We start from the raw sequence: 83,504 nt of genomic DNA, 5'->3' as shown, positions 1-83,504 counted from the left end.
GTCTAGAACATTACAAACAAGTACATGTTTAGCATAAAATTGAACCGCCGTATACGGATCCGTACGTACGGTGGTGTGAGGGGACGGATAATCAAATAATGATTATCCTCCTACTCGATATCCTAGGGGCTAGGGACAGGCAGACTAAATCCATCCTGTCCCGTGGGAAGCTAGGTCCAACTCCTACTGAATGAAGTTTCACTTTATTACAAAAGATGAAATGATCCATTAGGCTTCACTTATTATATCTTTTACTGTGTCGCGCTCGATCAATTTAGTACTTAAAGTAATCCGCTTTGCGATCGGATTCCCCTCTGACTCCATTCGCTCCTTTAAAGTATTAATTCCTAATTCACCCATTTCCTCTGTATAGACTTTTACGGTTGTTAATGCAGGTGTCAGAAACTGTGAAATCGATAGATCATTAATACTTATGATACTCACGTCGTCTGGAACGCGTAATTTATGTTCCCGTAGTGCATTAAGGCATCCTAATGCGATTTCATCATTTACAGCAAAAAAAGCAGTAGGAAGATTGTCACTTAATGTTGTTAAAGCCTCGTTCATTAATCGGTAGCCGACTTGAGTATTGGGTTCCGATGTGTTTGTAAAAAAGAATAGAGATTCATCAAACAGGTTCTTTGACTTTAAATAGTCAATAAAAGTGTAAATAGCTGGTGATTTGTATTTACGATACCCGTGTAAGTGTTTCTTATCTTCTGCGCCAATAAAGCCAATTCTTTTATGCCCTTTTTCAATTAAATGCGTTAAAGCAATTTCTGTAGCCTGTGAGAAATCACCGTTTATTGTATCAAAACCATTCAAGGGATGATTGTTGCCAATAAAAACAACATTCTTATTTAATTTAGTCAATTCATCTACTGATTGTTGATCAAATTTACCAATTGCAAGAATCCCTTCTATATTATTCGGTAATCCATTTTTTATCGTTGTCATTTTTAATAAATTCAGGCCTAATTCTGCGGCTCTTTTTTCTACTCCGATTCGAATTGACATATAGTAAATATCGTCAATCTCCTCTTTAGCATCTAACCATTGAATAATTGCGATATTTGTAATGGCTTCATCACGTCGCTGTTTCTTACGTATATGTTTTGTGTAATTTAACTTCTCCGCTGTTTCAAATACCTTCTGTTTTGTTTCATGAGTAACCGATAAACTCGGATCATAACTTAAGACACGAGAAACGGTTGTAATTGATAGATTTGTTTTCTTTGCAATATCTTTAATTGTAGCCATTCTAGCACCCCCTTTTTTAAAACTAAAGCTAATTTTATCGCAGCGCAACTGTCAGCCCGATTGGTTTAAGGGCCTTTGGTGATACCCCTATGGTAGTAACAAATGCTTTTGCTGGAACGAGTAACCCTAGTCCCAGTCCCATTCAGGGGGAAGACAGACCATATCTACCAGGTCCTGTAGGTCCAGCCCCCATCGATTGAAGTTTTGCTTTATCATTGCCTATAAAAGATGGAATTATATATAAATTGTGATCCCACTTTTAGATTTATTTTTTAGCCTTTTTTATGCTGATGTTTGAATTAGAGATCGGTATGACAAGAGGCTATATGAAGGGATGATTTGTATCAAAACTTCAATATTTGTCAAAGATACAGATTTGTTAGTGATCTTATTCTAATATATCACAAACTTAACTTTGAGATATACTTGATGTGTTAACAGCAAAGGAAATAGACGTGGTTGGCTGGTTTAGTTCTTGACATTAAATGCTTTTATCCTAGTAATTGAAGAATGAAATTAATAAAATTTAGTGAAAAATAGTGAAACAATAAAAATATTTCACTAAAATAGTTGCCAAGTGCATATAATCATAATATAATAACAGTGTTGAAAGCGCAATCATTTTATTTATCTCAAATAGAGTAAGTGAAAATAATAATAATTTTACTAAACATTGGGTGAAATTATCATTTATCACAGTAAAAATATCAGGAAGACTTCCACTTCAAGCATTCGAAGGAAACTAAGCATTGTAAGCGGGAGATTAACTGACGGCCCGATTGGTTCAAGAGTCTTTAGGCCATACCCTTGTGGTAGGAGCAAATGTTTTAGCTGGGATGAGTAATGGCAAATCACTTCGCTGAGGTGAATAATCGCGGTCCCAATCCAATCAGTGGGGTTAGGGGAAGGCAGATTAAACCCATCAGGTCCTGTGGTAAGTTCTGCATGACAAGGTCCTGTAGACCCCCTCCACTTATTGAAGTTTCACTTTATCTAGGGGAAAATCATGGCAAGTTCATTTAAAAGGTAAATTAATTTTTGCAATGAAAGGAGAGGATGTTGTCAAAGGCTATATTACTATTAATGAGTTAAAAAAATCGGAAATGTTGTATTTGAAAAGGAAAAGGTGATTTGAGCAAGGATAGAACTATTATGGTCAAATATAATACAATTATCCTATACAACAAAATGTTTGCGATTTCATGCTTAAAGTAAAAGATTTATAAAAGGTGGCTGACAAGATGGTTAAAGAGATGACTAAATTAATGGGAGAAGAATATGCTCTAGAACAGGAAATTGATTTTGTATTATCGAAAATAAGGGAAAACATCCCTAATTTCTATAATAAAGTTCCGTGGGCAGCTTCGAAGAATTTAGTCTATGAAGCAACTCCTAATAATTATTGGACATCTGGATTTTGGGTAGGGATGTTGCTGTTAGCAAAGGAAATAACTAATAGTTCAGAATTTGATGATGTAATTTGCGCTCAAATCAATAGTTTTCAAGAACGTTTAGCTAATAAAGTAGAATTAGAGACACATGACATTGGTTTCCTTTATACGCTTTCAGCGATAGCAGATTATCGAGTAAATGGAAACGAATCGTCAAGGCAAATGGCTATCGATGCTGCGGAAGTCTTAATGGTTCGCTACAATGAGAAAGCAGGCATAATTCAAGCATGGGGTAATTTGGATGACGTTCAAGAGAGCGGACGAATGATTATTGATTGTTTAATGAATTTATCTTTACTTTATTTTGCTTCAGAACAGACTGGAGACGATAAATACAGGCTTGCGGCTAATCGGCATGCAAAGCAAACGCAAAAGTATATTGTGCGTGAAAATGCAACAACTTATCATACTTACTTTTTTGATCGCCAAACAGGTGAAGCGATTCGAGGCGAGACTGCTCAAGGATATGCCCATGATTCTTGTTGGGCAAGGGGTCAAGCATGGGGAATTTACGGTTTTACCTTGAGTTACTTGCATACTGGCGATGATTCGTTCCTAGAAACTGCCGAGCAATTAGCGGATTATTATCTCTCTCGCTTGCCTGAAGACCATATTGCATACTGGGATTTAGTATTTAGCGATGGAAGCGATCAAGAACGCGATAGTTCAGCGTCTGCAATTGCTGTAAGTGGTTTATTAGAACTTGCAAAACAGCTCCCCCTTTCTCATCCAAAGAGAAGTTATTATGAAAAAAGGGCAATCCAAATCATTCAATCACTCAGTCAATCGTACACGACAAAGGAGAAACCACATTCAAATGGTATCTTAACACAAGGTGTTTATGACAAAAATAGTAATAAGGGTGTAGATGAATGTGTGATTTGGGGAGATTATTTCTATTTTGAAAGTTTAATAAAACTGGCTAAAAGCTGGAATAGTTATTGGTAAATAATATGATTATCTGGAGGTAAACAAAATGAGTAAATCAATCGCTCGTTTAACAAAGTTAATATCTGTTCTATTTTTTGCTGTTATTGTCTTGGGAGCATGTTCGGGAACTGGTGATGACGATAATGTAAGCGGTTCAAATTCGGATGATACAGGAGAAACTACTGAAGACACAAATAGTGATGATGGCGGGGAAACAACATTAACTTGGGCACTTTGGGATAAGGATGCAACCGTTTATTACGAACCGTTAGTAGAAGCGTTTGAGGCGGACCATCCAAATATTAAAATTGAGCTCCTAGACCTCGGTTCAACAGATTATCAGACTGTCTTGGGAACGCAATTATCGGGTGGTGACAGTTCGATTGATATTGTTACTGTGAAAGATATCCCTGGTTATGCCTCTTTGATTAATAGAAATCAATTAGAGCCTTTAAGTGAGTTAGCAAGTGATATTGATTTGGATCAATATAGTGGAACAGTTGAACAGATTACTGTAGATGGTGAATATTATGCATTACCATTTAGAAGTGATTTCTATGTAATGTACTATAACAAAGATTTATTTGATGCGGCAGGAGTTGACTATCCAACTAATAATCTTACTTTTGATGAATATGATCAAATTATACGTGAGGTGTCTGAAAAGGGAACAGAGGCCACAGGATCACCCGTATATGGCGGACATTATCATGTCTGGAGAAGTCAAGTTCAAATGTATGGTTTATTAGACGGACAGAATACATTGGTAACGGATGATTATTCTTTCTTAGAACCTATTTATGAAACAGTACTAGCGCAACAAAATGATGGAGTTGTTCAAGACTTTGCTACATTGAACATATCTAGTTTACACTATTCGGCAGCCTTTTACCAAAATGATGTAGCTAGTTTATTAATGGGAACTTGGTTTATTCCGACTCTTGCTACTGCAATTGAAGAGGGAGAAAGCGAAGATTTTAATTGGGGTATGGTTACAATGCCTCTAACTGAAGGCGCGGAAGAAGGAACATCAACAGGGACGATTACAACACTTGGTATTAGTTCTAATTCAGAAAATAAAGATGAGGCTTGGAAATTCATTGAGTTTGTTACAAGTGAAGAAGGTTCTCAAATTATTGCTGATACAGGTACAATGCCAGCTATTCAATCAGATGAAATAATTGATATCATCGCTACATCTCCAGGTTTCCCTGATGATGAGCAAAGCAAGGAAGCCTTGTCTGTAACAACAACTTATTTGGAATTACCTTTGGATGAAAATGCAGCTCAAGTAGAAACCATCTTAAATGCTACGCATGATAGTATTATGACTGAAAGTATGCCAGTTTCCGATGCATTAGAGGATGCATCGAACCAAGTAGGGGCACTATTGGAATAGCATTTATGCTTAATAGGCAGGCTACTGCCTGCCTTTTCTTTTTTAAGCTGGGAGGAGGGAAATGACTTGAAGAATAAAGAAGAGCTAGGCAATCGAATGGATAAAGAGAATCCTAATAAAAAACCGAAGATTAAAAGGAATTCTAAAAAGGTTCGAAAGATTAAGGAAAACCTCACTGCCTATTCATTCATTGCACCAAATTTTATTGGGTTTGCTATTTTTACACTTGGCCCCATTCTATTTGCTGTTGTTTTATCTTTATATCAATGGGATGGAAGCAATCCAATGAAATTTGTTGGATTTGATAATTATTTAAAAATGTGGAATGATGTTCGGGTCCATGCTGCCTTTTGGAATACCATTATATATGCAGTGGGGACGGTACCCTTAACATTAGTCACTTCGATTGGCATAGCGATATTATTGAATCAAAAAATTAAAGGAAGGAATATTTTTAGGACAGTCAGTTTCTTCCCTTACGTTGCCTCATTAGTTGCTGTTGCTGCTGTATGGAATATGATTTTTAGTCCAGTGAATGGTCCAGTTAACGAAGTTTTGAGATTAATAGGAGTTACAAACCCACCAAAGTGGGCAGCTGATAGTGATTGGGCTATGTTTACCGTTATCCTATTTAGCGTGTGGAAACAAATGGGCTATTACATGGTTATTTTCCTGGCGGGATTACAAGGGATTTCAGCAGAATTGTATGAAGCAGCAGAATTAGATGGAGCGAATAAGTGGAAACAATTCATTAATGTTACCTTGCCTCAATTGAAGCCAGTTACCTTTTTTGTCTTAATGATATTAACAATTAATAGTTTTAAAGTTTATGACATTATTTATATGATTACCCAAGGTGGACCAGGGACATCAACGTTAGTATTGGTATATGAAATATATAATACAGGTTTTATGAATTGGGATCTTGGTTATTCAAGTGCGATTTCAATGCTTCTATTCGCGGTGGTACTTATTGTTACACTTATCCAATTTAAGGGTGAAAAGAACTTTGCTAACGAGTAAGGGAATGGAGGATGAGAAATGAAAAAGAGAGAAAGGCTGACAAGAACACTTATTTATCTCATGTTAATTGTTGTCACGGTAACCATGTTGTTTCCATTCCTTTGGATGTTATCATCATCTATTAAATTGGATAAAGATATTTTTGTCTTTCCAATGCAATGGATTCCTGATAATCCACAATGGAGTAATTATCGAGATATATGGACTAGAATACCGTTGATGACTTTTATTAAAAATACAGCTAAGATTACTTTAACTGTAACTGCATTACAACTTCTAACAAGTAGTTTCGCTGCTTATGCTTTTTCAAAGCTACATTTTAAAGGAAGAGATATTCTATTCATGGCTTACATCGCAACGATTGCGATCCCTTGGCAAGCTTATATGGTTCCGCAATTTATCATGATGAGAAGTTTGGGATTAAATAACACTCACTTGGCTATTATTCTATTACAAGCTTTCTCAGCATTTGGTGTGTTTATGATGAGACAATTTTACCAAGGGATACCGGACTCGTTGATAGAGGCGGCTCGAATTGATGGGATGAATGATTATCAAATATATGCTCGAATAATGTTACCATTATCTAAACCAGCAATTTCAACACTTACTATTTTTACATTTGTTACGACATGGAATGACTTTTTAGGTCCACTATTGTATTTGACAAGAGATGAATTAAAGACAATTCAAATCGGTTTACGAATGTTTATTACTCAATATTCAGCAGAATATGGATTAATCATGGCAGCATCGGTGGTTGTGTTAATTCCTGTTCTAATTGTATTTCTATCCTTACAAAAATACTTTGTTCAAGGGGTTGCAGCAACAGGGGTTAAAGGATAAATTTGAGAAGAAGGGTGGTATTTTGATCAATGCTTGCTCTTCTTACTCAAATTTATAAAATAGATAATATTTCAAAGTGAGAGATTGCAGTGAAAAAATTTTACAGTAAAGATGTTGAGCATATTTGGGAATATTACAAGCTACATATTTTGGCAGTGATTGGTGGTATTATTCTGACTGTAATGGTGATTCATTCAGTAGTGGAAAAACCTGATGTAATTTGGAATGCCTTTTATATTAATAACTTGATGACTGATGCTGAGTCACAAATGTTGATGAAAGATTTCCAAAAGAATTTCCTGGGCGATGAGAACCATTATTATAGTTTTGATACCAATTTAACTTTTTCAATAAATCAACCTGCTTATGGTGATCATGAGCAAATGGCAAAATTCACTATGCTTATTGCTGCTAAAGAAATTGACTTCCTAGTTGCTGATGATATAACTATAGAACATTATGTTTCATTGGGAGGGTTTCATGATTTAAATGTTTTCTTATCGAATGAGGAGAAGCAAAAATGGGATGAAAATTTGGTTTACTTAGAAGGAGCAGATGGGATTGAAAGAATTTACGGTTTAAATATAACTGATATAATCACTTCTTTTCAAAGTGAATTCACTGAAAATGAATTCATTGCTTCGATTCCAATTAATTCAGAAAATGAGGAAATCACACGTCAGTTTATTGACTACCTCTATCTGAATAAATAACTAAACTAAAAAAAAGGGTTGTTAATAATGAAAGAGTTATTTAATCTAGAACATCCTCTATGGAAAATGATGAGTTTGTTATCTGACTTCATGTTATTGACAATAATTTGGATTCTATTTTCTTTACCATTGATAACGATTGGTCCTTCATTGATAGCCTTTTTCCATGTAGGTGTGATATTGAATCAGAAAGCTGGAAGAGGTGTGATACGTGAGTTTATAACAACGTTTAAGAATAATTTCAAGTCTAGTTTTTGGATAGGGATGTTAGTTCTTTTTTTAGGTGTTGTTATGAGTGTTAACTTATGGTATTTCCACGTGACGGATGGATCTCTAACGACTTTTTTCTTCTTTGTTTTTCTATTCTTAAGTATTTGCTTAATTAGTTTTTTCTTGTATCTGTTTCCATACTTAGCTATTTTCAAAGGGTCCATAAAAGAGATTATGATGCTCGCTTTTTATTCAGCTATCAGGCATTTTAAATGGACCTTGTTTATGTTTGTCATTAATGGAACGATTTTGTTTATTACTTTTTACCCCGCCCCCTACCTTGTCTTTTTTACAATTGGCGGAATTGCTTATTTAGATGCTAAAGTTATTTTAATGCTTGTTGAGGATTATAACTACACTTCTATTCGCCCCCTTCAATTTAAGGTGTGAGCAGCTATAGTCATAAGGTGATAGGCTAAGGAATAGTTTTTATGAATATCGGCTTTCATATTTGCTTTGATATTAAATCTAATGGACTTTATCAGGGGAGGTCTGAATCATCAACATGTCCAATCATTTTAAATTCATCAGAGATACCGAATATGTTAATTTAATTAGCGAATTAAGAGAAGACTTTAATCGTATGAATTCACAAGATTTGAACGATCCAGACTTTTCAACCTACCAGTTGTATTTTCAAACGGGTGATCGGCAAACATATGAGCAAATCTATTTTAATAAGCGGAAATATTTAACCTTGTTAGCCTTATTAACATTGGATTCACCTAACAATCAAACCTATATAAGGCAATTAGAAAATATCATCTTTTCAATTTGCCAAGAATTCACCTGGTGTCTACCCGCCCATATTAATCAAGAATATGAGGAAAATGCAGAAGTTAGAAGTTACACAGTTGATTTATTTGCCTGTGAAACGGCTGCTTCACTTGCTGAAATCATTAGCTTATTAACAGACCATTTATCTGATTCGCTAGTCAAAATTGTTAAGGCAACCATTAACGAACGAGTCATCGTGCCATTCGAGGAGCAAGATCGATATGAATGGGAGACATCAAAGACAAATTGGGCATCCGTATGTGCGGGTTCAATAGGGATGGTTGCTCTTTATTTAATCGATGATCAAGCTAAACGGGAACGAATAATAACTAGAGTAAAAGTAATTTTGGAAGACTTTTTAGCTGGTTTTAGCGATGATGGTGCTTGTCTAGAGGGAATTCATTATTGGCAATATGGTTTTCGATATTTTACTTATTTTGCAGATTTATTATATGAAAAAACAGAAGGTAGGGATCATTTATTTGCTAATAAAAAAATCGCTAAGATTGCTGCCTTTCAACAAAAAATTTACTTAGGTAAAGATAAAGTGGCAAATTTCTCCGATTCGCCAGCCCAAGTGGAGCCGGCTTATGAACTTTCATATTATTACAAAGGAATATTCCCTGACCAGATTGAAATACCACCAGGACAACTTAAAGCAGATTATATCCTAGATCATTGTGGAAGGTGGGCTCCAGCCTTACGGAAACTAATTTGGCGTGGGACTGAACAATCAAAGGAGAATTGGAACGATGGTACTTATTGGCTTAAGCATGCTCAAATTTATCTACAACGCGATCGATTGTTTCAATTTGCAACAAAGGGTGGTCACAATAATGAGCCACATAATCACAATGATCTGGGCCATTTTATACTCTACTATAGAGACCATCCCTTACTCATTGATTTAGGAGCTGGAGAGTATAATAGAGAATACTTTTCTGATCAAAGATATCAATTTATTCAGACGTCTTCGCTTGGTCATTCGGTACCGGTTATTTGTGGACAGCAACAGTTAACAGGAGAAAAGGCAGTTGCTGAACCACTAGAACAGATCAATGAGAGTGCCCCAGTGATTGGATTTGATTTAACACGGGCTTACTCTGTACCCACACTTAAGAGTTATCGACGCGTTTTTAAAGTCAATGTACCAGAGTCAGAGCTTACGGTTATCGATCAATTTGATTTTTCGAGCTGTGATCAAGAGATTGATGAAACGTTTATTTTAGCTGATCTATCATTTGATGAGAAGGAGAATGAATTGCTCCTTTTTAATGAAGATATCAAAATGGTTGTTCAATTTTCAAATGAAATAAATGATTATCAGATTAGAAGATTTGCTTATATTGATCATTTTGGTCAAAAGCAAACGGCTTTAAAGTTGCTAGTAAAATGTCATGTGAAAACAAAACACTTCAAATTTAGAATAAGATTTATCTGTGATGATAGAGGAGGTAAACCGAATGATACCTATTCAAAAGAACCCATTAATAACAAGACAGGACCTAATTGATGCAACAAATCAATTGATCGAACCATTAAAAAACCATTATTCAAAGTCGAATACACAAATTCAACTGCTAGCGACAGGTGCAGCGTATTCGAGGAAAACAATCGGAATAGAAGGATTTTCTCGTGTCTTGTGGGGATTAGCGCCATTGTTTGCAGGTGGTGGATCGAGTCAACTATTAGAAAAGCATCGCGAAGGATTGATAAATGGAACAAATCCGAAGCATCCAGATTATTGGGGTGATGTAGGTGATTTTGATCAAATCATTGTTGAGATGGCTGCGATCGGTTATAGTTTAGCGCTCGCTCCAGAGTACTTTTGGGATCCATTAAATGCTGATCAGAAACATCAATTGGCTACCTGGCTTAAACAAATTAATCATGTCAAAGCGCATGATTGTAATTGGTTGTTTTTCGCTGTTATTGTGAATCTTGGGTTGAAGCAGGTTGGTGAAGCATTTGACCAACAATTGGTTGAACGTCATTTAAATCGGATTGAAGATTTTTATCTAGGAGAAGGCTGGTATAAAGATGGTGAAGTAGCACATGTTGATTATTACGGGCCGTTTGCAATACATTTCTATAGTTTAATTTATGCGAAATTTATGGAAACAGAGGATCCTAAACGAGCAAAGGTTTATAAAGAGCGAGCCAAATTGTTTGCTAAAGACTTTGTTTATTGGTTTTCTGAAAATGGTCAAGCCTTACCGTATGGACGAAGTTTAACCTATCGCTTTAGTCAAGTCGCATTCTTTGCCGCTTATGTGTTTGCGGAAGTTGAACCAGAAGCGAATGGTTGGATAAAAGGAATCATATTAAGATACTTTAGATATTGGTTCAAACAACCTATTTTTAATGGCGACCAAACGCTTACTGTTGGTTATCTCTATCCAAATCTATTTATGAGTGAAAATTATAATTCACCTTGTTCACCTTATTGGGCATTAAAAAGCATGCTCATTTTAGCTTTACCTGATCAGCATTCTTTTTGGCAAGTTGAAGAACAAATGTTACCTACTCTTGAATTAAGTCATGTTAATCAAACGATTGAAAAAACAATCATCCGTGATTCTGAAAGCCAGCATGTTGTATTATTTCCATCAGGATATAAACACACAAACGCACATACACATACAGCCGCAAAATATGAGAAATTTGCTTATTCTAGTCATTTTGGTTTTAGTGTACCTCGTTCAGAATGGTCACTGGAACAAGGAGCCTATGATTCAATGCTGGCGGTAAGTGAAAAAGATGATTATTATCGAGTAAAGAGAACAGTGATTGAAAAGAGTTACCAAGCGGATTATCTTTATATGAAATGGAGTCCTTGGAATGATGTCGAAATTGAAAGTTGGGTTATCCCAGGATTGCCATGGCATGTTCGGGTTCATCGGATTCGGACGGCAAGAGGATTAAACTTTGCGGATGGTGGCTATGCCTTATCCACCACCCATAGTCAAGTAGATAGAAAGATTATTCTAGAAGACGATAATATCTGTGCCTATTTTAATTCTGGGGTGGTTGGGGCCCTTCGACTATTAGGAGATGCTAAACCGATAGAGCTATATCCAAATAGTAATACAAATATGATGGCGACAAATACAATCATTCCAACTTTAAAGGGAGAGCTTGAACCTGGTATACATTTAGTAGGTCATGCTTTTTATGGTCAACCTAATCAGACATTAGATGTTGAACAGTATCGAGCAACACTTCCCAAATTAAATAGTTTTAAAGAAAATCAATTGGCAGTCCAATTAAATGGCCAAGTCACTTATCTCACCTTAACTTCAAATATTTGAGGGAGACTAAAAAAACGGAAAGCTATGAGTGTTGACTAGAAAAATAAACGCGATCTAAAGTAGCTTAAAAAGCTACTTTAGATCGTGATCAACAATCTTTCTTGATAGAGTGGAATTTCAATCAACGGGGTTGGGCTTATATGATCTAGGTTTAGCTTGTGAAGCCCCTACCGCTTCTTGAAGTAGGAGTCCTATTGATAGTTGCACTGCGGTAACATAAGTTGCAAGGCACTTAAGGATAAGTTTAAAGTGTCTAATCTTTAAGATTCTGGGTGATCATTGACTCTAGAAAACTTTGTATATAGATGGAGGAACCTAATCATAGCTAAATCCAATCGCCCAACATAAAATTCTTGATATCAAAGGATAGGAGTGTTATAAAAATGAAGGTAAAAATTGAAGTGATCAATCAGGCTGGAGAGGTAATGAGGTCAAAAGCATTTGAGCAAAGAGGCTATTTAGATTATATAGCTACTTATCGCCAAGGTGATAGTATTCGAGTATCTGTTGATCAGCCGGAGCAGTATCTTGTTGTTCAGATGGACGAGTCATTGAATCCTTCCCTTATTTATTTGAAGGAAAAGACTTGGGAATACAAAATTCCAATCGATGAAAAGGCAAGAGAGGCCTATCCGATAAAAGCATTTTTAGGGGATAAACATTATATAAGTGCTCGTTTAGCAGAGGATAATGAAATATCACAATATCAGAATCTAGCACTTAACCCTCACGACCAAAAACAAGATTCAGGTGCCTACCCACATGCAAGTGCGAATGTAGAAACCCGAAATGATTCGACTTTCTTTGCTCGAAATGCGATTGATGGTGTGATCGCAAATGAAGATCATGGTCCTTACCCCTATCAATCTTGGGGGATTAATCAACAAGCTGATGCCTGTTTAAGGGTTGACTTTGGTAGGTTAGTTGAAATAGACAAAATTGCGCTAGTGCTCAGGGGAGATTATCCTCACGATAGTTACTGGACTCAAGTGACCTTAGTATTTTCCGATGGCTCAACAGAAGTTGTCCCACTAAAAAAACTATTGGAGCCACAGATTATAAAAATAGAACAAAAAAGAATTGCCTGGTTGGAAATCAAGGAACTGATCAAGGCAGAAGATGATTCACCATTCCCGGCTTTAACACAAATTGAAGTGTATGGAAAGAATATAAGATCGTAAGGGAAAACCCCTTATGTGGTTAGTAGAAAAGAAACCCTTGAGTTTAGATGTGCCGACTTATCGAAGAGTAACTGATGCTAAGGTCTCTATTGAATGGGGTTTACTTTATAAAAAACTCGTTTTTTAAAAAGACGAGTTTTTTTGTTTGTCCAGCAAGTGAATGTCCACCTATTTACCGCAAGTCTTATAGAGGAAAGTAGACTAAACAAATCGATTGATTCTTGAACAATCGCTAGTAGCTTATTTAAATTTTAAAAGTCTGGTGAGAGCAATTGAATGATGCATGATCTTATTTCTATTATGATTTAAAAGGGATGCATTCTGTTAGAAATCAACTAAAAAAGTGAGTAGTGATAAACAAACATGAGGAAATACCTTAGGAAGTATTGGTATTTCTCCATAGTCTAAAAATAAAACGAGATACCATTGTTTGAAACGAAAAATGTAAAGCTAAAGTTACTATAATGGTAGATAGGGACCATATTTCATATTCATTGGAGGGAAATAGATGAAACGTTTTTTAAATGTTGTATTATCCTTTTTACTTGTCTTCACAGCCACGCCAATAAATATGATGGTAGAGGCTGTTGGTGGAAAGAAACTGTATAATCAACCGGCCATTTATACTGAGGCTGGGGATCAAGAAGTAACCTTAAATTGGATCAAACCTATAGCTAAGGGCAAGAAAATGTTATTTGTTGGTGCCGGGCTACCAGCGGATGATAAGACAATTCAGTACCTAGAAACACTAGGATTTTCTACAATTGATTTCGCAGATGCTAATGAGGTAAAAACAGAAGATGCGGAAGGTTATGATCTTGTTTTTGTCGGTGAATCTTCTAGTTCTTCATATATCAATCAGAAGTTTCTAGATTTGCCTATCCCGGTTATCTATTCAAAAGGTTGGGTGCTAGATAAGGTTTACTTAAGTAGTGGAGAGCTTGGTAAATATGGCGATTTAGATAATCAAACAGCTCTTGAAATTAAAGATCCACAACATCCACTTTCTGCAGGATTAGACGGTAGGGTTGAAGTATATTCAGAATCAGGGAAAATGAACTTTGGTACGCCAAGTGAAGAGGCTACTGTTATCGCGACAATAGAAGGAAAAGATGAACATGCCTCTATTTTTGCATATGATAAAGGGGCAAAAGATGTCAGAGGTAATCCAGTACCAGCTCGAAGAGTGTCAACATTTTTATTTGCAGGGCAGGAAGATGAGGTCACTCAGGAAGGTTGGGAACTGATAAAGGCAGCAGTGATCTGGGCGCTTGGTCTAGAGGATGAGATGAATACTTCCAATGAGACCTACCGGATCCAACGAGCTACTACTTCAGGAGGCCCATATGAAGAAATTGCTACTGTCAATGATACAACCTATCATGATACAGATTTAGAAAACAATATCACTTATTATTATCTAGTGACCTTAGTGACTGAACAGGTAGAGTATGAAGTTTTTCCGGAAATTAGTGCTACACCAGTAGTCCCATTAAATGCTCCGAATGAATTGAAAGCGGTTGCTGGGAACGGTGAGGTTGAAATAAGTTGGGATCCTGTAGATGGCGCTACATCATATCTTGTAAAACGTAGTATTGATGGTGACATTTATGAAACTGTTGGTGATGTTACAGATACAAAGTATATAGATTATGAAGTAGAAAATGAGACAACCTATCATTATATTATTCTCGCAAAGAATGATGTCACATCGAGTGAAGCATCGGACCCAGTTTCTGTCACACCAGTAGATACAAGTCCGATCATCACATTAGATCAAGAAGCGACATCCTATGTAAATAAAGATACATTTACAATATCGGGTTCACTTGATCGGGAAGCGACTATTTTTATAAATAATCAGGAAATTGAATTACAACCTGATTTAAGTTTTTCTTCAAAAGTGACTTTGGATATTGGCGAAAATCTGGTATCTATTACAGCGGTAGATGGAAATGGCGAACAAAGGGATTTAGATATTACCGTCATTTATGATAATCAGCCACCGCTTGTAAATTTAGATGAAATAGACGGTGAACTAAATGATGGTATTTATAAAACAAAATATAATCCATTACCAATTTCCGGCTCAATTAGTGAAAAGGGTTATCTCGTAATTAATGGAGAAGAGGTTGATTTAACAGATGATTTAAATTTTGATACAAGTATTGACCTTGATCCTGAAGAGGTAAACCATATATCGATAAAAGGGGTGGATTTAGCAGGTAATGAATCTGAAACGATTAACATAAAGGTGTTGCCTGATAAGAATGCTGTTCCAAAAGGCCCGATTAAAATAGTCAAATCAATTGTTAAAGAGCCAAATATGATTGAGCTTACCTTTAATGGGAAAATAGAACACCTTGATCCAAATGATTTAGAGCTATTGTCAGCTATGGGGGATTGGGAGAAGCAAAATCCTAATCTGACTGCTAACTTTAACATCCTAAATACAGAGGTTGGGACCAATGCACAAAGTCAAACAACACTAACAATAGAAGTCGAGGAAACCTTTAATATGGATGGAACAGTCCAACATGAAATTGAAGAAGATCCACACAAGGTTCCTTACCTAAGGGCGTCCTATTACTCAGATGACTTGGAAAAGTCGATTGAACAAGCGGATAATTTATTAACTTGGCAAATGGATCACGGAGGATGGGCAAAAAACAAATCAGATAATGATTACACAAGACCTTGGGATGGAAAGGAAAGAAAATCTGAATCCTATTCCTTTATACACGACACAGAGGCAGGAACAATTGACAATGATGCAACAGTTGATGAAATTCTTTTTCTAGCTTTAATGTATAAGGAAACAGGAAAGGAAGAATATAAAGAAGCTTCATTGCGTGGGATTCATTACATTCTAGAATCACAATATGATACGGGCGGCTTTCCACAAGTCTATCCCTTAGTTGGTGGTTATCCAGATGCGGTTACATTTAACGACAATGCCATGGTTCGTGTTTTGAATGCACTTACCTTAATTTCAGAGAAAAAGTATCCATTTAATTCGGACCTTGTCAGTGATGATTTGATTGATCAGGTCAACCAATCATTAGATGCTGCATTGGAATATATTTTAAACGCTCAAATTGAGGTTGACGGTAGATTGACTGCATGGGGACAACAACATGATCCAGTTACTTATGAGCCTGTACTAGGACGCGCTTATGAATTGCCTTCTATTACAGCTAATGAATCAATTGGAATAGTTAAATATTTGATGTCTTTACCAGACCAATCACCAGAAGTAAAAACAGCGATTAAAAGTGCTTTGGATTGGTATGAAGAGGTTAAGGTAGAAGGTGTTAAATATATATCTGGTGATCCGGAGAATCAATATTTTTATGATGATCCTGATAGTACAATGTGGTATCGTTATTATGAAATTGGAACCAATAAGCCGATCTTTTCAGGAAGAGATGGGGTTAAGAAATATGATCTTATGGAAGTTGAAGAAGAGAGAAGAAATGGCTATCAATGGGCAGGAGATTATGGCAGTAAGACGATAGAAATAGCAAATACTACTGCTTATTATCAAGATCGTGCATATGTTAAAGTAGTCAATAACAACTCATATAATGCAGCGGGGGAAACCTTAGAAATCGGTGAGCTATCGCGCATAGAGGCCTATGACGACTCGGAGAATCCTGATATTGATGATCCAGAAATAGAAGATCCTAATATTGAGGATCCAAAAGACCCAGCAGATTCCGAGGGCACTGATGATCAAGAAGACCAAGAGGATCCAGGGAAGAAGGAAGATCCTCAAGAGTCTGATGGCGAACCACAGCAAAATAAAAAAGAAGATCCTCGTGAAACAGAAAAGGAAAATATAAAAGATGAAGCAAGTAAACTTCCTAAAACAGCAACATCAACTTTTAACTTTATTATTGGCGGGATTTTAATTCTATTATTAGGTGGTGCCATTGCTCTTTTAGTGAATAAAAAGAATAGTAAACAAATGAATGATTAAGGTAACTTCTGATGGACTCTAGGTATTAATTTTATATTGATAACTATTCTATCAGATGGAGGGATTGGCTGTATTCCTAATCGGGATAGAGACCTTATCCATGGGAAACATTCTTTTTAACCAAAAAGCTAACCTGTAATCATAAAATAAGAGCCCTATAAATTCACATTTGAAACATGAATTTATAGGGCCTTTTTTAGTAAACCACAGATTTGATCTGTGGTTTTATTTTGTCCGTTTGGCATGGAAACAACTTTTAGAAAGGGTATCGCAAGCTCCGAGAATAGGGCTAGATCGTTTCACATGGTGATGTGAATCTTGAAGATCGCAAGTAGCAAAACCTGAGAATTCCATCTAATCATTCACGACATAGGTTGGTATGAATAGATGGATAAGCACTCACTATGAAACTGTTTATAGACTGTTTTATCTCAACGACTTGGGTAAAGTAATGTTGCCTTCAACAAACAATATTTACTTAAGGTAAAAGTGATTGACAAAGGCAATGAAATGTTCTATATTGTATAGCATAAACAATGTTTACCTAAGGCAACTTTACTGAAAGGTGAGGATAGAAAATGAAGGATGCCATTAAGAAAATCCAGATGATTATGTTACTCGGTTTTGCATTTGCTCTTGTCGCCTGTGACCCAAGTGAAGAAACAGCTAATGAAACGGGAACTGATCCCTTAAATGTAGTAACGACGATTGCACAAATTGGTGAACCGCTGTCTGTTATTGGTGGTGACTATATTCATGTAGAGAGTTTAATGGGCCCATCGGTAGATCCACATTTATATAGTCCAACGCAAAGTGATATGTCAAAAATCGGTGATGCTGATCTTATTATTTATAATGGATTAAATTTAGAGGCAAACATGGTTGAGGTTTTTGATGCGATTTCAGAAACAAAACCTGTTCTTGCGGTAGGGGATGCCATTAATGAAAAGGATTTATTGACCGATGAGGAAGGGTCAATTGATCCACATATATGGTTTGATCTTGATCTCTGGCAAGAAGCTCTCGATAGCGCTGTTGAAGCATTAAAAATTTATCAACCTGAATATGCTGATTATTTTGAAGCGAATAAACAAGAATATTTTGCTGAATTAGCTGAAGTTAAACAGGAAGCGGAGAAGTTAGCGGATATTCCAACATCGCAACGTATTTTGGTTACAGCTCATGATGCATTTGGCTATTTTGGCAGAATGCACGATATGGAAGTGATTGGACTTCAAGGGTTAAGTACAAATTCTGAAATTGGTATTTCCGATATTAATCAGACGATAGCAATTATTAAAGAACATCAGGTTCCAGCAATATTTGTTGAAAGTAGTATTAACCCAAATGCAATTGAAGCCGTGATTGCGGGGGCTGAAAATGAAGGAATTTCATTAAAACTAGGTGGACAATTATATTCCGATGCAATGGGGGAAGCTGGAACTGAAGAGGGTAGCTATTTAGGGATGTACCGTCATAATATTGAGACAATTTATCATGCATTAAGTGAAGGGATGGAGTAAAATGACAAATTCAATTATAAAAGTAGAGGGGTTAGCCGTAGCCTATCAAAAAAATACCGTCCTATCTGATGTTAATTTTGAAGTAAAACCGGGCTCTTTAACGGGGATTGTGGGTCCAAATGGAGCTGGTAAGTCAACATTAATAAAAACAATGTTGGGTCTACATCCTGCATTGTCTGGCTCTGTTTACTTTTTTGGTTCACCACTTTCAAAAGTGAAAAGTAGAATTGGTTATGTTCCACAACGGGGCTCCGTTGATTGGGATTTTCCAACTGATGCTCTGGATATCGTAACGATGGGGCTATATGGTCAGATTGGTTGGCTGAAGCGCCCGACTCGCTTGCATAAAGAGCAGGCCTTCAATGCTTTGAAGAAGATGGGTATGGAAGATTACGCCCATAAACAAATTAGTCAACTTTCTGGCGGACAACAGCAACGTGTATTTTTAGCTAGAGCACTTGTTCAAGATGCTGATTTATATTTTATGGATGAACCTTTGGCAGGTGTAGATGCCGCAACAGAGCGTGCAATCATGGCGATTTTAAAAGAATTAATTGCCGATGGAAAAACCGTAATGGTTGTTCATCATGATTTACAGACGGTAGCAAATTACTTTGACCATGTACTTTTATTAAATCATACAGTTATTAAACACGGAGAAACATCAAAAGTATTTACGAAAGAGAATATCGTCCAAACATATGGTGGTAACATGCGTTGGATGGGGGATGAATAATCATGTGGTTGAATTTATTAAGTAGTAATACCCAATGGGTTTTACTAAGTACAATGGTCCTCGGCATTGCGGCTGGGACAATGGGCTGCTTAGTTTATTGGAAACGACAAAATCTAATGAGTGATGCTCTTTCCCATGCCTCATTACCTGGTGTTGTCATTGCCTTCTTGTTAATTGGTGAAAAGAATTTATTTTATCTTATCATAGGTGCTGCAATAAGTGCTTTAATCGGTGCCTATCTAATTCAATGGATCACAACATCGAGCCGAATATCTGAAGATACGGCGATGGGCATAGTTTTAGCTGTCTTCTACGGGTTTGGAATCATGTTATTAACGGTTGCCAACCGATCAGTAGGGGGGAACCAAAGTGGTTTAGATAGCTTTATTTATGGTCAGGCAGCTGCAATGGTGAAATCAGACGTGATTACGATGGTTGTTTTAGCCATATTAGTGATCTTAGTTGTTGTGGTCGGCTTTAAAGAATGGAAAGTTTATTTGTTTGATCAAGCATTTGCTAGTGGTTTAGGACTTTCCCTCAAAACAATGAATATTTTATATACTGCAATTTTTGTGATGACAATCGTGATCGGTATTCAAGCAGTTGGGGTGATCTTAATGTCTGCTATGTTGATTATTCCCGCTGTTAGTGCCCGATATTGGACAAAAAGTTTTAAACAGATGATTTTCTTATCTGCCATATTTGGTGGAATGGCTGGCATGGTTGGGACCTTGATTAGCACAATCGGAAATGGATTACCTACCGGCTCATTTATTGTTATTGTTGCGGCTAGTTTCTTTATAATTTCCTTGGTTATGGGGAAAGAAAAAGGTTTACTTATTCAATATATACAATTTAAATCACAGCAGAAAGCATATTTAGCCTCTTCAATAAGTTCGGAAAAGGAGGTTCAAAGTAAATGACATACTCAGCTTGGATTATTCTAACAGCCTCTTTAGTAGGCCTATCTTGCGGAATCATGGGGGTATTTCTAATTTTAAGAAAACAGGCCATGATGGCAGATGCTATTAGTCATACAGTCTTATTAGGGATCGTCATCGCTTTCTTAGTCACAAATCAGGTCAGTGGAGTGGCTATGTTAATCGGTGGGATTTTAGCCGGATTATTAACCGCATTTTTAGTTCAATCGCTTCAATCATTAAATATCCAGCATGATGCTGGTATTGGTATTGTCTTTACAACTTTATTCGCGATTGGTGTTATTCTAATAGCGACATCAGTGGGAAATGCCCATCTAGATGTTCAACACGCATTAATGGGGGAAATAACCTTTATCCCATTCCATGTCATAACATTACCGATCCTTGGTGAAATCCCTCAAGCAACAGCATTTTTATTTGTTGTTCTGTTAATTATTGTCTTATTTATCACAGCCTTTTATAAAGAGTGGAAGATTACGACCTTTGACCCTGCGCTTGCTGCTAGTTTAGGCATGCCCGTTTTATTCTTGCATTATCTATTTATGAGTCTTGTCTCTGTTACAACCGTTGCTTCTTTTGATGCTGTAGGGGCAATTATGGTTGTTGCTATGCTTATTACACCAGCAGCTTCAGCTTATCTTTGGACAGATCGACTCGCTAAGATGTTTATTCTAAGTGGTTCTTTTGGTGTCCTATCTGCGGTACTTGGCTATTACTTAGCATTTTGGATTGATACATCAATTTCAGGAAGTATGGCATTTATGACAGGTTTAATTTTTCTGATCAGCTTTATTTTCTCACCGACACATGGCCTAATGGCAAAATATATTCGACCAAAACAAGCGATGTAAATGTTAAACAAGGTGGAAAAGCCCAAGGCCTCTGAAAATCCTCGGATATTTCGGTAGATCATAATGGCTATACAAAAATAAGAGGCTGAGACAAAACTAACCAAAAAAATGGTTTCAAGCATTAAAATTTGCTTGAAACCATTTTTTGTTGGATTTTTTCTTTCTTCTATTATTGGATTGTTGCTTCTGGCGATAAACTTCCTCAGATTCACCGCCATCAACGCAAATCCCAATTTATTTTTCATTTTTTCTTTGCCTCGCACGGAAAAATGCGAGAAGCACAAATTGGCCTTCGAGAATCCGAACACTGCTTCTACATCTATTTTACGTTTCCCGTAGATTTTATCAGTTTTTCCTCCTAAAGCTTGTTTCGTACATATTCTTTTTTCATTTTAGCTGAGTTATGTCCCAGACTCTTATTTTTTATAAACAGGAGGGTATTCTCCCTTGTTTTAACTCATCAACTTCAGTATTCTTTTTATATTCACCAATAAATCTTATTGAATAAGCTTACAATTCAACCTGATATTCAGTATAATGATGATAATTATTTGCAACTTTTTTAAGCTTCCATCTGTCTATTATAATGAAATGGAGGTTGAAATGAAGACGAAAACAGTTTACTTACTCTTTTTAAGTACTGGGACTCTACTTGCTAAAACAATCGACTATTACACAAACACATCTTTAAATCATGTGTCGATTTCGCTTGATCGATCATTACGACTTGTTTATAGCTTTGGTCGAAAACGGCCAAACAACCCATTTATCGGGGGGTTTATTAGAGAAAACCTAAATCTATCTTTCTTTAATCGATCAACCTGTGCGATTTATCAATTAAAAGTTACAGAACAAGAGTATCAGCAATTATGCGAAAAAATATTAGTTATGGAAGGCCAAAAGCACTTATATCGTTATAATTTTTTAGGATTATTTGGTGTCATGATGAATAAAGAGTTTCGACGCCATAATGCATACTTTTGTTCACAGTTTGTCGCCACTATACTTCAAGAATGTGGAGTCTATCAAGGTTCTAAACCGGCTGGATTGATTCGGCCTCAAGATTTACGAGCTTGGCGTGAATTAAAGTTAATCTATCAAGGAGAATTAAAATCATACCCATATTTTAATCATCAACCAATCGGGGATGAAATAAGTTATTGGAAAAAATCGTTGTTTCATTATAGCTTTTTTATTGATAAGCGCATTAAGGAAACCAAACATCTCGCCCGGCAAACTTTACGACAAATTAAATTCTTTTAGTATGAAGGCTGGGACATAACTAACCAAAAAATAGTTTCAAGCATTAAAATTTGCATGAAACTATTTTTTATTGGAATTTTTCTTTCTTCTATTATTGGATTGTTGCTTCTGGCAATAAACTTCCTCAGGTTCACCGCCATCAACGCAAATCCCAATTTATTTTTCACTTTCTCTTTGCCTCATACGGAAAAACGCGAGAAGCACAAATTGGCCTTCAAGAAGCTGAACGTTGGTTCTGCATCTATTTTACGTTTCCCGTAGATTTCACCAGTTTTTTCTTCTGAAAGCTTGTTTCGTACATATTCTTTTTGAAATTCCCACTTTTCATCAATGAAGACTTTTCGGTTGTTTCCTTCTTTTGCTTTCGTACATAGATCGCGGAGTGGACAATCTGAACAGTCCTCACATTCGTAGACTTTAAATTCACGGAAAATCCGTATCTGTCCTTCCGTTTCGAGTGGTAGCTAAACCGTACGTTTCCTCCGTTCGGGCACACATACGCATCTTCTTCTTGAAAACTAAAGTAAGCCTCAAGTCTTAGTCAAAGATATAGCTAGAGCCAGTTACCCTTTAGTAAATAAATAGATAAACTTAATTTATCGAAAGGAGGCTGAACACTATGCGATTATTCATTTTGTTCATCGTTACAATAGTTGCCGGTATGATTATCCTAGTGAGTGTTGCCCCACTAATTGGCTTATTCTTAACACTTGCAATTGTTTACTATAGTGCACGGCGGTTTCTATTAACCGAATCACTTGTGTCAAAAGTAGGCTGGGGAATACTTGGCTTAATTGGATTATCAATGTCGCTATCAAATACACCTGCAATCGTTGGTGTCGCAGCAGTTATTCTTTTGTACTATGCCTATTCACAGTATAAAAGAGAAAATGATCAAAAAGAAGATCCGGATTGGATGATTGATTAAAAAAGGAGCGAAAAGACAATGACAAATTTATTTACCCGAATGAAAGATGCGGTTGTTGCAGATTTCCATGAACTGTTAGACCAGAAAGAGGAGAAACATCCGATGGCCCATTTAAATCAACATATTCGTAATTGTGAGAATGAGGTGAAAAAGCTAGAAATTTTGATTGAGAAGCAGTACAAGATTAAGCAATCTTATCAAAGAGAACTAAAACAAGCTGAATTTATGCTTGATAAACGAAGACGTCAAATGGCCTTAGCCGAGAAAATGTCAGAAACTGAATTATATGAAGAAGCAAAGGTAGAGGCTGATCAATATCAAGTTCGTGTTGACCAATTATCAAAATTAAATGATTCAACAACGACACAAATTGAAGAAATTGAATTGAAATATAGTGATATGCAGCATCAATTGAAAAATCTCTATGTGAAACGCTTGGAACTTAGAGGACGAGAAAATATCGCTCGAGTCCATAAAGGAATCAACAAGGTGCTCCAAACTGACTCTTTTGATCATAGTCACTCTAAATTTGCTGAGGCTGAAGATTATATTGAACGGTTGGAACGGCAAGTTAAAACAGATGAACGGCGCTATACTTTAGATGCACGGTTTTCAGAATTAGAAAAAAGAGATTTAATTTCAAAGTAGGTTAGTGTACGCTATAGGTAGTCGAGTGCAACTTGACTACCTATTTAAACCTTAAAGGGGAACGAATATGTTTAACCTATTTAATAAAAAACCTATTCCGTATATTATTTTGCTGATTTTAGTTATTTTTCTAATTGAATTTATTTTCTTGGATTCTAAACACATTGTTTGGACACTTATTTGTGGGGGAGTTAGTTTAATCGCTTGGAATTATTACTATCGACAAGAATATCGGATTCTCTTTTGGCTTGGGATTTTAGGAGTTGGGATTAATTTATTAGAAACGATATTCTTTAGAGTTTTACTTGCCATCCCTGTTATTTGGTTTGTGATTTATTATTTTCAGAAGATAAGGGAGGATAAATCAGAGCCTACACTTTTGCAATTTAGTGAGGAAGTGTTAGAGGAAAGTGAAGTCCTCTTTTCTAATCAATGGTTTGGTAAGCAGGAAATCGGTAATCAGCCCTATCGCTGGCAGGATATCAACATCCAAAAGCTTTTTGGCGAAACAGTGATTGACTTAAGACAAACCGTATTGCCAAAAGGGGAACCCGTTATTTTACTTCGAAATCTTGCTGGTAAGATTAAGATTATCGTGCCTTATGATGTTGAACTAAGCATTCATCATTCAGTGCTTATCGGATCGGTAGATATTTTTGGTTATGGAGATGATCAAGTCGTTAATCGTGTGATTCATTATCAAACAGAGAATTACCAAAAGGCGCCACAAAGGGTGAAGGTTTATACAACGATACTTGCCGGTAAGATTGAGGTGAGTCGGGGATGAGAAAAGCAATCATTAGAGGAATCGTCTTAACCAGCTTACTTTCTTTATTCCTCGTTCTTCTTATCTTTAATCAATTTGATTTTCTTGATTGGCGGTTGCTTTGGTTAGAGACCTTTGGTGGTTTTCCATTAATTGTTAGTATTGTGATGGCTACCTTAATGGTCGGTGTTTTAATCGGCTTGCTCTCTTATCAGCTACAAAGAAAAGAACTACAATTTATTAAAACTGCTCTTGAACAAGTTGGATCTGGTCGATCAGAAGAGAAAGTTCTCTATTATGGACAAATAAAGGATACAGCACAGATTGTCCACTTAATTAATGGTGTTCAGCAACAACTTCATCAGGTGACCAAGAGGATGCAAGAAGTGATGAGTGAACAACTTGAGGATCAGGAGGAACAAATTGAAGCTCGCTTGACTGAAGAACGTAATCGTTTAGCACGGGAATTACATGATTCTGTTAGTCAAGAATTATTTGCAGCTTCTATGTTAGTATCCGCCATTAACGAAATTGCGACAGATGAATCCCAGCAATTAATGCAAGTTTTAGGTCAAATTGAACAGATGATTCAACAAGCGCAACTAGAAATGCGGGCATTATTACTTCATTTACGCCCAATCGCTTTGAAAAACCACTCGCTTAAAGAAGGAATCGATCAACTTCTATCAGAGCTTATCGAGAAGATTCCAATTTCAATCAATTGGCATTTAGAGGATTTACACTTGAACCGGGCAGTAGAAGATCATCTTTTTCGTATTTTACAAGAGTCCTTGTCAAATGCATTGCGCCATTCAAAGGCAAATCAATTAGATGTCTTATTCATTGCTCGTGAGGGAATCGCAATTTTGTCAGTCGTTGATGATGGCGTGGGATTTGACAGCGAAAAAGAACAGTCGGGATCATATGGGTTAACAAATATGCAGGAACGAACGATGGAAATAGGCGGTCAATTTCGGATTGTAAGTTTACCGGGACAAGGGACAAAGGTAACCGTTCGGGTCCCAATTAATAGTGAAGGATGATAAAAATGATACGTGTTTTATTTGTTGATGATCATGAAATGGTTCGAATTGGGGTTACCACTTATTTAGCAACGCAAAAGGATATTGACGTGGTTGGTGAAGCGGAGAATGGGGAGGAAGCTATTGATCTTGCGCTCAAATTAAGACCCGATCTAATTTTAATGGATATTGTGATGGATAAAATGGATGGGATTGAAGCAACGAAAGAAATTATTAAACAATGGCCAGAAGCAAAAATTCTGATGGTGACAAGTTTTGTTGATGATGATAAGGTTTATCCTGCCTTAGAAGCGGGGGCAACTAGTTACTTGTTGAAAACATCAAAGGCAAGTGATATCGCAAATGCAATTCGAAAGACAGTCCGTGGAGAATCTGTTTTTGAACAAGAGGTAACTAGTAAGGTGATGGCTAAAATGCGTGGTGCAACAAAGCCAAACTTACATGATGAACTTACAGCACGTGAAATGGAAATTTTGTTACTTATTGCGGAGGGGAAAACAAATCAGGAAATTGCCGATCAATTATTTATTGCTTTAAAAACAACAAAAGTCCATGTGAGTAATATTTTAAGTAAGCTTGAAGTCAAAGATCGAACCCAAGCAGCAATTTATGCCCATCAGCATAAACTTGTCTAAATGATCTAAGTGGTATGTGAAGGAAAAAAAAAGCTTAACTCAGTGAAGGTCTTACAGTCAGCTAATCTGCGCTAGTTAAAAACTTACCTACCCATGTTAAAGTATGTTAAAAAGCCAAACCAAATCAGTCAGTGAATGTAGATTGTCGGAATATCATAGGCTAGAGAATTATTATTTAGGAACATTGTGAGATCCACAAGCTACCTAAAATGATTATAGAAGTGGAGGGGTAACATGAATAAAAAAAGATACCTACAAGAATTAGACTACCATCTTCGTTCACTTCCAGATGAAGTGCGACATGATATTATCGAAATGTATCATGATCAATTTAAAATTGCTGAGCTCGAAGGGCGCTCGGAACAGGATGCGATTTTATCATTGGGACGTGCGAAGGCAAATGCTGAAAAGGAGTTAGCTCTTTATGCCGATCAGTTTGAATTAGATCAATCTTTTAAACATGATTCATTTGAGGAGGACTGGGGTGATCAAAGCATAAAACAAACCAAGCATAAGGTAAATGTTTTTGCTCTTATTATGCTTATCCTGTTTAATCTAACGATTGTATTATTCCCTGCATTAGCAATATTTTTAATCGGACTTACCTTTTGGTTTCTCTCAATTGTATTAATGATGACCCCATTATTCGCCTTTTGGCATGGTGGACTGTGGTCATTTCCGGAGCTCTATCCTGTTTTAGCTGTTTGTGGACTGGGGATTCTTTTATTTGTTGCGATGCATTATCTCACGCGATTATCAAATCGATTGATTCATCTATACTTCAATGGCATGACCCGATTGGTAAAGGGGTGAAAAGATGAAAAAGTTTGCTTTAGTCGGTTTATTTGTATTCGTTATTGGTGCAGCAGGGACAATATTCCACTGGGATCAATTCACTAGTATCAAGCCAGTGGAAAGGGTTGAAAAGGAGCTATCTATAGAGAGTGATTCCGTTGACTCGATTATTGTTAATAGTGATGTCTCGAATGTTAATTTTTATAAGAGTGATTCTGATCAAATTGTTGTTAATATAAGTGGTGTCAGTACGATGACAATAGAGGATATATTTACAGTAGATCAGTCTGATCATACGCTTTACCTAACCCTTACTCAATATAAGGGGGTTATGCCCTCCTTGTCCTTCATTCCAAGCATCTTCAACAAAGAGCTTGAATTAAAGGTCGGATTACCGAAGACCTTTTCTGGTAAGGTTGAAGTTGATCTTGATGTTGGCCATGTTATGTTAAATGATCTTGAATTGGAGCAGTTTACTGGCAATGTCGATGTCGGTGGTATTTCGGGGAGTAATCTTGAATTGAATCAAGCTAGGGCCGAGGTAAATGTAGGCGATATTGATTTAACGAGGGTAACTGGAGAATGGTACCTACAATCAGAAGTTGGTGACCTTAAGCTTTGTTTACTAGAATGGCAGGGCAATATCGAGGCTTATGCTGATATTGGTGATATTACGATTCAATTACCGCCTGAGCCAGAAGATTATACCCTTCATTTAGAATCAGAATTAGGTGAAATCAGAGGAGTTGATTTTCCTGTTATTGAGAAGGGCAATCGCCACGATCCCATATTAAGAGCGAAAAGCGATCTAGGTGATATATTCATTGAATGGGAAGATTAAATCTAGCGATAAAAAAATAGCAAGCTAGGCAAAATGTTGATCAACTTGCACTAGTTTGCTATTTTAAATCAGTCTTTTGTGACGGCATTCTCATCTGCTGGGATCACTCCAGCCTGTGGGATTTTAATTAGAAAGGAAATATCCTCATCTGTTAAATCGAGTTCTTGAACACTAAAGCGGAAATTACTTTGAATATCAATCTGTGTGACTGCTACATAAAGTTGTTCATTTTGCGAATCAAAATAGAGCCAATCAGGTGTATCGATCTGTCGATTAATATAATGTAAAATTCGATCCTTCGGTAAATTTAATAAACCAAGTGACATTTCAGTCATCGATAAAACAATATCTCCATTTTTCTGTACGACTGGTTCCATTCGAATATTTAAAGGAATGGCGGTGCCAAACGCCATTAAGGATCCGGTCAGTTGGATATCTTGATCAATATAAACGGTAAAATCCGCTCCATCTGCCAATAATACTCGATCTAAATAATCATTAATAAGTTCATTTAAGTCCTCTTTAGTCGACTCGACTTTAAATTCTGCACCAGGTTCATCTATGTAAACAGGAGTAGGTAGAGGATCAGACTTAGGCGGTGTTGAAAATATGAAAATAGCAAAAGTAGTTATTAAAACAACATTAGCTCCAAATAAAATAAGGAAGTAAAGTTGCCAATTACGTTCCTTCATATCTGATCACCTTCTTTTTAAAAAAATAATGAAACAGAGCTTTTTATCACAGCATAACTGACTATATACCTCCGCTACATTTATACAAGGGAAACCGTCGAATGATAAATGTAGGAACAACAGTCAGAAAAAAACTGGGTTTCTTCATCCAACACTCAGTGGGGGATGAAGATGCCCACTGAGTGAAGTTTCATTTTACTTTTTTGCCATCAATCCCGCTGTAATCCGCTATACTTTCAATAAATGAAGGTTTCTTTTATTAAAATAGAGAGTGGTTACTTTGAATGGTAAGATTGCTTAGAAGTAAAGGGTCATTCCATTGAAATCCCCTCATCATCGTTATCAATGTCTTGCTCTGCCGCTAAATTTTCAAGCATTGGTTCGATGGAGTTAAGCACTCGCGCCCCCATTAAAGAATAGCCGGTTTCGTTTGGATGGAAATTATCATCAGCTAATAAATTGATTTGATTAATTTGAAATAAATCATGGATCGGGATGAAGTGTCCATTTGGATAGCTTTCAAAAACTGTTTCACCTGTTTCATTCCATTTGATTAGTATATCCTCTAGAGCTTCAATATCATTAAAATAACTTTCAAAGGGATTATAGAAACCGATTAAATAAATCTCCGCATCTTCATTATATGAGTTAATTAACTCATATAGATCAATTAATCGTTCTTCATAATGATCAAGTTCTAAATCAAAAATATCTTCATCTAGATTAAGAATATTTTCACGAACAATTTGCATAATATCATTTGCACCTGCTGTTAATAAAACGATATCTGCCCGTCGAATCGAGCGTTGAATAGCACTTTCCTCTTCAATTCTTTCAATCAGTTGATCAGTTCGATTTCCGCGTTTACCAAAATTCTCAATCCGAACACGATAATCCATATCTGTTAATCGACGTTTCAATGTCGTTAAATAGCCATCACTATTGATTTCGTCTCCAACACCTTGTGTTAAGGAGTCACCAATTGCTGATATATGATAATCATTTTGGACAAAGACGCTAATGGTTTGGTCAACGGCCTCTTTTAAATTTTGGGATAAATCATTTGTTGTTGATTGAACTTCTTCATCCATATTTTCAACCTGGTCAATCACTTCATCAATCGGCTCTTGTTCGGGTTCTGTTGTTGTAGTTAGGTTAATTCGATTCGGTCTAAATATGAGAAATAAAAAAACGCCAATAATAAAAGCGGAAAGAGCAAATCCTAAAAACATTTTTTTTCGTCGTCGTGACATTATAAAAACACCCATTCGAAAATAATTTGTATAATCATATATATTCCCCTTAATTTAAAAAATAAAACGTAGCGATTTTTTGTATTATAAATAATTTACCTGATTTTTGAAAGAGGGGATAGAAGTTAATGGAATATCGCTAATCATGACTCCCTATTTAACTAGACTGAAGCAGATATTACGTTGGATTTACCGCAGTGTAACTGTCAGTAAGACTCTCACTTCAAGCATTTGAAGGAAGGTAAGCATTGTAGATGGGAGATCAAGTGACTCTAGCGACCGGATTGATTCAGGGGTCTTTAGGTCATCCCCTATGGTAGTCGCAAATCCCTTAGATGGGACGAGTAACCGCGTTTCCAGTCCCAATCAGTGGAGAAGGAACACACACTAAACTCAACAGGTCCTGTTGTAAGGTCTGCAAAACCTAGATTCTGTAGGCCCAACGCCCACTGATAAAAATTTTGCTGTATTTGTTAAACATTTTTTAAATAAAAGTATTGCAATATAAAAAAATCATGTTATAATAAGGAATGTCCGATTGACCAGTTTAGTTTTTTGGTCATTTTATAAAAAGGTAGGTGATATAAAGTGGCTGTGGATCGTAGACAGGACATACTAAATGCTGCTACACAATCATTTTCTTTATTTGGTTATAAAGCAACAACAATGGACCAAGTTGCCAAACTTGCTAATGTTGGAAAAGGTACAATTTATACTTTCTTTGCTAATAAAGAGGAATTATTCAATGAAATTATTACGAAGCTGATTGAAGATATGGAGGAAAAAGCAGCGATCGTGATTGTACCAGGGAGAAGCTTCCAGGAAAATGTCCATCATGCATTATTTGAAATGTTAGACTTTAGACGGGAGCATCAATTAATGATTAAACTCGTGCAAGAACAGCGAGATATCGGTACCCCGATCGTTAATAATGTACTTGACAAAGTCGAAGAATCCATCCTCACATTTATTCGTAATAAAATTGAGATTGCCGTTAAACGTGGTGAAATTAAAAAATGTGATCCGGATATTTTTGCTTACATTATACTTGTAACTTATATTTCTTTAATATTTGATTGGGAAAAATCACGAGAACCATTATCTAAAGAAGAGATAGCAGAAATATTCCAAACATATATTTTCAATGGATTATCCATTAGATAATCCGATTTTTTAGCCCAAATATGACCAACCGTCCATTTTGGTCAGATGGTTATAAATGATATTAAGAAAGAATATATTGAATGGTTGATTTAATTCATTTGTTTTTTAGGAGGGAGAATCTACATGTTTAAATCTTTATTTAATAGAGATAATTTTAAATTATTACAAAACAAAAAACTGCTCATTTCGATCACTGCAGTTATATTTATCCCGATCCTTTATTCAGGAATGTTTTTATGGGCATTTTGGGACCCATATGAAAATGTAAATGATATACCAATTGCTGTAGTCAATGAGGACCAAGGATATATATATGAAGGTGAACTGCTCCAAGTGGGTGATGAGCTGGTTGATAGGATGAAAGAGGAAGATTACGATTTCAATTTTGTTAACAAAGACGAAGGATATCTTGGACTTCAGAATCAAGATTACTATATTTTAATTGAGATTCCGCAAGACTTTTCGAAAAACGCAACGACTGTGGTAGATCATCCACAAAAATTAGAACTCGTTTATGTACCGAATGAAAGTTATAACTTTTTAGCCTCCCAAATGGGAGAAACAGCTATGTTACAGATTCAACAAGAACTACAAGAGGAAATTACAAAAACATACACAGATACAGTATTAGATAAAGTAGATGATGTAAAAGATTTAGCAAGTGATGCAAAAGATGCAACAGAACAGCTAAATGATGGTGCACATGAATTGGATGAAGGTGCTGAGCTAATTTCAACAAACTTAGTCACACTTTCTGAAAAAATGGTTGAATATGCAGAGGGTGTTGGAACCGCCGCTGATGGTGTCGATCAACTTGCAGATGGTGCAAGCACATTATCATCAGGAATTCAAGAGCTTTACGATAATAGTGAGAAGCTAAGAGATGCTTCTGTTGAAGTTCAATCAGGGACTGAACAATTAGATGATGGGATGAAGGTTGCTAATAACGGTGTTAATCAACTCGAACAAAATATTCCAGCCTTAATCTCTGGTACGAATCAGGTGAATCAAGGGTTAGCAACATTTCAACAAGAGTTACCAAAAGAAATGGCAAATAAAATAAAAACAACTGTAATGGAACAAAAAGACCCAATCCGTAAAAAGCTAAGTCAAGCAATTATGGTTAAAAAAGATGAACTATCACCAGTCATTTCAAAACAATTAACAAATGAAATTGCAAGTGGTGCAGCTGAAACGATTGCGAATGAAGCAGGAAATATTGTTAAAGGTGCAGCAGAACAGTTAGATATGAATCAAATTGTATTAGGAATTACCCAATCAATTCGTGAGGTATCAGAACCTAGTATCAACCAAACTAAACAAGAAATGAGAGAAGTTTTAGAACAAGCAGATGTACCAGATGAAGTCATTGAAGAAGCGTTAGGGAAATTAGATCCTGATTATAATGTTATTCAACAAATGGTAGCTACTAAGCTCCAAGAAACTTTAAATAATGTATTAGCTAATGTTGAAATAACAGATGCACAACAAAAACAATTGGAACAAATGATTAAAGAAAAAACAGAACCAAAAATCACTGCTGGTGTTAATCAAGCATTAGATACTGCGGTTGTTCAAGTCGATGGAATACTCGATGGCTATGAAGCTAAATTAGAGGCGAACCTAGATTCAATTGCCAAAGATTTAGAGACTGAAATAAAAACAGCATTAAATGAACCAATTGGCCAACTTCAATCTGGTGTCAACCAAATTAATGATGGACAAAAACAACTTTATGCAGGTGTTCAAGCTTTAGGTCAAGGAACAAATGATCTAGTTCAAGGATCTACTGCACTACGTAATGGCCAAAGTAGTTACGTGCAAAATATGTATAAGTTTACCGACGCATTCAGTCTTGCAAACAATGGCTCAAATGACCTTGTTTCAGGTACAAATGAACTTCAAACTGGAATGGGTACTTTATTAGATGCCACTGCTCAACTTCAAGATGGAACAAATCAATTAGCAGAGGGATCCGTTGATTTACATGATGGTACAAATACCCTTGTCGATGGAACAGAGTTATTCTTTGAAGAAATGACCACTGCGTCAGATACGGCAAAAGATATTAATGTATCTGAGCAAACGAAAGATATGTTTGCTAGTCCAGTTGGTGTAGAAAATGAGGGAATCAATGAGGTACCAAACTATGGTACTGGTTTTGCACCATACTTCTTATCACTTGGTCTATTCGTTGGGGCATTATTACTTTCTATTGTTTACCCATTACGGGAAACATCAACTGTTCCAAGTAGCGGTACAGAATGGTTCTTACGTAAGTTCCTTGCATTAGCCGGAGTAGGTGTTTTACAAGCCCTAATTGCTTGTACAATTTTACTTCTAGGATTAGGTATTAATGTTCAAAGTGTTCCACGGTTTATCTTGTTTGCGATTATTACAAGTATAACATTTATTACCTTAATTCAATTCTTTGTAACTGTTTTAGATAACCCTGGTCGTTTTATTGCGATCCTAATCTTAATCTTACAGTTAACAACAAGTGCTGGAACATTCCCGCTAGAATTGATTCCTAGAGTATTGCAACCATTCAATACTATTCTACCAATGACTTATTCAGTATTTGGTTTTAAAGCTGTTATTTCAAGTGGTGACTATAGTACAATGTGGGCAAATGCAGGTGTATTGATTCTATTTATGACACTATTTATTATCTCAACATGGACATATTTTGTTATCCAATATAGAAAACAATCTGATCAAAATATGGAAGAGTTTAGCGCCTAATTATCAAATTAAATAAATATAGCGTTAGTGAGTAAAAACTCGCTAACGCTATATTTTTATCTAGAATGATATAAGAAAGCTAAGTGTTATTTCACTTATCTAATTGATTTCGTCAGTCTAGATCGTCACATTAATCATGCTTTGGATTTAGACGAATTTGATTAGCAGTTCGGAATAAGCATTGATTATCAACAACAAATTGCCCATTTGCTTCAGCTTCAGCCTTTAAATGACTATAATCTTCTTGGCTTCTGAACCAAACAATTTTCGCATCACTAGGTAGTTGGTGCACAGCACTCGGATCAACAACAAATAAAATATCAATTGGCTGATCGTTATTAGTAAGATCAGTGTATTGGAAGCCGAGCTTAGCGAGTTTTTTTAAACAATTATGTTTGGAATGATCGCCTGCAACGACAATATTTTTTGGGCGAATACCATCAGCTTCACGAGCAAATGGCGATTCAAGTGCCCAACGAACAGCATCATCAAGTGTAGTTTTAATTGTTGGTTCAGTTCCTGTTGCATGAGCAATAGCCTGATCCAGATCAGCTACAATATCGGCATAACTTTCTAGTCCAATTGATAATCGAATGAGCGTTTCTGATACACCGCTAGCTTCTAAACCTTCTGCACTTAATTGTTGGTGTGTTGTTGAAGCAGGATGAATAATAAGTGACTTCGCATCCCCAACATTGGCAACATGTGAGAATAGTTTTACGTGATCAATCACTTGACGGCCAACTTCACGATCACCTTTAACGCCAAAGGTGATGATCGATCCGTATGTATCTGTTAAATATTTTTCCGCTAATGCGAATGACGGGTTTGATTCCAGTCCGGGATAATTCACCCAGTCAACTTGCGGATGATCAAGTAAATATTTAACAACACGCTCTGTATTTTCACTATGGCGTTTTACTCTGAGATTAAGTGTTTCTAAACCTTGTAAAAAGTAAAAGGCATTTTGCGGACTTAGGGCTGGTCCCATGTCACGTAATAATTGAACCCGTAACTTTACAGCGAAAGCTGCAGGGCCAACGTCTGTACCGAAACGAATCCCATGATAAGATTCGTCTGGTTCAGTGAAACCAGGAAATTTACCATTATTCCAGTTAAAACGGCCACCATCAATGACAAGACCACCGATGCTTGTTCCATGTCCACCAATCCATTTCGTTGCAGAATGAATCACTACATCGGCCCCCCATTTGATTGGGTTAGCTCCGTAAGGCGTCGCGAAGGTATTATCAATAAGTAATGGGATCCCGTTTTCATGAGCAATATTAGCAACGGCTTCAATATCAAAGACATATAAAGAAGGGTTTGTAATGGTTTCAGCAAAAATTGCCTTTGTTTTATCAGTGATAGCTGCTCTAAAGTTCTCTGGATCTGTTCCATCAACAAAGACCACATTAATCCCATATTTAGGTAAGGTTTGATCAAATAAATTAAATGTTCCACCGTATAAATTGCTGTCGGTAATAATTTCATCTCCGGCTTCAGCAATATTTAAGATAGCTAATGTAATGGCAGCCATCCCCGATGCAGTTGCAACTGCAGCCACTCCATCTTCCAGTAACGCTACTCTATTTTCAAATGCATCTACTGTTGGATTCATCATCCGAGAGTAGATATTCCCTGACTCAGTCAAGCCAAATAAATTCTGTGCGTGTTCTGTATCTCGAAAAACATAAGAAGTTGTCTGATAGATTGGGATTGCCCGTGAACGAGTAAGAGGATCGACCTCTTGTCCCCCGTGAATTAATAGTGTCTCTGCTCCTAAAGACTGCGGAAAACCATTTGTCATTTCGAAACTCCCCTTCGATTTTGATCTGAACTTTGTTTAAAAAAACCCTCTTCTTAGTTAAAGAAGAGGGGTAGTGTTTCTAAACTCCCTCTTATCTTCCAGATTTAATCAATCTGTAGGAATTAGCACCTTTGCCTAATGCTGGTTGCCGGGCTTCATAGGGCCTATTCCCTCTGCCACTCATAATAAGAGTCAAACATATTATAAAGGATTATAGATGAGAATTAATGAATCGTCAAGATATTTTTGAAAAATTTAAATTATTTAGAAATTAATGCAATGACACAGTTTTTTTGACTAGTGCATAAATTAATTAAAGATAGGAGTGTGAGAATAATGACAGAGCATGATCCAGATTTTCTGAAACTCGCACGTAATTGGGTGAAAAAGATGGATGATTTATTTCAAGGCTATCCTGACGATAGTTTACTTGCCTCCATTGATCAATTTTTTCAAAATCGGCAAATACCTACCTATGTCAAAAATACTTCAGATGAGTGGATAGCAACCTTCCAATTACCAGGTGTGACTAAAGATCGTATTCACTTATCAATCGCAGATAACCGATTAATCGTTCGAGTGACAGAAAAACAACAACAGGAAATAAAAGATGATCAAAGGGATTTTTATCAGTTTAGACAATTCCAGAGAGCACGGGAAAGCATTCTCTCCTTACCTGGCTCAGTGATTCCTTCAACAATAACAGCTTCTTTTGATCATGGTTTACTTAAAGTAAAAGCAAAAAAGCAAGCGATAAAAAAACGCGATTTATCTATTGACTAGCTGATCTTTCCAGTACTTTAAGTAAAAATTACGTATTTAAAATAAAGAAGTATAGTCTTTTTTTATCGTAGATTTACTGACTGGTAGCCCCTCAAAAGTAAAACATCTAAGGGAAGCTCTTGGGTGATAAGTAGGGATTAACAGTCAGTAAAATCCCGAATCGTTTAACTAATACGAGGGATGAAGAAAACCTGCGTTGGAAAAAAGTAAACTCATTCAATGGAATGAAGGAGACCCCCAAATAAACTAAATCGCTTTTCGATAGTAAAATTATTCCTGTTAAAAAAACTACTAACAGGGAATGACTATCGAAAGCGGTTTTATTTTTGTGCATCAATATTTAACCTTTTTTCCGCAATAAACTATCAGTAAGGCTTCCACTTTAAGAAACAAAGGATTGTAAGAGGTAGATCAACTGATGGTAAGGGTTCGACTGGTTCAAGGGTCTTTAGGTCATATTCTTGAGGTAGTAATAAATGTTTTCGCTGGGACGCATAACCGCTGTCCAAGTCCCAGTCAGTAGTGGATAAAGGAAGGCAACTAGGCCAATCTCCACAGATTGAAATTTCACTATATAAATAGCCTCGGATTTGAGTGTAATTAAGTGAAAAAGATTGATTTGATGTGGTATATTATGATTAGAGTACGATAGGGGGGAAAGCAATTGGATGTTACAGCAATTATTTTATTTCTAAACTTTATTTTAGCGATTGCCATTGTCTTTCTTGAGCATAAAAATCCAACTTCAACTTGGGCTTGGTTACTTGTTCTTACATTTATTCCGCTTGTAGGATTCGGACTTTATCTTATTTTCGGGCGAAAATTAAGTCGGAAGAAACTGTTTATCTGGGATAATAAGAGTAAATTAGGAGTTAAAAAAGCCGTAGAGAATCAACTGCAATTGTTGGAAGAGGATAGTTATCCAATTCCTGAACAATATCAAAATAATAGTGATTTATTTTACTTGCATTTGCGCAACAATGATGCGATTTTAACACAAGAAAACGAAGTTGATATTTTTAATGATGGACGAGCTAAATTCGAAAGGCTGATTAAGGATATGGAGGCTGCTCAACATCATATTCATATTCAGTATTATATTTATCGAAGTGATCAATTGGGACGGCAAATTGGTGAGATATTAAAGAGAAAAGCACAAGAAGGTGTTTCTGTACGTTTTTTGTATGATGATTTAGGTGCGCGCAAGATGAGCCGGCGATTTATTCATGAATTAAAAGAAGCTGGTGTTTTAGTTGAAGCGTTTTTCCCTTCATTGATTCCCAAAGTTAATTTAAAAATAAATTACCGAAATCATCGCAAGTTAGTGATTATTGATGGTGAAATAGGTTATACCGGTGGCTTTAATGTTGGCGATGAATATCTTGGTGAAAATAAAAAATATGGTTATTGGCGTGATACACATTTGCGTATTACAGGTGAGGCTGTCCGTAGTATGCAAACCCGCTTTATTTTAGATTGGAATCAAGCGTCAAAACATCAACTTATTCTTTATGATCCTATTTATTATCAAGCAAAACCTAAAGGGAATGTCGGTATGCAAATTGTTTCAAGTGGACCAGATTCTGATTGGGAGCAGATTAAATATGGTTACATAAAGCTAATCATGGAGGCTGAAGAATATGTATATATTCAAACCCCTTATTTTATCCCTGACGAAAGTTTAGCAGATGTGGTCAAGATAGCAGCCTTGTCCGGTATTGATGTCCGAATTATGATTCCGAATAAACCTGATCATCCTTTCGTTTACTGGGCAACTTACTCTTATGTTGGCAGCATGCTCGAAGCTGGAGCAAAAATATATGTTTATAACAATGGTTTTTTACATGCAAAAACAATCATGGTTGATGGTAAGATTGCTTCTGTTGGAACAGCGAATATTGATGTTCGAAGTTTCCGATTGAATTTTGAAGTCAATGCTTTTATGTATAGTAAGGATGTCACACAGCGATTACTCGCTGATTTTGAACGGGATATGAGCCAATCAGATTTATTAACATTAGAGGCATACCAACAACGCTCAATTTGGATCCAAATTAAAGAATCAATTGCCCGTTTAATCTCACCAATACTGTGAGAGACTGGAATAAAATCAATAAAACCGCATGAAATCAGATTTCATGCGGTTTTACTTTTATATTTATTACTCATGTCCCAGCTGATTTTCCGCAATATTTTTACTTTAAAGACTGAGTATACACATCTGGAGTTTGTGCTGATTAATTCCAAAGATACTAAATGTAGTATAAAATCTGATGAATAAACGAATTGGATATTATAATTTACCGCTGATTAATTGACCCAGTATTTCAAGATTAGCATTTTCGTAAACCGCGCATAGAACATTAGTTTCCGCGCATAAAGTGAGATTTCCGAGCATAGAGCCAGCTTTCGAGCATAGAACACCAGCTTCCGAGCATAAAACGAGATTACCGAGCATAGAGCTAGCTTTCGAGCATAAAACAAGATTTTCGAGCATAGATCATCAGTTTCCGCGCATAAAGTGAGATTTCCGAGCATAGAATATCAGTTTCCGCGCATAGAGCCAGCTTCCGAGCATAAAATGGGATTTTCGAGCATAGAACATCAGTTACCGCGCATAATCCGCGATTTCCGAGCATAGAGCAGCTACTCCCACGCATAGAACGCCATACCCTGTCCTCCTTTTGGAAAATAAGTTTCCAAGAACATATCGATACCTCCTCTTATTTGTTTGAATAACTAGACTGTATTATAATTATCAAGAGGAAAGGTAAGGGGTGACCTGATGGAGATTTTATCGATTGAAAACTTAACCAAAACATATGGTGATAAAATATTATTAAATCAAATTTCCTTTTCAATTGCTAGTCAAGAGAGAATAGGTATTGTTGGGGTAAATGGAACCGGAAAATCGACACTTCTTAAATTGATTGCGGGTAAAGAAGAGCGGGATCAAGGGACGATGAAACATGCGAATGATTTTACAGTTGCTTATTTAGCTCAAGAACCAGAGCTTCAAGGAGATCGGACTATACTTGCTGAAGTTTTTGCTGGTGAATCAACTCTGATGACAGTGCTTCGGGAGTACGAGCAAGCCCTTTATCAATTAGAGCAAACACCTGATCAGTTAACTACTCAAACACAATTTAATCGGATGCAGACGAAGATGGACCAATTAACGGCATGGGATGCGGCAACGACAGCAAAAACAATTTTAACCAAATTAGGCATCACTCAGTTTGATCAAAAGATCCAGACATTATCAGGAGGACAGCAAAAGCGGGTTGCTCTAGCCAAAGCTTTAGTTCAACCTGCCGATTTACTCGTTTTGGATGAACCGACGAACCATTTGGATCACGAATCGATTGAGTGGTTAGAAAAGTTCTTGCCGACCTATCAAGGGGCGATTATGTTAGTAACCCACGACCGTTATTTCTTAAATCGAGTTACAAATCGTATTTATGAACTTGATTTAGGTAATCTGTATCAATATATAGGTAACTATGAAACCTATTTAGCGGAAAAGTCGGAGCGTCTACGTCGTGAACAAGAGCATGAGCAAAAGCATGCTAATATTCTGAGAAATGAAATGGCATGGCTTAAGCGAGGGGCACGGGCACGATCTACAAAGCAAAAGGCTAGGATCGACCGTATTAAAGAAATGGAAACAAAAAAATTCGCGACTGATTCATCTACACTTGAATTTGGTGTTGGCTCAAAACGGCTAGGAAAAAAAGTCCTTGAACTTAACCAAGTGACAAAAGCTTATCCAAATAAGCCACTTGTCGATTCATTTTCTTTTCTAATTAAACCAGGGGATCGAATTGGTATAGTTGGACCTAATGGTAGTGGGAAAACAACTTTATTGAATTTAATCGCCGGAAAGCTTGAACCTGATCAAGGGGAAATCGAGATTGGTTCAACAGTGAAGTTTGGCTTCTATCAACAAGATCACAGTGAAATGGATGAAAACCTAAAAATTATTGAATACATTCGGGAAACGGCTGAAGTCATTCATACGGATGATCATCAAGTGATTACTGCAGAACAAATGCTGGAACGTTTCCTATTCCCCCGTTCACAGCAATGGACATATATTCATCGCCTTTCAGGAGGGGAAAAGCGTCGACTTTATTTGTTGAAAGTATTGATGGAAGAACCTAATGTACTTTTGCTCGATGAGCCAACAAATGATCTAGATACACATACATTAGCAATCTTAGAGGATTATTTAGATAACTTCCCAGGCGTTGTCATTACTGTTTCACACGATCGCTATTTTCTTGACCGAGTGGCTGAGCAATTGCTTATTTTTAAAGAGGCCGGAAGAATAGAGACCTATTATGGCAATTATAGTGACTTTTTAGAAAAAGAAATGAGTACGACCAATATCGTAACAAAAGAAAAGCAAAAAACAGTTAAAACAAAAGCACGAAAAAAGAAATTATCCTATCATGAACAAAAGGAATGGGCGACAATTGAGGATGAAATTGAGGCATTGGAGCAAGCAGTCGAACAAGAAAAAGAAGAAGTGATGATGGCAGGATCCGATGCTGAAGCGGTTCGAACCCATTATGAACGTCAACTTGAATTGGAGACAGATTTAGAAGCGAAATTAGAAAGATGGGAAGAACTTTCAATGCTCGTTGAAGAAATTGAAACACAATAATATCATTCATAAACCGAAATAAGTGATGTATAATAATACTTAAATATAAATTTGGAGGGAACTTTATGGCAGATGTGAAGATGCAAGAGAAATATGCTGAACTTGCCTTGAAAACAGGAGTTAACTTACAAAAAGGTCAAGCATTAATGATTAATTCATCAATAGAAGGTGTAGATTTTACAAGAATTGTTGTTCGTAAAGCTTATGAGTTGGGAGCAAAAGACGTTATCATTAACTGGCAGGATGATGAAATCACCTTGTTGAAGTACCAAAATGAATCCGAAGAAGTATTGATGGATATTCCACAGTGGCAAGTTGATAAATATTTAAGCTATGCAGAAGATGGGGTTGCATTGTTGTCGATTCGCTCAACCAATCCAGATTTACTAAAAGATGTCGATCCTGCTAAGGTAGCTAAAGCAAGCAAGGCACGAGCTGAAGCAATGAGGGAATTCCAAAAGTATACGATGAACGATCGTATCGCATGGTCAATTATTTCTATCCCAACTGGAGATTGGGCACAAAAGATTTTCCCAGATTCAGATGTAGAAGAAGCGAAGGAAAAACTATGGGATCAGATTTTTAAAATTGTCCGTGTTGATCAGGAAGATCCAATTGCAGCGTGGGACAAGCACAACCAAACATTAAAAGATGCTCATCAAATTTTAAATGAAAAGAAATATCGACAACTGATTTTTAAAGCGCCAGGTACGGATATTACCTTTGATTTACCTGAAGGTCATATTTGGAAAGGCGGTGGGGCATATACGACAGACGGTCTTCACTTTAATCCAAATATGCCAACGGAAGAAGTCTTTACTGTCCCACATAAATATGGTGTTAATGGGGTTGTTTCAAGTACAAAACCATTAATCTATGGTGGAAATATGATTGATCATTTCAGCCTCACTTTTGAAGAAGGAAAGGTTGTTGATTTTAAAGCCGAACAGGGTTATGAAACGTTGAAGCATCTACTCGAAACAGATGAGGGTGCAAAAAGACTTGGAGAATTAGCTCTTGTTCCAGATGCTTCACCTATTTCTCAATCAGGTTTGATTTTTTACAATACATTATTTGATGAAAATGCATCGTGTCATATTGCTTTAGGAAAAGCTTATCCAACCAACTTAGAGGGCGGTTCAGATATGTCGAATGAAGAGCTTGATCAGCATGGTGTCAACGATAGCTTAACGCATGTTGATTTTATGATTGGTTCGGCTGAATTGGATATTGATGGCGTTACTGCAGACGGAAAAACAGAACCAGTCTTTCGAAAAGGAGCATGGGCTTTAGATATTTAATATAGATCTAAAGGTTAGCATTTGATTAATAGAATCATCAAAGTGAAGTGAATTTTCATTCATTAGGAAGGACTATTCACTTTCCGCTATATAAAAGTAGAAAGAGCAGATTGATTTAGTTAATCTGCTCTTTTTGTTCGCCCAGCATGGGTGAACGCTAACGGGTGGAAGTCCCTAGTGCGACCTAATAGCGGTAAGCACATAGCTAAAGGCAAGGGTGTCCATGGTGACGTGGAATCTGAAGGAAGCCCTAAGCAAACCTCTGGTCTGACGAACAGAAATCATATAAGAGGCGACGTATGCGGATAAGACTGCGAAAGAAGTTGAAGTCCAAAAGCTATTACAAAGTATGCGGCGTATATATGGCAGATAGATGGAGGGAAAGCGTTCGCACCTTAACTGGGGAGGTCTCATCCAGCTACACCAAAACCTTGTAGTGATACACGACTGGCAGGTGAGAAGTCAGCAGAAGCCGTAGTAGTGAAGAAAACTAACGAAAGTTGGAATGAGCGAAGGGCTGAACAATTTTATCGTTATAATGTAAGCGTCAAAGCATACCCACCTTCTATTAGTTTCCCATCCATAGCATAATTTCTTTAGAAGTTTAATTTTGGAGGTTATGCGATGAACAAATCAACCAAAAGAATAGAATGGGAAGCTCGAATCGAGGATTGGAGGGCTAGTGGTTTAAGTAAAGCCAAGTGGTGCCGAGACAACGGATTTAAAGAACATCAAATGTATTATTGGCTACAAAAAATCAATAATTCTGCATCGCCGACTGATCAACCTGCTAACATTGACTGGCTCCCGGTTCAAGTAACGGATGAACTTGATGAACCGAAGGGTTCTGTTCTTATTCATATTGATCGTTTTTCAGTTGAGGTTCAGTCCGGGTCTGATATTGGTTTATTATCTAAAATAATACATGTTATTCAATCGTGATGCTACATAATACATCATATAAACAAGTTTATTTGGCCCGTGGAAGCACTGATCTTCGCAAGTCAATTGATGGTTTATCCGTCATTGTAAAAGAATGTTTCTCCCTTGATCCATTTGCACCTTGTCTCTTTGTATTTTGTAACCGGAAAAGGGATAAATTAAAAATTCTCCAATGGGAGCATAATGGTTTTTGGCTTCATTATCGGAGGTTGGAGCAAGGGAAGTTTCAATGGCCTTCTGAGCAAGATGCAACACCACTGAAAATCAGCGAACGCCAACTTCGTTGGCTATTGGATGGATTACCTATCCGTCAAAATCAAGCGCATAAACAAGTGACGGCGCGAACCATTCTATAAAAATACGAAAATACAGGAAATTCGGCTGGCCATGTCGAATTTCTTTTTGTATAATATGATGTATGGAAAAAATGGTGGAGAAAAACAACGAGCATACAATTGAATATTATAAAGAGCGCAACGAAGAGTTAGAAGCCAAATTGAAATGGTATGAGGAACAATTTAGATTGCTGCAAAAGCAAAAATATGGAGCTTCTAGCGAAAAAACGAATGAAGATCAATTGAGTCTTTCTTTATTTAACGAAGCCGAAGATACAGCTGATTCAAAAGTTGAAGAACCTGCGCTTGATACGATGACATATACACGCAAAAAGAACCGAAAAACCCGGGAAGAGTTAATGAAAGACCTGCCTGTGGAGACAATTAATTATGAATTATCTCCTAAAGAACAGGTCTGTTCGTGTTGCGGTTTGGAAATACATAAAATGAGCGAGGAAGTTCGAAAAGAACTTCAAGTCATACCCGCTAAGGTCAAAGTTGTGAAGCATGTCCGCCATGTTTACGCTTGCCGTAACTGTGAAAAAGAAGGAATAGAAACTCCAATTGTCACGGCAAAGATGCCATCTCCTTTATTTCCTAAAAGCTATGCTTCACCTTCTACTGTAGCTTACATAATGAATCAAAAGTATGTCGAAGGTCTGCCACTTTATCGGCAGGAAAGCCAATTAAAATATATTGGTGTACGCCTATCCCGTCAAACCTTATCCAATTGGATGGTAGAAGGGGCGAACCGATGGTTAGCCAAAATATATGATCGAATGCGAGAATATTTATTACAAGAAGATATTCTGCATGCCGACGAGACCACGGTTCAGGTACTGAAAGAACCGGGACGTTCGGCGGAATCCAAATCGTATATGTGGCTCTACCGAAATGGTCGGGATCGTCCGCCAAATATCTTGTTTGAATATCAGCGTACCCGTGCGAGCAAACACCCTAAAAAGTTTCTAGCGGACTTTAAAGGTTACTTGCATGTGGATGGCTATGGTGGATACGATAGCATTCCGCATATCACCCTGTCGGGTTGTTGGAGCCATGCCCGCAGATACTTTGATGAAGCACTGAAGGCTCTGCCAAAAGGTGCAGACAAATCAAAGCTCACCGCAACGAAAGGACTGCAATATTGTAACCAATTGTTTGCGGTTGAACGCGAATGCTTGGAGAAAACTCCGGAAGAAAGATATGAAATACGTCTAAAACGCAGCCGACCTATTTTGGATGCTTTTTCAGCATGGCTAAAAGAGCAAACGCCAAAAGTTTTGCCTAAAAGTGCACTCGGCAAAGCGATTAAATACTGTCGAAAACAGTGGCATAAACTAATCGTATTTTTAGAGGATGGCCGATTGGAAATAGATAATAATCGAAGTGAACGCTCTATTAAGCCATTCGTAATCGGCCGGAAAAATTTCTTGTTCAGCAATACACCGAAAGGTGCAAAGTCGAGCGCTATTATTTATAGTATTGTGGAAACTGCAAAGGAGAATGGACTAAGTCCATTTGAATATTTGAAGTATCTATTTGAACGATTGCCAAATATTGATATAGCAAATAAAGAGGAATTGGATCAACTCTTGCCATGGTCAACAAGTATTCCATTACATTGTCAAAGTCCAAAATGAAATCATAACTAAAGTATAAACAAACCCAGACCTGAATAATAGGTGTAGGTTATTTGACGCTTACCCATCAAATAAACTTCCTAAAGTTAGTTTTGTCATATTCCACCTTCTATTCTCCATTTTTAGGCGTAAAAAAAAGACGTTCATTTTATTTGAACGCCTTACAATATTTTTATTCTATTGTGTTCCCACACCCCAGATCAATTACCACTGAAACGGTAATGTGGTTTTTCAGTACTTTATTTCTAGTTTTTTCACCTTCTCCTACAAACACGAAATGCTTGTGAAAGTGTTTAAAACTAAGGATTTCTATATAGTTTCTCTTTGTAGCAACGATACACACTCCACATGCAAAGTCTGGGGGAACATGTCTACTGGTTGAACTTCTCTCAGTTTATAGCCACCTTCAGTCAATGTCACTAAATCTCTGGCGAACGTTGAGGGATTACATGAGACATAAACAATTCGACTAGGGTTCATATCAATCATAGCCTTTAGTAATGATTCCTCACAGCCTTTTCTTGGTGGATCAACAACGATAACATCCGGGTTTAATCGCTCTGCTTTCCACCTTGGCATGACTTTTTCTGCTTGTCCGACGATAAATTCTGTATTGGTAAGGCCGTTTAGTTCAGCGTTTTTCTTGGCGTCTTCAATGGCTTGTGGGACAATTTCGACACCATAGACTTTTTTAGCCCTTTGAGCAAGAAAGAGTGAGATACTGCCGATTCCGCAGTAAGCATCAATGACTGTTTCACTACCAGTGAGGTTGGCAAATTCCAGAACTTTATCATAGAGAACCTTCGTTTGCTTTGGATTAACTTGGTAAAAGGATAATGCTGATATAGCAAACTTCACCTTACCTATTGTGTCATAAATATATTCTTGACCCCATAAACATTTTGTCTTCTTGCCTAGAATGACATTTGTTCGATCTGGATTAATATTATGCATGATCGATGTTATTGTGGGGTAGCAATCAGTGATTCGCTTAATCAATTGTTCCTGGTTGGGAATAGTTTTTGTTTTGGTGACGATCACAATCATCGTTTCACCTGTATGTTCACCGCTACGAACCATAATGTGGCGAAGAACACCCCGATGTGTCTGTTCATCATATGCTGGAATCCCTAGTTCTTCAGCTACTTTTCTGACTAATTCAACCAGTTGATCATTGACTTCAGATGTAACGATACAACGATCCATTCCTTCGATGATATCATGACTTCGTCGTCGGTAAAAACCAGTAATTAATTGATCATCTTTTTCCGCAACTGGCACTTGAACTTTATTTCGATAGCGCCATGGGTCGTCCATACCTAATGTTGGTTTAACATCAATATCGTTAAGATGGGCTATTTTTCGCAGGACATTTTCGACTTGATTTCTTTTCATATCTAGCTGCATAGAATAGCTCATATGTTGAAGTTGGCAGCCACCGCATTGGTCGTAAACATTGCAAGGAGGGGCTACACGTTCCGGACTCTCCTTGATTAGTTTTAGGCTTTTTCCGATTGCGAAATTCTTTTTTACTTTAATAATCTTCACCTCAGCAGTTTCACCAGGTAAAGTATTTGAAACGAACACGGGATAGCCTGCAATTTTGCCTACTCCATTTCCATCATGCGTAATGTCTTCAAAAGATAGAGTGATTGTTTGATTTTTTTGAACTGGGCTTTCCTGTTTAGACATTGGCTTTACTTCCTTTCTTATACCATATCAACCTTCAGATATGAATCTTACCATGATTCGACTTTATTTCCCGGGAAATACGAAAATATTGCCGTGCGTTTTTCTATGAATTATTTTTGCCGTCGGATCTTGTTTAAATACGATAAATCGTTTTCGTCTGTAGATCGTCACATAAGCTTTAGAGTGAAGATATGGATTTTGATTTTGCCAAAACCTCTTTGGGACGAAATGGGGAGTGGTCAAATTTATTGATCAACAATAAAGCTCTTGGTGGTTAGTATAGATTTGACCGTTTACCACAGTTTTCCCAAGATAAACTCAATCTTCCCCATCTGGTTGAGTATTAGCTGAACTAATTAAGCATTTATCGTCGCTAGTTTCCACACTTATTATATAAAGGTTTCCTTAATCTAATTCTTGTGAGGATCTAGGAGCTAATCCATGGTAAAAGTTGACATGACTTAAAAAAGCTCAAGAGGTTAATCGAGAGCTTTTTCCATTTGTATTTCCTTTTCGATTTTTACTTTTCTAGCTTGTTCTTCAGTTGGAACAAAATATTCGATATGTTGTTTTAAATTTGAGAATTCACCAGGTAAATCACCGCCGTACTCACCGTCGATATTGAGTTGCATTCTTTCGTCAGTTTGAACATTAATATGCTTCGCTTGAACATAAAAGATACTTGGATCTCCAAAATGATTACCTCTTGTTGCAGCGGTGACTAGACGAATAAATTCAGCGATATTACATTTTTTTAGCACAAGTAAATCAAAGTAACCATCATTCATTTCTGCTTCCGGTGCTAGCTTTTCAAAACCGCCTACTGAATTTGTGTTTGCTACTAGAAACAGCATGATTTCATCTTCGAAAACCTGGCCATCATATTCAATTCGGGTATAGATTGGTCGTAATCTTGGCAGTAACTCGGCTCCTTTAATGAAATAAGCAAGTTGTCCTATCAATGTTTTTAATTTGCTTGGTACTTCATAGGAAACCTCTGTTAATTTTCCACCACCAGCAATATTAACGAAGTAATGTTGATTCACTTTACCAATATCCAATTTCTTAGTATGTCCGGATAAAATGATGTCAACGGCTTTATCAATTGACTTTGGAATATTGAGTGCCCTTGCAAAGTCATTTGTTGTCCCAGCTGGGATAATTCCTAAGCGTGGGCGATGTATGGCCTCGGCAATTCCTGTCACAACTTCATTAATAGTTCCATCTCCACCAACAGCAACAATTGTATCAAATCCACGTGCGACAGCTAGTCTTGCTGCTTCCGTTGCATCGCCAATCCCTGTTGTTTCATGGGTTGATGTTTCATATCCTGCTTGTTCAAATTTCACTAATACATCTGGGAGCTTATTTTTAAATGATTCTCTTCCAGATGTCGGATTATAAATAATTCGAGCGCGTTTCATGGTGATCCTCCGATCTACGTACTTTTTTACCTATTTTTATGATACCATTTTATCAAGTTTATTTATAGATGTTTTCATCTTATTTATCGCAGTGTAACTGTCAGTAAGACTCCCGTTTCAATCATTCGAAGGAAATTTTGCACTATAAGTGGGAGATCAACTGACGGTAAAGTCCCGATTGATTCAAGGGCCTTTGTGTCATCCACTTGTGGGACTAACAAATGTTTTCGGTGAGACGAGTAAACGCAAATCACTTCGGTGGGACGAGTAAACGCAGTCCCAGTCCCAGTCCCAACCCTAGTCCCTGTTCCAATCAACGGGAAGGGGACAGGCGGACTAAATCCAGCATGCCCCTTGGTAAGATCTGCATGACCTCGGCCCTGTAGCCCCAACCTCCACTGATTGAAGTTTTACTTTATCCCTCTTAATGATCGTTGTAATTACCTCTTTCGAATCCTTAACCTTGCTTAAATATACAATTTTCCCTTGCTTATTTAAATATTGAAAAGTCCCAGTCATAGCAAAAGAAAGACTATCAATATATGATGATCGATAGTCTTCCTGGTAACTTTAACGCTTGTTCATTTCAGCTAATAAAATTTTATTTACCATTGGTGGGTTGGCCTGTCCTTTTGTTTCTTTCATCACTTGACCAACCAAGAAGCCAAGTGCTCGATCTTTCCCATTCTTAAAGTCTTCAATCGATTGTGGATTTTTATCGAGAATGGCAGTTACAATTTCAGTGAGTTGTCCTTCATCTGAAATCTGGATTAGACCTTTTTCTTTAATAATCTTTTCTGGATCGCCGCCTTTTTCGACAAGCTCTGCAAAAACCTTTTTCGCCATTTTCGATGATAGCGTTCCATCATCTATTAGGTTAATCATTTTCGCTAGTCCTTCTGGTGTAAGGGACAGATCTGATAATTCCTTTTGCTGTTTATTCATATAGGCTGATACTTCGCCCATCAACCAGTTAGAGGCTTGTTTAACATCTGCACCTGCAGCAATCGTTGCTTCAAAGAAATCTGACATTTCGACTGTACTGGTGAGTATCATTGCATCATAAGCTGGTAAGTTTAATGATTCAATATAGCGTTTCTTTCTAGCATCTGGAAGTTCTGGAATTTCAGCGCGTATCCGAGCTTTCCAGTCTTCATCAATATACAAAGGTAGAAGATCTGGCTCAGGGAAGTAGCGGTAATCGTCCGCCCCTTCTTTAACCCGCATTAAAATCGTTTCTTTCGTTTGTTCATCATAGCGGCGGGTTTCTTGTAGAATCGTTCCACCGGATAACAAGACATCTCGTTGGCGTTTTTCTTCAAATTCTAAACCCTTTTGAACAAATGAAAATGAGTTTAAATTCTTTAATTCCGTTTTTGTTCCAAACTTCTCCTGTCCAATTGGGCGAAGTGAAATATTGGCATCACAACGTAATGAGCCTTCTTCCATTTTACAATCGGAAACACCTGTATATTGAATAATATTTTTCAGTTTTTCAAGGTAAGCATAAGCTTCTTCTGGTGACCGAATATCAGGTTCAGAAACAATCTCAACAAGTGGTGTGCCTGCACGGTTATAGTCAACTAATGAGTATCCATCATCACTGTGCATTAGTTTCCCTGCATCTTCTTCCATGTGTAGACGTGTAATACCGATTCTTTTTGTCTTTCCATCTACTTCAATATCAATCCAACCATTTTCACCAATCGGTTGATCGAATTGTGAAATTTGATATGCTTTTGGATTGTCTGGGTAAAAGTAGTTTTTTCGATCAAATTTTGTATGTGTTGCAATCTCACAGTTTAAGGCCATTGCTGCTTTCATCGCAAAGTTAACTGCTTCCTCATTTAAAACAGGTAAAACGCCTGGATAAGCTAAATCAATTGGGTTAACATTTTCATTTGGTTTTGCCCCAAAATGATTCGGACTTGGGCTGAAAATCTTCGAATTTGTTTTTAATTCCACATGAACTTCAAGTCCAATAACTGTTTCAAAATTCATTTACTTCGCACCTCCCAAGTTCGGACGCTTTTTATGATAGTCAGTTGCTTGTTCAAAAGCATAAGCTGTCCGGTAAATTGTTGCTTCATCAAAATGTTTACCAATGATTTGTAAACCAAAAGGCAAACCTGTTTCTTCAGAGAAGCCAGATGGGATTGAGATAGCTGGTACACCTGCTAAGTTAACAGGGATAGTCAATAGATCATTGGCATACATCGTCATCGAATCATCAATAAGTTCGCCTACTTTGAAAGCAGTTGTTGGTGTCGTTGGAGCGATGATGACATCATAATCTTTAAAGATTTGGTCAAAATCAGCCTTAATTAAGGTTCGTGCTTGTTGAGCTTTTTTATAGTAGTCTTCATAATATCCTGAACTTTGGGCAATTGTTCCAAACAGAATACGTCGTTTAACTTCTTCTCCGAATCCTTCACTACGTGATTGTTTGAAAAGATCAATCATATTTTCTACATTTTCTGCACGGTGACCGTATCTAATGCCGTCAAAACGAGCAAGGTTTGCTGATGCCTCACCTGAAGATATCAAATAATATGCAGCTACAGCATATTTCGAATGTGGCAAGGAAACCTCTTCCCATGTTGCGCCAAGGTCTTCATATACTTTAAGTGCGTCAATAACAGATTTTCTAACTTCATCACTAATTCCATCAGCTAAATATTCTTTAGGAACAGCAATTTTTAGTCCTTTGACACCTTTTTTCAATTCATCTTGGTAGTTAGGTAGATCTATGTCGACAGTTGTTGAATCCATTGGGTCATGTCCAGCAATTGCTTGAAGTAAATGGGCATTATCTTCAACGTTTTTCGTAATCGTTCCAACTTGATCTAATGAAGAGGCAAAGGCAATCACCCCAAAACGTGAGACAAGTCCGTAAGTTGGCTTCAGACCAACAACCCCACAATATGATGACGGGCCTCGAATCGATCCGCCTGTATCGGAGCCAAGTGAGAAAAAGACTTCTCTTCCGGCAACAGCTGCTGCTGAACCTCCACTAGAGCCACCTGGCACATAATCCGTATTCCAAGGATTCCGCGTTGGATAATAGTAAGAACTTTCTGTTGATGATCCCATTGCAAACTCATCCATATTTAATTTCCCAATTGTAACTGTTTTTGCTGCTGATAATTTTTCGATCACCGTTGCATCATATAATGGGTGTTCAAAGTTATCTAGCATCTTACTTGCAGCAGTTGTTCGCAAATCTTTCGTTACAATATTATCTTTAATTCCAATCGGTATTCCGAACAAGGGGTTATTTGCTTGGTCAATTTCTTGATCAAGTTGTTTGGCTTGTTCAAGTGCTCGTTCTTTATTTAATGTAATAAAGGCTCTGATTTCATCATCCACTGCATCAATTTGATCAAAAGAGGCTTGAACGAGTTCAGTTACCGTGAGCTCTTTATTATGTAGCTTCGCTTGTAATTCTTTTAATGTATAATCAAAAATAGACATTTTTCGACCTCCTATTCTAAAATTGATGGGACGCTAAATTGACCTTCTTTATGGTCAAGGGAATTATTTAATACTTCTTCTTGACTGGTCCATTGTCTAGGTTCATCTTTACGCATAACATTTTTTAAATCAACAACTTGAACAGTCGGTTCTACTTCACTTGTATCTAAATCTTTTAATACATCTGCATATTTCATCATCTCACTAAGCTGTTTGGATAACACAGATGCTTCTTCTTCTGTAATGGCTATTCGAGCAATATCCGCCACTTGCTCGACTTGTTCTTTCGAAATTTGTGCCATTTGCTTCACCTCCAGAAAATTTTCATCACATGATCAAGCCTAATTTAAGATCATCTTAGGTTTGGATTCATTCATCAGACAGTTAACCATTCGACATTCAAACTACTCTATCAAATATCCAGTTATTAAGGGGACACCCAAAATAGTTAATGCTTTTGAACACCCTCATTTGCTGATCACTTAACTTGTTCAAAAGGGGTTTTACTGCTCTTAAAGTAAGATTTGAAATAGACGCCTTACGGAGATCAAGGACCTCTACTTAAACAAGTTATACATATAAATGATAATAGCAAATAATATAGCAATTACGCAACTATTCATTTGCCATTTTTTTAAAAAGCATGGCCCCTTTTTTCCTTTTAATCACTTTTACTTAGCGTTGGTAGACATGAACATAAGGTTCCTCGTCACCTGCTTTTCTGACAATCAAGCTTTCTTGTCGATCATTCGACTTGATATTCACTTCGATATCATAGTGAGGTTGGAAACTATCCATGACGAGTCCATAGACATATTGAGTAAAACCGATGACTTCTGCTTGACCATAAAATTCAATCGGGATTTCAAGTACAAGACTGCGAATTTCTCCATCTTGATAAAAGCCCTGACCAATAACACCAACATAATTAGGGAAATAGTTAGCAACTTCTGATTTAAATTCTTCTACTGTTGATGACAAGTTTGGATCAATATCCTGTGCACTATTTGAAGGAAACAGAACATACTTCTCGTCAATCGATTCCCAATTGCCAATCTCTTGACTTCCGCCTTGAATCGTTGTCTTTGCAACAAAGTTACCTGGTACAAGACCGTCACGGGCCGCTTCTCTGTATATCGCCACCATAATTGGAATATCCTGAAGACCATCTTTAGCTCTAATCCGCTTAACAACTTCCTCAGCTATTGGTTTTGCTTCAGATAACATCTCTTTTTTAGAAATATTCTCATAATAAAATGGTCCACCTACTTCCGTTTGAAAGCGGTAGTTTGATTTCATTGCAATTCCAATCGAAATTCCTGCGAGTTGAACGACATTATCATCTGAACGGGTTAAATAATTTTGTTCTAAAATATGAGATAAATATTTTGGATTCTCCCGCTCCTTCTCTATACTCTCTTCTGTCGATGTATTTTTATCAATATCAATCGGTGGATTTAAACCTTCTTCACTTGAATCTGATTCTCTTTCTAGCCAACTAAACAATTCACTATAAGAAATTTGCTGGCCCTCTTGGAAAAAGTAAGTATCTGGGTCAAAAACTGATGTTGAATGTCGTCTAAGATCATTCTCCAAGACCGTAATATCTAATCGATTCGCAACTTGATTCGTTGTCACTCCCCTTGACTGACTTACTCGATACGGCAAAAGGACTTGATATTCTGATTCAGATACACTGTAGTTTGGGATAATCGCTGTCTCTTGTCCGATATCTTCTGGCAAAGTTTCATCGATAATTTCATTTGGATCGCTAAAGTCAGGTGCACAACTAGTGAGCAAAGCGATTAATAAAATACCAAATAGCCCATACAAATGCTTCATTGAATTCCTCTTCCCCTTTCATTCTATTTCTTCGATAAACTGCTGTTCATTCCATATTTCAATTCCTAGTTGCTCTGCTTTCGTTAGTTTTGACCCTGCATCTTCACCAGCGATCAATAAATCTGTCTTTTTACTAACACTTCCAGTTACTTTGCCACCCAAGGACTCGATTTTCTCCTTCGCTTCATTTCGCGTCAGTTGCTTGAGCTTTCCTGTTAAGACAATTGTTTTATCTTGAAATAGGGAATTGATATTTTCAGCTGTTGGTTTAGGTCCCAGATAACTTGTGTTAACACCCAACTCCTTTAATTTGCCAATCATTAAGTTTACTTCATCAGTGGCAAAATAACGAACAATTGAATTCGCCATTTTTTCACCAATTTCGTCAACTGTAATAAGTTCTTCATATGATGCTTGTTGGATTTTCTCAATCTCTCCAAAATACGTAGCTAATGTTTTTGCTGCGGTCACACCGACAAAACGAATCCCTAAACCAAAAAGTAATCTTTCCAGCGAATTTGATTTTGATGCTTCAATCGCCCGAAGTAAATTATCAACTGATTTGGTCCCCATCCGTTCTAATGCGAGTAATTCTTCTCGATTCAATTGATACAGGTCCGTTACCCGATGAACAAGTTGATGGTTATAGAGTTGTTCAATCAATTTTTCACCTAAGCCATCAATATTCATTGCGTTACGAGAAGCAAAATGAATCAAACCTTCTTTTAATTGAGCTGGGCAATTAGGGTTCATACATCGTAAGGCCACTTCCCCCTCAAGTCGTACTAATTCAGTACCACATGACGGGCAGTGATCCGGCATTTTAAATCGCTCGACAGTCTTATTCCGTTGTTCTGGAATCACACGAACAACTTCTGGAATGATATCACCAGCTTTCTTTATGACCACTGTATCATTTAATCGGATATCCTTTTCCATAATATAATCTTCATTATGCAGGGATGCTCTTTGTACTGTTGTTCCGGCTACTTGAACAGGTTCTAGTAATGCAGTAGGTGTCACAACCCCTGTTCGACCAACACTGAGGATCACATCAATTAACTTAGTGACTGCCTCTTCAGCAGGGAACTTGTAGGCAATCGCCCAACGCGGGCTTTTTGCCGTTGTTTTTAATATCTCATGATATTCAAGTCGATCAACCTTAACAACAATTCCATCAATATCATATGGAAGGTCATTTCGTTTTTCAACCCACTTCTCCACGTATTGAATGACTTGGTCAATCCCTTGACACTTTTCCCATTCTCGATTAATTTTAAAACCTAATTCACTTAAATACAGCAAGCGTTCGCTATGTGTCTCAATTGTACCAGCTTCCCATTCCCCAACAGCATAAAGAAAGATATCTAATTGACGTTCCGCCGCAATTTTTGGATCTAATTGGCGTAAAGAACCAGCAGCAGCATTTCTCGGATTAGCGAACAATTCTAGGCCTTGTTCTTCTCGGGCTTTGTTTAAATGAATAAATGATCTTTTTGGCATAAAAGCCTCGCCACGAACCTCAATTGTATTTGCTTCATCAATGCTTAACGGAAGACTTCGGATCGTTCTTAAATTTTGGCTGATGTCCTCACCAATCGAGCCATCACCACGAGTTGCTCCTTGTTGGAAAAGACCTTCTTGATAGCGAAGCGAAACAGCTAAACCATCAATTTTCAATTCACAAACATAATCAACTGTATCTAAGGCTAATTCCTGCCGAACACGCCGATCAAAATCACGTAATTCCTGACTACTAAATGCATTAGCTAAACTCATCATGGGTACATGATGTTCAACTTTTTCAAAACCCTCAAGTGGCTTTCCACCAATTCTTTGGCTCGGTGAATCTGGTCTGATGAGTTCTGGATGTTTATTTTCAAGTGCGATTAACTCATTCATTAGACGGTCATATTCTGCATCTGGAACCGTTGGATGATCAAGAACATAATATTGATAATTATATTGATCCAGTAATTGACGTAATTCTGTTATCTGTTTCTCTATCGATGTCAAAGTCATCACCTCACTTTATTCTACTTTCGTAATCGGTGCGAATTTTGCTAATAAACGTTTAACTCCTGTTGGAGCTGGAAAAGCAACATCTAGTTCCATTGACTCTCCCGTTCCTGTTACTTTAACAATTGTACCAAGTCCCCATTTCTTATGTTGTGCTTTATCCCCAACTTGCCAAGCCTCTTTTTCTCCACCCGTTGTTGTCTTCTGTGCAAATCGTTTGACGGGCTGTTTTTTTACGGGAACCGGGTCCTCTGAAAATGCTTGTCTTTGGTTAGGTAGCCCAAATAGAAATTCATCCTTTTGTTCTTCAAAACCTGCTAATAAGTCTGTTGGTATCTCGCTAATAAATCGACTCATGCGATTCATATTTGTCCGACCATAGAGTGTCCGCATTTTCGCATGGGTAAGGTGTAAAACCTTCTCCGCTCTTGTAATACCAACATAAGCCAACCGACGTTCTTCTGCCATTTCTTCTTCATCTAATAAGGAACGACTATGCGGGAAAACATTCTCCTCCATGCCTACTAGAAAAACAACCGGGAATTCCAAACCTTTAGCAGCATGTAAAGTCATCATCGTTACTTTATTATCAGCAAATGGGTCATCGTCCATACGATCAATATCAGCAATAAGTGCTAAATCAGTTAAAAAGGCGATTAAGCTTTTATCGTCACTTTCTTGTTCAAAGTTCTGTGTAACAGTTTTAAATTCATTTAAATTTTCCAGGCGGGTCTGTGCTTCCAGCGTTCGATCGTTTGTCAGCATCTCTAAATAACCCGTTTTCTCCAATACCTCTTCTACCATATCTGTTGCTGTTAGAAATTCCTGTTGTTGAATCCAATTCTTAATCAGCTGAGAGAATTCCGCTAATGCTTTTGTCGCTCGGGTACCTAGACCAACAAAGTCAATTTCCTGGCTGGCTGTATAGAGTGAAATATCATGTTCAGCAGCGTATCTTTCTAATTTCTCAACAGAAGCTCTACCTATTCCCCGCTTCGGTTCGTTTACAACACGAACAAAACTTAAGTCATCATTTGGATTTGAGATTAGACGAAGGTAGGCAAGCATATCCTTAATTTCTTTTCGCTCATAGAATTTAGTTCCTCCAACCATCTGATAAGGAATATTCGCTTTAACAAATGTTTCTTCAATTGCCCTTGATTGAGCATTCGTTCGATATAAAATCGCAATATCGCGGTAGTTAAAGTCATTTGATTGAACATATTCTTCAATTTGATTGGCAACATATATACTTTCATAGCGTTCTGTTTCCGCTTCATAATAATGTAGTTTTGAACCACTATCATTGTCCGTCCAAAGTTGCTTTGCCTTGCGGTCAGTGTTGTTCTTTATAACTGCATTGGCTGCTTCAAGAATCGACTTCGTTGAGCGGTAATTTTGTTCTAATAAAACAAGGTCAGCATTTGGATAATCCTTTTCAAAAGATAAGATATTTTTTATATCTGCTCCCCGCCAACGATAAATTGATTGATCAGAATCTCCAACCACGCAAATATTTTGATATTTTGCGGCAAGTTGTTTGACTAAATAGTATTGTGCATAGTTCGTATCTTGGTACTCATCAACATGAATATATTGAAAACGCCGTTGGTAATATTCTAAAACTTCAGGAACACGCTCAAATAAGTGAATAGTTTGCATAATTAAATCATCAAAGTCAAGTGACTGGTTTTTGATTAATGTTTTTTGATAGCTCTGGTAAACATCAGCGATTGTCTTTTGATAATAATCTCCCGCACTTGCTTGAAATTGATCTGGGGTTTGTAAATTATTTTTTGCTGAGCTTATCCCTGCAAGTAACGCTCTCGGCTCAAATTTCTTTTGGTCGAGGTTTTTTTCTTTCAGGATATTTTTTATGACTGTTAGCTGATCACCACTATCTAAGATGGTGAAGCTACGACTTAAACCAATACGGTCAGCATCTCGTCGAAGGATTCGAACACACATTGAGTGGAAAGTGGATACCCACATATGATCTGCTTCCGGTCCTACAAGTTGACTAACCCGCTCCTTCATTTCTCGAGCTGCTTTATTCGTAAATGTGATCGCCAAAACATTTCTTGGTGAAATTTGTTTTTCATCTAATAAATATGCGATTCTATGTGTTAGAACACGTGTTTTTCCACTTCCGGCACCTGCCATAATTAAAAGCGGACCATCTGTCTTTTGAACCGCTTCTCTTTGTTTATCATTTAATCCAACAAGTAAATTATTAATCGGTTGATTCACAATGACACCGCCTTTATCTATCTTTCTTTATTTTTACTGTTTCGAGTGCTTGATCGAAGTGCTCATATAAACTATTCCCAACAACAATTGTATCAGCAAACTCAGCCATCTCTTCGGCCTGCGCCAAAGTCGTGATCCCACCACCATAGACGAGTTGTGTATGATTCAATTCTTCCTTAACACTTTTGACAAGGCTAGGATCACCATATGTTCCGCTGTACTCTAGGTAAAGAATTGGCATTTTTAACATATGCTCAACGATTTGGGCGTAAGCAATCACCTCTTCAAAGTCTGGCAGCTGGCAATCTGTGAGCTGATAAGCCTTGGCTTCGGGATTTAAAATCACATATCCTTCAGTAACAAGCTCGGACCAATTGATCATATGACCATATTCTTTAATCGCTCGATGTTGAATATCAAGCAACCATTTTTTATCTTGACTATTTAGGACGGTCGGAATAAAGTAAAAATCGAAACCAAGTGCAATCGCATCTAATGTCGATACTTCTAAAACGCATGGAATTGGATATTGGCGAATTCGACTCATTAAATTGACTACCCCTTCTAGGGTCACATGATCTGTCCCACCAACAATAATTGCATCGGTGCCTGATTGGCAAACTTGATCTATTTGGTGATCGGTTAATGATTTATCTGGATCTAATTTAAATACATGTCGCCAGGTCTTTCGATTATACAATATGTAGCCTCCTAACTCTTATTTAGATTTTTTATCTTGAACAAATTATCGAAGCATCATAAGTCTCATCCACTTCAACTATGTAACCTGGATAAGTAACAGCATAGCAGTCACTCACTTCCAGGGATTAAAAAACTGCAAAATCCCCTTCTTAATTATCGCAAGGAAAATACCTGTCCTAAGCGGATTAAAAGGTCAACAGATGCCCTATGCCTTCAATTAACATCTAGTGCGAGGGATAAACCCCTTAAGTGAGCGGGGATTCTCTTTGATTTGATTTGGCAATACACATCTTCCGTTACGCGTTAAAAGCCTTCTTAAAGTATAACAAAAACATGACCGATACGGGTAATAATTTGGCATATTTGATGGAAGCAAGTGAAACACCTTTTGATAACACTTGCTTGATTCTGTTTTGCTGTCAATATCGGGAGTCCTTTGAAGATTTAGGCTGTTTATTCAGAGGTATCACATGTGCGTCTATCTAAATCAATGTGAAAATTCATTTAAAAACCTTGCCTTCCAAAGTGGAGGGCAAGGTTTATTCGCCTACTTTAAATCTGCCGGGAAAACTAAACCTACTGATTTCCTAGCTTGGTCTAGAACTTTGATCGTATTTAATGAAGTCTCAAATGAGTTAACTGGGCTTTCACGTAAATTACTTGCTAATAAATCGAGGAAATGTTTAATTTCATAGTACATCGTATTGTCTTTTTGCTCGACTGATAGATCTGTAATTGTCCCGTCTTTATCAATTCGTGTCAGCTGGCGTAGATCACTTAACTTTTTAATAACAATCGTGCCATTTTCTCCTTGAATTTCAGACGGGATATGTGAGTCGGTAATTTTTGAAAACATTAAATCAGCTGTTAACTCGGGATATTTAATTGACATCGTACCAAGACCATCTACACCTGAATCAAGCATGATCACATTGGCCGACACTGCTTCTGGCATACCAAAAAGGGCCACCATTGGATAGGCGGTGTAGACACCGATATCCATCAATGATCCGTTAGATAGCTCAGGCTTAAAGGCATTTAATACTTCTCCTTCTTTATAGCGATCATACCGTGAAGAGTATTGGCAGAAGTTAGCAACAAATCGTCGAACAGGTGCAATTGTCTTAATTTCCTCTTTTAAAACATTAAAGTTTGGCAAATGAGTTGTTTTCATTCCCTCCATTAATAAGACATTACACGACCGGGCAACAGCAATCATTCTTTCCACTTCACTTTGATTAGAAGCAAATGGCTTTTCAACAAAAACATGTTTACCTTCTTCCATACAAATGATTGCCTGTTCACAATGAAGGGCGGTTGGACTAGCAATATAAACTGCATCAATTGCCTCACTTTTCGCAAATTCAGTTAAATCTGTATAGGTTTGTTTCACTTGATACTTAGCTGCGAATTCCTTCGCCTTCTCTTCTGTTCGAGAATAGACAGCTGTTAATTTGAAATCATCTAACATCATGCCTGCCCGCAAAAAACGATCTGTAATCCAGTTTGTACCGATCACACCAAAACGAATCATTTTAGTCTCCTCCTTGATCTTCTTTCAATCGATCTAATACTGTTCGATAACCACCACTCCCATAGGTTAGGCACCGTTTAACACGGGAGATTGTTGTTGTTGAAGCATTTGATTTATTAGCAATCGTTTGGTAAGTCTTACCTTCATCCAGCATTTTAGCTACAGTTAATCTTTGGGTCAATGCCTGGATTTCATTCATTGTTGCTAGATCATCAAAGAATTGGTAGCATTCTTCTCGATTCTCAAGTGATAAAATAGCATCAAATAACTGGTCAAGTTGCTCACCACGCAATTTATCAATTTGCACCTTGGTCAACCCTCCTATTCTATTACTGTCACACCCGTTAAACCAGGATTTGTTGGAATAACATTGATCCATGTCTTCCCAGGGACAAAGGGGACCTCTTTGCCATCCTTCACAGGAACAATATAGCCATCAGTATTTTGCCACTGGACTTTATTAATAAAGCCTTTTTGTAATAAATAAGCATTACCACCAGACATTAAATCAATTTCCCGTCTTCCTTGATCATCAATCACTTGATGGGCAGTCTCAATAATAAATACATTGTTTAACTGGATCGGAGTTTGGTCCGTGAATTCAACAGTCTGTTGGTCACCATTATAGCGCAGATAGGCCTCAATTGTTGGATCATAGCGATAACGGACTGTTTCTTGTCCATAATTAAATGACACTTCCGACCCCTTATCACCTGTCAAATCAGCTAATTGATCCGATTGGTAAAAAGCTAATGAACGATGGTCCGCTTCTACTTCATATCCTTGATTTGTCGCAACTTCCGTAACCGCGGCAAAATTTAGGTAGGAATTATGTGGTGCAGAACGAAAGCTTTCTCGTTTAAAAAGATAACCATCATTATCATAATAAGAACCATTTAAATGATCAACAGCACCGGATCTAAGCATAGCTTCAATATGATCAGCCGCACCATGATAGATATATAAGGCATTGTAATCATTTGCTAGCTTAAAGTAATACGGTCGAGCACTTCGGACCGGGCCAACCACCTCTGGCTTTTCACTTTGGAACATCGCTAGAAAGCGTGTCGTTTGTCCCTCTGCTAAAAGTTCAAACACAAGATCAGCCTGAGATAATCCACTTTGGGGCCGAGCCGCTGGATGATTGTTGATCATCACACTAACAATGCGATTTGTCGCAGGTTCTCTCGTAGCTATCCCCGTTAAAGGAAATCGGTATTTAGCTTCATTGCTTGATATTTTCTCTTGTTCGATAACTTTCTTTCTTAAATCCTGACTCACTCTTTCTGTATCATTATTCGAGCAAGCTGAAATCAATAGTAGGAACAAAATAAGGACAACAAGGCGTTTAGGGTTCATTATTCGGTCTCCTCTACTACTCTAGTCTGTTAAAGTTCTTTCAAGTAGAATTATAGCAAAAATCTTGAAGAATCGCTCGGATTTTTTACTAAAAAGTATCATGCTGTAAATGGAAGGCATCACTGCTTTTTTTATCACAGATCACCTAATAACCTAAGGATCACAAGGAAAACCTGCAAATAAAATAAAGAGACAACAAAAGCGCAGTTCCTTCTATATATGCCTTACGAGAATAAAGAGTCGCTTTATTAAGTTTAACATATTCTTCCGAATACTTAAGGGGTTTCAGGAAGCTTTTATTTATAAAAAAAAAGAGCACTTAAATTGACCTTCACTAAAAAATGATTTTCAATGTCTGTCAATAAGTGCATCTTATTTTATTCAATTAACCCGATATCTGTTCGATAAAAGAAATCGTCTGTTTGATCAAAATTCTTTAAGTAATGATAAACTTCTTTATTTGCCTTAGCCAAGGTCTCCTGTACTGAACCGACAAGTAAAACACGTCCGCCATTTGAAACGATATGATGATTGTGATCAAAAGTTGTTCCAGCATGAATCAAGTAGCCATCTAAGATTTCAGGTAATTCTGGAACTTTCATTCCTTTGTTAGATACTGTTGGATAACCAGCAGAAGCCACAACCGTTCCAACAGCATAGCCATCACGCCAAGTTAGCTTTGGATCAACTCCCGAACTAACCGCTTCAATTACATCAAGCAAATCATTTTCTAGTAAGGGCAGAATAACCTGAGTTTCTGGATCGCCAAATCGGGCATTGAATTCTATAACCTTGATACCTGAATCTGTTTGAATTAATCCGGCATAAAGTACACCTGTATAAGGACGACCCTCCTTAACCATCGCTCGAGCAACAGGCTTGAGCACAAAGTCAATCGTATATTGGATATCTTCTGGTGTGACATCTGGTAGAGGAGCATAAGCCCCCATTCCACCTGTGTTTGGTCCCTTATCTCCATCAAAAGCACGTTTATGGTCACGAGCAGGAATCATCGGATAAACAGCTTCACCTTCAACAAAGGCGAACAATGAAAACTCTTTACCGCTTAAAAACTCTTCAATAACAATCTGGGTACCCGCTTCACCAAAGCAGTGACCTTCCAGCATCTGATCGACAGCTTGATAGGCCTCTTGCTCAGTCATAGCAACAACAACACCTTTCCCCTCTGCTAAACCATCTGCTTTAACAACAATTGGTGCCCCTTGTTCCTTAATATATGCCTTCGCTTTGGCTGAGTCTGTAAAGGTTTGAAACTTAGCAGTTGGAATTTGATATTGAGCCATCAACGATTTGGAAAAGTCCTTGCTACTTTCGATTAAGGCTGCTGCCTGTGTCGGACCAAATATTTTTAGCCCTTCAGCTCGGAAATGATCAACGATTCCTTTAGATAAAGGTAATTCCGGTCCAACAATCGTCCAGTCAATCTGCTCTTTTTTGGCAAAGTCAAGCAGTTGATCAATAGCGTCAACCGCGATCTCTACACAAGTTGCTTCTTTTTCCATCCCCGCATTACCTGGTGCAACAAAAATATCAGTTACCCGAACAGAATGATTTAGTTTTTTAACGAGCATATGCTCTCGTCCACCGCATCCAATTACCAATACCTTCATATTTATAGTTCCCCTCACTTTTATTGTTGATAAACAAAGCTTTAATGTTTAAAATGTCGCATGCCGGTCATCACCATAGCAATACCATACGCATTACAAACATCGATAGAATCCTGATCTCGTTTCGATCCACCAGGTTGAATAATCGCCTTAATCCCCGCCTTAGCAGCGTTTTCCACTGTATCAGGCATTGGAAAGAATGCATCTGATGCAAGCACTGCACCTTGAGCTTTATTCCCTGCTTGATCTAAGGCTATCTGTGCTGCACCAACACGGTTCATTTGACCCGCACCAACCCCAATTGTTTGATGATCTTTTGCAAGGACAATCGCATTTGACTTCACATGTTTAACTACCTTCCAGGCAAACAGAAGCTCTTGAAGTTGTTTCTCTGATGGAGTCTGTTTGGTAACCACTGTTAGGTCGTCAACTTCAACTCGCCCGAGATCGCGATTTTGAACTAATAAACCACCGCGAACAGAGACAACTTTTTTCGAATCCAATTGATCGGGTTCAACAGCTGTTTCAAGTAATCTTAGATTTGGTTTTTCAACTAACAGCTCTAATGCCTCTTTTGAAAAACTCGGCGCAATAATAATTTCTAAGAAAATTCCCTTTAAATGCTGAGCGGTCGCAAGATCAACCTCTCTGTTAAGTGCAACAATTCCACCGAAAATTGAAATCGGATCTGCATCATAAGCTGTTTGAAAAGCTTGCTCAATCGTATCACCGATTCCTACCCCGCATGGATTCATATGTTTAACAGCAACAGCAGCCGGTTGATCAGAAAATTCCATCAAAATTTCAAGCGCGGCATTGGCATCCTGAATATTATTGTAGGATAGTTCCTTTCCATTTAGCTGCTTAGCGTGTGCAATCGAACCACCCTTAATATTGGCTTCCTTATAAAAAGCGGCTGATTGGTGTGGATTTTCACCATAACGGAGTGAATCAACCTTCTCATAAGTCAGTGTTAAAGCTTCCGGATCCGTTTCCCCAGTTAATTCAGTGAAATATTCGGCAATTAAAGCATCGTATTGTGCTGTATGACGAAACACCTTAGCAGCTAACTTTTTCCGTAAAGCAATTGCATCTGTTTGTAAACCCTGGAGTACTTGGTCATAATCAGCAGGATCAACAACAACTGTGACCGATTCAAAGTTTTTCGCTGCTGCTCTAAGCATTGTTGGACCACCAATATCAATATTTTCAATCGCATCAGCTTCTGTTACTTCTGGATTAGCAATTGTCTCTTTAAAAGGATATAAATTAACGACAACGATATCGATCGGTGTTATATTAAGTTTTTCTAATTGGCTTTGATGGTCAGCAAGCTCTCGACGGGCGAGAATCCCACCATGAATCATCGGATGGAGTGTCTTAACCCTTCCGTCTAAAATTTCATCAAAATTTGTTACTGCAGAAACAGGGAGAACCTCTAGTCCAGCCTTTTTTAGGCTTTCTAACGTACCACCTGTTGAAATCAGTTCATAACCAGCATCTGCTAGTTCTCTAGCAAATTTAATTAAACCCGTTTTATCTGAGACACTCAATAATGCTCTTTTTTTCAAAATGAATCCCCCTCAGAAATTAATTGTTGAATCGTGCGTGGATATAGTTCATGCTCAACATGCTGAATAGCTGTTTGAAGTTCATCATGCGTCATCTCATTTTCAACTGTAACTGCTTTTTGAGCAATAATCTCACCTGTATCCATACCGGAATCAATATAATGGATGGTCACACCGGATACTTTCACTCCCGCTTCCAATGCCTGCCCAATTGCATCTAAACCAGGGAAGGCTGGTAACAATGATGGATGGATATTAATCATTCGGCCTTGATATTGGGACAATAACGTTGCCCCTACTAAGCGCATATAACCAGCCAAAATAATCCAATCAACTTGATAGGCCTTCAACTCACTAACAATCTCTTCTTCAAATTCTGCCTTATCTTGATAATCATTTGGGTTAAATAAAAATACAGGAAGATTGTTTTGCCTTGCTCTTGATATCACCTTGGCATTTGGTTGATCACAAACTAATAAAACAATCTCTGCATCAAGTTCTCCCGCTCGAATTGACTGATCAATCGCTTGATAATTACTTCCACTTCCAGAAGCGAAAACAGCCAGCTTTACTTTAGCGCTCAACAAGCTTCACCCCAGACTTATCGACGACCTGGCCGATTAAATAGGCTGATTCATTAGCTGTTCTTAAGATCGATAAGGCTTCTTCCGTTTGCTCCTGGCTTACAACAAGAACCATACCGATCCCCATGTTAAATACCCCTAAGGCTTGTTCAATCGTTAAATTCGCCTGTTCTTGCAAATAGGTAAGAATCGCTGGAACATGCCAACTATTACGCCAAACTTCAACACCTAAATCACCCGGTAATATGCGGGGGAGGTTCTCATAAAAGCCCCCTCCAGTAATATGACTGATCCCTTTTATATCAACAGACTTTTTTAATTGGTTAATTGCTCTTGTATATATTTTCGTCGGTTCCAATAGTGCTTCGCCAACTGTCGTCTCTAATTGCTCTGGATGATCAGTTAATTTTAAATCATGATCGGTCAAAATTTTCCGTACCAAGGAGAAGCCATTTGAATGAACCCCACTAGATGATAGACCAATCAAAGCATCACCAGCTTGGATTCTTTCACCTGTTATTAAATCTGCTTTATTAGCCATTCCTACAACAAAACCAGCAAGATCATACTCATTATTCATATACATTCCCGGCATTTCAGCAGTTTCCCCACCAATTAAAGCCGCCCCACTCGCTACACAGCCATCAGCAATTCCCTTAACAATCTGTTCGATTTGTTCAGGGTGATTCTGACCACAAGCGATATAGTCTAGGAAGAAAAGGGGATCCGCACCTTGGGCAATAATGTCATTGACACACATTGCAACTAAGTCGATCCCAACTGTGTCATGTTTATCGAGTTCAAAAGCGAGCTTAAGTTTTGTCCCAACGCCATCCGTTCCAGAAACGAGGACGGGCTCCTCATAGGAAAATCCAGTTAAATCAAACAAGCCAGCAAAAGCTCCGACCCCGCCAATAACTTCTGGCCGATTCGTCCGTTTAATATGTTTTTTCATTAATTCAACGGCTTGATAACCTGCTTCGACATCAACACCTGCCGCTTTATAAACATCACTCATAGGTCTACTCCTTTTATCATTGTTTATTGTTAGTATTGGCTGCGTTTGGATAAATCTCTGTAGGGTATCGACCTGTAAAACATGCTTTACAAATCCCCATATCAAGCGAGTCTTCATGAACAAGCGACTTTTCTAGTCCCTCAACAGATAAAAACGCTAAACTATCAGCACCAATTTCTTCAGCTATTTCCTCAATTGAATACTGGGCAGCGATCAATTCTCCAGTAACAGATGTATCAACCCCGTAAAAACACGGGTTTTTAATAGGGGGTGCAGCGATCCTTACATGCACCTCAGTCGCTCCCGCCTCTTTTAACAATCGAACAATACGTCTACTTGTTGTTCCTCTAACAATTGAATCATCGACCATGACAACCCGTTTACCATTGACAATTCCGCGAACAGGGGATAACTTCATTTTGACACCCTGTTCACGTGACGATTGGGTTGGTTCAATAAATGTCCGCCCAATATAACGATTTTTTATTAAACCAAGTTCATAAGGAATACCGGATTCTTCAGCAAAACCAATGGCAGCTGAAATACTTGAATCAGGTACACCGGTAACAACATCTGCTTCTACTGTCGCCTCTTTAGCAAGCTGTTTCCCCATAATCTTACGGCTAGCATGTACGTTTAATCCATTCAGATCACTATCGGGACGAGCAAAGTAAACATATTCCATTGAACAAAGTGAGCGTTGCATTGGTGAAGCAAACATGGATGATTTCAAGCCCTGTTTATCAATCACAATTAATTCACCTGGTTTGACCTCCCGAATAAATTCAGCGCCGACTAAATCAAATGCACAGGTTTCAGATGCTATAACATAGGAACCATCAATATGGCCAAGTGACAATGGGCGTATACCATATGGATCTAAGGCGATGAACAATTGATCTTCAGTTAATAACACAAAAGCATATGCACCCTTGACCATTCCTAATGCCTGCTTGATTGCTTCTTCCAGAGAAAGATAACCACCGCGTTTAATGAGATGAGCAATCACCTCGATATCCGACGTCGTTTGTAATATACTTCCCTGTGCTTCAAGCTGTGTCCTAAGCGCAAAATCATTAACAATTTCACCGTTATAGGCGAGTGCCATACTTGATGTTTGGGATCGGAATAGTAATGGTTGAACATTTTCAAATCCTCTTTCTTCTTCTGTCGCATAACGCACATGGCCAATTGCACTTGAACCTTTTAAGGTTTCTTGCAGGTGTTCTTGATCAAAAATCGCATTAACTAACCCTGTTCCCTTATGGATATGCAGTTGTTCTCCATCACTTGTAACAATTCCGGCTCCCTGCTGGCCACGATGTTGCAAAGCATGTAAACCATAAAAGGTAATCTCAGCTGCCTTTTCATGACCAAAAATAGCAAATACGCCACATTCTTCATTTAAGCCTTTGATTTCAGCAGGCATGGAATAGCTCCTTTCCAAGTTGCTTCAAGTTGACGAACGGATTGATTGATCACCTTCTGGCGATCACAAGTTATCTGAAGTTTTCCATCTGATGTCACTTGTCCAATCGGCCTTGCATCTTCAACAATCTCTAAAAATGCTTCCACATGATCCGGCTTGATAGAAACAAGAAAACGAGATTGAGATTCACTAAATAATAAGCTTGTTGGGTCACCATTCAGATCAATTTCCGCACCTAGATTTTCGGTCCCAAATAAGCTCTCTCCTAATGCAACAGCTAGGCCACCCTCTGATAAATCATGTGCTGATTGAACATAGCCTTTTTGAATAGCTGTTAGCAATTGGGCTTGTCTTCGCTTCTCGATATTCAAATCAAGGCTTGGTGCTTTGCCAAAATACTCGCCTTCTAGTAAATTTTGAAGCTCACTGCCACCGAACTCAGCTTTTGTGTCACCGATTAATAAAATGACATCTTGTTCCGCTTTGAATTGAACTGTCGTAATATCTTTTGTTGAGCGGTGAAGGCCAACCATGCCAACAATTGGTGTCGGGAAAATGGATACACCTGCTTTTTCGTTATATAATGAAACATTCCCACTAACAACTGGAGTATCTAGCTCAATACTAGCCTTAGCCATCCCCTCAACACTCTTTTCCATTTGCCAATAGTTCTCTGGTTTATCTGGATTACCGTAGTTAAGGCCATCAGTTAAAGCAAGTGGTCTGGCACCTGAAGCAACAATATTCCGTGCGGCTTCAGCTACCGCAATTTGTCCGCCTATTTCTGGATCTAAATAAATATAACGGGAATTACAATCCGTTGTTAGTGCGATTGCCTTATCATAACCACGGATTCTGATCACCGCTGCATCCGACCCAGGTGCAACCACTGTATTGACCTGAGCTAGTGAATCAAATTGCTGGTAAGCATATTCCTTACTCGCAATCGTCGGTTGTTGTAATAATCGAGTCAAGATATATTCATAATCATCAACCTTTGGCTGATAACTTGCTTGATTCTGAAATTTTTCATAATAGGCTGGTACTTTCGCCTCTTTATAGTAGACAGGTGCATCCTCCGCTAATGGATCAACAGGAAGATCACAAACCACTTCTCCGTTATGGAATAATCTAAAGCGTTTATCCCCTGTCACACGCCCAATCGCAACTGCTTCAAGATCATATTTCTCAAAGATTGCAAAAATCTCTTGCTCACGTCCCTGTTCAACAACCAATAACATCCGCTCTTGTGATTCAGATAGCATCATTTCATAAGCTGTCATATTTTCTTCACGTTGTGGAACAAGATTTAAATCAAGCTCCATCCCCATTCCTGCTTTACTAGCCATTTCACTTGCTGATGAGGTCAAGCCGGCAGCCCCCATATCCTGCATACCAATTAAAGCATCGCAATGAGTTACTTCAAGACAAGCATCGGTCAATAATTTCTCAACAAACGGATCACCTGCTTGAATATCTGACCCTTGGCCTTTATTATCTTCAGATAATTCAACGGAGGAAAAAGTAGCCCCATGAATCCCATCGCGACCTGTTTTTGAACCAACATAAATCACGGTATTACCAAGTCCTGTGGCAACTCCCTTTTGAATATCCTTTAGCTCAATCAATCCAATCCCCATCGCATTGACTAATGGATTGCCCTGATAACATTCATCAAATTGAATCTCACCACCAACTGTTGGCACACCGAGACGATTCCCATAATCAGCGATACCACGCACAACTTCTTCAAATAGATATTTTGTCCGATCTGAATTTAATGGACCAAATCGGAGGGAATTAAGAGCAGCAATTGGTTTTGCTCCCATTGAGAAAATATCACGCATAATGCCCCCAACACCTGTTGCAGCACCTTGATAAGGTTCAATTGCAGATGGGGAATTATGACTTTCAATTTTAAAAACAATTCCCTGACCATCACCAATATCAACGATCCCAGCGCCTTCACCAGGTCCCTGAACAACTTGAGGACCTTGGCTGGAGAATTTCCGCAATAATGGTTTTGATGTTTTATAACTACAATGCTCAGACCACATGACGGAAAAAATCCCTGTCTCTGTATAGTTAGGGCGTCTTTCTAAAATACGGATAATTGATTGGTATTCCTCATCAGTTAAGCCCATCTCAAGATAAAGTTTGTCTTTCTCTATTGTCTCTGGACTTGGCTCAAGCATTTGTGACATGTTTTTCCCTCCAGTTAGTTATCATTGATTGAAATAGTCGCAGGCCATCTTCACTTCCTAAAATCGTTTCAAGCGCCCGTTCCGGATGTGGCATCATACCGAGGATATTCCCTTGTTCATTTACAATCCCAGCAATATTTCCAACTGAACCATTTGGGTTATCTTGATAAGTAAAGACAATCTGATTATTTTTTTCTAATTGAGCTAGCGTTTGATCGTCACAATAATAACATCCTTCCCCATGAGCAATTGGAATCGAAATGACTTCATTTTGATCATATGCTGTTGTGAAAAAAGTTTGATTATTGCGAACAATCAGATTCTTATTCTGGCAAATAAAATTGATATCCTCATTTATTAACATTGCTCCTGGCAAAAGACCCGCTTCAAGCAAAATTTGAAATCCATTACCAATCGCAAGTATAGGTGTACCTTGAGCGGCTTTTTCACAAATTTGTGCTAGGATTTCTGTTCGAGCAGCTAGTGCCCCGGGTCTTAAATAATCACCATAGGAAAAGCCTCCGGATAGTAGGAGCAAGTCATAGTGATCTAGATTCGTATCCTTATACCAAACAAGATCAACATCTAGGTTAAGACATTCCTTAACCATCTCATACAAATCATGACTTGAGCCTGGAAAAATAATCGCTGCACATTTCACTCGTCCCCACACTCCTCTATTGTATAGCTATAATCCTCCATTTCGTAATTGACGAGTAGCTCTTGACAAAGCTTTTCCACTTGTTCGTTAATATTTTCACGGTTAGCAAAAGTTAATTCTATCAGCTTCCCAACTCGAACATTTTCAACATGATCAATTTCAGAACCATTGACTAATTCTTGTACTGCTTTCCCTTGAGAATCAAGTACACCTTTTTTTAACTTAATGTAAACATTTGCCTTAATCATTTGATAGCCTCCAGTCGATTTAATATCTCTTGATAAACGGTGAGTAAATCACCTGTATCTTGACGAAAAACATCCTTATCTAATCGTTCGTTTGTTGCCATATCCCAGAATCGACATGTATCCGGCGAAATCTCATCAGCCAAAATAATATCCCCATCCTGGTTGCGACCAAATTCTAATTTAAAATCTACTAATCTAACAGCTGCTTTTTCAAAAAGAGGTTGGAGGATTTGATTAATGCTTAAGGCAGTACCTTTAATTAAATCTAGTTCCTCTTCTGTTAAATCAGTTAATAGTAAAGCATGTTGATCATTGATTATTGGATCATCTAGTGAATCATCTTTAAAATATAATTCGACTAAGGCAGGTTGGAAAACTGTCTTTTCCTTCAGCCCTAAACGTTGAACAATACTTCCTGTTGCTAGATTTCGAACAACGACCTCAAGTGGAATAATCTCAGTCCGTTCCACCAGTTGCTCTTCCTCGTTAAGTTGCTTAATAAAGTGACTGCTAACCTTATGTTCAGCTAAATATTGAAAAAGGTAGGCTGAAATTAAGTTATTAAAGCGTCCTTTTCCAAGAATCTTTGCTTTCTTTTTGCCATTAAAAGCCGTTGCCTCATTTTTATAGGCTAAAATAAGCTGGTTTGGTTGATCCGTTAAATAAACCCGTTTGGCTTTTCCCTCATATAAGAGTTCTTTTTTCACTTAGATCCACCCCTTGTATGTTGTATGTAGGGCAGTAACTAATGAATAGCTACTGCCTGTAAGTTGATTAAATTAAACCAATCTTCTCAAAAATTTGATCAACATTTTTCAAATGATATGTGTAATCAAAGCAATCATCTAGATCTGCCTTAGTTAGGACATCCGTAATTCGAGGTTCTTGCTCGATTAAAGCTCTAAAATGTGTTTCTGTTTCCCATGCCTTCATCGCATTTGGTTGAACAAGATCGTAGGCTTCTTCTCGACTCATCCCTTGATCAATTAACGATAATAGAACACGTTGTGAGAAAATAACGCCATGTGTTCGGTCAATATTTCTTTTCATATTTTCAGGAAAAACAGTCAGATTTTTAACGATATTGCTAAAACGATTTAACATATAGTTCAATGTAATCGTAGCATCTGGTAAGATAATCCGTTCTGCCGATGAATGTGAAATATCACGTTCATGCCATAATGAAACATTTTCATAAGCAGTGATCATGTAACCACGAACAACTCGAGCCATTCCTGACATATTCTCAGAACCAATTGGATTCCGTTTATGAGGCATGGCGGATGAGCCTTTTTGTCCCTTCGCAAAGAATTCCTCTACTTCTCTCGTTTCTGTCTTTTGTAAACCGCGAATCTCAGTCGCGAATTTTTCAATTGATGTCGCGATAAGCGCCAATGCAGATAGATACTGGGCATGGCGATCACGTTGCAAGGTTTGGGTGGAAACGGGTGCTGGTTTAAGTCCTAATTGTTCACAGACATAGGCTTCAACTTTCGGATCGATATTAGCATAAGTTCCTACCGCACCAGAGATTTTACCCGTTTCAATGACATCAGCCGCTGCATTAAAGCGGTCAAGGTTTCGTTTCATTTCTTCATACCAAAGGGCCATTTTCAATCCAAAAGTCGTTGGCTCTGCGTGAACACCATGTGTACGTCCCATCATGACTGTATGTTTATGTTCAATCGCTTTATTTTTTAAAATTTCAATAAACCGTTCAATATCGCTACGAATAATTGTATTCGCCTGTTTTAAAAGATAAGATAGTGCTGTATCAACAACATCTGTCGAAGTTAAACCATAATGAACCCACTTCTTCTCTTCACCTAAACTCTCGGAAACAGCCCGAGTAAAGGCAACAACATCATGACGTGTTTCCTGCTCGATCTCTAAAATTCGATCGATGTCGAAAGCTGCTTTTTCACGTAATCTTTTTACATCAGCTTTTGGAATAACACCAAGTTCACTCCAAGCTTCACAAGCTAGGATTTCTACTTCTAACCAGGCCTTGTACTTATTTTCTTCAGTCCAAATCGCACCCATTTCTGGGCGGGTATAACGTTCAATCATCTCTATATCCCCCTAAATCAGTTGTCGATCTTTTAATGTCGCAAGAAGTTGATCACGATCTGAGTCAACAAAAGTTAAATGCCCCATTTTTCGTTTCAGCTGTATTTGATCCTTGCCATACATATGAATATGTGCTCGTTCTAACTGATCGACTTTGGCAAAGTAATCCTCAAGATTATCGCCAAGTAAGTTAATCATTACTGCTCCACCATGGAATATAACTGGCATAAGTGGTAATTGACAAAGCGCACGAATATGTTGCTCGAACTGTGAAATATTACACGCTTCAATCGTAAAATGGCCGGAATTATGTGGCCGTGGTGCCAGTTCATTAATAAAGATCTCTTCTCCCTTAACAAAAAGCTCAATTGTAAATGTTCCAACAACATCGATCGCTTCCGCAATTACTCTTGCAGCTTCTTTCGCCTGCTCAATGACCTTTTGGCTTACACGAGCCGGAACAATTGTCAGATGTAAAATATGATCACGATGCTGGTTCTCAGCAATTGGGAAGTAAATCATTTCCCCTGTTACTGAGCGTGTAAAAACAACTGAGATTTCACAATCAAAGTTTAAAAATTCTTCATAAATCAATCGATCCTTGTTCTTTAATCTTTCATCTACTTCAACAAGATCAGCCCCTGAATGAAGAGTAAGTTGTCCTTTGCCGTCATAACCCCCTCGGCATGTTTTGACAACTGCCGGATAACCAATTGCTTCACTTGCCCGCTTTAAGTCATTCATATCGTGGACAATTTGATAAGAAGCGATAGGTTGATTAATTGATTTAAGCAGACCTTTCTCCTTTTCACGATCCTGAGTCATTTCAAGTGCCTTTGTGCCCTGTGGCAGAAGTCCAATTTCCGCTAAATATTGTGCAGCTTTAAAATCGACATTCTCAAATTCATAAGTGACCACATCGGCAACGGAAGCTAACTGCTTAATCGCCCCCATATCATCGTATGAAGCAACAATTTGCTGATCAGCTAGTTGACCAGCAGGACAATTGGGTGTAGGGTCTAAGACGACTAGACGATATCCCATATGTCTAGCTGTAGTCGCCATCATCCGGCCAAGCTGACCACCACCAATGATCCCTATTGTTTTTCCAAATAGTAATTTACTCTTTGGCAAGCTGATCCCTCATTTCCGCCACATGATCAGATAATTGTTCTTGGTATGCGATTAATTTATTAGCCAGTTCAACATCGCTTGTTGCCATAATTTGCGCAGCAAGTAGCCCTGCATTCTTAGCTCCGGCTTCACCTATTGCTACAGTTGCAACAGGAACACCAGCTGGCATTTGAACAATTGAGAGTAAAGAATCTAGCCCATTGAGCGCCTTTGATTGAACAGGTACACCGATAACGGGGAGAATCGTTTTAGCGGCCACCATTCCTGGTAAATGTGCCGCCCCACCAGCACCAGCTATAATAACCTTTATCCCTCGCTCACGTGCAGACTCAGCGTAAGTAAACATATCCTCAGGGGTACGATGCGCAGAAATCACTTCTTTTTCATAACCCACTTCTAAATCATCTAAAACACGACACGCATGCGACATCGTTTTCCAATCTGAAATGCTTCCCATAATTACACCTACTTGAACCATACACTCCCTCTTTTCCTTTGCCATTTTTCTAGCCCAACAAATCAAAAAACCTATCCACCTCTCCCATACTAAGAGAGAAGATGAATAGGTAGCATGCTTAAACCGATCACCAAGATCATTTTGAAAAAGACATTGCTAAATAAAACAAAATCATATAAGAGCAAGTCCCTAATCAAAAAAAGCTAGGCAATATCCGAACAAGATCCTAAAAATAATCGGATCAGTTTGTTCCATCTTCCCTCATAGTCCGTTATTTACGGTAACGGGTAGAAACTTTTGAGCCATATTCTCAAATTTATATGAGGTTCATTGATATAATTATCATTTATTTCACTCTTGTATCATAGCAAGTTTTCATCAAGTAGTCAATGAAATTCGAACATTATATCATTTTATTAGATTATCGTTCGGATTTGTTCAATATTCCTTCAAAAATTGTTTGTTGACCATTTGGAATGATGCTTTTTTCACCATTTTCAATCATTTCTTTAAAAACAGGTTTTTCTATTCGTTTAACTGGGGTATAACCAGAATTTCGAATGCGGTCTAGACATTGGTCGATCGTTTCGTTCTCCCGCCGTTCAAATTTCTTTTTATTCGGATTAGAGGTCTGAGTCCGCCCCTGGCTTTGTTTACGCAACTTCTGTTTTGACTTGTTTGACACTATTTTTATTCCCCCTTTCTTAATCATTTTAACCCACCCTCCATTTATATATCCTTCTATAATTAAGGCAGAGGATCTTACAGTCAGTTAACCAGCAGCAAGGCAAAGCTTCACCTAGGAGGGATCGTACCACAAAAATACCTAATCTAGCAAAGGCATCTAAGCAACTATGATAAGTCTGCAAGCAAAAATTTCGATCAAAAAAAGCGTGTCACTCTTTCGAAGACACGCTTTTAAAGCCTAATTAAATTATGATAAGAAGATTAAGTAAAGAACAAATACTAAAGATAGAGCCCACATGATCGGGTGAATATCTTTCCCTTTACCACTTGTTAGCATTGTGATTGGGTAGAATGTAAAGCCGACTGCGATACCTGTTGCAATACTTCCGGATAACGGCATAATAAGTACCGTTAAAAAGGCTGGCACAGCAACTTCAAACTTGTCCCATTCAATGTCTTTAAGGCTTGAAGCCATCATCACACCAACAATAATCAAAGCAGGAGCTGTTACTGATGATGTCACAACATCTAGTAAAGGTGAGAAAAACAAAGCTAAAGCAAAGAATAATGCTGTAAATACTGAAGTTAATCCTGTTCGACCACCTGCACCAACACCAGTAGCAGATTCGACGAAAGAAGTTACTGTTGAAGTTCCTAAGGCAGCACCTGCTACAGTTGCTGTTGAATCTGCAAGTAAAGCTTTCCCAGCACGAGGTAACTCATTATCTTTCATTAATCCTGCCTTATTCGCAACAGCCACTAATGTACCTGCTGTATCAAAAAAGTCCACAAATAAAAAGGTTAAAATAACGCCGGCCATTTGCCAAGTAAATATATCTCCTATATTAAGAAAGGCTTTTCCAAATGTAGGTGCAAGACTAGGAACACTAGAAAAAACAGCAGTTGGTAAATTAATTTCTCCAAAGATAATTCCAACAATCGCTGTAATGATCATTCCATAAAAGACGCCACCATTAACCTTCAATGTAGTCAAAATAACCGTTACAATTAGACCGAAAATAGCTAAGGCTGTAGCACCGTTTGTTAAATCACCAAGTGCAATCAAATTCCCTTCATCAGCAACAATAATTCCAACATTTTTAAAACCTATAAAAGCAATAAATAATCCAATTCCTGAACCGACAGCTAACTTCAAGGTTGCTGGTATACTATTGATAATTTTCTCACGTACACCAGAAGCAGAGATTAATAGGAAAAGGACACCTGATACTAATACAGCTGTTAATGCTGTCTCCCACGGAATGCCATAACCAATAACTACAGTATAAGCAAAAAATGCATTCACGCCCATACCCGGTGCTAATGCCACTGGATAATTCGCCAGTATACCCATCATCAGGGTTCCGATGACCGCAGATAGAGCAGTAGCCGTATAAACAGCCCCTTCATCCATTCCAGCCGCACCTAATATTTGCGGGTTAACAAATAAAATATATGCCATTGCTAAAAACGTCGTTAAGCCAGCAGTAAACTCCGTTTTAATATTTGTCCCCAACTCATCTAGCTTGAAAAACTCTTTTATCATCTTTTTTCCTCTTCCCTTCTAGATTTTCGTCGCAAAAAAAACACACCCTAGGCGAATAAACTTGAGTGTGTCTAGCTTATCAGAAGAAGATAATAGTTAAAAAATAATATAAAAGCTATTTCTTCTATTCTTCTGCGTAGACAGACCATTTACGGTGGTCGGTAGAAACTCCAGAGCCATATCCTCAAGATTATACGACGAATTTAGATCGATTTATTTAATTACATGCTTCATTCTACTAAGAAAAAAACAAAACGTCAATAGGTAAAAACGAATGTTATTCAAAAAAGTATATCCAATGTTCGGATATACTTTTTAAAATCAAGTCTTAACAAGTTATTCGTTCGATTTTAACGCTTCGATCATATCAATTTTCTTCAATTTATGATGCATCATCCACATCACAAAAGTTGAGAAAGAGAAAGTCAGTAAGGCTGCATACAAATAACTGGTCCAATCTAGCCCAGGATTAAACATCATATTATCCATTGAAACTGTGTCAAGGACAAAAGTGAATAATAAGCGCCCAAAAACCCCACCTGCTATAATGCCCATAATCGTTAGGGTTAGATTTTCCCGGTAAATATACATGGTCACTTCATTATCATAAAACCCAAGTACCTTGATCGTTGACAATTCTCGAATACGTTCAGAAACATTAATATTCGTTAAGTTGTAAAGGACAACAAAGGCGAGTCCTGCCGCCGCAACAATCAGCACGACAACAACAATATTTAAACTAGCCATCGAATCATCAAATGATTCAATCTGCAAGGCATTTGCAGATACCGTAACGACTTGATCTTCAAGCATAAGCCCTTCTAAAAGTTCATCTTCCCAAGCACGATTTCGATCATATTTCAAGAGATTAGCATTGTATGCAAGTGAATCTTTTATTTCAGAACGGTAAACCGCTTCGGTCATATATAAGTAATGTCCAGTATAGTTTTCGGTGACCGCTGAAATTTCAACTTGATAAGACTGATTATCACCGTCAACAAGTGTTAGCTTGTCGCCAGGTTCAATATCAAACAAGTTCGCTAGTTTCTCAGTCACAATTGCGCCCTCATCATTTAATTGATGAGGTTCACCAGATGTACGATCTCTTAAATGGATAAAATCTTCTAACTGCTCTGGGCTTTTTGGTACAAACACATTTAAATCTTGGCTTTTGAGTCCATCTTGTTTTGCCTCAAACTGTTCATGAAAAACCAATAAGTCCTGGTCGATTCCCTCATATTGGTCAATAAACGCTTGGTATGAACTTGCCTCATCCTCGCCTGCTTCATCGTCAAGAATCACCATCGCGTTATAGTCCAACACTTTTCCATATTGCAAATCAATTAACCCTTCAACAGCACCCTTGACACCAAAACCAGCTATAATTAATGCTGCACAACCAGAAATACCCAAAATGGTCATCAACATTCTCTGCTTATATCTAAATAAATTACGCGCAGTGACCTTTTTAATAAAGTCAAATCGACGCCATAGGGGTGTAATTCGTTCAAGTAATATACGTTTTCCAATCTTCGGCGCCTTTGGTCTCATTAAGACTGCCGGTTGGCTTCGCAAATCAACTCGAAGGACAAACCATGCTGTGATCACTGTAGAAAGCAATGCGATTGAGGCAGAAATAAGCGTGTAAGACCAATAATTGGTTAAAATAAGATCAGGTAAATCATATAACATGCCGTAAGCATTAAAGATAATTAGTGGTAGTGCTGTATAACCAAGGACAAGGCCGAATATTGTTCCTAACAAACTCGCACTCAGTGCATAGACATAGTACTTCATTGAAATTTCCCAATTACGATAACCCAATGCTTTTAATGTACCAATTTCACCGCGCTGTTCTTCAATCATCCGGGTAATTGTCGTTAAGGTTACTAGTGCTGCTACCGCAAAAAAGACTACCGGGAAGATAGAGGCTAGTTCACTTAGTCGTGCGGCATTTTCCTCATACTCTAGGAAAGCGCTATTATCCGTTCTTAACAGTGGATAGTAGCTCGGTTCCTCTAGCTCAGCTAATTCCTCACGAGCTTCGGCAATTTCCTCTTCACCTGATTCAATCTCTTCAAGAGCTTCTGCTGATTCTTCTTCAAAAGTAGCTAAACCCGCTTTGTATTCTTCTTCAGCTTCTATCAAATTCGCTTCTTCATCGCTAAGTAAGTCAAGTCCTTCATTATATTCTTTCCAGCCCTGATCAAGTTCTAGCCGAGCATCTGCTAAATCAGCTTCGCCAGCTTGCTTTTCTTGTTCTAGCAAACTCCCTTGTTGATCCAAGGTTTGCCGGGCTTGATCTAATTCATTTTGGCCAGATGTCAATTCTTTTTGATTCGAGTCAAGTTCCGATCTTTTCACTTCAATCTCATCGCGGGCTTGATCCAATGCTAGTAAGCCATCCTCAATCTCAGTATTTACCTGATCAAGAACTTGTTTAACTTGCTCTGCTGGTATTTCTTCGGCAAAATATGCTTCTAATAAAGCTGCCAGGGTTGATCCATTTAATTCAATATCATCAGTTTCATTTAAAATATCTTCAATCGTTTGATCAGGGATGAAGGCAATGGGGACTTCTAACAAATCTGATATTTCTTCCATTAACACAGCCCAATCCGCTTGTTGATTTGACAATTCTTTATACTGTGCTTCGATTCCTCTACTCGCTTGATTAAGCTCTTGTTCTCCTTGGCTAAGTTCATCAGCTGCTTGATCAAGTTTACCTTGCTCTTGCGCAAGCTCTTGTTCACCTTGTTCCAGCTGTTCCTCTGCTTGCGAAATCTCCTGATTAAAGGTAGCCAAACCTTGCTCGTAATCACTTTCACCCTTAGTCAATTCAGCATGTGCTTGAGCAAGCTCATCCCTAGCTCTTGCCAATTTAGCCTTGCCATCGTCTAATTGTTCACGGGCATCATCTAACTCTGCTCTCGCTTCGTCTAGTTCAGCACGCCCATCAGCAATTTCAGCTTCCGCATCATCAAGTTCTTCCTCTGCATCTGCTTTTATATCAGCTAGACGTTTTGGTGCATAGTCTTCTAGCATATGTTCAATCTCTGACTGGTATTGACTGGTTAAATTTTTATATTTATCACTGTAGGTATCTTTATCCTGCAAACCATTAAATGTTACGAATAAGTCAGTATGCACGGGTAAATTAAAGTCTTCTTCTCTGATCACACCGAAAGCATCAAGTTGGCCACCACCAATTGATGTTTGACCGCGTGATACATTAACAAAATAACGAGGGCTCGTGACAAAACCGACCACTTCATAGGTTGTTTCATTAAATTGCTCTGTTAAATCTGTCTCCTCACGATCAGAATAAAGGGTCACCTGATCACCAATTTCATAATGATTATGAATCAAATCAAAATCATCTAAAGCAATTTCACCACTCTTTTCTGGCAAACGGCCGCTCTTTACAAGATATTGATTCAATTGATGATCCTCATGATAACCAATGAGTTTCATAACTAAGCGGTTTTCCCCAACCAATACATCCTGACTATAGCCGACCTCAAGGATATCAACTGGGTCATAGTCCCTTAGCAGCTCTAGTTCTCCCTCTTCAATTCCCATTGTTGATTGTAGATGAAGATCATACAAGTGTTGCTGTTTGAAATATTGATCAATTGTATTTAACATATTGGGTCCTGTGGCCTGTATCCCAGCAAAAAAGCCAACACCTAGGACAATTAGAATAAAAATTGATAGAAATCTAGCTTTTGAGTTTACTATCTCTTTAAAAATTAATTTATACATTGCTGTTTTTTTCATCACGTCTCACTTCCCCTTACCATTCGATTTCTTCAACAGAACGCGGACGTGGATTAATAACTGTTTCTCTAACTTTGGCATCATTGATATAGATGACTCGGTCAGCCATTGACGCAATTGAAGAGTTATGCGTGATAACAATCACTGTCGTCTTTGTTTCGCGAGCAGTATTTTGAAGTAATTTCAAGATTTGTTTACCTGTTTCAATATCAAGTGCACCCGTTGGCTCATCACATAGTAATAATTTAGGGTTTTTCGCCAAGGCCCGTGCAATCGCTACCCTTTGTTGTTCTCCACCCGATAGTTGAGCAGGAAAGTTATCCATCCGGTGAGCTAAACCGACACTCGCTAAAACTTGGTCGACATCTAAAGCATTCGGGGAAATTTGCGTTGCCAATTCAAGATTTTCTCTAGCCGTTAAATTAGGGACTAAATTATAAAATTGAAAAACAAACCCAACCTCGTCACGACGGTACTGAGTAAGTTGCTTCATTGTATATTTTGCAATGTTTTTACCATCAACCCATATTTCTCCTTCATCTGGTTTATCCATTCCACCGAGAATATTAAGAACAGTCGATTTCCCAGCCCCACTCGGACCTAAAATAACAGCAAATTCCCCTGCTTCAATCTCAAATGTAATTCCATTATTTGCAACAATTGTATTTTCGCCCATCTGATAACGTTTATATTCATCAACTACTTTTACATAACTCACGTTCAGTTCCCCTTTATATATGTTTATTTATCTATCAATCCAAAACAATTCGACCATACGCTTATTTCTTAACTGACAAGGAATCAAACCCAGATCAGTAAGAGACCGAAATTAAGTACTTTATTCCACTTGGGAAATGAAGAAATAGATGTTTCCAGTCAATCAATCTATGATAAACTATCCTATTTGTAAACATTTTCCTTTGATGATACAATTGTATCATCACTATAATTGTATTATCATTTTTAACAACTTACAACACAACCAACCTCGGACTATACAAAAAAGGAGAATCTGTAATGTCAAAGAAATCTGAGCTACAACGTAAAAAATTTCTTCGTTTATCTAATGAAGAATCAAACCGCTTTACTAAAGAATGTATTGAAACAGCATTGTTAGTTTTATTAGAAGAGAAAGACTTTAGAGCGATTTCTATTACAGATATCGTCAATCGGGCTGGGGTCTCAAGATCAGCCTACTATCGGAACTATTCATCAAAGGAAGATATCTTAAACAACTATTTAAATACAGTTGTCCAAACCATTACTGATTCTTTAGACATGCACAAAGATTATTACAAGGATCTCAATTTCTGGATTTCTGTCTTTGAACGGGTTAGAACTTATTCTGATCAATTCGCAACCCTGCTCAAAGCTGGATTTGATAGCGTCATTCTTTTAAGCGTTAATAAAACAATGTTAGACAGCCTTTTGAAGGAAGATAACATTTTTAGCGATAGATATGAAGTGTTTTTTTGGAATGGTGCCCTCTACAATTTACTTCGGGAATGGGGCAATTCTGGAATGAAGGAATCAGATAGAGGGATGGCGATCATTTGTCGGAATATTTCAAGCAACTTTCTTTGCCATCATCGATCTGATCAGGTTTTTGATGCCTAACTCTAAATATTCTTTTAGTATTTCGTAAACTTTATGTTTAATTTCCCAAAAAAGAGGAACTGTTAATACTGTGCGAACATTCAAAATAAGTTAACCATTGTTTCACCAATACGTTCTTATGGAAAACTGTCTGTTCGCTTAGATCTTAATTCACAAGATATGGAGGATGATTTTAAATGAAAGATAAAGTGATGGACACACTTCAAAAACTCGGCAGAACTTTTATGCTACCAATTGCTTTACTTCCCGCCGCTGGTCTTATGCTAGGAATTGGTGTTTCATTCTCTGGCGATTCTTTTGTAGAATTGTATAATTTGGAGAATATCCTTGGTGAGGGTACTGTTCTGAACGGGGTTCTATCGATTTTAGCAGATGCCGGTAATGTTGTCTTTGAAAACTTACCCCTATTATTTGCGATAGCTGTAGGCCTGGGGATGGCTAAGGCTGCCAAGGAAGTTGCGGCTCTCTCTGCTGCAGTAGGCTACTTATTAATGTATGCTGGGCTAACGAGTACACTCGAAAACTTTGGCAATATTGAAGAGCTGAAAGAAACGGCTGGACTTATTGGCTCTGTACTCGGATTTGAAGAAACACTAAATATGGGTGTGTTTGGTGGAATCATCATTGGTTTAATCGTTGCTTATCTTCATAATCGTTTCTATAAAATTGAGTTTCCCGATGCACTATCCTTCTTTTCCGGAACTCGCTTCGTCCCTATTATTTCTGCCTTTGTTGGCGTTCTGGTCGGAATTGCAATGGCATTTATCTGGCCATATGCCGGTGCTGCCATCGCTTGGTTAGGTGAACTGGTCGCTGATTTAGGCTATATTGGAACATTCTTGTATGGTTTCATCTATCGTGCCTTAATCCCATTAGGTTTACACCACGTCTTTTACCTACCTTTCTGGCAAACAGCACTTGGTGGGGTAGCGGAAGTTGCAGGTCAAACAGTAGAAGGTGCACAAAATATTCTTTTTGCCCAACTTGCCGCTGGTGAAGTGATCGATCCCGAAGCTGCTCGATTCTTTTCAGGGATGTTCCCCTTCATGATCTTCGGATTCCCAGCAGCAGCATTAGCCATGTATCAAACCGCTAGAAAAGAACGAAAAAAAGACGTCAAAGGT

General features: G+C 37.7%; 65 protein-coding genes, 2 pseudogenes and 3 riboswitches (1 of these 70 only partly in view). Of the genes and pseudogenes, 33 read left to right on the top strand and 34 right to left on the bottom strand.

The window, feature by feature from the left end; genetic code table 11:
* Positions 1 to 228: 228 nt before the first annotated feature.
* Positions 229 to 1,260, bottom strand: coding sequence for a LacI family DNA-binding transcriptional regulator (locus KQI76_RS02055; protein ID WP_216398634.1), 1,032 nt, complete (start codon positions 1,258 to 1,260; stop codon positions 229 to 231).
* A gap of 1,241 nt (positions 1,261 to 2,501) precedes the next feature.
* On the opposite strand from KQI76_RS02055, the gene KQI76_RS02050 reads away from it, so the two are divergent.
* The 14 genes from KQI76_RS02050 to KQI76_RS01985 all read left to right on the top strand — a co-directional run bounded on the left by KQI76_RS02050 (position 2,502) and on the right by KQI76_RS01985 (position 21,194).
* Positions 2,502 to 3,659, top strand: coding sequence for a glycoside hydrolase family 88 protein (locus KQI76_RS02050; RefSeq protein ID WP_216398633.1), 1,158 nt, complete (start codon positions 2,502 to 2,504; stop codon positions 3,657 to 3,659).
* A gap of 28 nt (positions 3,660 to 3,687) precedes the next feature.
* A complete protein-coding gene (locus KQI76_RS02045) occupies positions 3,688 to 5,040 on the top strand; it encodes an ABC transporter substrate-binding protein (protein WP_216398632.1) in 1,353 nt (450 codons plus the stop codon).
* A gap of 66 nt (positions 5,041 to 5,106) precedes the next feature.
* Positions 5,107 to 6,063 carry a carbohydrate ABC transporter permease gene (locus tag KQI76_RS02040; RefSeq protein ID WP_253288759.1) on the top strand — a complete coding sequence of 319 codons (957 nt, stop codon included), beginning with the start codon at positions 5,107 to 5,109 and terminating at the stop codon, positions 6,061 to 6,063.
* Between the two features lie 18 nt (positions 6,064 to 6,081).
* Complete coding sequence (locus tag KQI76_RS02035) at positions 6,082 to 6,909, top strand: carbohydrate ABC transporter permease (protein ID WP_216398631.1); 828 nt, start codon at positions 6,082 to 6,084, stop codon at positions 6,907 to 6,909.
* 89 nt (positions 6,910 to 6,998) lie between these two features.
* Complete coding sequence (locus KQI76_RS02030) at positions 6,999 to 7,622, top strand: hypothetical protein (RefSeq protein WP_216398630.1); 624 nt, start codon at positions 6,999 to 7,001, stop codon at positions 7,620 to 7,622.
* 27 nt (positions 7,623 to 7,649) lie between these two features.
* The gene (locus KQI76_RS02025) at positions 7,650 to 8,282 is read left to right on the top strand and encodes a YesL family protein (RefSeq protein ID WP_216398629.1); all 633 of its coding nucleotides are present in this window, start codon (positions 7,650 to 7,652) and stop codon (positions 8,280 to 8,282) included.
* A gap of 115 nt (positions 8,283 to 8,397) precedes the next feature.
* The gene (locus tag KQI76_RS02020) at positions 8,398 to 10,182 is read left to right on the top strand and encodes a heparinase II/III domain-containing protein (RefSeq protein ID WP_216398628.1); all 1,785 of its coding nucleotides are present in this window, start codon (positions 8,398 to 8,400) and stop codon (positions 10,180 to 10,182) included.
* The gene (locus tag KQI76_RS02015) at positions 10,133 to 11,980 is read left to right on the top strand and encodes a DUF2264 domain-containing protein (protein WP_216398627.1); all 1,848 of its coding nucleotides are present in this window, start codon (positions 10,133 to 10,135) and stop codon (positions 11,978 to 11,980) included. Before KQI76_RS02020 ends, KQI76_RS02015 begins: the two co-directional genes overlap by 50 nt.
* 383 nt (positions 11,981 to 12,363) lie before the next feature.
* Positions 12,364 to 13,161 (top strand): hypothetical protein, encoded by a 798-nt coding sequence (locus KQI76_RS02010; RefSeq protein ID WP_253288758.1) that lies wholly within the window; start codon positions 12,364 to 12,366, stop codon positions 13,159 to 13,161.
* 508 nt (positions 13,162 to 13,669) lie between these two features.
* Positions 13,670 to 17,143 carry a pectate lyase gene (pelA, locus tag KQI76_RS02005; protein ID WP_216398626.1) on the top strand — a complete coding sequence of 1,158 codons (3,474 nt, stop codon included), beginning with the start codon at positions 13,670 to 13,672 and terminating at the stop codon, positions 17,141 to 17,143.
* Positions 17,144 to 17,721: 578 nt separating this feature from the next.
* Positions 17,722 to 18,666: a metal ABC transporter solute-binding protein, Zn/Mn family gene (locus KQI76_RS02000; RefSeq protein ID WP_216398625.1), complete on the top strand. Its 945-nt coding sequence runs from the start codon at positions 17,722 to 17,724 to the stop codon at positions 18,664 to 18,666.
* Between the two features lies 1 nt (position 18,667).
* Positions 18,668 to 19,402, top strand: coding sequence for a metal ABC transporter ATP-binding protein (locus KQI76_RS01995; RefSeq protein WP_216398624.1), 735 nt, complete (start codon positions 18,668 to 18,670; stop codon positions 19,400 to 19,402).
* Positions 19,403 to 19,404: 2 nt separating this feature from the next.
* Positions 19,405 to 20,325: a metal ABC transporter permease gene (locus tag KQI76_RS01990; protein WP_216398623.1), complete on the top strand. Its 921-nt coding sequence runs from the start codon at positions 19,405 to 19,407 to the stop codon at positions 20,323 to 20,325.
* Positions 20,322 to 21,194: a metal ABC transporter permease gene (locus KQI76_RS01985; protein WP_216398622.1), complete on the top strand. Its 873-nt coding sequence runs from the start codon at positions 20,322 to 20,324 to the stop codon at positions 21,192 to 21,194. Before KQI76_RS01990 ends, KQI76_RS01985 begins: the two co-directional genes overlap by 4 nt.
* Before the next feature lie 179 nt (positions 21,195 to 21,373).
* Here the strand turns inward: KQI76_RS01985 and KQI76_RS01980 are convergent.
* Positions 21,374 to 21,579: pseudogene (locus tag KQI76_RS01980) on the bottom strand (transposase); the annotation flags it as partial.
* 218 nt (positions 21,580 to 21,797) lie between these two features.
* Here KQI76_RS01980 and KQI76_RS01975 point away from each other — a divergent pair.
* Positions 21,798 to 22,457 carry a hypothetical protein gene (locus KQI76_RS01975; protein WP_216398621.1) on the top strand — a complete coding sequence of 220 codons (660 nt, stop codon included), beginning with the start codon at positions 21,798 to 21,800 and terminating at the stop codon, positions 22,455 to 22,457.
* Here the strand turns inward: KQI76_RS01975 and KQI76_RS01970 are convergent.
* A pseudogene (locus KQI76_RS01970) lies at positions 22,454 to 22,962 on the bottom strand (transposase); the annotation flags it as partial. The gene KQI76_RS01975 and the pseudogene KQI76_RS01970 overlap by 4 nt on opposite strands.
* A 114-nt stretch (positions 22,963 to 23,076) precedes the next feature.
* Here KQI76_RS01970 and KQI76_RS01965 point away from each other — a divergent pair.
* From KQI76_RS01965 to KQI76_RS01935, 7 genes are all read left to right on the top strand, one after another.
* Positions 23,077 to 23,385, top strand: a complete 309-nt coding sequence (locus KQI76_RS01965) for a lmo0954 family membrane protein (protein ID WP_216398620.1) — start codon at positions 23,077 to 23,079, stop codon at positions 23,383 to 23,385.
* An 18-nt stretch (positions 23,386 to 23,403) separates the two neighbouring features.
* Complete coding sequence (locus KQI76_RS01960) at positions 23,404 to 24,033, top strand: PspA/IM30 family protein (RefSeq protein WP_216398619.1); 630 nt, start codon at positions 23,404 to 23,406, stop codon at positions 24,031 to 24,033.
* 67 nt (positions 24,034 to 24,100) lie between these two features.
* On the top strand, positions 24,101 to 24,820 hold the full coding sequence (gene liaF, locus KQI76_RS01955) for a cell wall-active antibiotics response protein LiaF (protein ID WP_216398618.1): 720 nt from the start codon (positions 24,101 to 24,103) through the stop codon (positions 24,818 to 24,820).
* A complete protein-coding gene (locus tag KQI76_RS01950) occupies positions 24,817 to 25,842 on the top strand; it encodes a sensor histidine kinase (protein ID WP_216398617.1) in 1,026 nt (341 codons plus the stop codon). Before liaF ends, KQI76_RS01950 begins: the two co-directional genes overlap by 4 nt.
* A gap of 5 nt (positions 25,843 to 25,847) precedes the next feature.
* Positions 25,848 to 26,477: a response regulator gene (locus KQI76_RS01945; RefSeq protein WP_216398616.1), complete on the top strand. Its 630-nt coding sequence runs from the start codon at positions 25,848 to 25,850 to the stop codon at positions 26,475 to 26,477.
* Positions 26,478 to 26,711: 234 nt separating this feature from the next.
* Positions 26,712 to 27,290, top strand: a complete 579-nt coding sequence (locus KQI76_RS01940; RefSeq protein WP_216398615.1) for a DUF1700 domain-containing protein — start codon at positions 26,712 to 26,714, stop codon at positions 27,288 to 27,290.
* A gap of 4 nt (positions 27,291 to 27,294) precedes the next feature.
* Positions 27,295 to 28,113 (top strand): DUF4097 family beta strand repeat-containing protein, encoded by an 819-nt coding sequence (locus KQI76_RS01935; protein ID WP_216398614.1) that lies wholly within the window; start codon positions 27,295 to 27,297, stop codon positions 28,111 to 28,113.
* Between the two features lie 68 nt (positions 28,114 to 28,181).
* Here the strand turns inward: KQI76_RS01935 and KQI76_RS01930 are convergent, their stop codons facing one another.
* Positions 28,182 to 28,805 carry a YpmS family protein gene (locus KQI76_RS01930; RefSeq protein WP_216398613.1) on the bottom strand — a complete coding sequence of 208 codons (624 nt, stop codon included), beginning with the start codon at positions 28,803 to 28,805 and terminating at the stop codon, positions 28,182 to 28,184.
* Between the two features lie 311 nt (positions 28,806 to 29,116).
* Positions 29,117 to 30,058 (bottom strand): GDSL-type esterase/lipase family protein, encoded by a 942-nt coding sequence (locus KQI76_RS01925; RefSeq protein WP_216398612.1) that lies wholly within the window; start codon positions 30,056 to 30,058, stop codon positions 29,117 to 29,119.
* A gap of 588 nt (positions 30,059 to 30,646) precedes the next feature.
* Here KQI76_RS01925 and KQI76_RS01920 point away from each other — a divergent pair.
* Both KQI76_RS01920 and KQI76_RS01915 read left to right on the top strand, forming a co-directional pair.
* On the top strand, positions 30,647 to 31,222 hold the full coding sequence (locus tag KQI76_RS01920; RefSeq protein ID WP_216398611.1) for a TetR/AcrR family transcriptional regulator: 576 nt from the start codon (positions 30,647 to 30,649) through the stop codon (positions 31,220 to 31,222).
* A gap of 123 nt (positions 31,223 to 31,345) precedes the next feature.
* On the top strand, positions 31,346 to 33,967 hold the full coding sequence (locus KQI76_RS01915; protein ID WP_216398610.1) for a YhgE/Pip domain-containing protein: 2,622 nt from the start codon (positions 31,346 to 31,348) through the stop codon (positions 33,965 to 33,967).
* Between the two features lie 130 nt (positions 33,968 to 34,097).
* On the opposite strand, the gene KQI76_RS01910 is transcribed toward KQI76_RS01915, so the two are convergent.
* Positions 34,098 to 35,777, bottom strand: coding sequence for an O-acetylhomoserine aminocarboxypropyltransferase/cysteine synthase family protein (locus KQI76_RS01910; RefSeq protein ID WP_216398609.1), 1,680 nt, complete (start codon positions 35,775 to 35,777; stop codon positions 34,098 to 34,100).
* An 88-nt stretch (positions 35,778 to 35,865) separates the two neighbouring features.
* A riboswitch (SAM riboswitch) is annotated at positions 35,866 to 35,969 on the bottom strand.
* 144 nt (positions 35,970 to 36,113) lie between these two features.
* On the opposite strand from KQI76_RS01910, the gene KQI76_RS01905 reads away from it, so the two are divergent.
* From KQI76_RS01905 to tnpC, 7 genes are all read left to right on the top strand, one after another.
* On the top strand, positions 36,114 to 36,560 hold the full coding sequence (locus tag KQI76_RS01905) for an Hsp20/alpha crystallin family protein (RefSeq protein WP_216398608.1): 447 nt from the start codon (positions 36,114 to 36,116) through the stop codon (positions 36,558 to 36,560).
* A gap of 664 nt (positions 36,561 to 37,224) precedes the next feature.
* Complete coding sequence (gene cls, locus KQI76_RS01900) at positions 37,225 to 38,655, top strand: cardiolipin synthase (RefSeq protein WP_216398607.1); 1,431 nt, start codon at positions 37,225 to 37,227, stop codon at positions 38,653 to 38,655.
* Between the two features lie 690 nt (positions 38,656 to 39,345).
* Positions 39,346 to 41,229 carry an ABC-F family ATP-binding cassette domain-containing protein gene (locus KQI76_RS01895; protein WP_216398606.1) on the top strand — a complete coding sequence of 628 codons (1,884 nt, stop codon included), beginning with the start codon at positions 39,346 to 39,348 and terminating at the stop codon, positions 41,227 to 41,229.
* Between the two features lie 65 nt (positions 41,230 to 41,294).
* The gene (locus KQI76_RS01890; RefSeq protein ID WP_216398605.1) at positions 41,295 to 42,530 is read left to right on the top strand and encodes an aminopeptidase; all 1,236 of its coding nucleotides are present in this window, start codon (positions 41,295 to 41,297) and stop codon (positions 42,528 to 42,530) included.
* 624 nt (positions 42,531 to 43,154) lie between these two features.
* On the top strand, positions 43,155 to 43,472 hold the full coding sequence (tnpA, locus tag KQI76_RS01885; protein WP_216398604.1) for an IS66 family insertion sequence element accessory protein TnpA: 318 nt from the start codon (positions 43,155 to 43,157) through the stop codon (positions 43,470 to 43,472).
* A complete protein-coding gene (gene tnpB, locus KQI76_RS01880; protein WP_216398603.1) occupies positions 43,472 to 43,828 on the top strand; it encodes an IS66 family insertion sequence element accessory protein TnpB in 357 nt (118 codons plus the stop codon). Before tnpA ends, tnpB begins: the two co-directional genes overlap by 1 nt.
* Before the next feature lie 62 nt (positions 43,829 to 43,890).
* The gene (gene tnpC, locus KQI76_RS01875; RefSeq protein WP_216398602.1) at positions 43,891 to 45,447 is read left to right on the top strand and encodes an IS66 family transposase; all 1,557 of its coding nucleotides are present in this window, start codon (positions 43,891 to 43,893) and stop codon (positions 45,445 to 45,447) included.
* Positions 45,448 to 45,756: 309 nt separating this feature from the next.
* Here tnpC and rlmD read toward each other — a convergent pair whose 3' ends face one another.
* The 28 genes from rlmD to KQI76_RS01735 all read right to left on the bottom strand — a co-directional run bounded on the left by rlmD (position 45,757) and on the right by KQI76_RS01735 (position 81,481).
* The gene (gene rlmD / locus KQI76_RS01870; RefSeq protein WP_216398601.1) at positions 45,757 to 47,139 is read right to left on the bottom strand and encodes a 23S rRNA (uracil(1939)-C(5))-methyltransferase RlmD; all 1,383 of its coding nucleotides are present in this window, start codon (positions 47,137 to 47,139) and stop codon (positions 45,757 to 45,759) included.
* 479 nt (positions 47,140 to 47,618) lie between these two features.
* On the bottom strand, positions 47,619 to 48,563 hold the full coding sequence (locus KQI76_RS01865; RefSeq protein ID WP_216398600.1) for a diacylglycerol kinase: 945 nt from the start codon (positions 48,561 to 48,563) through the stop codon (positions 47,619 to 47,621).
* 570 nt (positions 48,564 to 49,133) lie between these two features.
* On the bottom strand, positions 49,134 to 50,564 hold the full coding sequence (gene gatB, locus KQI76_RS01860) for an Asp-tRNA(Asn)/Glu-tRNA(Gln) amidotransferase subunit GatB (protein ID WP_216398599.1): 1,431 nt from the start codon (positions 50,562 to 50,564) through the stop codon (positions 49,134 to 49,136).
* Positions 50,565 to 52,037, bottom strand: coding sequence for an Asp-tRNA(Asn)/Glu-tRNA(Gln) amidotransferase subunit GatA (gene gatA, locus KQI76_RS01855; protein ID WP_216398598.1), 1,473 nt, complete (start codon positions 52,035 to 52,037; stop codon positions 50,565 to 50,567).
* A gap of 11 nt (positions 52,038 to 52,048) precedes the next feature.
* A complete protein-coding gene (gatC, locus tag KQI76_RS01850; protein ID WP_216398597.1) occupies positions 52,049 to 52,339 on the bottom strand; it encodes an Asp-tRNA(Asn)/Glu-tRNA(Gln) amidotransferase subunit GatC in 291 nt (96 codons plus the stop codon).
* A gap of 373 nt (positions 52,340 to 52,712) precedes the next feature.
* A complete protein-coding gene (locus KQI76_RS01845; protein WP_216398596.1) occupies positions 52,713 to 53,879 on the bottom strand; it encodes a CamS family sex pheromone protein in 1,167 nt (388 codons plus the stop codon).
* Positions 53,880 to 53,897: 18 nt separating this feature from the next.
* Positions 53,898 to 55,901: an NAD-dependent DNA ligase LigA gene (gene ligA, locus KQI76_RS01840; protein WP_216398595.1), complete on the bottom strand. Its 2,004-nt coding sequence runs from the start codon at positions 55,899 to 55,901 to the stop codon at positions 53,898 to 53,900.
* A 9-nt stretch (positions 55,902 to 55,910) separates the two neighbouring features.
* Complete coding sequence (gene pcrA, locus KQI76_RS01835; RefSeq protein WP_216398594.1) at positions 55,911 to 58,148, bottom strand: DNA helicase PcrA; 2,238 nt, start codon at positions 58,146 to 58,148, stop codon at positions 55,911 to 55,913.
* 13 nt (positions 58,149 to 58,161) lie between these two features.
* Positions 58,162 to 58,848, bottom strand: a complete 687-nt coding sequence (gene pcrB, locus KQI76_RS01830) for a heptaprenylglyceryl phosphate synthase (RefSeq protein ID WP_216398593.1) — start codon at positions 58,846 to 58,848, stop codon at positions 58,162 to 58,164.
* Between the two features lie 549 nt (positions 58,849 to 59,397).
* Positions 59,398 to 60,384 (bottom strand): Gfo/Idh/MocA family protein, encoded by a 987-nt coding sequence (locus tag KQI76_RS01825; RefSeq protein WP_216398592.1) that lies wholly within the window; start codon positions 60,382 to 60,384, stop codon positions 59,398 to 59,400.
* Position 60,385: 1 nt separating this feature from the next.
* A complete protein-coding gene (locus KQI76_RS01820) occupies positions 60,386 to 60,691 on the bottom strand; it encodes a YerC/YecD family TrpR-related protein (RefSeq protein ID WP_216398591.1) in 306 nt (101 codons plus the stop codon).
* A 14-nt stretch (positions 60,692 to 60,705) separates the two neighbouring features.
* The gene (locus tag KQI76_RS01815) at positions 60,706 to 61,743 is read right to left on the bottom strand and encodes a DUF3048 domain-containing protein (RefSeq protein WP_216398590.1); all 1,038 of its coding nucleotides are present in this window, start codon (positions 61,741 to 61,743) and stop codon (positions 60,706 to 60,708) included.
* Positions 61,744 to 62,120: 377 nt separating this feature from the next.
* A complete protein-coding gene (purD, locus tag KQI76_RS01810; protein WP_216398589.1) occupies positions 62,121 to 63,374 on the bottom strand; it encodes a phosphoribosylamine--glycine ligase in 1,254 nt (417 codons plus the stop codon).
* 41 nt (positions 63,375 to 63,415) lie between these two features.
* A complete protein-coding gene (gene purH, locus KQI76_RS01805) occupies positions 63,416 to 64,945 on the bottom strand; it encodes a bifunctional phosphoribosylaminoimidazolecarboxamide formyltransferase/IMP cyclohydrolase (protein ID WP_216398588.1) in 1,530 nt (509 codons plus the stop codon).
* Positions 64,942 to 65,529: a phosphoribosylglycinamide formyltransferase gene (gene purN, locus KQI76_RS01800; protein ID WP_216398587.1), complete on the bottom strand. Its 588-nt coding sequence runs from the start codon at positions 65,527 to 65,529 to the stop codon at positions 64,942 to 64,944. The genes purH and purN overlap by 4 nt, the downstream gene beginning before the upstream one ends.
* The gene (gene purM / locus KQI76_RS01795) at positions 65,519 to 66,547 is read right to left on the bottom strand and encodes a phosphoribosylformylglycinamidine cyclo-ligase (RefSeq protein WP_216398586.1); all 1,029 of its coding nucleotides are present in this window, start codon (positions 66,545 to 66,547) and stop codon (positions 65,519 to 65,521) included. Before purM ends, purN begins: the two co-directional genes overlap by 11 nt.
* Before the next feature lie 16 nt (positions 66,548 to 66,563).
* The gene (purF, locus tag KQI76_RS01790) at positions 66,564 to 67,976 is read right to left on the bottom strand and encodes an amidophosphoribosyltransferase (protein WP_216398585.1); all 1,413 of its coding nucleotides are present in this window, start codon (positions 67,974 to 67,976) and stop codon (positions 66,564 to 66,566) included.
* The gene (gene purL, locus KQI76_RS01785) at positions 67,952 to 70,180 is read right to left on the bottom strand and encodes a phosphoribosylformylglycinamidine synthase subunit PurL (RefSeq protein WP_216398584.1); all 2,229 of its coding nucleotides are present in this window, start codon (positions 70,178 to 70,180) and stop codon (positions 67,952 to 67,954) included. Before purL ends, purF begins: the two co-directional genes overlap by 25 nt.
* The gene (gene purQ / locus KQI76_RS01780; protein ID WP_216398583.1) at positions 70,164 to 70,841 is read right to left on the bottom strand and encodes a phosphoribosylformylglycinamidine synthase subunit PurQ; all 678 of its coding nucleotides are present in this window, start codon (positions 70,839 to 70,841) and stop codon (positions 70,164 to 70,166) included. The genes purL and purQ overlap by 17 nt, the downstream gene beginning before the upstream one ends.
* Positions 70,838 to 71,089, bottom strand: a complete 252-nt coding sequence (gene purS / locus KQI76_RS01775; RefSeq protein WP_216398582.1) for a phosphoribosylformylglycinamidine synthase subunit PurS — start codon at positions 71,087 to 71,089, stop codon at positions 70,838 to 70,840. Before purS ends, purQ begins: the two co-directional genes overlap by 4 nt.
* Complete coding sequence (gene purC / locus KQI76_RS01770; RefSeq protein WP_216398581.1) at positions 71,086 to 71,796, bottom strand: phosphoribosylaminoimidazolesuccinocarboxamide synthase; 711 nt, start codon at positions 71,794 to 71,796, stop codon at positions 71,086 to 71,088. The genes purS and purC overlap by 4 nt, the downstream gene beginning before the upstream one ends.
* 67 nt (positions 71,797 to 71,863) lie before the next feature.
* The gene (purB, locus tag KQI76_RS01765) at positions 71,864 to 73,159 is read right to left on the bottom strand and encodes an adenylosuccinate lyase (RefSeq protein ID WP_216398580.1); all 1,296 of its coding nucleotides are present in this window, start codon (positions 73,157 to 73,159) and stop codon (positions 71,864 to 71,866) included.
* Positions 73,160 to 73,171: 12 nt separating this feature from the next.
* Positions 73,172 to 74,293: a 5-(carboxyamino)imidazole ribonucleotide synthase gene (purK, locus tag KQI76_RS01760; protein ID WP_216398579.1), complete on the bottom strand. Its 1,122-nt coding sequence runs from the start codon at positions 74,291 to 74,293 to the stop codon at positions 73,172 to 73,174.
* Positions 74,280 to 74,771 carry a 5-(carboxyamino)imidazole ribonucleotide mutase gene (gene purE, locus KQI76_RS01755; RefSeq protein WP_216398578.1) on the bottom strand — a complete coding sequence of 164 codons (492 nt, stop codon included), beginning with the start codon at positions 74,769 to 74,771 and terminating at the stop codon, positions 74,280 to 74,282. The genes purK and purE overlap by 14 nt, the downstream gene beginning before the upstream one ends.
* Positions 74,772 to 74,994: 223 nt before the next feature.
* Positions 74,995 to 75,094, bottom strand: a riboswitch (purine riboswitch).
* A gap of 77 nt (positions 75,095 to 75,171) precedes the next feature.
* Complete coding sequence (locus KQI76_RS01750) at positions 75,172 to 75,435, bottom strand: NETI motif-containing protein (protein WP_371817640.1); 264 nt, start codon at positions 75,433 to 75,435, stop codon at positions 75,172 to 75,174.
* A 249-nt stretch (positions 75,436 to 75,684) separates the two neighbouring features.
* A complete protein-coding gene (locus KQI76_RS01745; protein ID WP_253288756.1) occupies positions 75,685 to 76,983 on the bottom strand; it encodes an NCS2 family permease in 1,299 nt (432 codons plus the stop codon).
* 117 nt (positions 76,984 to 77,100) lie between these two features.
* A riboswitch (purine riboswitch) is annotated at positions 77,101 to 77,201 on the bottom strand.
* Positions 77,202 to 77,319: 118 nt separating this feature from the next.
* Positions 77,320 to 80,763, bottom strand: a complete 3,444-nt coding sequence (locus tag KQI76_RS01740; RefSeq protein WP_253288755.1) for an FtsX-like permease family protein — start codon at positions 80,761 to 80,763, stop codon at positions 77,320 to 77,322.
* 16 nt (positions 80,764 to 80,779) lie between these two features.
* Positions 80,780 to 81,481 carry an ABC transporter ATP-binding protein gene (locus KQI76_RS01735; RefSeq protein WP_216398575.1) on the bottom strand — a complete coding sequence of 234 codons (702 nt, stop codon included), beginning with the start codon at positions 81,479 to 81,481 and terminating at the stop codon, positions 80,780 to 80,782.
* 299 nt (positions 81,482 to 81,780) lie between these two features.
* Between KQI76_RS01735 and KQI76_RS01730 the strand changes: the two genes are divergently transcribed.
* Positions 81,781 to 82,380 (top strand): TetR/AcrR family transcriptional regulator, encoded by a 600-nt coding sequence (locus tag KQI76_RS01730; RefSeq protein ID WP_216398574.1) that lies wholly within the window; start codon positions 81,781 to 81,783, stop codon positions 82,378 to 82,380.
* A gap of 176 nt (positions 82,381 to 82,556) precedes the next feature.
* Positions 82,557 to 83,504, top strand: partial view of a PTS transporter subunit EIIC gene (locus KQI76_RS01725; protein WP_253288754.1) — the 5' portion only. Its footprint extends 684 nt past the window's final position; the window shows 948 of its 1,632 coding nt (coding positions 1-948); it begins with the start codon at positions 82,557 to 82,559; its stop codon lies off the right edge, out of view.

Origin of the sequence: Amphibacillus sp. MSJ-3 (assembly GCF_018919165.1) — a bacterium.
Classification (GTDB): Bacteria; Bacillota; Bacilli; order Bacillales; family Amphibacillaceae; genus Amphibacillus.
Note: the sequence above shows the minus strand (reverse complement) of the source record. Positions and strands in the feature narration are given on the sequence as shown.

What these genes read in the sequence shown, in the direction of transcription:
- KQI76_RS02055 (WP_216398634.1), bottom strand. Translation starts at nt 1,260, where the DNA reads ATGGCTACAATTAAAGATATTGCAAAGAAAACAAATCTATCAATTACA.
- KQI76_RS02050 (WP_216398633.1), top strand. Translation starts at nt 2,502, where the DNA reads ATGGTTAAAGAGATGACTAAATTAATGGGAGAAGAATATGCTCTAGAA.
- KQI76_RS02045 (WP_216398632.1), top strand. Translation starts at nt 3,688, where the DNA reads ATGAGTAAATCAATCGCTCGTTTAACAAAGTTAATATCTGTTCTATTT.
- KQI76_RS02035 (WP_216398631.1), top strand. Translation starts at nt 6,082, where the DNA reads ATGAAAAAGAGAGAAAGGCTGACAAGAACACTTATTTATCTCATGTTA.
- KQI76_RS02025 (WP_216398629.1), top strand. Translation starts at nt 7,650, where the DNA reads ATGAAAGAGTTATTTAATCTAGAACATCCTCTATGGAAAATGATGAGT.
- KQI76_RS02020 (WP_216398628.1), top strand. Translation starts at nt 8,398, where the DNA reads ATGTCCAATCATTTTAAATTCATCAGAGATACCGAATATGTTAATTTA.
- KQI76_RS02015 (WP_216398627.1), top strand. Translation starts at nt 10,133, where the DNA reads ATGATACCTATTCAAAAGAACCCATTAATAACAAGACAGGACCTAATT.
- KQI76_RS02010 (WP_253288758.1), top strand. Translation starts at nt 12,364, where the DNA reads ATGAAGGTAAAAATTGAAGTGATCAATCAGGCTGGAGAGGTAATGAGG.
- pelA (WP_216398626.1), top strand. Translation starts at nt 13,670, where the DNA reads ATGAAACGTTTTTTAAATGTTGTATTATCCTTTTTACTTGTCTTCACA.
- KQI76_RS02000 (WP_216398625.1), top strand. Translation starts at nt 17,722, where the DNA reads ATGAAGGATGCCATTAAGAAAATCCAGATGATTATGTTACTCGGTTTT.
- KQI76_RS01995 (WP_216398624.1), top strand. Translation starts at nt 18,668, where the DNA reads ATGACAAATTCAATTATAAAAGTAGAGGGGTTAGCCGTAGCCTATCAA.
- KQI76_RS01990 (WP_216398623.1), top strand. Translation starts at nt 19,405, where the DNA reads ATGTGGTTGAATTTATTAAGTAGTAATACCCAATGGGTTTTACTAAGT.
- KQI76_RS01985 (WP_216398622.1), top strand. Translation starts at nt 20,322, where the DNA reads ATGACATACTCAGCTTGGATTATTCTAACAGCCTCTTTAGTAGGCCTA.
- KQI76_RS01975 (WP_216398621.1), top strand. Translation starts at nt 21,798, where the DNA reads ATGAAGACGAAAACAGTTTACTTACTCTTTTTAAGTACTGGGACTCTA.
- KQI76_RS01965 (WP_216398620.1), top strand. Translation starts at nt 23,077, where the DNA reads ATGCGATTATTCATTTTGTTCATCGTTACAATAGTTGCCGGTATGATT.
- KQI76_RS01960 (WP_216398619.1), top strand. Translation starts at nt 23,404, where the DNA reads ATGACAAATTTATTTACCCGAATGAAAGATGCGGTTGTTGCAGATTTC.
- liaF (WP_216398618.1), top strand. Translation starts at nt 24,101, where the DNA reads ATGTTTAACCTATTTAATAAAAAACCTATTCCGTATATTATTTTGCTG.
- KQI76_RS01950 (WP_216398617.1), top strand. Translation starts at nt 24,817, where the DNA reads ATGAGAAAAGCAATCATTAGAGGAATCGTCTTAACCAGCTTACTTTCT.
- KQI76_RS01945 (WP_216398616.1), top strand. Translation starts at nt 25,848, where the DNA reads ATGATACGTGTTTTATTTGTTGATGATCATGAAATGGTTCGAATTGGG.
- KQI76_RS01940 (WP_216398615.1), top strand. Translation starts at nt 26,712, where the DNA reads ATGAATAAAAAAAGATACCTACAAGAATTAGACTACCATCTTCGTTCA.
- KQI76_RS01935 (WP_216398614.1), top strand. Translation starts at nt 27,295, where the DNA reads ATGAAAAAGTTTGCTTTAGTCGGTTTATTTGTATTCGTTATTGGTGCA.
- KQI76_RS01930 (WP_216398613.1), bottom strand. Translation starts at nt 28,805, where the DNA reads ATGAAGGAACGTAATTGGCAACTTTACTTCCTTATTTTATTTGGAGCT.
- KQI76_RS01925 (WP_216398612.1), bottom strand. Translation starts at nt 30,058, where the DNA reads ATGTCACGACGACGAAAAAAAATGTTTTTAGGATTTGCTCTTTCCGCT.
- KQI76_RS01915 (WP_216398610.1), top strand. Translation starts at nt 31,346, where the DNA reads ATGTTTAAATCTTTATTTAATAGAGATAATTTTAAATTATTACAAAAC.
- KQI76_RS01910 (WP_216398609.1), bottom strand. Translation starts at nt 35,777, where the DNA reads ATGACAAATGGTTTTCCGCAGTCTTTAGGAGCAGAGACACTATTAATT.
- KQI76_RS01905 (WP_216398608.1), top strand. Translation starts at nt 36,114, where the DNA reads ATGACAGAGCATGATCCAGATTTTCTGAAACTCGCACGTAATTGGGTG.
- KQI76_RS01895 (WP_216398606.1), top strand. Translation starts at nt 39,346, where the DNA reads ATGGAGATTTTATCGATTGAAAACTTAACCAAAACATATGGTGATAAA.
- KQI76_RS01890 (WP_216398605.1), top strand. Translation starts at nt 41,295, where the DNA reads ATGGCAGATGTGAAGATGCAAGAGAAATATGCTGAACTTGCCTTGAAA.
- tnpA (WP_216398604.1), top strand. Translation starts at nt 43,155, where the DNA reads ATGAACAAATCAACCAAAAGAATAGAATGGGAAGCTCGAATCGAGGAT.
- tnpB (WP_216398603.1), top strand. Translation starts at nt 43,472, where the DNA reads ATGCTACATAATACATCATATAAACAAGTTTATTTGGCCCGTGGAAGC.
- tnpC (WP_216398602.1), top strand. Translation starts at nt 43,891, where the DNA reads ATGGAAAAAATGGTGGAGAAAAACAACGAGCATACAATTGAATATTAT.
- rlmD (WP_216398601.1), bottom strand. Translation starts at nt 47,139, where the DNA reads ATGTCTAAACAGGAAAGCCCAGTTCAAAAAAATCAAACAATCACTCTA.
- KQI76_RS01865 (WP_216398600.1), bottom strand. Translation starts at nt 48,563, where the DNA reads ATGAAACGCGCTCGAATTATTTATAATCCGACATCTGGAAGAGAATCA.
- gatB (WP_216398599.1), bottom strand. Translation starts at nt 50,564, where the DNA reads ATGAATTTTGAAACAGTTATTGGACTTGAAGTTCATGTGGAATTAAAA.
- gatA (WP_216398598.1), bottom strand. Translation starts at nt 52,037, where the DNA reads ATGTCTATTTTTGATTATACATTAAAAGAATTACAAGCGAAGCTACAT.
- gatC (WP_216398597.1), bottom strand. Translation starts at nt 52,339, where the DNA reads ATGGCACAAATTTCGAAAGAACAAGTCGAGCAAGTGGCGGATATTGCT.
- KQI76_RS01845 (WP_216398596.1), bottom strand. Translation starts at nt 53,879, where the DNA reads ATGAAGCATTTGTATGGGCTATTTGGTATTTTATTAATCGCTTTGCTC.
- ligA (WP_216398595.1), bottom strand. Translation starts at nt 55,901, where the DNA reads ATGACTTTGACATCGATAGAGAAACAGATAACAGAATTACGTCAATTA.
- KQI76_RS01825 (WP_216398592.1), bottom strand. Translation starts at nt 60,384, where the DNA reads ATGATTCGTTTTGGTGTGATCGGTACAAACTGGATTACAGATCGTTTT.
- KQI76_RS01815 (WP_216398590.1), bottom strand. Translation starts at nt 61,743, where the DNA reads ATGAACCCTAAACGCCTTGTTGTCCTTATTTTGTTCCTACTATTGATT.
- purD (WP_216398589.1), bottom strand. Translation starts at nt 63,374, where the DNA reads ATGAAGGTATTGGTAATTGGATGCGGTGGACGAGAGCATATGCTCGTT.
- purM (WP_216398586.1), bottom strand. Translation starts at nt 66,547, where the DNA reads ATGAGTGATGTTTATAAAGCGGCAGGTGTTGATGTCGAAGCAGGTTAT.
- purF (WP_216398585.1), bottom strand. Translation starts at nt 67,976, where the DNA reads ATGCCTGCTGAAATCAAAGGCTTAAATGAAGAATGTGGCGTATTTGCT.
- purL (WP_216398584.1), bottom strand. Translation starts at nt 70,180, where the DNA reads ATGTCACAAATGCTTGAGCCAAGTCCAGAGACAATAGAGAAAGACAAA.
- purS (WP_216398582.1), bottom strand. Translation starts at nt 71,089, where the DNA reads ATGATTAAGGCAAATGTTTACATTAAGTTAAAAAAAGGTGTACTTGAT.
- purB (WP_216398580.1), bottom strand. Translation starts at nt 73,159, where the DNA reads ATGATTGAACGTTATACCCGCCCAGAAATGGGTGCGATTTGGACTGAA.
- purE (WP_216398578.1), bottom strand. Translation starts at nt 74,771, where the DNA reads ATGGTTCAAGTAGGTGTAATTATGGGAAGCATTTCAGATTGGAAAACG.
- KQI76_RS01745 (WP_253288756.1), bottom strand. Translation starts at nt 76,983, where the DNA reads ATGATAAAAGAGTTTTTCAAGCTAGATGAGTTGGGGACAAATATTAAA.
- KQI76_RS01740 (WP_253288755.1), bottom strand. Translation starts at nt 80,763, where the DNA reads ATGAAAAAAACAGCAATGTATAAATTAATTTTTAAAGAGATAGTAAAC.
- KQI76_RS01730 (WP_216398574.1), top strand. Translation starts at nt 81,781, where the DNA reads ATGTCAAAGAAATCTGAGCTACAACGTAAAAAATTTCTTCGTTTATCT.